The organism is Candidatus Defluviilinea gracilis (assembly GCA_016716235.1).
Classification (GTDB): domain Bacteria; phylum Chloroflexota; class Anaerolineae; order Anaerolineales; family Villigracilaceae; genus Defluviilinea; species Defluviilinea gracilis.
Genome location: JADJWS010000001.1, coordinates 979,345 through 1,094,687, shown reverse-complemented (window position 1 = coordinate 1,094,687; position 115,343 = coordinate 979,345). Strand labels below are relative to the sequence as shown.

The 115,343-nt window shown below is 54.6% G+C and carries 110 protein-coding genes, 1 tRNA gene, 1 other RNA gene and 1 riboswitch (2 of these 113 only partly in view); of the genes, 57 read left to right on the top strand and 55 right to left on the bottom strand.

From position 1 onward, the window contains the following. The 3 genes from IPM31_05130 to IPM31_05120 all read right to left on the bottom strand — a co-directional run. Positions 1-901 carry the 5' portion of a PD40 domain-containing protein gene (locus IPM31_05130; GenBank protein ID MBK9006359.1) on the bottom strand. 326 nt of this gene lie to the left of the window's left edge, so only the first 901 of its 1,227 coding nucleotides appear in the window; the start codon lies at positions 899-901; its stop codon lies off the left edge, out of view. Positions 902-1,052: 151 nt separating this feature from the next. Next, positions 1,053-1,388 (bottom strand): cytochrome C biogenesis protein, encoded by a 336-nt coding sequence (locus IPM31_05125; protein ID MBK9006358.1) that lies wholly within the window; start codon positions 1,386-1,388, stop codon positions 1,053-1,055. Beyond that, positions 1,388-2,458, bottom strand: coding sequence for an amidohydrolase family protein (locus IPM31_05120; protein MBK9006357.1), 1,071 nt, complete (start codon positions 2,456-2,458; stop codon positions 1,388-1,390). Before IPM31_05120 ends, IPM31_05125 begins: the two co-directional genes overlap by 1 nt. Positions 2,459-2,589: 131 nt before the next feature. On the opposite strand from IPM31_05120, the gene IPM31_05115 reads away from it, so the two are divergent. Beyond that, positions 2,590-2,865 (top strand): antitoxin, encoded by a 276-nt coding sequence (locus IPM31_05115; GenBank protein MBK9006356.1) that lies wholly within the window; start codon positions 2,590-2,592, stop codon positions 2,863-2,865. Between the two features lie 241 nt (positions 2,866-3,106). Next, entirely contained in the window at positions 3,107-4,663 is a 1,557-nt protein-coding gene (gene icd / locus IPM31_05110) for an NADP-dependent isocitrate dehydrogenase (GenBank protein MBK9006355.1), read from the top strand. Positions 4,664-5,242: 579 nt separating this feature from the next. On the opposite strand, the gene IPM31_05105 is transcribed toward icd, so the two are convergent. From IPM31_05105 to IPM31_05080, 6 genes are all read right to left on the bottom strand, one after another. Then, positions 5,243-6,691, bottom strand: a complete 1,449-nt coding sequence (locus IPM31_05105; protein ID MBK9006354.1) for a glycosyltransferase family 39 protein — start codon at positions 6,689-6,691, stop codon at positions 5,243-5,245. Positions 6,692-6,821: 130 nt separating this feature from the next. Beyond that, complete coding sequence (locus tag IPM31_05100) at positions 6,822-7,601, bottom strand: YhfC family intramembrane metalloprotease (GenBank protein MBK9006353.1); 780 nt, start codon at positions 7,599-7,601, stop codon at positions 6,822-6,824. Positions 7,602-7,620: 19 nt separating this feature from the next. After that, positions 7,621-7,842 (bottom strand): hypothetical protein, encoded by a 222-nt coding sequence (locus tag IPM31_05095; protein MBK9006352.1) that lies wholly within the window; start codon positions 7,840-7,842, stop codon positions 7,621-7,623. Between the two features lie 52 nt (positions 7,843-7,894). Next, positions 7,895-8,539, bottom strand: a complete 645-nt coding sequence (locus tag IPM31_05090) for an SdpI family protein (protein ID MBK9006351.1) — start codon at positions 8,537-8,539, stop codon at positions 7,895-7,897. A gap of 38 nt (positions 8,540-8,577) precedes the next feature. Beyond that, positions 8,578-9,510 (bottom strand): slipin family protein, encoded by a 933-nt coding sequence (locus IPM31_05085; GenBank protein MBK9006350.1) that lies wholly within the window; start codon positions 9,508-9,510, stop codon positions 8,578-8,580. 87 nt (positions 9,511-9,597) lie between these two features. Then, entirely contained in the window at positions 9,598-10,014 is a 417-nt protein-coding gene (locus IPM31_05080) for a GntR family transcriptional regulator (GenBank protein MBK9006349.1), read from the bottom strand. 251 nt (positions 10,015-10,265) lie between these two features. Between IPM31_05080 and pdxS the strand changes: the two genes are divergently transcribed. From pdxS to IPM31_05015, 13 genes are all read left to right on the top strand, one after another. Then, complete coding sequence (gene pdxS, locus IPM31_05075) at positions 10,266-11,153, top strand: pyridoxal 5'-phosphate synthase lyase subunit PdxS (protein ID MBK9006348.1); 888 nt, start codon at positions 10,266-10,268, stop codon at positions 11,151-11,153. Positions 11,154-11,236: 83 nt separating this feature from the next. Continuing rightward, entirely contained in the window at positions 11,237-11,815 is a 579-nt protein-coding gene (pdxT, locus tag IPM31_05070) for a pyridoxal 5'-phosphate synthase glutaminase subunit PdxT (protein MBK9006347.1), read from the top strand. Positions 11,816-11,981: 166 nt separating this feature from the next. Further along, entirely contained in the window at positions 11,982-12,902 is a 921-nt protein-coding gene (locus IPM31_05065) for a hypothetical protein (protein MBK9006346.1), read from the top strand. Positions 12,903-12,960: 58 nt separating this feature from the next. Beyond that, positions 12,961-13,218, top strand: a complete 258-nt coding sequence (locus tag IPM31_05060; GenBank protein MBK9006345.1) for a DUF4258 domain-containing protein — start codon at positions 12,961-12,963, stop codon at positions 13,216-13,218. 9 nt (positions 13,219-13,227) lie between these two features. Continuing rightward, positions 13,228-13,455, top strand: a complete 228-nt coding sequence (locus tag IPM31_05055) for a type II toxin-antitoxin system MqsA family antitoxin (protein ID MBK9006344.1) — start codon at positions 13,228-13,230, stop codon at positions 13,453-13,455. Between the two features lie 251 nt (positions 13,456-13,706). Next, positions 13,707-15,281 carry an AAA family ATPase gene (locus IPM31_05050; protein MBK9006343.1) on the top strand — a complete coding sequence of 525 codons (1,575 nt, stop codon included), beginning with the start codon at positions 13,707-13,709 and terminating at the stop codon, positions 15,279-15,281. Between the two features lie 72 nt (positions 15,282-15,353). Then, positions 15,354-16,085 (top strand): hypothetical protein, encoded by a 732-nt coding sequence (locus tag IPM31_05045; GenBank protein MBK9006342.1) that lies wholly within the window; start codon positions 15,354-15,356, stop codon positions 16,083-16,085. 87 nt (positions 16,086-16,172) lie between these two features. Continuing rightward, positions 16,173-16,889 carry a dTMP kinase gene (locus IPM31_05040; protein ID MBK9006341.1) on the top strand — a complete coding sequence of 239 codons (717 nt, stop codon included), beginning with the start codon at positions 16,173-16,175 and terminating at the stop codon, positions 16,887-16,889. Between the two features lie 42 nt (positions 16,890-16,931). Beyond that, a complete protein-coding gene (locus IPM31_05035; protein ID MBK9006340.1) occupies positions 16,932-17,192 on the top strand; it encodes a DUF4160 domain-containing protein in 261 nt (86 codons plus the stop codon). 10 nt (positions 17,193-17,202) lie between these two features. After that, on the top strand, positions 17,203-17,481 hold the full coding sequence (locus IPM31_05030; protein MBK9006339.1) for a DUF2442 domain-containing protein: 279 nt from the start codon (positions 17,203-17,205) through the stop codon (positions 17,479-17,481). Between the two features lie 114 nt (positions 17,482-17,595). Further along, positions 17,596-18,282, top strand: coding sequence for a Type 1 glutamine amidotransferase-like domain-containing protein (locus IPM31_05025; protein ID MBK9006338.1), 687 nt, complete (start codon positions 17,596-17,598; stop codon positions 18,280-18,282). A gap of 12 nt (positions 18,283-18,294) precedes the next feature. Continuing rightward, on the top strand, positions 18,295-18,798 hold the full coding sequence (locus tag IPM31_05020) for a ClbS/DfsB family four-helix bundle protein (GenBank protein ID MBK9006337.1): 504 nt from the start codon (positions 18,295-18,297) through the stop codon (positions 18,796-18,798). A gap of 50 nt (positions 18,799-18,848) precedes the next feature. Continuing rightward, complete coding sequence (locus IPM31_05015) at positions 18,849-19,568, top strand: hypothetical protein (GenBank protein MBK9006336.1); 720 nt, start codon at positions 18,849-18,851, stop codon at positions 19,566-19,568. An 88-nt stretch (positions 19,569-19,656) separates the two neighbouring features. Here the strand turns inward: IPM31_05015 and IPM31_05010 are convergent, their stop codons facing one another. Beyond that, positions 19,657-20,034 (bottom strand): zinc ribbon domain-containing protein, encoded by a 378-nt coding sequence (locus IPM31_05010; GenBank protein ID MBK9006335.1) that lies wholly within the window; start codon positions 20,032-20,034, stop codon positions 19,657-19,659. Between the two features lie 159 nt (positions 20,035-20,193). Between IPM31_05010 and IPM31_05005 the strand changes: the two genes are divergently transcribed. After that, on the top strand, positions 20,194-20,808 hold the full coding sequence (locus IPM31_05005) for a guanylate kinase (GenBank protein ID MBK9006334.1): 615 nt from the start codon (positions 20,194-20,196) through the stop codon (positions 20,806-20,808). Continuing rightward, positions 20,805-21,560, top strand: a complete 756-nt coding sequence (locus IPM31_05000; protein ID MBK9006333.1) for a rhomboid family intramembrane serine protease — start codon at positions 20,805-20,807, stop codon at positions 21,558-21,560. The genes IPM31_05005 and IPM31_05000 overlap by 4 nt, the downstream gene beginning before the upstream one ends. Before the next feature lie 281 nt (positions 21,561-21,841). Here the strand turns inward: IPM31_05000 and IPM31_04995 are convergent, their stop codons facing one another. The 12 genes from IPM31_04995 to IPM31_04940 all read right to left on the bottom strand — a co-directional run bounded on the left by IPM31_04995 (position 21,842) and on the right by IPM31_04940 (position 32,120). Then, a complete protein-coding gene (locus tag IPM31_04995; GenBank protein ID MBK9006332.1) occupies positions 21,842-22,612 on the bottom strand; it encodes a thioredoxin domain-containing protein in 771 nt (256 codons plus the stop codon). An 81-nt stretch (positions 22,613-22,693) separates the two neighbouring features. Continuing rightward, positions 22,694-23,299 carry a hypothetical protein gene (locus IPM31_04990; protein ID MBK9006331.1) on the bottom strand — a complete coding sequence of 202 codons (606 nt, stop codon included), beginning with the start codon at positions 23,297-23,299 and terminating at the stop codon, positions 22,694-22,696. After that, complete coding sequence (locus tag IPM31_04985) at positions 23,292-23,912, bottom strand: hypothetical protein (protein ID MBK9006330.1); 621 nt, start codon at positions 23,910-23,912, stop codon at positions 23,292-23,294. Before IPM31_04985 ends, IPM31_04990 begins: the two co-directional genes overlap by 8 nt. Next, complete coding sequence (locus IPM31_04980) at positions 23,888-24,769, bottom strand: GNAT family N-acetyltransferase (GenBank protein MBK9006329.1); 882 nt, start codon at positions 24,767-24,769, stop codon at positions 23,888-23,890. Before IPM31_04980 ends, IPM31_04985 begins: the two co-directional genes overlap by 25 nt. 57 nt (positions 24,770-24,826) lie before the next feature. Then, positions 24,827-25,357, bottom strand: coding sequence for a hypothetical protein (locus IPM31_04975; protein ID MBK9006328.1), 531 nt, complete (start codon positions 25,355-25,357; stop codon positions 24,827-24,829). A 5-nt stretch (positions 25,358-25,362) separates the two neighbouring features. Further along, on the bottom strand, positions 25,363-26,040 hold the full coding sequence (locus tag IPM31_04970) for a transcriptional regulator (GenBank protein ID MBK9006327.1): 678 nt from the start codon (positions 26,038-26,040) through the stop codon (positions 25,363-25,365). A gap of 47 nt (positions 26,041-26,087) precedes the next feature. Continuing rightward, complete coding sequence (locus IPM31_04965) at positions 26,088-27,404, bottom strand: CpaF family protein (protein ID MBK9006326.1); 1,317 nt, start codon at positions 27,402-27,404, stop codon at positions 26,088-26,090. Further along, a complete protein-coding gene (locus IPM31_04960) occupies positions 27,404-27,694 on the bottom strand; it encodes a hypothetical protein (protein ID MBK9006325.1) in 291 nt (96 codons plus the stop codon). The genes IPM31_04965 and IPM31_04960 overlap by 1 nt, the downstream gene beginning before the upstream one ends. Before the next feature lie 247 nt (positions 27,695-27,941). Further along, entirely contained in the window at positions 27,942-28,637 is a 696-nt protein-coding gene (locus tag IPM31_04955; protein MBK9006324.1) for a response regulator transcription factor, read from the bottom strand. A 13-nt stretch (positions 28,638-28,650) separates the two neighbouring features. After that, a complete protein-coding gene (locus tag IPM31_04950; GenBank protein MBK9006323.1) occupies positions 28,651-29,838 on the bottom strand; it encodes a hypothetical protein in 1,188 nt (395 codons plus the stop codon). A gap of 1 nt (position 29,839) precedes the next feature. Next, the gene (locus tag IPM31_04945) at positions 29,840-30,859 is read right to left on the bottom strand and encodes a hypothetical protein (GenBank protein ID MBK9006322.1); all 1,020 of its coding nucleotides are present in this window, start codon (positions 30,857-30,859) and stop codon (positions 29,840-29,842) included. Between the two features lie 70 nt (positions 30,860-30,929). Then, entirely contained in the window at positions 30,930-32,120 is a 1,191-nt protein-coding gene (locus tag IPM31_04940) for an amidohydrolase (protein MBK9006321.1), read from the bottom strand. Positions 32,121-32,191: 71 nt separating this feature from the next. On the opposite strand from IPM31_04940, the gene IPM31_04935 reads away from it, so the two are divergent. Beyond that, entirely contained in the window at positions 32,192-32,467 is a 276-nt protein-coding gene (locus IPM31_04935; GenBank protein ID MBK9006320.1) for a hypothetical protein, read from the top strand. A 157-nt stretch (positions 32,468-32,624) separates the two neighbouring features. On the opposite strand, the gene IPM31_04930 is transcribed toward IPM31_04935, so the two are convergent. From IPM31_04930 to IPM31_04915, 4 genes are all read right to left on the bottom strand, one after another. Beyond that, positions 32,625-33,473, bottom strand: a complete 849-nt coding sequence (locus tag IPM31_04930; protein MBK9006319.1) for a ParB/RepB/Spo0J family partition protein — start codon at positions 33,471-33,473, stop codon at positions 32,625-32,627. A gap of 115 nt (positions 33,474-33,588) precedes the next feature. Further along, complete coding sequence (locus tag IPM31_04925; protein ID MBK9006318.1) at positions 33,589-34,368, bottom strand: ParA family protein; 780 nt, start codon at positions 34,366-34,368, stop codon at positions 33,589-33,591. Positions 34,369-34,432: 64 nt separating this feature from the next. After that, a complete protein-coding gene (gene mvaD, locus IPM31_04920; GenBank protein MBK9006317.1) occupies positions 34,433-35,449 on the bottom strand; it encodes a diphosphomevalonate decarboxylase in 1,017 nt (338 codons plus the stop codon). A 335-nt stretch (positions 35,450-35,784) separates the two neighbouring features. Next, positions 35,785-36,420 carry a GntR family transcriptional regulator gene (locus IPM31_04915; GenBank protein ID MBK9006316.1) on the bottom strand — a complete coding sequence of 212 codons (636 nt, stop codon included), beginning with the start codon at positions 36,418-36,420 and terminating at the stop codon, positions 35,785-35,787. Between the two features lie 825 nt (positions 36,421-37,245). Between IPM31_04915 and IPM31_04910 the strand changes: the two genes are divergently transcribed. The 10 genes from IPM31_04910 to IPM31_04865 all read left to right on the top strand — a co-directional run bounded on the left by IPM31_04910 (position 37,246) and on the right by IPM31_04865 (position 51,385). Beyond that, entirely contained in the window at positions 37,246-37,635 is a 390-nt protein-coding gene (locus IPM31_04910) for a twin-arginine translocation signal domain-containing protein (GenBank protein MBK9006315.1), read from the top strand. Next, positions 37,580-38,638, top strand: coding sequence for an extracellular solute-binding protein (locus IPM31_04905; GenBank protein ID MBK9006314.1), 1,059 nt, complete (start codon positions 37,580-37,582; stop codon positions 38,636-38,638). The genes IPM31_04910 and IPM31_04905 overlap by 56 nt, the downstream gene beginning before the upstream one ends. Positions 38,639-38,806: 168 nt before the next feature. Further along, a complete protein-coding gene (locus IPM31_04900; GenBank protein MBK9006313.1) occupies positions 38,807-39,709 on the top strand; it encodes a sugar ABC transporter permease in 903 nt (300 codons plus the stop codon). A 15-nt stretch (positions 39,710-39,724) separates the two neighbouring features. Beyond that, complete coding sequence (locus IPM31_04895; protein MBK9006312.1) at positions 39,725-40,639, top strand: carbohydrate ABC transporter permease; 915 nt, start codon at positions 39,725-39,727, stop codon at positions 40,637-40,639. A gap of 209 nt (positions 40,640-40,848) precedes the next feature. Further along, the gene (locus tag IPM31_04890; GenBank protein MBK9006311.1) at positions 40,849-42,555 is read left to right on the top strand and encodes a hypothetical protein; all 1,707 of its coding nucleotides are present in this window, start codon (positions 40,849-40,851) and stop codon (positions 42,553-42,555) included. Between the two features lie 157 nt (positions 42,556-42,712). Beyond that, entirely contained in the window at positions 42,713-44,107 is a 1,395-nt protein-coding gene (gene gcvPA, locus IPM31_04885; GenBank protein ID MBK9006310.1) for an aminomethyl-transferring glycine dehydrogenase subunit GcvPA, read from the top strand. Then, complete coding sequence (gcvPB, locus tag IPM31_04880; GenBank protein MBK9006309.1) at positions 44,104-45,693, top strand: aminomethyl-transferring glycine dehydrogenase subunit GcvPB; 1,590 nt, start codon at positions 44,104-44,106, stop codon at positions 45,691-45,693. Before gcvPA ends, gcvPB begins: the two co-directional genes overlap by 4 nt. A gap of 89 nt (positions 45,694-45,782) precedes the next feature. Then, positions 45,783-46,895, top strand: a complete 1,113-nt coding sequence (locus tag IPM31_04875) for an ATP-NAD kinase family protein (GenBank protein MBK9006308.1) — start codon at positions 45,783-45,785, stop codon at positions 46,893-46,895. 209 nt (positions 46,896-47,104) lie between these two features. Then, positions 47,105-47,863 (top strand): SDR family oxidoreductase, encoded by a 759-nt coding sequence (locus IPM31_04870; protein MBK9006307.1) that lies wholly within the window; start codon positions 47,105-47,107, stop codon positions 47,861-47,863. Positions 47,864-47,971: 108 nt separating this feature from the next. Next, positions 47,972-51,385 carry a DUF4981 domain-containing protein gene (locus tag IPM31_04865; protein MBK9006306.1) on the top strand — a complete coding sequence of 1,138 codons (3,414 nt, stop codon included), beginning with the start codon at positions 47,972-47,974 and terminating at the stop codon, positions 51,383-51,385. Positions 51,386-51,814: 429 nt separating this feature from the next. Here the strand turns inward: IPM31_04865 and IPM31_04860 are convergent, their stop codons facing one another. The 3 genes from IPM31_04860 to ssrA all read right to left on the bottom strand — a co-directional run bounded on the left by IPM31_04860 (position 51,815) and on the right by ssrA (position 53,928). Continuing rightward, positions 51,815-52,603 carry a DUF3298 domain-containing protein gene (locus IPM31_04860; protein MBK9006305.1) on the bottom strand — a complete coding sequence of 263 codons (789 nt, stop codon included), beginning with the start codon at positions 52,601-52,603 and terminating at the stop codon, positions 51,815-51,817. Between the two features lie 73 nt (positions 52,604-52,676). Continuing rightward, positions 52,677-53,444, bottom strand: coding sequence for a hypothetical protein (locus tag IPM31_04855; protein ID MBK9006304.1), 768 nt, complete (start codon positions 53,442-53,444; stop codon positions 52,677-52,679). Between the two features lie 99 nt (positions 53,445-53,543). Next, positions 53,544-53,928, bottom strand: a transfer-messenger RNA (tmRNA) gene (gene ssrA, locus IPM31_04850). Between the two features lie 122 nt (positions 53,929-54,050). Here ssrA and IPM31_04845 point away from each other — a divergent pair. The 3 genes from IPM31_04845 to IPM31_04835 are packed head-to-tail and all read left to right on the top strand — an operon-like array spanning position 54,051 to position 57,200. Beyond that, positions 54,051-55,226, top strand: a complete 1,176-nt coding sequence (locus IPM31_04845; protein MBK9006303.1) for a response regulator — start codon at positions 54,051-54,053, stop codon at positions 55,224-55,226. Next, positions 55,223-56,002: an NAD-dependent deacylase gene (locus tag IPM31_04840; GenBank protein MBK9006302.1), complete on the top strand. Its 780-nt coding sequence runs from the start codon at positions 55,223-55,225 to the stop codon at positions 56,000-56,002. The genes IPM31_04845 and IPM31_04840 overlap by 4 nt, the downstream gene beginning before the upstream one ends. Then, positions 55,995-57,200, top strand: coding sequence for a GAF domain-containing protein (locus tag IPM31_04835; protein MBK9006301.1), 1,206 nt, complete (start codon positions 55,995-55,997; stop codon positions 57,198-57,200). The genes IPM31_04840 and IPM31_04835 overlap by 8 nt, the downstream gene beginning before the upstream one ends. A 120-nt stretch (positions 57,201-57,320) precedes the next feature. Here IPM31_04835 and IPM31_04830 read toward each other — a convergent pair whose 3' ends face one another. From IPM31_04830 to mutL, 3 genes are read right to left on the bottom strand one after another with little or no spacing between them, the layout of a single operon-like run. Then, on the bottom strand, positions 57,321-58,268 hold the full coding sequence (locus tag IPM31_04830; GenBank protein ID MBK9006300.1) for an alcohol dehydrogenase catalytic domain-containing protein: 948 nt from the start codon (positions 58,266-58,268) through the stop codon (positions 57,321-57,323). Then, entirely contained in the window at positions 58,269-58,913 is a 645-nt protein-coding gene (locus tag IPM31_04825) for a GGDEF domain-containing protein (protein ID MBK9006299.1), read from the bottom strand. It abuts the gene before it with no gap. Next, positions 58,903-60,714 (bottom strand): DNA mismatch repair endonuclease MutL, encoded by a 1,812-nt coding sequence (gene mutL / locus IPM31_04820; GenBank protein ID MBK9006298.1) that lies wholly within the window; start codon positions 60,712-60,714, stop codon positions 58,903-58,905. Before mutL ends, IPM31_04825 begins: the two co-directional genes overlap by 11 nt. A gap of 73 nt (positions 60,715-60,787) precedes the next feature. Here mutL and IPM31_04815 point away from each other — a divergent pair, with 73 nt between their 5' ends. Then, on the top strand, positions 60,788-61,420 hold the full coding sequence (locus tag IPM31_04815) for a pyrimidine 5'-nucleotidase (protein ID MBK9006297.1): 633 nt from the start codon (positions 60,788-60,790) through the stop codon (positions 61,418-61,420). Positions 61,421-61,783: 363 nt separating this feature from the next. Here the strand turns inward: IPM31_04815 and IPM31_04810 are convergent, their stop codons facing one another. Continuing rightward, a complete protein-coding gene (locus tag IPM31_04810; GenBank protein MBK9006296.1) occupies positions 61,784-62,125 on the bottom strand; it encodes a transposase in 342 nt (113 codons plus the stop codon). A 235-nt stretch (positions 62,126-62,360) separates the two neighbouring features. Then, positions 62,361-62,756, bottom strand: a complete 396-nt coding sequence (locus IPM31_04805) for a transposase (GenBank protein ID MBK9006295.1) — start codon at positions 62,754-62,756, stop codon at positions 62,361-62,363. A gap of 377 nt (positions 62,757-63,133) precedes the next feature. On the opposite strand from IPM31_04805, the gene IPM31_04800 reads away from it, so the two are divergent. The 9 genes from IPM31_04800 (at position 63,134) to IPM31_04760 (ending at position 75,852) form a co-directional block, all read left to right on the top strand. After that, a complete protein-coding gene (locus IPM31_04800) occupies positions 63,134-64,390 on the top strand; it encodes a S41 family peptidase (GenBank protein ID MBK9006294.1) in 1,257 nt (418 codons plus the stop codon). Between the two features lie 54 nt (positions 64,391-64,444). After that, positions 64,445-65,170 (top strand): zinc metallopeptidase, encoded by a 726-nt coding sequence (locus IPM31_04795; protein ID MBK9006293.1) that lies wholly within the window; start codon positions 64,445-64,447, stop codon positions 65,168-65,170. A gap of 84 nt (positions 65,171-65,254) precedes the next feature. Then, positions 65,255-66,271 carry a flippase-like domain-containing protein gene (locus tag IPM31_04790; protein ID MBK9006292.1) on the top strand — a complete coding sequence of 339 codons (1,017 nt, stop codon included), beginning with the start codon at positions 65,255-65,257 and terminating at the stop codon, positions 66,269-66,271. Positions 66,272-66,275: 4 nt separating this feature from the next. Then, complete coding sequence (locus tag IPM31_04785; GenBank protein MBK9006291.1) at positions 66,276-68,879, top strand: DEAD/DEAH box helicase; 2,604 nt, start codon at positions 66,276-66,278, stop codon at positions 68,877-68,879. Positions 68,880-68,999: 120 nt separating this feature from the next. Further along, positions 69,000-70,886: a molecular chaperone DnaK gene (dnaK, locus tag IPM31_04780; GenBank protein MBK9006290.1), complete on the top strand. Its 1,887-nt coding sequence runs from the start codon at positions 69,000-69,002 to the stop codon at positions 70,884-70,886. 63 nt (positions 70,887-70,949) lie between these two features. After that, positions 70,950-72,290 carry a C39 family peptidase gene (locus tag IPM31_04775; protein MBK9006289.1) on the top strand — a complete coding sequence of 447 codons (1,341 nt, stop codon included), beginning with the start codon at positions 70,950-70,952 and terminating at the stop codon, positions 72,288-72,290. 159 nt (positions 72,291-72,449) lie between these two features. After that, entirely contained in the window at positions 72,450-73,664 is a 1,215-nt protein-coding gene (locus IPM31_04770) for an exonuclease SbcCD subunit D (GenBank protein MBK9006288.1), read from the top strand. 110 nt (positions 73,665-73,774) lie between these two features. After that, complete coding sequence (locus IPM31_04765) at positions 73,775-75,004, top strand: MFS transporter (GenBank protein MBK9006287.1); 1,230 nt, start codon at positions 73,775-73,777, stop codon at positions 75,002-75,004. A 128-nt stretch (positions 75,005-75,132) separates the two neighbouring features. After that, positions 75,133-75,852 carry a hypothetical protein gene (locus IPM31_04760; protein ID MBK9006286.1) on the top strand — a complete coding sequence of 240 codons (720 nt, stop codon included), beginning with the start codon at positions 75,133-75,135 and terminating at the stop codon, positions 75,850-75,852. Positions 75,853-75,945: 93 nt separating this feature from the next. On the opposite strand, the gene IPM31_04755 is transcribed toward IPM31_04760, so the two are convergent. The 5 genes from IPM31_04755 to IPM31_04735 all read right to left on the bottom strand — a co-directional run bounded on the left by IPM31_04755 (position 75,946) and on the right by IPM31_04735 (position 82,049). Continuing rightward, positions 75,946-76,755 (bottom strand): GNAT family N-acetyltransferase, encoded by an 810-nt coding sequence (locus IPM31_04755; GenBank protein MBK9006285.1) that lies wholly within the window; start codon positions 76,753-76,755, stop codon positions 75,946-75,948. 248 nt (positions 76,756-77,003) lie between these two features. Then, positions 77,004-77,861 (bottom strand): GNAT family N-acetyltransferase, encoded by an 858-nt coding sequence (locus IPM31_04750; GenBank protein MBK9006284.1) that lies wholly within the window; start codon positions 77,859-77,861, stop codon positions 77,004-77,006. Positions 77,862-78,216: 355 nt separating this feature from the next. Beyond that, a complete protein-coding gene (locus tag IPM31_04745) occupies positions 78,217-79,152 on the bottom strand; it encodes an NmrA family NAD(P)-binding protein (protein MBK9006283.1) in 936 nt (311 codons plus the stop codon). 67 nt (positions 79,153-79,219) lie between these two features. Next, complete coding sequence (locus tag IPM31_04740) at positions 79,220-80,029, bottom strand: hypothetical protein (GenBank protein MBK9006282.1); 810 nt, start codon at positions 80,027-80,029, stop codon at positions 79,220-79,222. A 391-nt stretch (positions 80,030-80,420) separates the two neighbouring features. Beyond that, on the bottom strand, positions 80,421-82,049 hold the full coding sequence (locus IPM31_04735) for a hypothetical protein (GenBank protein ID MBK9006281.1): 1,629 nt from the start codon (positions 82,047-82,049) through the stop codon (positions 80,421-80,423). Between the two features lie 663 nt (positions 82,050-82,712). Between IPM31_04735 and IPM31_04730 the strand changes: the two genes are divergently transcribed. The 6 genes from IPM31_04730 to rsmG all read left to right on the top strand — a co-directional run bounded on the left by IPM31_04730 (position 82,713) and on the right by rsmG (position 87,736). Next, the gene (locus IPM31_04730) at positions 82,713-83,102 is read left to right on the top strand and encodes a GNAT family N-acetyltransferase (GenBank protein MBK9006280.1); all 390 of its coding nucleotides are present in this window, start codon (positions 82,713-82,715) and stop codon (positions 83,100-83,102) included. Positions 83,103-83,166: 64 nt separating this feature from the next. Continuing rightward, complete coding sequence (locus tag IPM31_04725; protein ID MBK9006279.1) at positions 83,167-83,721, top strand: YbhB/YbcL family Raf kinase inhibitor-like protein; 555 nt, start codon at positions 83,167-83,169, stop codon at positions 83,719-83,721. A gap of 126 nt (positions 83,722-83,847) precedes the next feature. After that, the gene (gene coaBC / locus IPM31_04720) at positions 83,848-85,062 is read left to right on the top strand and encodes a bifunctional phosphopantothenoylcysteine decarboxylase/phosphopantothenate--cysteine ligase CoaBC (GenBank protein MBK9006278.1); all 1,215 of its coding nucleotides are present in this window, start codon (positions 83,848-83,850) and stop codon (positions 85,060-85,062) included. A 1-nt stretch (position 85,063) separates the two neighbouring features. Beyond that, positions 85,064-85,795 carry a metallophosphoesterase family protein gene (locus tag IPM31_04715; GenBank protein ID MBK9006277.1) on the top strand — a complete coding sequence of 244 codons (732 nt, stop codon included), beginning with the start codon at positions 85,064-85,066 and terminating at the stop codon, positions 85,793-85,795. Between the two features lie 123 nt (positions 85,796-85,918). Beyond that, the gene (locus IPM31_04710) at positions 85,919-86,905 is read left to right on the top strand and encodes a DUF4349 domain-containing protein (protein MBK9006276.1); all 987 of its coding nucleotides are present in this window, start codon (positions 85,919-85,921) and stop codon (positions 86,903-86,905) included. A gap of 120 nt (positions 86,906-87,025) precedes the next feature. Beyond that, a complete protein-coding gene (gene rsmG / locus IPM31_04705; GenBank protein ID MBK9006275.1) occupies positions 87,026-87,736 on the top strand; it encodes a 16S rRNA (guanine(527)-N(7))-methyltransferase RsmG in 711 nt (236 codons plus the stop codon). A 471-nt stretch (positions 87,737-88,207) separates the two neighbouring features. On the opposite strand, the gene IPM31_04700 is transcribed toward rsmG, so the two are convergent. The 10 genes from IPM31_04700 to xpt form a co-directional block, all read right to left on the bottom strand. Further along, positions 88,208-88,741, bottom strand: a complete 534-nt coding sequence (locus tag IPM31_04700; protein ID MBK9006274.1) for a hypothetical protein — start codon at positions 88,739-88,741, stop codon at positions 88,208-88,210. 19 nt (positions 88,742-88,760) lie between these two features. Next, positions 88,761-89,786, bottom strand: a complete 1,026-nt coding sequence (locus IPM31_04695; protein MBK9006273.1) for a hypothetical protein — start codon at positions 89,784-89,786, stop codon at positions 88,761-88,763. Between the two features lie 64 nt (positions 89,787-89,850). Beyond that, positions 89,851-90,213: a cupin domain-containing protein gene (locus IPM31_04690; GenBank protein ID MBK9006272.1), complete on the bottom strand. Its 363-nt coding sequence runs from the start codon at positions 90,211-90,213 to the stop codon at positions 89,851-89,853. 4 nt (positions 90,214-90,217) lie between these two features. Further along, positions 90,218-91,090, bottom strand: a complete 873-nt coding sequence (locus tag IPM31_04685) for a serine/threonine-protein phosphatase (protein MBK9006271.1) — start codon at positions 91,088-91,090, stop codon at positions 90,218-90,220. Between the two features lie 41 nt (positions 91,091-91,131). After that, on the bottom strand, positions 91,132-93,033 hold the full coding sequence (locus IPM31_04680) for an FHA domain-containing protein (protein ID MBK9006270.1): 1,902 nt from the start codon (positions 93,031-93,033) through the stop codon (positions 91,132-91,134). Further along, a complete protein-coding gene (locus IPM31_04675; GenBank protein MBK9006269.1) occupies positions 93,026-93,994 on the bottom strand; it encodes a hypothetical protein in 969 nt (322 codons plus the stop codon). Before IPM31_04675 ends, IPM31_04680 begins: the two co-directional genes overlap by 8 nt. Positions 93,995-94,010: 16 nt before the next feature. Then, entirely contained in the window at positions 94,011-94,913 is a 903-nt protein-coding gene (locus tag IPM31_04670; GenBank protein ID MBK9006268.1) for a hypothetical protein, read from the bottom strand. Positions 94,914-95,054: 141 nt separating this feature from the next. Next, entirely contained in the window at positions 95,055-96,665 is a 1,611-nt protein-coding gene (gene guaA / locus IPM31_04665; protein ID MBK9006267.1) for a glutamine-hydrolyzing GMP synthase, read from the bottom strand. A gap of 46 nt (positions 96,666-96,711) precedes the next feature. Then, positions 96,712-97,083, bottom strand: a complete 372-nt coding sequence (locus IPM31_04660) for an HIT domain-containing protein (GenBank protein MBK9006266.1) — start codon at positions 97,081-97,083, stop codon at positions 96,712-96,714. Positions 97,084-97,127: 44 nt separating this feature from the next. Beyond that, complete coding sequence (xpt, locus tag IPM31_04655) at positions 97,128-97,700, bottom strand: xanthine phosphoribosyltransferase (GenBank protein MBK9006265.1); 573 nt, start codon at positions 97,698-97,700, stop codon at positions 97,128-97,130. Positions 97,701-97,776: 76 nt separating this feature from the next. Between xpt and maf the strand changes: the two genes are divergently transcribed. The 9 genes from maf (at position 97,777) to IPM31_04610 (ending at position 105,120) form a co-directional block, all read left to right on the top strand. Next, the gene (gene maf / locus IPM31_04650) at positions 97,777-98,430 is read left to right on the top strand and encodes a septum formation protein Maf (protein ID MBK9006264.1); all 654 of its coding nucleotides are present in this window, start codon (positions 97,777-97,779) and stop codon (positions 98,428-98,430) included. A 195-nt stretch (positions 98,431-98,625) separates the two neighbouring features. Next, positions 98,626-100,887 (top strand): hypothetical protein, encoded by a 2,262-nt coding sequence (locus IPM31_04645; GenBank protein ID MBK9006263.1) that lies wholly within the window; start codon positions 98,626-98,628, stop codon positions 100,885-100,887. Between the two features lie 73 nt (positions 100,888-100,960). Continuing rightward, on the top strand, positions 100,961-101,851 hold the full coding sequence (rsgA, locus tag IPM31_04640; protein ID MBK9006262.1) for a ribosome small subunit-dependent GTPase A: 891 nt from the start codon (positions 100,961-100,963) through the stop codon (positions 101,849-101,851). Between the two features lie 103 nt (positions 101,852-101,954). After that, on the top strand, positions 101,955-102,974 hold the full coding sequence (locus IPM31_04635; protein ID MBK9006261.1) for a DNA polymerase III subunit delta': 1,020 nt from the start codon (positions 101,955-101,957) through the stop codon (positions 102,972-102,974). 61 nt (positions 102,975-103,035) lie between these two features. Next, the gene (locus IPM31_04630) at positions 103,036-103,653 is read left to right on the top strand and encodes a transposase (GenBank protein MBK9006260.1); all 618 of its coding nucleotides are present in this window, start codon (positions 103,036-103,038) and stop codon (positions 103,651-103,653) included. Positions 103,654-103,706: 53 nt separating this feature from the next. Next, positions 103,707-104,048, top strand: coding sequence for a hypothetical protein (locus IPM31_04625; protein ID MBK9006259.1), 342 nt, complete (start codon positions 103,707-103,709; stop codon positions 104,046-104,048). A 9-nt stretch (positions 104,049-104,057) separates the two neighbouring features. Then, positions 104,058-104,282 carry a DUF2277 domain-containing protein gene (locus tag IPM31_04620; protein MBK9006258.1) on the top strand — a complete coding sequence of 75 codons (225 nt, stop codon included), beginning with the start codon at positions 104,058-104,060 and terminating at the stop codon, positions 104,280-104,282. A 195-nt stretch (positions 104,283-104,477) separates the two neighbouring features. Beyond that, positions 104,478-104,834, top strand: a complete 357-nt coding sequence (locus IPM31_04615; GenBank protein MBK9006257.1) for a type II toxin-antitoxin system RelE/ParE family toxin — start codon at positions 104,478-104,480, stop codon at positions 104,832-104,834. Positions 104,835-104,838: 4 nt separating this feature from the next. Continuing rightward, positions 104,839-105,120, top strand: coding sequence for an XRE family transcriptional regulator (locus IPM31_04610; GenBank protein MBK9006256.1), 282 nt, complete (start codon positions 104,839-104,841; stop codon positions 105,118-105,120). 268 nt (positions 105,121-105,388) lie between these two features. Here IPM31_04610 and IPM31_04605 read toward each other — a convergent pair whose 3' ends face one another. The 5 genes from IPM31_04605 to IPM31_04585 form a co-directional block, all read right to left on the bottom strand. Then, positions 105,389-106,135 (bottom strand): ABC transporter ATP-binding protein, encoded by a 747-nt coding sequence (locus IPM31_04605; GenBank protein MBK9006255.1) that lies wholly within the window; start codon positions 106,133-106,135, stop codon positions 105,389-105,391. Between the two features lie 80 nt (positions 106,136-106,215). Beyond that, positions 106,216-107,190, bottom strand: a complete 975-nt coding sequence (locus IPM31_04600; protein MBK9006254.1) for an ABC transporter substrate-binding protein — start codon at positions 107,188-107,190, stop codon at positions 106,216-106,218. A gap of 59 nt (positions 107,191-107,249) precedes the next feature. Continuing rightward, on the bottom strand, positions 107,250-107,996 hold the full coding sequence (locus IPM31_04595; GenBank protein ID MBK9006253.1) for an ABC transporter permease: 747 nt from the start codon (positions 107,994-107,996) through the stop codon (positions 107,250-107,252). Positions 107,997-108,218: 222 nt separating this feature from the next. Next, positions 108,219-108,358: riboswitch (FMN riboswitch) on the bottom strand. 26 nt (positions 108,359-108,384) lie between these two features. Next, the gene (locus IPM31_04590) at positions 108,385-111,114 is read right to left on the bottom strand and encodes a valine--tRNA ligase (GenBank protein MBK9006252.1); all 2,730 of its coding nucleotides are present in this window, start codon (positions 111,112-111,114) and stop codon (positions 108,385-108,387) included. Positions 111,115-111,610: 496 nt separating this feature from the next. Beyond that, complete coding sequence (locus tag IPM31_04585; GenBank protein ID MBK9006251.1) at positions 111,611-112,030, bottom strand: hypothetical protein; 420 nt, start codon at positions 112,028-112,030, stop codon at positions 111,611-111,613. A 69-nt stretch (positions 112,031-112,099) separates the two neighbouring features. Here IPM31_04585 and IPM31_04580 point away from each other — a divergent pair. Continuing rightward, a tRNA-Arg gene (locus tag IPM31_04580) sits at positions 112,100-112,171 on the top strand. A gap of 169 nt (positions 112,172-112,340) precedes the next feature. Here the strand turns inward: IPM31_04580 and IPM31_04575 are convergent. Then, on the bottom strand, positions 112,341-115,343 hold the 3' portion of the coding sequence (locus IPM31_04575; GenBank protein ID MBK9006250.1) for a serine hydroxymethyltransferase. The gene runs 105 nt beyond the window's last position; only the last 3,003 of its 3,108 coding nucleotides appear in the window; its start codon lies off the right edge, out of view — the gene reads right to left on this strand; its stop codon occupies positions 112,341-112,343.

Genomic DNA, 115,343 nt, shown 5'->3' with positions numbered 1-115,343 from the left:
ATGTTGTTTCATATCCGTTCGAGAGGTCGCGGATGTGAAGAGTCCATGGCAGGGTGAAGTCGGCTTGGGGTTCGCCCCAGGTCAGGTAGGCGAGCAGGCGTCCATCCGCAGAGACCGTTGCCGAAACGCCGGCATATATCTCAGCGGGATTGAGAGTCCAAAGCGGTGTGATCGTGTCCGTTGAAACATCGGCAAGATACAACGAAGCGACTTGCGTGGGAGTCATGCCGCTGTAAAACGTGTGCAACGCGTAGACGAGTATCTGCCGCGCCTCATCATAGAAGATCGGAACGAGCGCATGACCAGCTGCTTCCTCCGGCAACTCCGTGCGCCAGACTTCGCGGCTCTCGCCCGTTTCCAACGAAGTGACGAAGACCGAGCGCGTCATCGTTCCGTCTTTATCGGCGCGGCTCCAAACGAGGCTCGTGCCGTCGGAGGAAAATATCGGCGCGATGCGCGGACTTCCTTCCACATCACGCCGCGTATCCAAATCAGCGATCAATCGCTCGCGCGGATACACCTGCCTGAGTTCGAGGGAGGCATCGCCTGTGTCGGTCAACGAATAGATGTTTCCATTGCGCACAAGAACAAAATCAATTACCGGCGCGTAGAACCGTTGAAGAAGGAATCCCGATGTTACGCCAGCAGGATCGAGGAAAGCGAGACTCTCCTCCGTGCGGACGATCCACTTCCCCGCGCCGTCAACCGCCGCAAGCGGAGCAAAAGCCGCATCTGGCGTGACGGTGGCACACACTGTACCGCATCCGCCGGGGCAATCGCCGTTGCAGAAATATGTTTCATTAGCGCGGCAAGCAGGCGGCGTACAGACTGCCATCAATGTTTCGGTGGGCGAAATCGGAAACGGGACGAGGGTATCTGTCGCTGGCGGTGCGGGGGACATTGGAACGAATAAGCTACATGCCATTATTGCAAGAAGCATTGGGATGAGGGTTAATTTTTTCATTTTTTTACCTATCTACATCGGTTCGTTCGTCCCTTCGACACGGCTCAGGACGAACAGGGAGACTGACGCGGCTTTCCAAACTTTTATCTCATCTGAAAAGATGATTCGCCAGCGGAATGACATTGATCAACGGCTCTTCGTAGGGATGCACGCTCTTTATCACCTTTATCGCCTCATTCACCAACTCGCCTTTGCAATTGACTTCCATTTTATACTCCGCCACTTCGCTGATCTGACCAACTGTCCCTTCAAATGGATTCGCTCCCTCCATCGGGCGAAAAAATCCGCGCACGGGAGTCAACGCGACGCAGTGGTCGTAATTTCCGATCACGCCTACTCCGATCTCTGAAAGCGCGTCGGCGAGTTTCATCGCGTGATCTTGTGGGATGAAAATTTCTAGTTTCACGTCGGTGAAGTTTTGCATCATTGCCTCACATTCTTTCCATAACCTTGTTCTGCCAAAACCTTCCCATCTTCAAAAGCAGTTTTACCACGCAACACAACTTTCCTCACCTTGCCTTTGACCTTCCACCCCTCAAACGGAGTCCAGCCACAGCGGGTGAATTGCTCCTCGGCTTTGATCTCGTATTCAGCGGACTCGTCCACTTCGATCCATGTTTCGGGTTGTTCGGGGAGGTGGAAGATTCTGCGCGGGTTGACGACACTTTTCTGAATTACATCGTCCATCGTCAATCGTCCATCGTCAACAGCCGTGAGCAACAAAGGAAGCAATGTTTCCAGCCCAGGGAATCCAGGCGGAGGATTCTCGGAATCTTTTTCTGCGAGAGTGTGAGGGGCGTGGTCGGTGGCGAAGCAGTCAATGACATCCATGTTTTGCCAGAGGGCGTCTACATCTTCTTGGGCGGCGAGGCGTGGGCGGACTTCTTTTCTTCCAGGTGGTAGACCTGACAGGTTTTGGAAACCTGTCAGGTCTTTTGTTAGAAATAGATGATGTGGACACACTTCACACGTCACTTTGATACCACGTTCTTTGGCGGCTTTGACGAGGAGGATTTCCTCTTTCAATGAGACGTGCGCGATGTGAACGGGACGGTCATAGATCGCGGCGAAGAGAATCCCTGCCGCCATGGTTCGGGATTCGGAGTGCAAGACGATGGGATATTCTTTTGGAAATTTTTCAAAGTGCGGCTGCCATAATGTCATGTCATCTAGGCGGAGTTCGCCGAAGGTTGAGTCGAGGTACATTTTCAAGCCTGCGGCTTTGGGCGCGAGGGATGCGGCGATGTCGGCGTTGTCGGGTCCTGCGCCGAGGAATTGGGCGTAGTCGCAACGCGCTTTTCCTTTTGCGGCAGATAAAGCCAGATCCAGTGTCGAATTATCGAATATCGGAGGCTTCGTATTCGGCATGGCGAGGATCATCGTCACGCCGCCCGCGAGCGCGGCTTGAGTGACGGTGTCCCAGTCTTCTTTGTGGGTCTGCCCAGGTTCGCGCACGTGGACGTGAGGGTCAATTAGGCCAGGGAGTTTGAGCATGAGTCAGGTTCCAGGTTCCAGGTTTCAGGTTTCAAGTATCAGGTGTCAAGTTCCAAGTTGAGAACAAGTTGTTGCCCAGAAGATTACAAAATGCTACAATCGAAATCAAGATAACGCAAGGATAATGACAAATGACTGAACTAAAACTTGATAAAGACGAACTCGAACTGCTTGTCTCGTATGGGCAGGATGAGTGGAAGTCTGCAAAAAGTGTGAAAGAACAAAAAGAGAAATATCAAGCGTATGCGCGCGCCACATTCAAGAAGGATAAGCGTGTCAACATCCGCATTTCTTCCAAAGACCTGACGAGTTTACAAAAACGCGCCATTCGTGAAGGTGTTCCCTACCAAACATTGATTGCCAGCGTGTTGCATAAATATGCCAGCGGAGGACTGACAGAAAAGTAGGTTGTGAAGCGCGACCTCACCCCAGCCCCTCTCCTAAAAGGAGAGGGGAGTCAAGTGGATAAAAAAAGAGAGCCGATGATGGCTCTCTTTTGAAGGGGGATGAAAAGTTGGAGGAAACTGAATCAGGCCGAAGGTCGGGGATGAAGCGATTGGTCATGTCGGCGTGATTCTATGCGGGCGGGGGAATCTGTCAAGAGGCGGTGTATAATCCCGCCATAATTTTCGCAAGGAGATAAGAACGATGGCGTATCAAAACGTAAAAGTCCCCGCGAGTGGGGCAAAGATTTCAATTCAAAATGGGAAGTTAAACGTTCCCGACAATCCGATCATCCCGTTCGTGGAGGGCGACGGCACGGGGCGCGATATTTGGCGCGCATCGTCGCGTGTGTTCGACGCGGCGGTACAAAAAGCATACGGCGGCAAACGCAAAATCCATTGGATGGAAGTGTACGCGGGCGAGAAGTCGTATAAGATGTTCCAGAGTTGGTTGCCCGACGAAACGGTGGAAGCGTTCACCGAATTTTTGGTTGGGATTAAAGGACCGCTCACGACCCCGATTGGAGGCGGCATCCGCTCGTTGAACGTCGCGCTCCGCAAACTGCTCGATCTGTACGTGTGCCTGCGACCTGTGCGATATTTCAACGGCGTGCCTTCGCCTGTGAAGACGCCCGAAAAAGTGGACATGGTCATCTTCCGCGAAAACACGGAGGATATTTACGCAGGCATCGAATTCGCCAACGGCACGGAAGATAATGCAAAGTTCAAGGCGATTCTGAAAGAGTCGTTTCCAAAAGAATATGCCAAGATCCGCTTCCCCGATTCGAGCGGGATCGGATTCAAGCCTGTGTCGGTTGATGGAACAGAGCGACTCGTGCGCGCCGCAATTGATTATGCTTTGCTGAACAAACGTCGCAGTATCAACTTCGTGCACAAAGGCAACATCATGAAGTTCACCGAAGGCGCGTTCAAAGATTGGGCATATGATCTTGCGAAGCGCGAGTATCGCAACGATGTTGTGACCGAACGCGAAACGTGGATCTTCAACAACAAAGAAAGCAAGCCCGATCTTTCAGTGGAAGATAACGCGAAGATCGTTGACCCTGGTTTTGGGATGATGTCGCCCGCGCAACAAGCGGAGATTAAAGCCGAAGTGGAAGACGCGCTGAAGTTGTGGGGCACACACGGCGACGGCAAATGGAAAACAAAACTACTGTTGAAAGATTCGATTGCCGACGTGACGTTGCAGTTCGTGCTTGTACGCCCCGCGGATTTCGATGTGATCGCAACGATGAACTTGAACGGCGATTATCTGTCCGACGCGCTCGCCGCGCAAGTGGGCGGAATCGGAATCGCCCCAGGCGCGAACATCAATTATGTGACAGGTCACGCCATCTTCGAGGCGACACACGGCACCGCGCCGAAATATGCCGACTTGGATAAAGTCAATCCTGGCTCGGTGATTCTCTCTGGCGAGATGATGCTCCGCTATATGGGCTGGACCGAAGCCGCAGACCTCATCATCAAAGGCATGGAAGGCGCGATTTTGGCGAAGACCGTCACGTTCGATTTTGCCCGTCACATGAGCGACGTAAAGGAAGTGAAATGCTCCGAGTTTGGCGATGCGGTGATCAAGTGGATGGAGAAGACGCCAGCGAAGAGAATGGAAAGTGGAAAGTCGAAGGTCACGGCGAAGAAGAAGGTTGTGACATCGTCCCCGAAGGGGAAGAAGTCTGCGCCGAAGAAAGTGGTAAAGAAAAAGTTGGTGAAGAAGGCTGCGAAAAAGAAAACGAGGAAGTAAACGAAAGTCGGGACTTGCGAGTCCCGACTTTTTTTGTTGACGATGTCGTGCTGAGCCCTTCCCCTGCCTTGAAACAGTTGCACTGCGTCAAGGTAGGCGACACGATTTGCCAAGCAAATCAAACTGTCGCCTGAACTTTCGTGAAGTCCTGAGAACCTATAAATACGGGCGAGCGCCGTCATTTGATACCAAAGAAACTAGGCGCAAGTATAATGCGGTTAACATGAATGGCAAAAGCCCGAACGAAAGCAATGGAGCTTGACCTTGTTGATCAAGGTCGCCCGCTGAGAACCCTGGGATGCGGCGATACGATTTAAATACTGGCGGCGTGCGGATCGTGACCTTTTCTTCGATAAATTCAGGATTGGTTTGCTTGACGATCTATAACGACCCCGATTAGGAAGCTGTACCACTTAAGAGCCGTGCCATTCATGTCCATCAATTAAATTGTGTATGACAGGATGCCGTTATGCAAAAAAGCGAAAGGCGACATCCTTTTTTATGTTAAGCATAGACGGGGAAAAGGACGTAAAAAGAGCATAAGCTCTCAAGTTCTCGTTTCTTAGGATGGCTTTGGCGTTATTTCACGATCCTGTAAATCACAAATCTTCGATTTTCTAATTCCTTGTCCAAAAGAAGATCGCATGCGCCAATTTCCTCCGGCGGAACTTGGTTGTTCTTGCCAACCTTCTTACTGAGGATCAAATAATCGCCTTTCAGCATCCCGTCACATTGATTGATCATGATCGATGGATGATCTGTCATTAATCTCATCACGCGAGCTTTATAGAAGATCAACACACTGTCGGGCGGAGTTTTTCTTGCCACCCAGTCGTACACTTCGACGCTCATTGGGTCGAACGGTCCGTTGATCTTTCGTCCGGTTTGCACATTATTGATGGAGGTGATACTTGATGTAACAAGGAAATAACCAGCAATTGCGATCCAAAAACCGTACATCACGCGCTGAGCGGTTACTTGGCGCTGATCAGAAAGTTTTCCGATTGCAAATTTCATCCCCTGAAATGCAAAGTAAATGAAGATAGGCAAAAGCGGGAAGATGTATCGCGGTCCCTGCCAGTAGGGATAAGTGATGTGAACAAGCATCCACACAGCGAAGAAGATGATAAAGTACAACTCATCGCGGCGCCGAATCCATGCGCCGAGCAGGGCGAAAGCCAAAACAAAGTAGTAAAGGTATTGCCATCCTGCCGACTCACCGAAAAACCAGCCGTACACTTTGAAGTATGCGCCAATAAAACCGATGACGAGATCAACGGTCAGGTTTTTATATTGCGAAAGATAAGACTCGCCTCCGCCGGGAAATAACAGCATATTCGCAATCCATAATACGGCGAACACTGCGCAAACAATAAAGGAGTTCAAAACGATTCGTTTGACGACGTTCCGATCTTTGCGTTGGGCAATCAATTTGAAAAACTCGATCATCAAAAAACAACCGAGCAGGAGAAGTCCCGTAGCGCGCAGGAAGGTTGTGAAGAAGATAGACGCGCCGATCAGCGCGTAGCGTGTCCGCGATTCGTTTTGTTGTGTTACGAGAAATAAAGTCAGTGTCGAAAAGAAAAGAAATGGAATATCCGAAAGAATGTAATCGAGAAATTCCAACAACATTGGGCTGAATGCGAACAACGACACGAAGATCAGGCTTTCGGTCCGCGTGAGGCGCGATCTTGCAAAGAGATACAAGCAAACTAATAATCCCGCAAAAAAAAGTAGCCCGGGAATCTTCAACGTCATCGGGCTGATTCCGTTCAGCGCGTAAAAAGGAACCAAGATCAATGGGTAGCCCCATGGGTAGGCGAGTGGTCCAAGATGCGTTGTGGATTGATAATTTGTGAAATCGCTGATCTCGATAAATTCATCCAACGAACCATCCACAATACTTTTTGCTTGCAACACATACCACGCCCAATCGTCGCCCCATTCATGCCCGCGCCGCAACATGCCCGCGCCGATCAACGTCGAAACAAAAATAATGAGCAACAGCGGATGCAACAATTTTTTCATGCGCTGATTGTACTCTCGATAAAAAGAACGGATTAATTATTTGTATAGACAAATAATTAATCCTGTTTATCTGGATGGATGGCCCGCTTCGCCTCCCGCCTCAACCTGATTCGGCTTTGGAAGTCTTGTTCTACCCTGCGACTATTTCCTGTTCGCCGACTTCGTTAATTTGCTCAAACTTTGGTCTCATCTTGAAAACGATCCACACGCTGATCGCGGCAAAGATGGCGATAAGACCCTCAGTTGGTAAAGCGCCGATGGATTGACCCGCATACACAGCGACCGCGTCCACGAAGGCGTGCCATAGCAGAGCCAGCCAGAACCAAACGGCTTGTTTCTTTGTAAGCCCATACAGCACTATCAACGACAAACATACGTGCAAACACATCGCAAAGACCCGTTCGAAGAATCCCAGTAATGCCATGAAAGGCTGCGCGGACCAGAACGCTTCCACTTGCTGTTTTGCCAACTCAAGTTGTTCAGGCGGGATGCTCGGCACTGTGGACAGATCTATATTTTTATAGGCGATCATGTTTACAAGCGTTAATGCGACAGAAAGGCCGATCAAGATCGCCTCCGTCCCACCGTGACCCAAGCCGACCAGCACGCCTTCCTTCCATGAACGCGATCTCTTCAAAATGAATTTGAACAGGATATAACGCGCCGTTTCCTCAAACACTCCCGCCAGCAGGCCAAGAACGATGGCGGTAACCAGGAGTGATGTGTTTTGTAGGAACTTGTTCAATCCCACCACAAGAGGGATGTGTAAAATCTGCGAGGCGATAAAGGTCAAGCCGCCCGCAAGTACGAACTTCCATGAGAGCGAGTACTTGCGGGTGAAGACGATCCATAAAATGATAGGCAACAGGATCATCCCCATAAAACTTACAACATACGCTGCGGTCAACATAGTATTTTCTCCTTATGATTTATTGCGACGGCATGGAACGCATCCGCCGCGCGCGTTCGGTGAGCGGACGTTTGGCGACCATGGTGATCTTACCGCTTCCGTATGGTGTGTACACATTGATGGCTTCCCAGCCTTCCAAGCCCCATTCATCGAGTTTTTCTTGAATATCTTCATCTTTCGATCCAAACATACTTCCGATGGTCTGGACGCGATATTCCCATAGTTTGATTTCGTCGCTCATGTGAGCCTCCGTTTCACGTGAAACGGGGCGGGGGGAGTCCCGCTCCGTTTGGCTAGGCTTTTGTTTCTCGCTGATACAACACATACGAATAGACGATCGGTGCAAAGGCGGCGCCGAGCATGGCGACCAGCATGATCCATATCCCTGATTCGCCTAGAAACGCGCAAAGGATGGTGACCACACCGCCCAGCATGAACAGTTTGGAGCCGAGTTTATGCGTTTCATCCCAGACCGTATCGCTTGAGAGTGTCCAGGGGGTGCGGATGCCGATAAAGAAGTTGCGTTTTGCTCCGTTCATCAAATAGCCTATGCCAATGAAGAGCAGTCCGACCGCTGGTAAAAGCATGAGCGTCATGTTGAAAGAGGTTCCGAGCGCGGCAAAGAGGGTCAGGGCATAGACGTAGAGCATATACACCACAAAGACCACGATGAACCAGTTAAAGGTGGCGCGGAATTGGGCGATATTTGCCTTGAGCGGGTCAATGTTTGGGATGATCAGGAACAAACCCGCCAGCGCGATGCTGATGATCGGTATGAGAAATACACCCCAGAATTTGGACATATAACCGTCAATCTCGCCTGCCGCATTCCAATGCGCAGGCATGGGATCGGGCAGACGGCTCCAAAGCAGGAGTCCCGCCAGTATCGCGATGGCGATAAGGGCGACAGAAATAAAGATGGTTGTTCGAGTTGACATTTTGATTTTCCTTTCGTAGAGCGATATAGTATCTCGCTCTACTTATTTTCCTTCGGCAAGTTATTCTGCGCCATCGAGACGACGCCGCTGAGTCCGCCGAGATTCATCGTGTCCACAGCCGAACTGGGGACGATCACCAGCGCGCCTTTTTCTTTCAAGCCTTCAAAGAGCATGTTCATCGCGCGGAGGTGCAAGGCGGTTGGGTTATCCGCGTAAGCCTTTGACGCCTCGGCAAACGATTCGGCGATCTGCTTCTCCGATTCGCCGAGGATCACGCGGGCTTGACGCTCACGCTCCGCCTGCGCTTGCCGCGACATGGTATCTTCCAAATCCTGCGGGATGACAATGTCGCGTATCTCAACCGACTGCACGGTCACGCCCCAGGGTGTGGTGCGTTCGTCAATCACTTGTTGCAGTTCTTTATCAATGACGCTTCGTCCCACGAGAATATCCGCCAGCATCATGCGACCGATGATGTCGCGCAAAGCTGTTTGTGCCGCCCAGTCAACAGCGGCGCGATAGTTTTCCACTTCGAGCGCGGCTTTCTCGGCATCCCATACAACCCAAAACAGTACCGCGTCCACATCCACAGGCACCGTATCTTTCGTCAGTGTTTTCTGCGCGGCAAACGGCGTGACCATCACGCGATGATCAATCCACGTTGGAATCGAGTCAACGATTGGGACGATCCAAAAAGCGCCAGGTCCGGCGAGTTTTTTGAATTTTCCGAGCCGCAAAACCACTGCTTTTTCCCATTGTGACGCCACTTTGATGGCGAATAACCCATACATGGCAAGCACAAGCATCGGAAACGTGAACAGCGTAATTTGCAGGTCTGTTGCCCCAATGAGATCAAGATAGATTATTCCCTTGATCAATCCTGTCAGCAGGACGATGAACAGAAACCATGCGATTGGCGGGATATGCGGATCTGCTTGCCGTGATTTTTTCTTTTCAACTATTGATTTCATAAATTTTGTATCCATTTCATTCTCCTTTAGTTCTTCCGTAGTAACGACTTCAGTCGTTCACTGGACGAATAAATTCGTTGCTACGATTTATTCTTCGGACTTACTCGCTTCACTCCACGCTTTGAGCTGGTCGCTAACCATTTGGCGGACCTCGCTCTTCGAGAATCCCAGCCTCAGCGCTTCGCCGATGTATCGTTGCGTCAACGCCTCGAGCGATTCTCTGCGCAGACGTTCCGTCACTTTCGGCGGCGGGATCTCGGTAATGAATGTCCCACGTCCTTGTTGCGTGGATATGATTCTCGCTTCATCCAAAATACGATACGCTCGCGCAACCGTGTTGAAGTTGACGCGCAGTTCTTCCGCCAACGCGCGCACGGTTGGAAGTTGATCGTCTGGTTTGAGAATTCCGCTGGCTACTTGCGCCTGCACCTGATTGACGATCTGCGTGTAGATCGGCAAGCCCGAGCGGAAATCTATTTGGAGGGTGAGTTTTTTGTTTGTCATAATTGTACTAATTGTATCATTGTCACAATTGTATGCTTTCGGGAGATTTTGTCAAGAGGCAAGAATCCCCTCTCCCAGCGGGAGAGGGGATGGGGTGAGGGAGAATCCTCAAGCGTGGAAAAATTTTCAGGAAGCAGAATCAGCCGTCCCTTCGGGTGAGGCGTTTTGTCCTGCGTGGTAGAATCCAAAATGAAAAGATTAAGTCATCGCGTGGATAAAAAATCCATGCGCGAGAAATCCAAGGAGTAAAAATGGAAGTAAAAACTGGTACGTGGACGGAGAAAAAAGGGCTGGCGCAAATGTTGAAGGGCGGCGTCATCATGGATGTGGTGACGGCGGAACATGCGAAGATCGCGGAGGATGCGGGCGCGTGCGCGGTGATGGCGCTTGAACGTGTGCCTGCTGATATTCGCGCGGACGGCGGCGTGGCGCGTATGAGCGACCCTGAATTGATTTTGAAAATTATCGATTCGGTTTCGATCCCTGTGATGGCGAAGTGCCGCATCGGACATTTTGTCGAAGCGCAGATTCTTGAGTCGCTGGGCGTGGATTACATTGACGAGTCGGAAGTGCTGACGCCCGCCGATGAATCGAATCATATTTTGAAACATAACTTCACTGTGCCGTTCGTGTGCGGATGCCGTAATCTCGGCGAGGCGTTGCGACGCGTGGGTGAAGGCGCGGCGATGATCCGCACGAAAGGTGAAGCAGGGACGGGCGATGTGGTCGAGGCGGTGCGTCACGCGCGGACCGTGTTGGGCGATATTCGCAAGTTGACCACGATGGCTGACGAAGAGTTGATGCGCTATTCAAAAGAGATCGGCGCGCCGTATGAATTGGTGAAAGAGACGAAAGAACTCGGGCGCATGCCCGTTGTCAATTTTGCCGCGGGCGGAGTTGCGACTCCCGCCGATGCCGCGTTGATGATGCAACTCGGCGTGGACGGCGTGTTCGTCGGTTCGGGAATCTTCAAGAGCGGCGATCCCGCGAAGCGCGCGAATGCAATCGTCAAAGCGGTGACGCATTATCAAGACGCGTCCATTCTCGCGGAGGTGAGCAAGAATCTCGGCGAGGCGATGGTCGGGCGTAATGTGTCGCAGATGCCCGAGGCGGAGAAGATCGCGGGGAGGGGTTGGTAAAAGATAGTGAGCAGTGATCAGTCATCAGTGAGCAGCCTGATAACTGATGACTGATTACTCTTGACTTTGAATTGACTACAACTATGAAGATTGGAGTACTTGCCTTACAAGGAGACTTCGCTGAACATATCGTGATGCTCAAGCGCTTGAACGTGGAAGCATCCGAAGTGCGTTTGCCTGAACATCTCAAGGGACTCGACGGGCTCATCATCCCTGGCGGCGAGTCTACGACGATTGGCAAACTCGCCGTCGCGTACAACTTGATGGATTCGTTGAAGACATTCGGTCAACGCCATGCGATCTGGGGAACGTGTGCGGGCGCGATCTTTCTTTCAAAAGATGTGAGCCGCGACCAGCCTCTGCTTGGATTGATGGATATCAAAGTGCAACGCAATGCGTTCGGTCGTCAGATCGATTCGTTTGAAACGGATTTGGATATTCCTGAACTCAAACAAGCCACAGGCACAAAGGAAGATTATCACGCGATCTTCATCCGCGCGCCGATCATCGAGTCGGTGAGCGGGGATGCAAAGATTCTCGCCTCGGTTTCCGACGGGAGGATTGTTGCCGCGCAACAGGGACATCTCCTCGCCACGTCGTTTCACCCCGAACTGACGGACGACACGCGCTTCCATAAATATTTTTTGACACTGGTTGATTGAGAAATCGTTTAACCACGAAGTACACGAAGGTCACTAAGGTTGGTTGAGTGATGGTTGTGGTTCTTTGTTTTAAACCTTGGCGAAAGATGGTCAAGTAGAAGTCATCACGTTGCGCCGCGCAATTAAACCTTTGTGCTCTTTGTGTACTTTGTGGTAAAAATTGAATATGTCCATCCGACCGCTTGCTTTGTTGGACCTTCCGCAACTGTATCGCTTCCGCGATGAGGCGATAGGGTTGGATACGGCGCGCACGTTGACTCGGGGGAATCCGCTCGGCGCGGTGCGATTGCTCGCGTACATGAATCCCGCGCGGCACGTCTATGGCGCGATCGCAAACGGCGAACATGACTCGGTGCTAGGCGGGATAATCCATTCGCAGGAAGATACGTTTGCAAAGTTGCTGTATCTTGCGCCGTTGTCGAATCTGACTCACCCCGAATTGCCCGCGTTGATCGAAAACCTATCCGCCCAAGCAGGGACATGGGGCGCGTTCCACGTTCTTGCAGAAGTGGACGAGGTCAGCGATGCGTTCGTGCCTCTGCGGAAATCGGGATTCTCCGTCTACGCATGGCAGAGGATGTGGGAAATGTCTGGGATGGGGGAGCAGGCTGAGGCGAAGAACGAAGCGTGGAGCCGAGTCCGCTCCGTTCATCTTCCTGCGGTGCAGAGTCTGTATCATCAAATTGTCCCGCCACTGTTGCAACCTGTCGAACCACAGCCAAAGACACCGCTTGGATGGCTGAGCAACGATGGCGCGAAATGCCACGTCAGCGTGACGCATGGAGCGCATGGAATTGTGTTGACGCCGCTCATCCATCCCGAAGCGACCGATGTGAGCGCGAAACTTGCCTCGTTGATCAGCCAACTACCCGACAGACGTTCTCGTCCCGTGTATGTGTGTGTCCGTTCGTATCAGGCATGGCTCGAACCCGTGCTTGCAGACTTGGGCGCGAAGTCGGGTCCGCGCCAGGCGGTGATGGTGAAACACCTCGCGCGGCTGGTGAAGGAAGGCTTGCCCGCATCCGCTGTGCCGAAGGGAGTGAGCGTTCAGCCTTCGCGGGTGAGTCGGGTTGAGGGGAAGAAGTAAGCCATTGCCGTGATAAAATTAATCAGGAGATGATGTGTACGAACGAATCCTTCAACAGATGCGGGAGAAAATCCGTAGCAGGCAGTATGTGATGACCCTGCATGCTGAAGAAGAAATGGATGAAGATGAATTATCTATTTTTGATGTTGAGAGTCTCATTTTGACAGGCAAGATCACCGAAAGACAAAAGGATTCGGAAACAGCCGAATGGAAGTACATCATTGAAGGCGGAACAATTGAAGGAAGCATCGCCTGTGTAGTTGGAAAGATAAGCGTTACATCGATGTTGGTGATCATTACCGTCTATCGTGAGTAGGAGCAAACCATGATTTGTGATATTTGTGGAAAGGAAGGCGCTCGCATCCGTTATGTGACGCGCAGTTATGGAAAGGGCGAGAATTTGCTCGTCATTGAAAACGTGCCTGTTGTATCCTGTCCTCATTGTGGAGAAAGTTACCTCACAGCGGAAACATTGCACGAAATCGAGCGAATCAAAACCCATCGCAAGAATTTCGCCAAACGGCGGAGTGTTGCTGTTGCTGAATTTGTCTAAAGCCAAGCCTTGCGATGGAAATCCTCGCAAGGCGTTTTTATCTGAATCGAACCTATCACGCGGGGATTTCCGTATTCCTCGTATAATAGCCAAACGAGACAGGAAACTTCCCCACCCCAAAATCCGTTAACCTCTCTAACCCAATCTCCAGTCTCCAGTCTCTAATCTCTAATCTCCAATCTCCAATCATCCCAATTCTCCTCCGTCACGCCTCACAACTTGAAACCTGAAACGTGACACCTGAAACCACCATGACCCAACTCAAAATCACCGACGACCTCGACGCCCTCCTCGACGTGCTTCCCACCAACATCCGTCACTCGGTCGAAGAGGCGAACAACAGCGACCTGCTCCTCGAAATCATCCTCGACCTCGGACGCGTTCCCTCCGCGCGTTTTGTCGAAAATGAAGTCGTGCTTTCGGGCGCCGAACTGACGCGCGCCGAACTCGACCACGTTGTCGAGCGCATCGGCACTTTCGACGCGGACAACCGCGCAGGCATCGAGCGGACTCTCCATCGCATCTCCGCCATCCGCAACCGACGCGGCGCAGTGGTGGGATTAACTCTGCGCGTGGGTCGCGCCGTCTACGGCACAGTGGACATCATTCAAGACATCATCGAGACGGGCAAGTCTGTGCTCATCCTCGGACGACCTGGCGTTGGCAAAACAACTTTGCTTCGCGAGTCGGCGCGCATCCTCGCTGAAAATAAACGCGTCATCATCGTGGACACATCCAACGAGATCGGCGGCGACGGCGATGTGCCTCATCCCGCAGTGGGCAAGGCGCGGCGGATGCAAGTCAAAGTGCCGACGCACCAGCACGAGGTCATGATCGAAGCGGTCGAGAATCACAATCCCGAAGTCATCGTCATTGACGAGATCGGGCGCGAGCTCGAAGCCCTCGCGGCGCGCACCATCGCCGAACGCGGCGTGCAACTCATCGGCACGGCGCACGGTCAAACGCTCGACAATCTGCTCCTCAACCCAACGCTCAGCGATCTCGTCGGCGGCATCGAAGCGGTCACGCTGTCAGACGAGGAAGCGCGTCGAAGGGGCACCCAGAAAACGGTCCTCGAAAGACGCGCTCCGCCCACGTTCGACGTCCTGATCGAGATCCAGCATCGCGATCGTTTTGCGGTCCACACCGACATCATGTCTTCTGTAGATTCGCTGTTGCGCGACGCGCCCCTGCCTCCCGAAGTGCGGATGCGCGATGCCGAGGGAAAAATCCAGATCGAGAAATCTGCGCCGCCCGCAAAGCCTAAGGCGGATGTGAAAACGCCTCGTCGCGGACTTCGGTCTGCTTCAACAGCGGAGGCTTTACCCACGCCTCAGCCGACTCCCGCTATTGGAGCCGCGTTGCAAACCGTTCGCGTGTACGCGTATGGCGTCGCGAAGAATCGACTGCAACAAGCCGCCAAGCGACTCGGCGTGCCAGCCGTCGTCGTGCGCGACGTGAGCGAAGCCGACGCGCTCGTCACCCTGCGGACGTATTATCGCAACCGCCAGCAGACCGTGATGGAAGCCGAGCAACGCGGGATGCCGATCTATGTCCTGCGCGCCAACACCGTGGCGCAAGTGGAGCAGTTCCTCAGCGACCTCTACAACCTGAGCGCCGCGCCCACCCGCGACAACATGGAAGACATCCGCCACGAAACACAACAAGCCATCTCCGCCGTCCTCAACGGCGAACGCTGGGTAGACTTGCCTCCAGGTCCGTCACTCGTCCGCCGCCTCCAACACGAAATGGCGCGCAGCGCTGAGTTGGTCAGTCACTCTTACGGGAAAGAACCGAGGAGGCATGTGAGGATTTTTAGGGAGTGATGTAAGTAGACAAGGAAACAGGTAGATACGTGGCTTGTGTGCCTGTGTTGTTAGTTGAATATATTCAAAACTATGGGAAAGTCAAAATCAAATCTTCCATTTTTCTTGTTGCGCGTTTTGATAATTGTGGGTTGTGTTTTCTTTTTGTTTGTCAAATACAACAGCGAACACCCAAAAGCAATATGGGACTCATCACCTGATACTCTCATTATTTCTTATGAATTAGGTCCGACAGAAATCCCATACGGATATATCCCAGATTTTCGAATTTGGGGCGATGGGCGAATTGTCTGGGTAATCAATGAAGATGATACAAGAAAAGTCTTTGAAGGCTACCTGCAACCAAATGAGATGAAAACGTTAATTGAGAAGTTTGTTGATGCAGGCTATTTCAATTGGTTTGGTGGTGGCGGCGGAAATTCATATGATTACATGCGTATTCGACTTAGTGGCAAAGAACGTGATGGGTTGCTAGATACGAATGAGGAAATATCGAAATTGGTTGATTACATTAAGTCTGGTGCTGGAGTAAAACCAAAGGAGTTTCTCCCTACAATTGGCTACTTATATGTTTTTCCAATTGAAGAGACTGAGTATAATTACAACAATATTACTGTTGAGTATGTGTGGCCTGAAGACAAGTTTGGATTTGCACTAGAAGATTTTTATGAATTTGTACCTAATGGAGAACTCACTGACGAGAAATTAAGTTTCATCTGGCAAGTAGTAAACCATTCTAATTTTATTGAGTCAAATGGAAAAATCTTTTTGATAGGATTGGAAATTCCTAAAATAACTTATTAGAAATCTAATCAATGAAAACAAGTCTATAGCGTGTGCAACATTGCTCTTCCAATCTCTAATCTCCAGTCTCTAATCTCTACCTCCCCCATGTTCATCACCCTCGAAGGACCCGAAGGCTCAGGCAAGACCTCGCACATCCCGTATCTCGTGGAATACCTCCGCGAGAAAGGACATGTCGTATTCCCCACGCGCGAGCCAGGCGGCACGTCCATTGGCGAGCAGATTCGGGAAGTGATCCATGATCTGAAAAACGTGGAGATGCATCCGCGCGCCGAGACTCTCCTCTACCAAGCCGCGCGCGCCCAAATCGTGGAGCAGGTCATCAAACCGCGTCTCGCCGACGGGGAAATTGTCATCTCCGATCGCTACTACGATTCGACGATTGCCTATCAAGGCTACGGGCATCAACAAGACTTGGAGCAAGTCCGCGGGTTGGTGAAGTACGCGACGGGAGGACTTGTCCCTGATTTGACGGTGTTGCTGGATGTGGATGTGGAAGAAGGACTCAGACGCAAGAAGAAAGACGACGAATGGAATCGCATGGACGCGTACACCGTCGAATTCCACCAACGCGTCCGCGCAGGGTATTTAGAGATGGTGAAAGCGGAGCCAAGTCGCTGGGCGGTGGTGGATGCGGGGCAGAAGTGGGAGTCCGTGCAGGAGGGGTTGAGGAGGGTGATCGTGGGGAGGTTGGAGATAGATGGGATTAATCGTACACTGACACCCCTTAACAAGCAGGAGAAGGATGAACTTCGTAGAATCCAGCGTAAATCATCCAAATCGTTGAAGAATAATGAATGGTAATTATTCTGATTTCGTTGTTCGTTCTTGCTGTATAATATTTTCATGCCGCGTGTTAGTGAGTTCTTTGGGATCGTGATTTATATGTATTACAACGATCATATGCCGCCTCATTTTCATGCGGAATACGGCGAACATGAGGCGATCTATGAAATTGAAACTCTGGATGTTTCGCGCGGCGGTCTTCCGCGTCGCGCTCATGCTTTGGTGATTGAATGGGCTTCCCAACATCGTGCAGAATTGAAAGATGATTGGGAGCGTGCTCGATTGGAGAAACCTTTGGAAAAGATCGAAGGATTAGAGTAGGAGTAAGAAGATGAATACACCTGGTCCGCTGGTTCGCGTTAAATCGGTCGAGCCCCTTGAAAATTTTCGGGTTCGCGTCATATTTCAAAACGAAGTTCAAAAAGAAATTGACCTTGAAAAATTCCTGCGCGGCGAAATCTTCGAGCCGATTCGCAATAACCCCGAGATGTTTCGCGCTGTCAAAGTCGTTGGGGGAACAATCGGTTGGGACAACGGCGCAGATATTGACCCCGATGTTTTGTATTACGATTTAAAACCTGCATGGATGGAAGAAACGGTAAATTCGTAATACATGACCGTTGACTCAACGGAAAACCTCCAACACCTAAAAACTTAAAAGTCATTGAATGTACCTGCGCGGAGTTTTCCGCCATTGCTCAAGGCAACACGCTAAAGTATTCCTATGCCCACTCTTCATCTCCTCTCCACGCCAGGCGACCGCGACATTCGTTGGGTGGTTGATGCGTGCAAGCCTCATTTGCAAGATAAAGATGAGCCGACGATTGCGTTCATGCCGCTGGCTTCGTTGAACGTGAATCGCTGGCTGGATTACACTGTCCGCTCATTTGAAAAACTTGCGCGCGTCGAGTTGATTGATACCGATCGGATGGAACTGCCGAAGATGGAATCCATCCTCCGCAAGGCGCATGTGGTTTACATTTCGGGCGGCAACACGTTTTTGTTGAATCATCGCCTGCACATCAGCGGATTGATGCCGTATCTTCGTAAAAAAGTTCAATCGGGGTTGCCCGTTGTTGGATTCAGCGCGGGGATGATCGTGTGCGGACCGAACATCCTCACATCCAAAGATATGAACTCTGTAGAGACGGATCATTTCGATGGTTTGAACGCCTCACTGTTCAATTTTGTTGCGCATTACGATGCAGATGCCTATGGACAATCTCCTATGCATGATGACTGGCTTTCGGAGTATCATTCATTTCACGACAATCCCGTGATCATGCTCAGCGACGGCGCGTATGTGAAAGTGGATGGGAAGAAGACGACCCTTGTCCGCGGCGGGGCGTGGGTGTTGAGAAAAGATGAAGAGAAGATAAAAGTTGACGAGGGCGAATCAATCGTCCCGTAGAAAGAGGCGAGCATGACCGACGAGCAATTCATCCCCGGTAATAAATCCGAATTGATGTCTGAGATCGAGCGCGAGTGGAAATCCCTCATGGAGGTGGTGGAAAAACTCCAAAAGGCGAATAAATTGACAACGCCGGACGCGGGCGGGTGGAGTCCGAAAGATAATCTGGCGCATCTGACCGAGTGGATGAACATCCTGATGGGTTATCACATGGATAAACGTCCGGCGCACGAAGTTATGCGCGTGGAGCCTGAGGTGGTGCGAGGCTGGGATATGGATGTGATCAACCCTGTGTTGTTTGAAAGAAACCGCAACCGTTCGTTAGATGACGTGTTGGATGAATTGCGGCGCGTGTATGCGGAGTTGGCGAGGAAGTTGGATACCCTGCCGTTCGAAGAGTTGATGAAGCCTCGCCGCGCGGACGACCCTGAGAAACGACCTTTGCTGTTGTGGGTGTTGGGCGATTCGGCGGAACATTTTGCGGAACACCGCGCGACGATCGAGAAGATGTTGTAGTTTGCAGTTGGTGCTATACTGTTGAAAATCTTGCACAGGAGGAGTTAGCCATGAGTCTCGATGGTTTTACGATCGTGTTGGGTGTGCTGGGCGCGTATTTCGCGATCCTGCTTGTTCTCTCAGTGAGCGTGGAAACATTGCTCGAGCCATTCACGTGGTTTCGCGGGTTGCGCAAGCAAGCCAGCCCCGATGATGTGTTGAAATCGGTGCAGGAGTGGTTGCCGGAAGGTTCTGACGATGCCAAGAAGGTGATCGCGATCCAGACTTTCACTTCACAGACCAAGACGAATCTGCAAGAGTTGGATAGGACGGTAGACGCGCTGCGCGAGGATGCCGTGAAAGCGCTCACAGAAATGGGGCTGGAGGCTCAGGTTGACACGGTGCAAAAGGACATCGCCTTGAAACTTGCAACCCTGCGGCAGAAATATGCCAGCACGGAAAAGAGCCGCATCACGTGGCTGCGCGTGCTTTCCGCGGTGATCGGCGTTATTATTGCGTACGTTATGCAGATCAACACATTCCAACTTCTTGGCGTGCTTTTCCCGAATGATGTGATTGCCAGCCTGGATACGCCGATCGGTCATTTCGGCGGGATAATCGCCACGGGTCTCGCCGCCAGCGCGGGCAGTTCGTTCTGGCACGATATGCTGGGGCGTGTGCGAAACCTCAAAAATCTTACAGAGCAAGCCGGAAAGGTTATCGGCGGCGGCGACGGTGGCGGTGGCGGTGGCGGTGGAAGCGGCGGTAGCGGGACTGCTCCGGTTGGATAAAAGATCGTCAATAAACAAAATGACTGTCACTTTCAAAGTGACAGTCATTTTTTATTTGCTGGATGAAAATCCCGCTCCACGATTTTCCTTATTCGTCATCACCGCCCGCGCCGAGATCGGGGACAGCCTTCTCGATCTCTTCGGGACTTTGACCTGATTCAAGCCTGTCAACCACTTCGTCAAATTCGGCGGGCAGGTCTTCGCCCATTTCCTTTCCCATCTTTCGCATCATGCGCCCCATGGCTTTGGGGTCGTCTTCGAGCCCCTCGAATCCGCTGAAATCGTCCGCCATCGAGTCCATGCGGCTGTCGTCCGATTTCGCAATGCGGACCTTCGTCATGCGGCGGCGCACGTCTTTGCTGTTGCAGTGAGCGCAGGTCACCGGCTTTTTGCCGTATTCGGCAAACGACATGAACACGTCGAAGCGTTGGTTGCAGGTGTTGCAGACAAAATCGTAGGTGGGCATGCCGCTATTTTATACGGAATCAGCCAAAGGTGTGGGGAGATGCGATTATTTTTTCCTTGCCACAGAGATCACAGAGACAGCAGAGAAAGAGAAGAAATCTCAACAATCTCTGGGCGCTCTGTGGCTAAGGTGATGATGCCCCTCTGGTAAAATTCCTCCATGTCCGAATTCGATTTTCAATCTCCACAACCACTCCTCATTGTGATCTCGGGCCCCTCGGGCGCGGGCAAAGATACGGTGATGCAGCGTATGCAAGAGCGCGGATTGCCGTTTCATTTTGTGGTCACTGCCACCACGAGACACAAACGCACCGGCGAATTGCACGGGCGCGACTATCTGTTCGTGTCGAACGATGAGTTCGCGCGCATGATCACCGAGGATGAGTTGATTGAACATGCCATCGTTTATGGCGATTACAAGGGCATCCCAAAACAGCAGGTGCGCGAGGCGCTTGCCAGCGGTAAGGATGTCATCATGCGGCTTGATGTGCAGGGCGCGGAAACGGTGCGCAAAATGGCGCCCGAAGCGTTGATGATCTTTATCACCACGCAGAATGAAGATGAGCTTGTCCATCGCCTCGAAACGCGCAAGACTGAAACCGCCGATTCGCTCGCCATTCGCATTGCCACGGCGCGCAAAGAACTCAATCGTCTGGAAGCGTTCGATTACGTGATCGTCAACCGTGATTTTCAACTGGACAAAACGGTGGATACCATCCGCGCCATCATCGACGCGGAACACCATCGCGTCAAACCCCGAAAGGTGACATTGTGAATCAGGAAACGCCTCTTCGTCCCATTGAACCTGCTCCCGCTCCCCAAATGGTTCGCATCGCCCTGCCCCAGTCCGCGCCGTATGTCACGTATGCCCTGATCGGCGTGACGGTGTTCGTGTACTTGCTCCAACTGGCGAGTCAGGCTTTTCTGAACTTCGATTTCCCCGTCGGCATGTTGGCAAAATCCAACGACTTGATCCGCGATGGTCAACTCTGGCGGTTGTTCACGCCTGCGCTCGTGCACGGAGGGTTCGCGCACATCGGCTTTAACATGTATGCCCTGTTCATCTTCGGCGTCGGGCTGGAACGCGCCTTCGGACATGGGCGCTTCTTTCTGCTGTATGTGCTCGGCGCGTTTGCGGGGAATGTGATGTCGTTCCTTTTCACAACCGGGGTGTCGGTCGGCGCGTCTACCGCGATCTTCGGGTTGATCGGCGCAGAGTTGGTGTTTCTTATCCAGAATCGAAAAATATTCTCGCATCAATTCCGAAGCGCGATCGGCAATGTGATCTTTATCATTTTTGTCAATTTATTTATGGGTCTCGCCCCCAGCATCGACAATTGGGGCCACATTGGCGGACTCTTTGGCGGCGTGATGTTCGCCTCGTTCGCCGGTCCGTTATGGGATGTGGAAGGGATTCCGCCCATGCTGCAATTGGTAGACCAACGCGAGTCGCGCAGTGTGTTCACCGGCGCGATCGTGACCACGGTCATCTTCGGCGCGTTGGCGGTATGGGGGCTTCTTCGGTAATTTTCTTAAGTACACGGATACTTCGACACTCCTTTCAGTCGCAGTACAAGTTTGACGGATGACACGGTCAACCACGGATTTTGAAATGGTTTTCTCCGTGAAATCTGTGTTATCCGTGTCCGAAAAAGACTCAAGAAACGCTCTCTAAGCCGGGAGGTCTGAATGGGGTCGGCGGTACAAACAACCGGGTGGGGAAATCTTAGCAACGATCTACAGGTAGGCTGGCTAGATTAAGAATCAAAAAGACACGAGAGTTTCCTCGTGTCTTTTTGTGATCTACTTTACTGCGCGCCGATCTCGTTGAGTATGGCTTCCAGAGTGACCTGAAATTCACTGAACGGTTGAGCGCCGTTCACCACGCTGGATTTTGTCTCACCGTTGACGGTGTACGTGACCACGAAATATGGCGTGCCCTGCAAACCTGCCGCGGTGGCGTCAGTCTGATCTTGCCGGACGCGGTCCTTGTATTGTCCGCTGTCGAAACATTCTTGATATTGATTGACATCCAGCCCAGCCACAGCGGCGATCTCCGAAAGCCGGCGCGGGAAGAACGACCCCTGGTTTTCCACATCGCGGTTATTTTGGAACAACGCGTCGTGCATTTGCCAGAACTTGCCCTGGTCGGCGGCGCAGTAGGCGGCTTCCGCGGCGTCCTCCGATTCGGTATTGCCTCCGCCGCCACCCTGGCTGACAAAGTTCCCCGCCGAACGATAGGTGAAAAACACCTTGCCGGTATCAATGTAATATTGTTCGAGAAGCGGTTCCACTTCCAAATAATGACGTTTGCAGAACGGGCATTGGAAATCGGAATATTCGGTGATTTGGATCTTTGCATTCGGGTCGCCCATGGAATTACCGTCTGCCATGTAACGTTCATGGGATTCAACGGCTACCACATCCGCAATCGGCGCCAGGATGGGCCTAAGAATGGCATAGAGAAAAAATGCCGCGATGAGGGTGATGATGCCGCCAACGACCAGGCGGTTGCGCGCGCTTTGTTTGTTCATTTGCTCGCGTCGCAGTTGGCGTTTGCTTTTCTTATCGGCGTTCATGAAAACTCCTTGAGGAATATGATTTCGGCGCAGATTTTCCCATGTGCGCCGGGATTTGTCTAGGAACAGGTGAGTAGACGCTTATTTACCGGCGGCGATCTTGAATTCGCACGCGCGATGTCCCTGCGCCTTGCAGGCGCTCTCTTCTATATCGTAACTTGCGCCGGTTGCCCAATATAAACTCTCGCGGATCAACCCTTGTGTAATAAAGCAAATAGGCGCCGCCTCGCGTTGCCCATCCGCGGCGGGAGAGGCATGGTCCACGAGGAGCAAGTCGAGGTCGAGGCTGTGAACCGTCATATCGCCCGACGCGCCGGCGATGAATTTGGCGAGCAGTTCCAACGTCTGTTTACGACGCGCCGCCAACGGAAGCCGCTTGATCACCGCCGCCTGGGCTTTTCCGCCGAGCGCGGCATCTTCCAGCAGGTGATTCCACAAGCGCGCGCCGACTCGCAACAACACGCCGCGCGCGCCGCGTCCGAAGTGAGAGCGCATCGCCGCTTGGAGTTGCGCGTACGCCCGCGCCGATTCGACCCCGCTCATCTTGTTGAACGTATCTGGCTTCGTCCACTCGACGGGCAGTTTTGCCAGCGTCACCATCACGCGGAACTGATCCGCGCCTAATTCGAGCGCCACAGTTTCTGTAAAACGCCGCAGAATACGGTTTGAAAATTTCAATTCACTCACGAGCCGCTCCCACTTCGAACCGGCAATACGGGTCGCCTTTTGCGCAACAATGAGTTTCGACGATCTCAAACTCTTTGCCCGTTGCCCACTGCACGGCTTCGCCAATGGAACCGGCGTAAAGGTGACAGATTGGCGCCTCGCTATGACGCCCCTGGCAGATCGCGCAGGTAGATTCCGTATATGCAATTCGCCCGCCGCTGTCGTCCAGCGAGGCGTCTACCTGCGGGTTGCTCTTTCTGAGCGCGCTAGCCATGCTGTTCAAAATAAATTTGATCCGTTGTTTTTCCGGGAGTAATTTCAACGCCACACCGGCGAGACCCAGCAACGCGGCTTGCTCGCGCACCGCATATTGAAACGACGCCTTGCCGATGCGCCGTAACATACCGCGCCCGCCGCGCCCATAGAATTGCTCGATGGCTTCATTGAGTTTTGCGTACTGCGATGCTTGAATGGCTGGCTCTAAATTATCCGGTGGAAAATTGCCGATGAAACGTTCCAACCCGCTCGAGCGCAGCACCGCGTTCAACCCATTCTCGCCCATCACCTCCTGCGCCGAGGCGAGCGCCTGCCTCACCAGCGCGTTGACGATCATCGAATCGATTCGTTCTGCCATGATGCCTCCATCGAGTTCACATCGAACACATACACCGGATATTGCTCGCCCGTGCGGGTGAAGCCCAGTTTTTTATACAACGCCAGCGACGAACCGTTGTCGCTTTGCGTGTTCACGCTGAGTTTGCCGATCCCATGATCGAGGAGCCTCGTCAACAGATCGCCGACCAGAAACCTGCCGATGCCGTGTCCCTGCGCGGCGGGAGTCACTGCCAAACGCGCGAGATGCGCGCGTTGCCTTTCTCCTGTAGTGATCTGATACCCAATGATCCCCCGATCGCCCTCGGCAATCGAGGCGAACAACGCCTTGGAAAAAGCGGCGCGTAAGGTGTCGATCGGGTTATGCCATAACACTCCGAATGCGGAGAGGTCTATTTTTTCAATGCAAGGCAAGTCAGCCTCGGTCATCTTTCGGATTTGAACCCCCGCCGCTTCTTTCCGCGCCCACGGCTGATACGCCCACTCGAGCATCACAATCCCCTGACGCGTTTCGAATCCGCTGTGGGCGAGGAGTTGTTCGAACCAGGGTTGCATGACGATGGCGGCGACAGCGCCTCCGCCGGTGTGCGCCACGGTCTTGCGCGCCTCATGCCACAATAACGACCAGGCGTTATCGGCGCTCCAACTGCCGTTATGCGCAAAAAAACGGATCCAATGCGCGCCGGGCGCTTCCGGCGGGCAAGCCAGCGCGGCGTCGATCCTACCTCTGTCGTCGAGCGCCCAATAAAACGGACCTCCCAGCCAATCGAGGGGCGAACGCCAATCCAGGTGACGGTGCAGGCGAGTCTCGTGAAAGATCAGGTTGGAGAGTTGTCTGTGGTCGTTTGAATCCGCTGGGCGCACGAGAGTGTTGATCACGGACATCCTTTGCGATGCGAAAACATTCCAAATGTCTTGTCGTTGCGCGTGTTTTCGTTACTTGATAAACCCAGTTCTTTGGAGGAAGCGCATGATCCGTTGGGCAAAGGTGGGGTTTTCGACCAGCCGCAGTGAATCGTACACATCCATTTGCGTGCTGTGCACATGCCCGAATTTCAGGTGAATGTTCGCCGATGCTTTTCGCGCGATCGAGTGCATATCGCCTTCGCCCGCCTGTTCGAATAGCGCGGAGGCGCGGTCATATTCCGTCAGCGCTTCCTGCCACTGTTTGAGTCCTTCCAACGCCGCGGCGCGGTTGGCGATGGCGATGCCCTGTCGTTTTAAATCGCCGGCATCGGCGAAAATTTCTTCCGTGCCCTCAGTCGCTTTCAGCGCATCGTTGGCTTTGCCCCCCTGTAGGAGCGCCACGCTTTGATTATTCTTCGCCTCCGCCGCATTGAGCCGATCGTTCGCGCTTTCGTACGCCTGCGCGGCTTGGGCAAACAATTTTGCCGCGGCGAGGTAAGCCCCCTTTTCGTATTCTTTCTTTCCCTGTTCGTTTAATGAGGAAGCAGTAATGTCGTTCACAGTGTTTAGAGGGTGATATCGAGAATATCCTCGGCAACCGAACGCAATTTATCGCGCGACATGTTGCTGAGTTTCATCGCCAGTTCGATGTACGGGCGGTTGACCGGCATGGAGACGAACTGGCGCAGTTCTTCCGGGAGTTCGAGGAAGGTCTGGATCGCCTCCTCGTTCATCATCCATTGCCCGATGGGTCCACTGCGGTCGAAGAACGATTCGACCCGCCCATGCAGGGCTTGGAGTAATACTTCGAGTTCGGGCAACGGGATGGGGCGTTCGCCCAACTCGTAGGCTTTGATGCGCGCGCTGGAGATCCCCGTTTCTTGCGCAAGCGTTCGAATGGATATGGAAGTGTTGTTTCGTTCCTGCCGGAGGAGCGCGCCAATTTTCCGCTGGCGAACAGCCAGAAGTTTGGAAAGATCGATCTTTTCGTGCGGAGCCGCAACTTCCGAACGAATCTCCTTCCCCCAAAAGTGATGGATGGGCAAATCCAAAAAGAAAACGAGCGCTTCCAGTTCCGGTAAAGAAGGCGATTTTCGCCCGTCTTCATACGCGCGGAACGCGCCGGCTTTTACGCCGATGGCTTGCGCGCATTCCGGAATCGAGCGGCGCGCGGCAAGCCGCGCGTCGCGCATCAACACGCCGATTTTTTTCGTACGAATCGTGATCTGGGTTTTGCTATCCATGGCTCCTCAACTGTACTGCCACGATTATAGCAGAGGTATGCGCCGATTTACCGCCGTTGGTTTCGCCCGGGAGTACCGGGCATGAAGATTTCGGCGCCGAGTTTGAAGCCAGCCACCTCGAGGCGCGGGGAAAAGATCGGACGAATGCCGGTGGGTTTGAGCTCGCCGATGATTTTATTATCGGGTCCCATGCCGGTTTGTTCGAACTTGAAAATATCGGTCAGCACGACAGTATCGCCTTCCATGCCAACCACTTCGGTGATCGCGGTCACTTTGCGCGCTCCGTCTTTCAAACGCGTTTGTTGAATGATCAGATCCACTGCCGAGGAGATCTGCTGGCGCACCACTTTCAGCGGCAGGTCCATGCCAGCCATCAACACGAGCGTTTCGATGCGCGAGATCGCGTCGCGCGGCGAATTGGCGTGGACGGTGGTCAGCGAGCCGTCGTGACCTGTGTTCATGGCTTGCAACATATCCAGCGCCTCTCCCGCGCGCACTTCGCCCACCACAATGCGGTCGGGCCTCATGCGGAGCGAATTGCGCACAAGGTCGCGGATGGTAACCGCGCCTTTGCCGTCGGTGTCGGCTGTTTTCGTTTCCATGCGCATGACGTGATCCTGCTGGAGTTGCAGTTCCGCCGCGTCTTCGATGGTGATGATGCGCTCCCCTTCCGGGATGTAACTGGAAAGCACATTGAGGAGCGTGGTCTTACCGGAGCCTGTGCCGCCGGAGATGACCACATTGAGCCGCGCGACAACACAGGCGCGGATGAATTCTGCCATATGCGACGTGAGCGACTCAAAATTGATCAATTGTTGGATGGTGAGTTTGTCTTTTTTGAATTTGCGGATGGTGATGGAGGGTCCGTCGATGGCAACCGGTGGAATGACGGCATTGACGCGCGAACCGTCCGGCAGGCGGGCATCCACAGTAGGGCTGTCTGCGTCTACGCGGCGGCCCAACGGCAGGACAATGCGGTCGATGATCCGCAGAACGTGATTGTCATCGTCGAACGCCACCGGGCTTTTGGCTAATTTGCCGTTCTTTTCCACGAACACTTTTTTCGGTCCGTTGACCATGACCTCGCTGATATCCGGGTCGTCGAGCAGCGGCTGGATCGGTCCCAATCCGCTCAGTTCGTCGATGATATCGTTGAAGATTTGCGCGCGCAGGTCTTTGGGCAGGTTCACTCTGGTTTGAACATATGCCTCGCTTAACCGCGAAGAAATGAATTCTGCGCGATTGCTGTCCATCAGCGATTCGCCTTCCAACGAACGGCTGACCGCATCGACCAGATAGCGTTTGAACTTGAGCAGGTCGGAGGAGGTAAGTTGCGTAAAGTTTGTCGCGATGGGCGTTGCCATTATGCCTCTCCCTCTTCGACAGGTTCGGGAAGCACCCAAATGATATGTTCGCGTTTCACCGCCAGGAAAGGCGTTTTGTACATGACGGTTCCATCTTCGTTGAGCACAGTCGCATCGGTGAGCGCGATGAAGCCCTCGCCGCGGTTGAGTTCATCCTTGATGCGTTCCTCGCGCCGGACATGAACCATGCCTCGGATCTGGTGCTTGACGGTTTGGATGGTCGCGCGAACAGGAATTTTCGTAACGACCTCGGTAAAGATCTTTCCTTTTTCATCGTATTGTGTAAGCATGTTCCCTCGCTGGTTATTTTCTCTTTCGAGAATAAACAGCGACAACCTGCTGGTTGTCGCTGTAGGGTGGGCGCAAAACCTGCGCCTCAAAGTGTAGCCGAAGTATGCGGGAACGCGCCTTGCACCTTCTTTGCCGGGAGTTAACTATCTTGTTAGTAAATCTTTTGCGAAAGCCATGTTCGATTCGGTAACTTTTGAGAGATGCTCTTTGTCTTTATGGCTGATGAACAAGAGGCAAGAAAATGGGTTATTCCTCGATGGGAGGCATCAGATACCCAAGCCCGGAACGCGTCACGATATGTTTGGGGCTGTGCGCGTCATCCTCGAGTTTTTGCCTCAAGCGGGCGATGCTCACCCAGAGGATTTCTTTATCAGAGCGGTATTCGGGTCCCCACACACTGGTCAGCAATTCTTCCGAGGTCATGATCTTGCCCACATGATGGGCAAATTGAAGGAGGAGCCGGTATTCTGTGGCGGAAAGTGAAACGGGCGATTCGCCCCTCCATACTTCGGCGCGGGCAAAATCGATCTTCAAGTTGTCATGCGTAAAGAAGCGGGACTGTCCAGCCTCGCTGGGCGGCTGGGCGCGCCGTAACACCGCGCGCACGCGAGCCAGCAATTCGGTGGCGGAAAATGGTTTGACGAGGTAATCGTCGGCGCCGAGATCAAGCCCGCGCACGCGGTCTTGTTCATCGCCTTTGGCGGTCAGAATGATGATGGGAACGCTGGAGAATTCGCGGATGCGCTGTGTGGCGCCGAAACCGTCTAGCTTGGGCATCATCACATCCATCAACACAAGATCCACCGGCTGGTCTGAAAAAACGCTGACCGCTTGCAGTCCATCCTGGGCTGTGACGACTTCGTAGCCTTCCGTTCTCAGGTTTGCCTCCAGCAGGCGCAAATATCGAGGCTCGTCGTCTACGATCAAAATTCGTTTTGCCATTACAGACCTCCTGTCAATTCGCCGGGTTGATGGGTAGTTGGATGAAGAACGTGGCGCCCTCGCCGGGGGCAGATTCTGCCCAAATCTTACCACGATGTGCTTGAATAATCTGCTTGCAAATGTAAAGTCCAAGTCCGGAACCGGTCACGGTCTTCTCACTGCGCGCGCGGAAAAAACGCTCGAAGATGAGCGGAAGCGATTCGGGCGGGATGCCGGGCCCGCCATCCTTGAAGAGCACCGTAGCGGTATCGTTATTGAACGAGAGTGAAATGGTAATGGGCGCGCCGGCCGCATACTTGATGGCGTTGGTGAACAGGTTCTCGAATACCTGCGCGATACGCACGCCGTCGCCTTGAATGGGAGGCACAAGCGCCACATCCATATTCACTTGCAGGTCTTTGTAGCGCGAGCGGATGCGCATGACCACATCGCGCAGAACGGCGTCGAGCCGCATAGGCTGAAAGCGGAGAGGAAGAGTCTTGCTTTGCAACCGCGCCGATTCGAGCACATTTTCGATCAACAAGGAGAGGCGATCAGCCTCCTCGTCGATGATGGTGAGAAATTCCTTTTGGGTTTCCGCATCCCAGTTCGTATCCTGCCGGAGCAGGCTGGTGCTGTAACCTTTGATGAAGCCCAGCGGCGTGCGCAGTTCGTGCGAGATGGTGCTGACGAAATCATCCTGCAGTTGCATCTGACGTTTCAACTCGCGCAGTTCGCTGTTCGTATCGCGCCATTCGGCGCGCTCGAATAATATAGTCAACAGGTCGGCGGCGGCGGATGCGATTTGAATGTGCTCGTCTACGTAGACGGGGCCGCCAAAGCGCACAAAGACCAGCGCGCCCTTCCGGAACCCATCCGCGCCGATGGGTATGCCGAGCATGTAAGCCTGATCTAAACGGTTGTTGGTGGGGGCGTCCGGTTTCGGATCTTGCTTGAGCGTTTCTTTCTGCGCGAATACCTGGTTGGCGAAGGTTTCACCCCATGCCGCGTCCGCTTCGGCGTTGCGAGCGCGTCCGATGGCGCGCGCATACATAATTTCGAGCGAAGCGGTCCGTTCGTCGAAGAGGTAGACCGCCACGTTGTCGAACACAAATTGCGACCGTAAAGAAGCCAGAAATTTTTCGATGGTGCCGCGCGAATTACCCGCCAATGCGGCGATGCGGATGAGTTCGTTCAGAAAGTCCAGGGTTGGACGATCCATTTTATTTTACAACCGCCAGCAGGGGGAATCGGAACGATGAACCGCGCCCCTCGAGGGACTGGACTTCGATCATCGAGCCATGCGCTTCAATGATCTCGCGCACGAGCGAAAGACCCAGCCCGGTGCCGCCGTGGTGCCGCGTGGAGGAACCATCCAACTGATGAAATGGCTCGAAGATATCCTTTTGCCGTTCTGTCGGAATCCCAATGCCCGTATCGGTGACGGAGACGACAACCAGGTTCTCGCCTTCGCGCTTGACGCTCACGATCACGCGTCCACCCGACGGGGTGAACTTGATCCCGTTATCGATCAAGTGATTCAACACCCAGGCGATCTTTTGCGAATCGGCTTGCACGGCAGGCGCATTGTCGTCGATCATCGAATTCAGGGTAACGCCGCGTTTTTCGGCTTTTTCCGCGGCCGATTTCACCACCAAACTCGCCACACGGTGGATATCCACAACGCCAAGACTGATACTCATTTCGCCGCGCGAGGCAAGCGAGACCATGATGAGGTCTTCGATCAGCGTTTCAAGCCTGCCTGCCGAATTTTGGCTGACCTGCAAAGCGTGACGCTGCTCCTCGCTGATTTTGCCAAGCGATTCGCTGACGAGTAATTCGAGATATCCTTTGATGTGCGTGAGCGGCGTGCGCAGTTCGTGTGAAATGTTCGAAACAAAATTCGATTTCAACTGACTCAGTTCCGAAACCCGCGCCAGCGCGTTTTGCAGTTCGGCGGTGCGTTCTTCCACGCGGCGCTCGAGTGTGCGGTTGGCGGCTTGCAGAGCGGAGCGCAGTTGGATGATCTGTTCCGTCACCGCCTGATCGAGTTGCGAGCGCTCGACCAAATTCAACGCCACGAGCGCCTCGCCCAAGATGGGGCGGTTCCCCTTTGCCACTTCTTCCTGTTGATAATCGAGCGCGCGTTGCAGGTTTTCAGGGGTGATGAGTCCCTTTTGAATCAAATATTCTCCCATGCGAGGCACAAGCATTTCGGGCGTGAGTTGAGGTTGGTCTGCCATGATAGGTTCCATGTTTCAAGTACCAGGTTCCAGGTTTTAAAGCATGAAACGTGAAACTTGAAACCTTCACTTACAACGAAGAGTATACCCATTCTCCGCCGACCATTGTAGCCGAGGATTCCAGCGCGAGCAGTTCAGTTGGATTGCAAGTAAACGGGTCTATGTCGAGGACGATGAGATCGGCGAGGAAGCCGGGCGCAAGTTTGCCGAGGCGGTCTTCCATGTGGGCGGCGTAGGCGGCGCCGAGGGTGTAGCCCGCGAACGCCTGAGGCGTGGACAATTTTTGTTCCGGGTACCAGCCCTCCACAGAGGGAGAACCGTCGGCGCGACGGCGGGTGACAGCGGCGCGCAATCCCCAAAACGGATTCGGCGATTCGACCGGCGCGTCGGACCCCAGCGCGAGCGTCGCGCCGAAGTCGAGTTGGGTTTTCCAAGCGTAGGCAAGTCTCGCCCGCTCGCCCCAGAATTGATCCGCCATCAGCATGTCGGAGGTCGCGTGGATCGGTTGCATGGATGCGATCACGTTGAGTTTGCCGAGGCGCGGCGCGTCGTCGGGATGGATCACCTGCACGTGTTCGATGCGATGACGATGTGCGGGCAGATGATTTTCTTTTTCATAGTTGCGGAGTTGCTCGTACGCGTTCAGCGCTTCGTGATTGGCGCGGTCGCCGATGGCGTGGACCGTGAGACCCAGCCCAACTTGCGCGGCTTTGCGCCCATGCTCGAAGAGTTCTTCGCCGTCCATGTTGAGGATGCCGCGATTGGATTCTTCGCCGCTGTATGGCTGGAACATCGCCGCCGTGTGCGGACCGAGCGCGCCGTCCATGAATACTTTGACGTTGCCAATGCGGAGCATATCATCGCCGAATCCGCCACGCAGACCGATGGCGTGAATTTCGTCGAGCAGTTCGACGGGCAGATTTTTCAACACGCGCAGTTTCAATTTCTTTTCCGCGTGAAGCGTTTGCAATGCCATGAACGATTCGCGGCGGTCAAAATCGTGGACGCCGGTGAGTCCCATCCTCCATAAATTGTGTTGCGCCTTTTCGATGGCATCTGTAATTTCTTGGATCGTCGGTTCGGGAATGACTTTTCCAACAAGTCCCATCGCGGTTTCAAGCAGGATGCCGGTCGCGTTGCCGCTTGCATCGCGTTGGATTTGTCCGTTGTGCGGGTCAGGTGTCGACGCGGTGATATTTGCCAGTTGCATGGCTTTTGTGTTGACCCACGCGGCGTGAAGCGATTTGACTGTGAGATACACCGGGTTATTCGGCGCGATGGCATCCAGTTCGCTTGCGTGGGGTAGCCACCCCACTCGTTTTGATTCCAGCCGTGACCGAGAATCCATTCGCCGGGTTTGGCTTTGTTCGCGCGTTCTGCCACGCGGCGCAGGCATTCCTCTTTGGTGCCCACTTCGCAATCGATCTTTTGCAACGTGAGCGAATATTGATGCAAATGCAGATGCGCGTCGGTCAGCCCGGGGACGATGACGCGCCCGCGCATGTCTTGCCCTTTAGCGCGGGGGAAGTGGTTGAACAGATAATTCGTTTCACCCACCGCGATGATTCGGTCGCGGTCAATTACGAGGGCGGAGGCTTTCGGTTGTGATTTGTCTTGCGTGTGGATGATGGCGTTATGGAGGAGGATCATTTTTTTCCTGAAAAAACCTGACAGGTCTCATCATGTCACTGCCTGTCAAAACTTTTGCGCGGACAATGACCATCTTTCCTCAGCCTAACGCGGAGACCTGTCAGGTTTATACATGTTACGTCAATTTTTCCAACAGTGAATCCAATTCCTCGTCGGAATAATAATAGATCGTCACTGTGCCGCCGCGTTTGCCGTGTTTGAGAGCGACCTTCGTGCCGAGGCTGGACTGCAATTTCTTTTCCACGTCGTTCACGTTCGGGCTTCGACCTGATTTCTTTTTCACGACGGGTCGTTGCCCTGAAAGTTTTCGCGCCAACATTTCAGTTGACCGCACGCTCAGATCGAGATTGAAAATCTGATTTAGCAAGTGTTCCTGCGCTTTGGCGGATAACGACAACATCGCGCGCGCGTGCCCCTCGGAGATTCTCCCGTCTACGAGCGCTTGCTTCACCGCCGCCGACGCGTCAAGCAGACGAATCGTGTTGGTCACCGCGACCCGGCTTTTTCCCACACGTGAGGCGATGATCTCATGCGACATCTTGAATTCTTTGGCAAGGTTCTGATATGCCTCCGCCTCTTCGATCGGATTCAAGTCCGCCCGTTGGACGTTTTCGATGAGCGCGAGTTCGAGCAATTGCTGATCCGTCGCCGAGCGGATGACGACCGGCACCGTTTTCAATCCGGCTTTGCGCGAGGCTTGCAAACGCCGCTCACCGGCGATCAACGTGTACATACCGCCGCGTCCCGGCGAGACGATGAGAGGCTGGATCACTCCATGCTCGCGGATGGACGCGGCGAGATTCTCCAACTCCGCCGTGTCGAATTTTTCGCGCGGCTGACGCGGGTTGCGCTGGATCGAATCAATGGAGACTTGCGTGACTCCGCCCGCCTCGCCGCCCGTGGATACTTTTCCGCCGGGGATGAGCGCGTCGAGTCCTTTGCCGAGACCGGTACGTTTTGCCATGCCTTACTCCTTTTTCTTTTCCACTACAAAGGCTTGCACTGAGCCTGTCGAAGTGACACGAAGGACACAAAGTTTTTAAGACGCCAAACCTTTGTGACCGTTGTGTCCTTCGTGTTTAATTTGCCTTTATTCCGTCGCCTTTCAACAATTCTTTCGCCAATGACTCATACGCCCCCGCGCCAACGGATGACGGCGCGTATGCCGAAATGGGAAGTCCATACGATGGCGCTTCGGCGAGGCGGATACTGCGCGGTACTACGCTCTTGAAGACCTGTCCCGGAAAATGGTTGTTGACTTCCTTCACCACATCGGAAGCGAGATTGGTGCGCGAGTCGAACATTGTCAGGATCACGCCGCGCACGCGCAATTTGGGGAAGAGCGAGGATTGGACTCGCTCGATGGTCTGCGTGATCTGACCGAGTCCCTCCAGCGCGAGGTATTCGCATTGAACGGGAATCAACACGCCGTCCTTCGCCGCGACCAACCCGTTGACGGTGAGCAGTCCCAGCGAGGGAGGGCAGTCGATCAGGATGTAATCGTATTTATCTTTGAATGAGTCGAGCGCGTCCCTCAAACGAAATTCCCTGCCGTCTTCTTCGACCAACTCCACTTCCGCGCCCGCGAGGGATGGCGAAGACGGCAACAGCGAAAGTTGAAGCCGCTCGTTGAAGAGGATCGAAGAGGCAGGCACATCGCTCGAAAGCAACGCGTCGTAGGTGCTGATGGATACGTTGTTCTTATCCACGCCGAGGCTGGAGGTGGCGTTGGCTTGCGGATCAATATCCACGATGAGGACGCGCTGGTCGAGTTTCGCAAGATATGCGCCGAGATTGATGGCGGTGGTGGTCTTGCCCACTCCGCCTTTTTGGTTGACGATGGTGTAGATGCGGGTCATGGCGATTTTTGATTTCCGATTGACGATTTTCCTGCGGCGAACATGGCTGGCGATCTGAAAACGGTCATACGATCTTCGCCGCGCCGCCGGGGCGGGCGACAAGGATATTTTGCACTCCATCGATCTCGCGCAATTTTTTCTCGATGCCTTGCGCTTCCGATTCCAGCGTGAGCACGTGCACGTTCGCGCCGGCGTCCATGGTGTAGCAGGCGGGGAGTCCGTCCGCCCGCCACATGCGAACAGCCTCCATTACGGCGAGCGATGCGGGTTTCCAATACTGGAGCGCCGGCGTGGATGTCATCATCACGGCGTGCATCATATCCGAATCTAATTCGACGATGGCGGCGAACGCGTTGAAATCCTTAGCGAGGATCGCCTGGCGGCACTTCTCAAGCCGACGCGGCGCGTCAAGCACACGGGCGGTCTGAAGCGGGCTTGTGGGGGCAATCGCATGCCCTTCGGTGGAGCCCGTTTTTTTATGCGCCGCGCTGACGATGGCTACAAGGTCTACAAGTTCCCAGTGATTTGGCGGCGCAATCGAGAACGCGAACGACTCTTCATCGCTTACGCCAGCCTGCCACTCGACGAATCCGCCGGGGATGGAGCGTGAAGCCGAGCCGGATCCCCGTCGCGCAAGACGCGAGAGTTCGCGTTCGCCGAGGTTGAGTCCTGCGGCGGCGCTTCCCGCCAATGCCAGCGCGGCAAACGCCGAAGCGGAGGATGCGATGCCAGCGCCGGATGGAAAGTTGTTTTCGGTCACCGCTTCGGCGCGGGCGTTGATCTGCGCTTTTTCTCGAATCAGGTCTAAAATTTCTGAAACCCGTTTCAAGCCTGCGCCCATGACTTCGTGGCCGTTGATGATCAGTTCATCGAATGGGAGCGAGGGCTGAAAACTGACCGTGGTGCGCGTTGTCAAGCCATCGAGGTTCATCGAGATCGACCCGTTCATAGGGATACGCAGGGCGTTATCGCGATTCCCCCAATATTTGATAAAGGCGATATTGGGGTGACTGACGGCGGTGGCATTCATGTTGGCGTTGTCCACATGGAAGACTCGATATTCCCCGTGATTGTACAACATTCTGAAGCGCTTGCCGCTTTTATTTTCCCGTGGGGGCGTCCAATTGGGAAGGTAACAACCATTCTTTGCCACCGAGAAGGAAGAGTTCGTTGAGAAAAAATGGCTCTACCGTTTTTAACGGGACTTCTTTTCTCAAACACAAAGGACACGACGGTCACAAAGGAAGAGCAAGAAGAATCCAATCTCTTTTTTTCCTTTCCGGCGCTCCCGCGTTATCCCAAACCCCCATGAAACGATCCTCGCAACATGCGGATGTGATCCTTGCTTATGATCATGAAACGCCTCGGCTCAACCATGCCGCCCCAGAGCGCGGGGGAATGATAAAGAAACCTCGCTCAAAACCGATTGACGATTCGCGCGCGGGTGTCTTCGATATGCCTGCGCATGGCGGCTTGCGCCCCGGCTCTATCACGGTTCTTCAAATGCAGGATGATCTCATCGTGTTGGCTGGAGTCGGCAATATACGGGTCGATGGATAGCGCGCGCTCGAGATCGTCGATCAGGCTTTGGACGAGGCGGGCGAGGCGATTGTTGCCTGTCGCCTGGGCAATGATCAGGTGAAACTCACGGTTAAGTTGATAAGCCTGCGCGCGCAAGGACGCGTCCACTTTTTGTTTGGCGAGCGCGCTTTCCTGTTTGTTATTGTCTATCAATTTGTCGATATTGGCTTCTGAAATGCGCTCCGAAGCGATGCCGATGGCTTCCACTTCCACCATGGTGCGCAGGGAAAAGATTTCGAGCATATCCTCCAGGGTCAGCCGGGTCACGACGTACCCAACGCGCGGCAACGCCTCTACAAAACCTTCATGCACAAGCATGATCAACGCCTCGCGGGTGGGGGTCTTTCCAATATTGAATTCCAGCGCCAGATCCGCTTCGTTCAAGACCGTGCCTGCCGTTAATTCGCTCGAAATGATCTTGCGTTTCAACTGTTCGTAGATGAAGGATTTCTTGGTGCCTGCTTTGCCCATGCTCGTTTTCCTGTGCGTTTTCATCCATTCGGCTTTATCGGAAATAAGACAAAATCCTTAGAGAGCGCTTCTTAAGTTTTTTTGGACACGGATCACACGGATGTCACGGAGAAAACCATTTTAAAATCCGTGTTTGACCGTGTAATCCGTCAACTTCGTGTACTTACGAAACAGTGTCTTAGTTGGGCGCTGACCGCGAAGCGAGCAGAAAACGCGGATTTTTTCTCTCTTTGCATCAGCGTTCATCTGCGTCCTGAAAATTATTTCCGACAGGGTCTATTATACAGAATGTTTGGTAGAACGTTCCATGAATAGAGTGGGGTGATCGCATTTGTTTTTTTGTTTCAGGACTTACGCAGTTGGCGGGCAGTTCGATTTGCCAAGCAAATCGTGCCGCCGCCGCAGTGCAACTACGGCGCAAGAGGTTCAACTGCGTAAGTTCTATGTTTGCTACTCCTCGCGAATTCATGCTACTCCTTCTCGGAAGAATTTGCGCAGATTGGCGAAACGTAGCGGATACGCAGACAAACGACCGTGTTTCGAACCTCGAGATTTTCAGGACTTACGCAGTTGGCGGGCAGTTGTACTGCCGCCGCCGCAGTGCAACTACGGCGCAACAGGTTCAACTGCGTAAGTCCTATTCTAATGCGACTGCCCTAATGAACAGATTGACATTTGCCTGATAGTCATTATAATATGTTATAAACATGTTATAACGGGACTTTTTACTTGTCAACTCTCTTAGGCGAAAGGAGGCGCATCGGTTTACAGATCATGAAACATTGCGAACCAGCGTGTTACTCTATCAATTAAAGGAGAAAAGATATGACGGAGAAAATGAAGGTTTATATCAGCCGCAGAGAGTTTCTCAAACTGGCGTCTCTCGGCGCATTGGGAACGGCGCTTGCCGCCTGCGGACCGCGCATCACCTTGACGCCTGAAGATACGGGAAGCGAACCCCAGCCTACCGATGAACTCGCTCCGGCCAACCCCGATGCCGTGCAATGGTGGGTAGGCTGGGGCGAACTGGTTCCCATCTTTGCCTCGTTCAAGGAAATGGCGAAGTACAAAGAATTACTCGGGTCGACCGATGTCGAGATGAAACCCAGTGTTGCGAATGAGGCGCTCTTCACCGCCCTTGCGGCTGGCTCTCCTCCCGATGCCGCTTCCCAACGTGCCGTACCCCGACCTGTTCACCCGCGACGTCTGCGTTGACGTGAGCGATTGGGTCAGCCAGAGCTCCATCGTCAAAAAGGAAGACTACATCAGCGGCAACTGGGATGCCGGCTTCTATAACGGCAAACAATACGGCGTTCCCACGCTGGAATGTTTCGTCCGCTTCGGCATGGACTACAACGCCAAAATGGTGGAAGAAGCGGGCTTGGATCCAGATGCTCCCCCTGTTACATGGGATGAGGCGCTCGAATGGCATCGCAAGTTGACCAAGTTCGATTCCGCTGGCAACCTGTTGACCATCGGTCTCGACCCCTATGATGCGGAAGGCGGCGGTTTTGGCGACGGATTCTTTGCCGCCCGCTCCTGGGGTTTCAAGTGGTTCGATCCCGCCACTGGCACATTCGACCTTGCCAACGACGGTATGGCGGAAGCCTTTGACGTGATGGGCGAGTTCTATCGCATCGTCGGTCCCGACCAGATGGCGGGTATGCGCTCTGTCGCCGCGAACGAAACCTGGGGCGGATCGTTCAATGCCGAAGTGCAAGCCATGATCATCGAAGGCTATTGGCACCCTGGCGAGACTCAGGCGCAAATGCCCGAAGTGGCGAAAAATAACCGCGCCACCTGGGTTCCCGTCCCTGAGAGCCGGCGCGGCGCGAAAGTGCAAGGCACAGGCGGTCACTTCAACGTCTTCTTCAAAGACGCGAAGAAATCCGAAGAAGCGTTCAAGTTCGCCGAGTTCCTCAACTCGGATGAAGTCTGCGAAAAGATGTTCAAGGATTTGGGCTGGCTTCCCGCCTACAAACCTTTCCTTGCCAAAGCCGACCCGAACGCCTATCCTGGCTTGAAGTTCTACTTCGACTCCGTCAACGAAGCGACCGAGATCGAGAACGCGATCGCCTGCCCGATCCAATCGTTTGTGGAAACCGCTTATGGCGAACTGCGCGAAGCGGTCTACCGCGACACGATGACGGGCGCCGACGCCGCCGCGGAATTCCAGAAGCGTTGCGACACCGAATACAAGAACGCCGGCTTCAAATAAATCTGTTCATGCAAGGGGTTTCTGTGGAAGCCCCTTGCATGTATTATTAATAGGACTTACACAGTTGAACCTGTTGCGCCATAGTTGCGCTGCGGCGGCGGCACGATTTGCTTGGCAAATCGAACTGCCCGCCAGTTGCGTAAGTCCTGATTAAAGGGATAGACCGCCATGAATCTCCCCTTTCTGAAAACCCGCAGTCAACGCGATACCCTGCTTGGAGTTCTATTTGTTTCACCCTGGTTGATCGGCTTTCTGCTCTGGACGCTGTATCCGCTGATCGCCTCGTTGTATTACAGTTTTACGCGCTACGATCTTCTGCGCCCCGCCGTGTGGATCGGGCCTGGAAATTACATCGAACTTTTCACCGAAGACGCCACCTTTATCAAAGTGATCGGCAACACGCTATATTATGTCTTGCTCAGCGCGCCGCTGGGAGTGATTTCAGCGTTCCTCATGGCTTCCCTGCTGAATACAAAAATCGCGGCGCGACCGTTCTTCCGCGCCATCTTTTTCTTCCCCGCCATTGTGCCGACGATTGTGGTAGCGATGGTTTGGCAGTTTTTGTTGAACACGCAATTCGGCTTGGTCAACGCGCTCATGCAGGGATTGGGACTGCCCGTCATTCCCTTCCTTTCCAGCCCCGATTTGGCGAAACCGTCGCTCATTATGATTTACATGTGGGCGCAGGGCAACGCCATCATCATCTTTTTGGCGACCTTGCAGGATGTGCCGCGTAGCCTGTACGAGGCCGCCGAGCTGGACGGCGCGAATATCTTCCACAAGTTCTGGCATATCACCATCCCGATGTGCACGCCCGTGATCCTGTTCAACCTCATCATGGGCTTCATTGACGGCTTCCAGTCTTTCACGCTCCCCTGGTTAATCACGGGCGGCGGACCGAGCAAGTCCACTGAGTTGTACGGCTTGTACCTCTATCGCAACGCCTTTGAATACCTGCGCATGGGCAAAGCCGCCGCGCTGGCGTGGATGTTGTTCATTGTGATCGTGATCTTTACCTTTATCCTGTTCCGAACATCCGCCCGCTGGGTGTACTACGGTAGCGAGAAATAGGAGGATGCCATGAACATGCAACCCGCAATCCTGCCAACCTCCCAACAGCCCCAACCCAAAGCGAACAAACGCAAGCGTCTGGGCGTTGGTGAATGGATCGCTGAAATCGTCAAGTACGCGGTTTTGATCCTGCTCGCGATCACATTTGTCATGCCGTTTTACTGGATGTTCTCTTCGGCGTTGAAGAACGACGCGCAGGTGTATGTCGCGCCGCCCATCTGGTTCCCCAGCCCCGCCTTTTGGAACAACTTCCCCGACGCCTGGAATAGCCAGCCGTTCACGCAATACATGATGAACACGTTGTTCCTCTACGCCGTCCCTTATACCATTGGCGTGGTGTTGTCTTCCGCGATCGTGGCATACGGCTTTTCGCGCATCCAATGGAAGTGGCGCGATACGCTTTTTTATCTATGCCTTGCCACGATGATGGTTCCGTTTCAAGTGCAGATGGTTCCGTTGTTCATGATCTTCAAACAACTCGGCTGGATCAATTCCTTCCTGCCGCTGATCGTCCCCGCCTTTTGCGGAAGCCCCTACTACATTTTTATGCTCAGGCAGTTCTTCCGCACCATCCCCTCCGAACTTTCGGACGCGGCGCGGATTGACGGCGCGAGCGAGTTCGACATTCTCTTCCGCATCATGCTCCCGCTCTCGCGCCCCGCGCTGACGGTGGTGGCATTGCTCTCCTTCATCGGCGCGTGGAACGATTATCTCGGTCCGTTGATCTACGTCCACGACCAGAGCAAATTCGTGCTGGCGCTTGGCGTGGAAAATCTGCAACGCACCTTTTCCTTCAACAGCACCATTGCCAATGCCTATCCTTATCTGATGGCGGTCAGCACGCTGGTGGTCTTGCCCATCCTCATCATCTTCTTCTTCGGTCAGCGCGTGTTCATCGAAGGCATTTCGATGACGGGGTTGAAGGAATAGACATTATTGGAAATTTCTCTACCATACATTTTTCGGATTAGGACGCTGACCGCGAAGCGCGCAGAAAACGGAGATTTTTTCTTTTATCAGCGAAGATCAGCGTTTTTCAGCGTCCAAAAGGTTTTTGGTAGAGAATTGGAAATAACTGTCCCGAAGGCTTTTTTCCAGCAAGTCAAAAGAGAGTATCAGCCTTCGGGACGTTTGCTTTCATGAATATTGACATCGCAAAAATCCCCTTCACGCATTACGGTTCGTATCTTGCGTTTTCGATTCTCTCCGAAACCTCCGAGCGCAAAGCGGGGCTTTATCTGCGTTCCGTGCGCGGACCCGCCACCGGCGGGCGACCTATGCAGGAACTTTTACGGATGGAACTGCTCGCGGATGGGCAACCAATTCCGTTTGAGGCGTCAGCGGAGTCGCATCGGCTGGGATTAAGCGCGGGGAACGGCAAACAGGCTGAGGCTTGTTTTGAAGCGGCGGATTCCATCCGCTTTCGTTTGCGCGGCATTTCGATCCGCTTTTCGATGCCGGCGGGCGCGTACGATAACATTATCTCGACGGATGAAAATCATTGGCGGCTGACCGTCCATACCATGTTGGAGACCAAACTGGGATTCACCGCGCTGAAAGGGACGTTGGAAGTGGACGCGCCCTGGGACGCGGAACACTCGGAGCGCATCTCTATCACGCTCAAGCCTGATTCTAACCATGAGGGCGAATTCGCCGTTGATGAATCCACCGTCAATTGGCGGATGCGCGAACATTCGCTTGCGTTCGACGAGTGCGTTGCGCGGGTTGCAAACGAACTCGATGGCTTCATTGAAAAACTTCCCGCTGTGCCGGCACAGTACGAGCAGGCGCGGCGGCTGGCGGGATATATTTTGTGGTCGTGCGTGGTCGCGCCTGAAGGGCATCTTACCCGCCCAAGTATTTTCGCCTCCAAGAACGGGATGATCGGCAGTTGGAGTTGGGATCATTGTTTTCACGCTCTGGCGTTGGCGGAGAGTCACCCCCAGTTGGCGTGGGATCAGATGATGGCGCTCTTCGACCAGCAGGATGAAAGCGGCGCATTGCCCGACCTGATCAACGACCGACTGATCTCGTGGAGTTTTTGCAAGCCGCCCGTCCACGGTTGGATTTTGAATCGCATGGCGCAGACCAGTTCCATTTTGACGCATGAGCGCTTGGCTGAGATTTACGAGCCGCTTTCGCGCTGGACGAATTGGTGGTTTACCCAGCGCGACGACGACCACGACGGCATTCCGCAATGCAATCACGGTAACGACGGCGGCTGGGATAACAGCACGGTATTCGCCGCCTCGCCGCCGATCGAGTCGCCGGAGATTTCGGCGTATCTCGTTTTGCAAATGGAGTTTCTTGCCGACGCGGCGCGGAAACTTGGCAAGGCGGATGAGTCGGCGCAATGGCTTGCCCGCGCTGGGGAACTGACCGGGAAATTGTTGGATCATTTCTGGCGGGGCGATCGTTTCATCGCCGCGCAGGTGAGCGGGCATGTTGAAATTGAATCGCAAAGCCTGCTGTTGTTTATGCCGCTCCTGCTCGGGAAGCGCCTGCCGCAAGATGTTCGTGAGAAGATGATCGCGCGGCTCAAAGTTTCTGGCGAGTTTCTCTCCCCGCATGGGTTCGCCACCGAAAACATGAACAGTCCGTTCTATCGTTCACGCGGCTACTGGCGCGGACCCATCTGGGGCGCGCCGACGTTGATTCTGTTCGACGCGCTGATGGCGTGCGATGAGATCGAATTCGCCAACGAGATCTGCCAGCGTTTTGTGGATTTGGTCGCGCGAAACGGTTTTGCCGAAAACTTCGACGCGCAGACCGGGCAGGGCTATCACGATTTCCATTTTTCATGGACGGCGGGGATCTGGTTGATTCTCGCGCATGGGCTTCCGTAACGCAAGATGTATCTTGCAACGCGCGACAACACAAATTTTGCAATGCGAGAATTCAGACCATTAAAATGCAAAGCGCTTTTGAAATCGTTGGTCTCGATGCGCTCCTCAAGAGCCATTCGAGGCGGCTCGACCAACGCTTTGACTATAGGAGAACACCATGACAAAAAAACCGTTTGTTCACCCCTACATTCCCAACTCGGTCCCTGCCGTGAAGGAGGCGATGCTGAAGGCGGTGAATGCCGCAAGCGTGGAGGATTTCTACGCGGATATCCCCGAGTCGATTCGCTTCAAGGGCCGGTTGAATTTGCCTGAGCCGTTCCTTTCGGAGGCGGCGCTGGCGCGGCATGTGGAGGGCTTGCTGGCGAAGAATCAGTCCACGCGGGATGTGTTGAGCTTTCTCGGCGCGGGGTGCGCCCAACATCACGTCCCCGCCGTGTGCGACGAAGTGAACTCGCGCAGTGAATTCCTCACCGCCTACGCGGGCGACCCATATGAAGATCACGGGCGTTTTCAGGCGTTGTTCGAGTATGAAAGCCTGATGGGCGAACTGCTCAACATGGACGTGGTCAATGTGCCGGTCTATGACGGCTTTCAAGCCACAGCCACCGCGCTCCGCATGGCGGGACGGATCACAGGACGGACGATCGCGCTGTTGCCCGCAACGGTGATGCCCGACAACCTCTCGAAGATCCGCGATTACCTCAAGCCCGATATGCGGGTGGAATTGATTCCGTTCGACGAGGCGACGGGCTTGATGGATGTGTCGGCGTTGAAGAAGCAGGTCAACGCGCAGACAGCGGCGGTGTTCATCGAGAATCCATCGTATTTGGGATTCTTTGAAACGCAAGCCGAAGAGATTGGGAAGATCGCTCACGCGGGCGGCGCGATTTTCGTTGTCGGCGCGGATCCGATTTCACTGGGCGTGATCAGCCCGCCCGTCGAGTATGGAGGCGATATCGTCTGCGGCGACATTCAGCCGCTGGGCATCCATATGAATTACGGCGGCGGTCATGCGGGCTTCATCGCTTCACGGGACGAAGAACAATATGTGATGGAGTTTCCATCGCGATTGTTCGGAGTCGCCACGACCAGTGTGGAAGGTGAGTATGGTTTTGGCGATGTGGCTTATGAGCGCACGTCGTTTGCGGCGCGCGAAGAAGGCAAGGAATGGGTCGGCACGGCGGCGGCGTTGTGGGGTATTACGGCGGGCGTGTATCTGGCGTTGATGGGTCCGCAGGGCATGGAGGAGTTGGGGCGCGGAATCATGCAGAGGCTGAGATATGCCATGAGGAAACTGAATCAGGTGTCGGGCGTGAAGACGCGCTTTTCCGTCACGCCGCATTTCAAAGAATTTGTGGCGGACTTTAACGGGACTGGAAAAACCGTCGAGCAAATCAATCAGGCGTTGTATAAAAAGGGAATCTTCGGCGGCAAAGATCTGAGCGCGGAGTTTCCGTCGCTGGGGCAGTGCGCGTTGTATTGCGTGACTGAAGTTCACACGCAAGCCGATATGGACACGCTGGCAGATGCGATTGCGGAGGTAACGAAATGAAACACGAAACAAAGACTCATAGCGCGGCGAGAGCCGTTGCGCCCAAGCCCGCCCTGCGGCGATTTCATCAGGCGCGTTGGGATGAGCCGATTATCTTTGAGTTGAGCGCGGCGGGTCAGCGCGGAGTTCTGCCGCCCGAACCCGAAGCCGCGGTTGTGGAAGCCGCTGGCGATGTGTTCGATAATCTTCCTGCAAGTTTGAAGCGCAAGCGCGCGCCCGAACTGCCAGAGATGTCGCAGTTGCATGTGCTGAGACATTACCTGCGCCTCTCGCAGGAAAATCTCGGCGTGGATTTGAACGTGGATGTGGGTCAGGGAACCTGCACGATGAAATACAGCCCGAAGGTCAACGATCAGTTGGCGCGTTCGCACAAGTTGACTGAACTGCATCCGCTGCAGCCGCTGGAAAGCGCGCAGGGCATTCTTGAAGCGATGTATAAACTCGAAGGCATGTTGAAGGAAATCTCAGGCATGGAGCGCGTCACGCTTCAACCTGGGGCGGGGTCGGCGGCGATCTACGCCAACATCTCGATGATCCGCGCCTATCACGAAGCGCGCGGTGAAGCGGCGCAGCGCATGGAAGTCATCACCACATCGTTCTCGCATCCTTCCAACGCGGCGGCGGCAAAAGTGGCAGGCTACAAAATCATCACCCTGCCGCCCGACGCCGACGGCTATCCCGATTTTGAGGCGCTGAAAGCCGCCGTCTCCGAACATACCGCCGCTTTGCTGATCACCAATCCCGAAGATACGGGCATCTTCAACCCGCGCATCGAAGAGTTTGTGCGATTGGTTCATTCTGTCGGCGGGCTGTGTTCGTACGACCAGGCGAACGCCAACGGCATTTTGGGGATCACGCGCGCCCGCGACGCGGGCTTCGATGTCTGCCATTTCAATTTGCACAAGACGTTTTCCACGCCTCATGCTTGCGGAGGTCCAGCCGCGGGCGCGTGCGGGGTGACGAAAGAAGTCGCGCCGTTCCTGCCCACGCCGACCGTTGAGTTCGACGGCGAGAACTATGTTCTCGATTACAACCGCCCGCAAAGCATCGGCAAGATTCGTCCGTGGTATGGCGTTGCGCCCAACCTGCTCAAAGCCTACGCATGGATCATGAGTCTCGGCGCCGACGGTCTGCGCGAAGCGGCGGAGATCGCCGTGCTCAACAACAATTATCTGCTTCATCAGGTATTGAAAATCCGCGGGGTGAGCGCGCCCTACGCCAAAGGCAAACGCCGCATCGAACAAGTCCGCTATTCGTGGGAGCAACTCGCCGACGATACGGGCATTCACACCGACGACATCGGTTGCCGCGTGGTGGACTTTGGCACGCACTACTGGACGAGTCATCATCCCTTCGTTGTGCCTGAGCCGATGACGCTCGAACCCACCGAGTCCTATTCGCGCGAAGACCTCGACGAATACGCCCGCATCCTCAACCAGATCTCCGAGGAGGCATACACAAACCCCGAAGTCATCCGCGCCGCGCCGCACAACAGCACGATCCACAGGATCGACCAGGAATCGTTCGACGACCCCAAGGCGTGGGCGGTCACCTGGCGGGCGTATAAACGGAAATACAAAAAGTAAATACCCTCATCCCCAACCCTTCCCCCAAAGGGGAAGGGAGTTCCCTCTCCCTTTGGGAGAGGGCTAGGGTGAGAGAGCGATTCACAGACATGCACCGCATCGGACTCATCGTCAACCCTCTCGCTGGAATCGGCGGGCGCGTGGGGCTCAAAGGCAGTGACGGGATCGAGACTCAGCGCCGCGCGTTGGAACTTGGCGCAGTCCCGCGCGCGCCTCATCGCGCCACGTTGAGCCTGCTTGCCCTCCTCAAGCCTGATTCTCCGCTGATGGTTTTCACCGCTCCGCGCGAAATGGGCGAGACCTCCGCCAGCGAGGCGGGTTTCGCCCCGCGCATCGTCGGCGAGATTCATTCGGGCGCGACCACCTCCGCAGACACGCAACGTATCGCGCGCGAGATGACAACTCTCGGTGTGGACTTGCTCCTCTTCGCGGGCGGCGACGGCACAGCGCGGGATGTTTGCGCTTCCGTTCCAGCGGGCTTTCCGTGTCTGGGAATCCCTGCGGGCGTGAAGATTCATTCGGCGGTGTATGCCGTCAATCCGCGCCACGCGGGCGAACTGGCGCAACTCTTTTTCGATGGCAAAGCCCGCCTGCGCGAATCGGAAGTGCTGGATTTGGACGAAGAGTCCTACCGCGCGGGCAAAATGATTCCGCGGCTGTTTGGGACTCTGCATGTGCCGTATCGTCCGCTGTTGTTGCAGAATCAAAAGATCGCTAGTCCCGCGTCCGAGGCGCGTCAACTACAGGCGATTGCGGCAAACGTCATCGAACACATGCAAACAGACGTCGCGTACATCCTTGCGCCTGGCACAACCATCCGCGCCATCGCGCAAGCGTTGAATGTGGAGAAGACTCTGGTCGGCGTGGATGTGGTCTGCAACGGCAAACTCATTTTGCAAGACGCGACTCAGGCGCAACTGCTCGACCTTGTGAATGGAACGCCGGCGCGAATCATTGTCACCCCCATCGGCGGGCAGGGTTTTTTGTTCGGGCGCGGGGACCAGCAGATTAGTCCCGAAGTGATTCGCAAGGTCGGGCGCGAGAATATCATCGTCGTCAGCGCCTCCAGCAAATTGAATGCCCTGCGCTTTCAACCGTTACTGGTGGATACAGGCGATGAAATAGTTGACCAACTGCTCGCGGGATATTTCCCTGTGATCACGGGCTACAACGAGCAGATGATGTGCAAGGTTGGCGCGTAACTCTCTACCGTACATTTGCACCGCTAAACCCGCAAAGAACGCAAAGAAAACCTTCTTAACTTGGCGACCTTGGCGCGCTTTGCGGTAAAAATCTATCATGTACGGTAGAGAAGCGCGTAAAAGAAAAACGTCCCGAAGGTTTTCGTCAACCGCCAAAGTACCTTGAAACCAACCTTCGGGACAGCGCAAGATTTTCAAAAGGAGACCCCATGAAACGACTCGAAAACAAATGCGCCATCGTCACCGGCGGCGCGTCGGGCATTGGCAAAGCCACCGCGTTATTGCTCGCGCAGGAAGGCGCGGCGGTGGTGATTGCCGACATCAATCAACAGCAGGGCAAACAGACGGAGGAGGAAATCAACTCCGCCGGCGGACGAGCGCTCTTCGTTCCCTGCAACGTTTCCAAAGCGGAGGATTGTGAGCGCGTCGTGCAGACCGCCGTCGAAAACTTCGGCAGTCTCAACATCCTCTTCAACAACGCGGGCATCATCCGCCGCGCGAGCGTAACCAATATCTCCGAAGAAGATTGGGATCTGGTCATGGCGATCAACGTCAAATCCATTTTTCTGATGTGCAAATACGCCGTGCCGCATCTCGCCAGACAGGGCGGTTCCATCATCAACACGGGCTCGGGTTGGGGCATCAAAGGCGGACGCAACGCGATTTCATATTGCGCGTCGAAGGGCGCGGTGGTCAACATGACGCGCGCGCTCGCCATTGACCACGGTCCGCAAAACATCCGCGTCAACTGCGTCTGCCCGGGCGACACCGACACGCCCATGCTTCGCAATGAGGCGCAACAACTCGGTCAGGCGGAGGACGCGTTTCTGGCGGAGGCAAAGGAACGTCCGCTCAACCGTTATGCCCAGCCCATCGAGATCGCGCAGTCGGTCTTGTATCTCGCCAGCGACGAGGCGAGTTACGTCACAGGCGCGGTGCTGGCGGTGGATGGCGGCGGCACGGCATAGGGATTAAACGGCTCTACTTCGAACCATCCGAAACCGAAGATGTTCAAAATATTTTCTTTGCGTTCTACGCGCGCTTGGCGGTTCGAATTGGGTCTTGGTAAATGACACATGATAAACGACTGGGAAAACCCTCAACTGCAAGGACGCGGGCGCGAACCCGCTCATGCGAATTCGATTCCGTATGAGACGCAGGAGGAAGCGATTCGCGGACTGTGGACTCGATCCGCGTTTATTCGTTCGCTCAACGGGACGTGGCGCTTCGCCTTCGCCCCGAATCCTGATTCGGCTCCGAAAGATTTTCACCTCCCCGATTCCTCTGTGGACGAATGGGACTCGATCCAAGTCCCTGGCAACTGGCAATTGCAGGGCTACGACATCCCTTACTATACCGATGTGCAATTGCCCTTCCCGCCCGACGACGTGCCGCGCGTGCCAAGGGACGATAACCCGACGGGATGTTATCGCCGCTCGTTCGCAATTCCCGAAGAGTGGCATAACCGCCAAATCTTTTTGCGCTTCGATGGAGTCGACTCCGCGTTTCATGTCTGGGTGAACGGGGTCGCAGCGGGATTCAGCAAAGACAGCCGCTCGCCCGCCGAGTTCAACATCACCGCGTATCTTCGCGCAGGCGAAAACACGTTGGCTGTGCGCGTCTATCGCTGGTCGGATGGGACGTATCTTGAGAATCAGGATATGTGGCGGCTGAGCGGCATCTTCCGCGATGTGTATCTATGGTCGGCGCCGAACATCCATATGCGGGATGTGAGCGTGAATGCCGATTTGGATTCGACGTACACTGACGGCTTGCTCACGGTGGAGGCGTGGATCAAGAATCACGGTCAGAGTCGGGCTGGGGGGGTGGAATGCAGGTTTGAACTGCTCGACGCGCAGGGAAGGTCGGTTGCGCAGAATCAGGCATCGGCGGGGGTCGAAGCGGGCGCGGAGTCTGGGATGACGATTCAGGCGCGGGTGGCGAATCCGCAGATGTGGTCGGATGAAAGCCCCAGTTTGTATACCGCGCTTTTCCAGGTATTCAAAGACGGCGAACTGCTGGAAGTTCAATCGTGCCGCGTTGGGTTTCGTAAAGTGGAAATTCGCGGCGGGCATTTGTTGTTGAATGGCAAACCCGTTTTGATCAAAGGCGTGAACCGCCACGAGCATGATATGACGACGGGACATGTTGTGACCGAGGAATCCATGCGGCGCGATCTGGAATTGATGAAGCGCTTCAATATCAACGCCGCGCGGACATCCCACTACCCGAACGCGCCGCGCTGGTATGAATTGTGCGACGAGTATGGCATTCTGCTGTTTGCCGAAGCGAACATCGAATGTGACGGCGCGCTTTCGTATCTTTCCAAAGCGCCCGAATGGCGCGAGGCGTTTTTGGCGCGGCTCGAACGCATGGCGCGCAATTATCGCAACCATCCGTCGGTGATCGTGTGGTCGTTGGGGAATGAGTCGGGCTTTGGCGAACATCACCGCGCCATGGCGGAATGGATTCGCGCGTTCGATCCGTCGCGCCCTGTGCATTATCACCCCGCCGGCTCCGACGCGGCGGTGGACATTCTCGCGCCGATGTACCCCAGCGTGGACGACATTGTTGCGCTGGCGCAAAAGGACGACGCGCGACCCATCATTATGTGCGAGTACGCGCATTCGATGGGCAACGCGGTTGGAAATTTAAAAGAGTACTGGGATGCGATCGACGCGCATCAGCGTTTGCAGGGCGGATTCATTTGGGACTGGGTCGACCAGGGCTTTCAGCGCGTCACGGACGACGGGCGGAGTTGGTTTACCTATGGCGGCGATTTCGGCGACGAGCCGAACGACGGCGCGTTCTGTTTGAACGGCTTGGTCTTTGCGAACCGCGAGCCGAAACCCGCCTTATGGGAATACAAGAAGATTCTTCAGCCTGCGCGGGTTGAATTGCTGGATGAGGCGCAAGGCTTGATTCGAATCCACAACCGCTATTTCTTTTCATCGTTTGAACATCTGCGCTGCGAGTGGACGTTGACGACAGGCGGCGCTGCGATTCAATCCGGCGGGTTGGATATAGCGTCCATCGAACCGCAATCGAGCATGGATGTGAAAGTCCCGTTTGCGTTGGTGAATGAGGTATCGTCTGCGCGGCTGGAGATTCGTTTGATGCTGGCGCGGGATACGCTCTGGGCGAAGGCGGGGCATGAAGTGGGGTGGGAGCAGGTGGAGGTGGAAGGTGTGAAAGGGAGAGATTGGAGATTAGAGAGTGGAAAGTGGAAAGCGGGGGGCGGTTTATCATCCACGGTCAAAGTATCTGAAATCCAGGATCAAATCATTGTTTCGACACTCGACGCGCAAATTGTTTTCCATCGTGAGAGCGGCAGACTCACTTCGCTTCAACAAGACGGGCGTGAATTCATTTCCATGCCGCCGCGTTTGAATTTCTGGCGCGCGCCGACGGATAACGACATCGGCACATACGGGCGCGAGCGCATGATGTTCACGTGGAAAGATGCGGGCTTGAATCGGCTGGAAGAGAAGATTCAATCTGTGCGCTGGGAACAGACTGAGGCGAGTCAGATGCGCGTTCGCGTTCAATCCAGCATCGCGCCGCGCCGCGCCGAAGGGCGCTCGCTGTGGTGGAACTGGCTTCTCAATCAACTCGCGCTCGTCCTCACACAGACGTGGAACGAGCAGGAGTTGAGTCGGATCGCGGATGAACTCGGCGTGAAGTATTCCGAACTGGCAGGCGTGAAGAAATGGCAACGGGTGAAAGAATTGCTGGAGGTATGCGACAAAAGCGGAAACGGCTATCGATCCCTGCAAGTGATCGGGCGCTGGCTCGACCAGACCGACCCCGATGTCTTCGAGTCGGTCAAGCATCGCCTGACGCGTTTGCGTTCGCTGGATGAAAAACAGTTCGAGCATGAGTTCCGCCTGCGCGACGATTTTCATTTTGACTGCGAAACCGAATACGCAGTAAGCGCCGATTCCGAAATTCAGATCGCGACGCGCATCGCGCCTGTGGGCGAGGTCGCCGCCCTGCCGCGCATTGGCTACCTGCTTGCCCTGCCCGCCGAATACGACGAGTTCTGGTGGTATGGGCGCGGTCCGCTGGAGACCTACCCCGACCGACAACAGGGAATGAGAATGGGCGTCTTTCATGGAAAAGTGGATGAACAGTTCATCCCGTATGGTCGTCCACAGGAGACGGGCAACAAATCGTCCGCGCGTTGGGCGGCGTGTGTGAATCGGGATGGGTATGGCTTGCTGGCGTACAGCCCCGAACCGCTCAACGCGGGCGCGCTCCATTACACCGCGCAGGATTTGGAGTCGGCTCGTCATCCCGTGGACTTGGTTCGCCGCCCTGAGGTTTTTCTCACTCTTGATTTCCGCCATGCGGGTCTGGGCAACGCCAGTTGCGGACCAGGCACACTGCCGCAATACGTTCTCCAACCCGCAGTGGGCGAGTATCGTTTATGCTTGCGCGCGATCTCATCGAAGGATTCGATTCTTTCTCACCGCGGAGTTGTGAACTGATGTTACGCCGTTGATGTCGATTTGGTCCTCGTAATGCGACATTCATGTCGCCCTTGCGCAAGACCAGCCTCAAGCGCGAGCTAGCGCCGATGAAAAATTTAACCGAGCAATCCTTACCCGTTCTTTTGAATCACGGAGACCCTTGAGAAATGCTCATTTTCTCTGTGTTGGCTGTGGCAAAAATGACTTTCGCAAGAGATCTATTGGCTTGTCTCAGTGTTTCCGTGACTCAGGAGTTCGGCTTATTACTCGATTAATTGTGAAAAGAACAATATCCCGCGTTACAAGGATTATTGCGTACCCTCAGCGCCTTTCTCTCCTTATGCAGTCTGCCGCAGAGCCACAGAGACGCCGAGAAAGTTTTTTATTTTTTCCACCTACCCCGAACGTGATGCGCTCTGTTACTTATTCAGGCGCATGGGGCAGCCATCACCTCGCCACCAGCGCCAGTGGGCCCTTCGGGTTAATCAGCGATTGCAACTCGCTGTATGGCACCAGCACCGTTTGCGGTCCCACCGCGTACGGCGCGACCTGATATTCGTCGAAGGTGATCATGATTCCATCGCGCGTGATGTTCCAATTGCGGTAGTTCTTTTCCATCGGTTCCGCGCCTTGCTCAAACCCGCCATAGAACCCAATGTCGCGGCGGCTGAGTTCGGCAATGCAAAAACTCGAAATCGCGCTCAAGTACCCGCTGTCGGCGGCGAATAGATCTTCGAGCGAAAGTTTCTTCCCTTGTTCGAGATCATAGTTAATCGTCATGCTGTAGTGAAAGGGATGAGCCGCCCCATCGGTATAGCCGGAAAAGTTGAATTTCAATGCCCATAGCGCGTTGTTTTGGTAGACGAGAACGTATTGGGCATCGAAGGAACTGCCCGACGTGATCGGCGTGGCAGACATGTGGGCAAGCACATTGTCGCGGAAATATTGGATTTCCTCCTGCGTCATTTTTTCCACTTTGTTGTTAAAGTCTACGACGCGCTCATCCTCACTGCCAACCAGCCGGGGAATCTGACCAGTGATGATATACCTCGGCGACGCTCCCTCCTCCCGCATCGAGACTGTCGTGAGGCTGACCCGGCTACTCAACGGAATCGCCTCTTGTGTGGGTTTCACTTTGGCAGTGGCAGTGGGCGCTGGCGCGATAGGTATGCACGAGCCCAGAATGACAATGGCAAGACCAAAAACCATGCCGGTGATCCTCGAAAAAGTGTCCATCGCATCCTCCTTTTCGCTTTTTAACGATGACGGCTTTCTCTGAGTTCCAACCAAAATTTTTCGCGTTCGTTTGTTAGGGTTCGCCGACTTCCACGAGTTCGAACCCCGTCACCACTGGGGAATTTTCATACGATGCGGCAGTGACCCCAACCTTGCCGGCGCCGAGTTCAAAACGCGAGACATCCACGCGGCGGAGGATGTTCTCGTTTACAAGCAGAGTTAATGTGTCGCCGGAGCACTCCAGCCCAATGGATTGACTGGCGCCGCTGGGTTGCGCGTCTTTGATCAGGCCGTCGGTGATAGGGGTATATTCCGCGACTCCCAGGGCGAGCCATTTTCCGTAGAGGATGTTGTAGAGCCCATCGGCGGAGAGGTTGAATTCGAGCCAGCCATCCGTTTCGCTGTAACGACAGACCAATCCCGCCGAGGCGGGCGCGCCAGCCAGGTTTTGATACTGGGTTTCGATGCGCACATCGGCGTAGTCTTCCGGTCCGTAGAGGGCGTAGAGCCAGGTGAAGGCTGAGTCAATTTGAAGCAGGAGAGACCCGTTCGCCACGTTGACCGATGGGACAGAATCGTTCCCAGCCTGTAAGATCACCCAGCCGGCAATTGAGTCGTTGAACTCCTGAACAAAGAATCGCGGGAGCGCGGTTGGCGAAGGCTCGAAGGTTGGAGTCGGTTGAGGGGTTGGCGTATCAGGCTCGCCCTGAGTTTGATCGAAGGGCAGAAGGGTGGGGAGAGGCGTTGAGGTGGGGAAGAGCGAGCCCGCGGGAGTGGGGGTCGAAGTCGCGCTTTGGCAGGCAGTGATGAGGAGCAGACATCCAAGAAGAAGTTTTTTCATCGGCTTCTTATAACATAAACGATCATCCAGCAGTTGAACTGCTGGATGATCGTTGCGAAAGCGATACGCCAGCAGTTCAACTGCTGGCGTATCGCTTTAGAGTGGAGATGCCGGGAATTGAACCCGGGTCCGAAAGACTCGACCCTCGGAAATCTACGAGCGTAGCCTGCCGAATTTTTTCATCACAGGGATCTCGGCGGGCAGGTAACCCTGTGACCATCTGCTGGTCTTTCGCGCATTGAGCAGAGTCATACGCGGCACTCACACCATTGTTTCGCCCGGTCCGTCACCGGGTGGAGGACGGCTCCGGCGGACGTGGCATCCTAAGACGCCAACTGTTATGGTCTCATCGCATTAAGCGGCGAGGGGCATAGCAGCGTAGGAAGTGCGATTGGCACTTGATTGTTTGCGCTGAGTTTACGAGTTCGGCGCCTCTCGGCTCGCATTCCGGGACCAGCCTCTCCCGTCGAAGCCTGTCATCCCCGCGATTGGGAGTGATCCCGTTTTGCAAAATCATTATAGCATACTTGCAAGCGAGGCTTTCGGCTTGCCCTTGCGCCTTCTTTATGCTAGACTGTTGCAATACTTTTGTCAGGAATGACGCGCATGAGCGAAAAAATTCTTATCATTGACGACGATCTCGATACCCTGCGCCTCGTGGGGCTAATGCTTCAACGCCAGGGATATCAAATCAGCGCGGCAACCAACGGTCAACAGGGTTTGGATAAAGCGTTCGAGGAAGACCCCGACCTGATCTTGCTCGATATTATGATGCCGGATATGGACGGCTATGAAGTGACCCGCCGGTTGCGGGCGAATCCATCCACGACCGAAACTCCCATCTTAATGTTCACCGCTAAAACCCAATTAGACGATAAAGTAATCGGGTTTGAAGTGGGGGCAAACGATTATTTGACCAAGCCCACGCATCCCTCTGAATTGCAAGCGCGCGTTAAAGCGTTACTGGCGCGCGCCAATGAAAAGAAGGGTGAAAGCGCGCCCGCCGTTCCGGTGAGCGCCGGGCAGGAGGGATTCGTCGTCGGCGTGATCGGCGCGCGAGGCGGGTTAGGCGCCACCACCGTGGCTTTGAACGTTGCCGCTGGCTTGCACACCCGCGCCAAGGGATACGTTATCCTCGCAGAGATGTTGCCCGGTCATGGCGCGTTATCGCTGGAACTGGGGCTGAAGGCATCCACCGGGTTGGTGGATATGTTGAGCGCCACAAAGTTATCGGATATCACGTCGGATAGCGTGCGGTCCTCTCTCACGCGCCACGCCTCCGGCTTGAACATCCTGCTGGCTTCCGACCGTCCACGGGATATGCACTTGATCGGTCAGAGCGCCAACTACGGCGCGTTCATCGCAAAACTGGCAACGCTGGGGCGCTATATCATCCTTGATCTCGGCGCGGGGCTACAACCGTTCACACAAGCGGTGCTTCCTCATTGCAATGAGATCTTTGTGGTGCTTGAAGGCAACCCCAACACGATCATTAGCGCCAAGGCGCTCATCGAGGATTTGAATTCCTTTGGCGTCAATTACAAAAACATTCACCCTGTGCTCAACAACCGCGTGAGGTCGGATACGCAGTTGCCCTCCAGTCAGGTGCAATCCAAGTTGGGATATGAGATCCTCACCACCCTCACCCCAGCGCCGGAACTTTTCACGCAAGCCACCCGCACACAGACCCCCGCCGTCGTTTGCCAGCCAGACAGCCTGACCACCCGCCAGATCGTCAAACTCGTTGACTTCATCGCCGAACAAGAAGCGATGCCTCGATGAGCTCCCCCTCCGCCCCTGCAACAGCGTCTGACGCTTTGCGCGCGGCAGAGTTATTCCGTAAAGCCAGGCGCGTTGTTATCTTAACGGGAGCCGGCATTTCCACCCCCTCGGGAATCCCAGACTTTCGCTCGGAGGGAACAGGGTTATGGTCTCACAATGAGCCGCTTGAAGCCGCGTCGCTCACCACGTTTCGAACTTCCCCTGAAAAATTTTTCCAATGGTTCCGCCCGCTTGCCGGGCAAATTTTTAATGCGCAACCCAACGCGGCGCATCTCGCGCTCGCCGACCTTGAAAAGCACGGCGTTGCCGTCACCATCGCAACCCAAAACATAGACGGGCTTCATCAAAAAGCCGGTTCTCGCAAAGTCTTCGAATTGCACGGCACGATCCGCACGCTTTCTTGCACGCAATGTTTTAAAAAGTACGAGTCGCCGCCGTTCTTGCAAACTTATATCGAGGCTGGAACCATTCCCCTATGCCCAAGTTGCGCTGGAATTCTCAAACCAGATGTGATATTGTTCGGAGAACAATTGCCACAGGCGGCATGGAATGAGGCGCAGCGCGAAACGCGTCAAGCCGACTTGATGCTGGTCGCCGGTTCCTCACTCGAAGTCCTGCCTGTGGCGGGGCTTCCGATGCAAGCGGTTGACCGCGGCGCGCACCTCATTATCGTCAACAACACTACCACCTATATCAACGTCCGCGCGGATGTGGTGTTCATGGACAATGTGGAAACCATCCTGCCGGAGATTATACAAAGAGCGATCCATGGCTGAAATTAAAACCCAAACCCTCGGAAGTTACCTGCGCTTGATCGAAATCTCGCGCGACCTTGCCTCCACCCTCGACCTTGATATCCTATTGGACGATATCGTGCGCGCCTCGGCAGACATCACGCACGCCGAAGCCGCCTCGATCTTGTTATACGATGATACCGCGCGGCAATTATATTTTCAGGTTGCCACCAATATAGACGATGCCACCATGCGCGGGCTTGTCGTTCCGCTCGAGAAAAGCATCGCGGGTTGGATCGTGTTGAACCGCAAATCCCTGCGCATCGACGACGCCGAAAAAGACGAGCGCATCTTCAGCGAAGTAGACCAGACCATCGGGTACTCCACCAAATCCCTGTTGGGTATCCCGCTTGTCACAAAGAACAAAGTGGTAGGGGTGCTCGAAGTGGTGAACAAAAAACGCGGCAAGTTCACCGATGCGGACGAATCGATGCTCAGCGTGCTGGGCGCGCAAGCGGCGGTTGCCATCGAGAATGCCCGCCTCTTCCAACAATCGGACCTGATCCAGGAGTTCGTGCACGAACTGCGCACGCCGCTGGCTTCGTTGAGCACCGCCACCTATCTCCTGCTTCGCCCCGAGATGTCGCGCGAACAACGCGACCAGATCGTCAACAACATCCACAACGAAACCTTGCGGCTCAATTCGCTTGCGTCATCTTTCCTCGACCTGGCGCGGCTAGAATCGGGACGCGTGCAATTTCGCAAAACGCGCTTCAGCGCGGCAGACCTGCTCTACGAAGCCCGCGATGTGATGATGACCAAGGCGCAGGAAACGAACATCCAGATCCGCGTGGATGTCCCCAATGATCTCCCGCTGATGGAAGCCGACCGCGACAAGATCAAACAGGTATTGCTCAACCTGACGAGTAACGCCATCAAGTACAACCGACCGAACGGTTCCATTCTGATCGCGGGCAATTACACCGACAACGATCTATCGGTCCTCGTGCAGGATAGCGGTTTGGGAATTCCGGAAGAATCCATCCCCCATTTATTTGAAAAATTTTACCGCGTGCGCGACCACGAAGGCAAAGCGACCGGCACCGGGCTTGGGCTTTCGATCTGCAAGCAGATCATCCAGGGGCATAATGGGCGCATCGAGGTGAAGAGCAAGGTGGGTGTTGGCACTTCGATCACGTTCTACATCCCGCGCGCCCAGCGGACAATACCCAGGGAATAAAAAAACGGCGACCGAGAGGTCGCCGTTTTTTTTACAGATCAGGGCTTACGCAGTTGGCGGGCAGTCGCACTGCCACTGCCGCAGTGCAACTACGGCGCAACAGATTCAACTGCGTAAGCGCTACGGATTTAACACAACTTTCAGCGCGCCGGGTCGCGTCGCATGTTCGAATGCCTTCATCGCGTCCGTCAGCGAATACTCCGCATCGATCAACACCGTCGGGTCCACCTGGCGGGATTCCATCAGCCGCAAAGCCGGCTCGAATGGGCCACAGCGTGAACCGATCAGGTTGATCTCATCCACCACGATGGATGAAAAATCGACGCTCATCTCGCCTTTATATGTGGATTTCAACACCAGCGTTCCTCGCGGACGTATAGCCTGCCTCGCCAACGCAAACCCGCTCGGCGACCCGGTCGCTTCCACGACAACATCCCACCGCCAGCGTTGAATCTCTTCTTCGGTAATGATTCGAATCCCGCGCGCGGTTAACAATTCCTGTTGGCGTTTGTGCCGCGCAACCACGCGCAAATCGCAGCCGGTCAACGCCAGCGTCTGCGCGATGAGTTGACCGAGCCGCCCCGCGCCAACGAGCAGGACCCGGTCGCCCGGCTTGATGTTGATCTGCTCTTGAATCTCAAGCGCGGCGGCAAGAGGCTCGGTGAACACAGCCATCCCGTCCGGAACAGAAGCGGGGACTCGGTGAAGGTTGGCGACGGGCAGGCAAACATACTCGGCAAATACCCCGTCACGGTTGACGATTCCCAGCACGGTTCGAGACTCGCAATGTGTGGGGCGTCCGTTCAGGCATTGTTCGCATTGACCGCACACCGCATTGATCTCGCCCACCACGCGTTGACCGACCCACGAAGCGTCATCCGCTTTGGCTACTTCGCCCACGAACTCATGCCCCAGAATTCCCGCGTATGGATAATATCCCTTGACCAGTTCGAGGTCGGTACTGCAAATACCGGCTTTGCGAATCTTTATCAAAGCCTCATTGGGTTTTTGAGGTTGAGAGACTTCGCGGAAATCGATCTTGTTATTCTCGAGCCAAAGCGCTTTCATCTACTCCTCCGTCGCCATCCAACGATTTCGCCCGCCGTTCTTTGCCGCATACATGGCGGTATCGGCGCGATGCAGGAACTGTTCCCAGTCTTCCTGCCCGTTCTTGAATTGCGCCACGCCGATGCTCACAGTCAGCGAAATGCTCTTTTGTTTTGCCGCTTCCACCTGCAAGGTGCGGATGTGGGCGCATAAACGCGAAGCCTGTTCTTGAGCGGCGTTCAATTCGCTATTGGGGAGCACGATCAGGAACTCCTCGCCGCCGTAGCGACCGAGGGTATCCGGGTGGCGGATCTGCTCGCGCAGTCGCGCCGCGATCGTGCGCAGGGCTTCATCGCCCGCGGCGTGACCGTATGTGTCGTTGACTTGTTTGAAGTGATCGATATCCACCATCGAGATGGACAACGGCGTATTATATCGCGCGGCGCGGATGACCTCTTCCTGCAAATCCACAATGATCTTGCGGCGGTTCGGCAAAAAGGTGAGCGCGTCGGTATTGCTGATCTCGTGCGATTGCGCCAGCACTGCCTTGAGTTCGATCTCTTTGATCTCCAGGGTGCGTCGAATCCGCCGGACTTCATCCTCCAGCGCTCTAAAATCGTTCACCAGTTGGTTGTATTCCTTGTTCAAGGTATCGTTATCTGGCACCGCGCCTCCCAAATTGACGTTCGAGCACGTCTACAGAAAGATGGATCATCGTCGGTCTCCCATGCGGACACGTCCGCGGCGAATCGCAGGTTTCGAGGTCGGCAAGCAGGGCGCGCTGTTCTTCGTTGGAAAGCGACATGCCCGCTCGCACCGCCATACGTTTGCATACACGGGCGGCGAGTTTTTTCTCCACTTCATCTTTCAGCGGCGCCTCATCCTCTTCAAAATCCTCTACCAGCGCCCGCAACGCCGCGGAGGGATCACTGCCTGAGAACAAGACGGGCATCGCGCGGATTTGGAACGTGTTCGGACCAAACTCCTCCACGTCAAAACCAAAATACTTCAAAACCGGCAATTGCGACATGAGCAATTGGGTGGATTGGGGCGGCAAGGTGACCGCAACCGGCGTCAGCAGGGCTTGCGAGGCGATGCTCTTCATCTCGCGTTGCGCCATGAGTTTTTCGAACAACACGCGTTCGTGCGCGGCATGTTGGTCGATGAGATACAGCCCATCGGGTCCCTCTGCCACAAGGTACGCCGCGCCGATCTGACCGATCAACCGCAAGAGAGGGATGCGGGCAAACGATGAGGATTGAACTTGAGAATTGGGAGAATGGAGATTAGAGGTTGGAGATTGAGCGTCAGTCTCTGGTTCGCCGTGCTGAGCCTGTCGAAGCATCAAGTCTCCGTTCACTGATAACTGATCACTGTTCACTTGATTATCATGCCCAATTGTCCAATCCAACCCCACTGAATTTGATTCCACTGACACACTTCGCCCTCCCCACAAACTCGGCGCGACATTCGGAACCGGCGAATACGCCAGCAACGCCTTCCGCGCGGATCGTTGCACGAAACTGAACACTTTATCTTGATTCCTGAATCGCACCTCCGCTTTGGCGGGATGCACGTTCACATCCACATCTTCAGGTTTGATCTCGAGGAATAATGCCGCGAGAGGATAACGCCCCACCATCAACAGCGTATGATACGCCTGCATCAATGCCGTAGACAATGCCACCTCATGTACCCAGCGCCCATTAATGAAAAAAGTAATTTCTTTTCGATTGGAGCGCGTGAGCGATGTTGGGCTGATGAAGCCCGCGAGGGTCATGCCCTCTTCCATGGAGTGGACTTCAAGCATTTGCTTCGCCACATCCACACCGTAGAGCGCGGCAAGGATGGCGCGACGGTCGCCATCGCCCGCCGTTTGCAAGACCACATTCTTTCCGTCGGTCAGTTTGAATCGTTTCGCGGGGTAAGCGAGCGCGTAGCGCGCGACCAAGGTATCGATGGCGCGGCGTTCGGTCGTATCCGTTTTGAGAAATTTCAAGCGGGCGGGAACGTTGTAAAACAGATCCTCCACGCAAATCACCGTTCCAACGGTAGCGCCCACTTTAGTCGGCTTCTTACTCTTCCCGCCTTCGACCATGAACCGCGCCCCTTCTTTTTCACCACCCACCCGCGAGGTGATCGTCATCCGCGACACAGAGCCGATCGAGGCAAGCGCCTCGCCGCGAAACCCCAGCGTCACGATGGAAAAAAGTTCATCGGAGCGAACCAGCTTCGAGGTGGCATGACGCGAGGCGGCAAGTTCCAACTCGTCCGCAGGGATGCCGGCGCCGTCATCCGCAATTTCGATCCGCTTTTTTCCCGCCTCCTCCACATGGATGGCGATCGTGTTTGCGCCGGCGTCGAGCGAGTTTTCGAGCAATTCCTTCACCACCGAAGCGGGGCGCTCGATCACTTCGCCCGCGGCGATCTGCGAGGCAACTTCCGGCGAAAGCATGCGGATGGGCATGACGCGATTATACCCGCCCTTGACAGCCGATTTTTCGCGCGCAAGAAACGGGCGAGTATTTTATAATCGCCCGATGCGATTCTCAACCCTCTTCTTCGACCTCGACGACACGCTCTACCCAAACTCCAACGGTTTATGGCAGGCGATCCGCGGGCGCATCCAGCAATATATGATCGAGCGCATGGGCATCCCTGAAAAAGACGCGCCCGCCTTGCGCGAACAGTATTTCAAAATGTATGGCACCACGTTGCGAGGTTTACAGGCGCGGCACAAGATCGATACGGATGATTTTCTCGCCTTTGTTCATGCTCTGCCTCTCGGCGATTACATCACCCCCAACCCGATTCAACGGGACATAATCGCTTCGCTTCCCCAACGGAAACTGGTCTTCACCAACGCCGACGCTAATCACGCCCGACGCGTCCTCGCCGCGCTCGACCTCGGCGATCTCTTCACCGGCATCGTGGATATCAACGCGGTCGCGCCGTATTGCAAGCCCATGCCCGAATCCTTTGCCATTGCGCAGGAACTTGCCGACGAACCCGACCCGCGCAAGTGCGTGATGATCGACGACCTGTCGCGCACCACCCGCGCCGCATTGGATGTAGGCATGGCAAGCATTTTGTACGGAACCGATGAACCCACCTCCGAAGCGAGCGGCGTATTGACCGATTGGACTCGTTTACCGATATTGTTGGGAAATTAGGCTCTCCCGTTTCTGACGGGATTACGACTCGCAGGAAGATTCTTTGCCACGAATTTACACGGATGTTCACGAATGTTTTAAACAATCCGTGTGAATTTGTGAAATCTGTGGCTAAGGTTTTTGGGCTTTCCCGTTAATAACAGTAGAGCCGGAAATTAACAATCCCGAAGGGATGGCAAGATTGTAGAATTTATCCAAGCCAAAATCAAATCCCGAAGGGATGATATATTTCTGACTTCGGCGTCGGAACAGAAAATCCAATGATCCGCTTACATCATTTAAATAGATTCGTTGCGCATAATTCAGCAAACATTAATCACGGCATAGTATCTTAGGAAAACCATGCTCATGTCATTCTGAATACTATGAAGCCGTCAAGGTTTTTTGAAAAACCAGGGGATTGACAGCAACATAGTTGGGAAGGTAGGGTTGTTGCGAGGGACACGCACAAGCAATCTTGAGGACTTGTTTTGGATGTTGTTGAGGGCCAGTTTTTGTGCTTGCCATCCGCGACTTTGCGGTAAAAGTATTGCTGAAACTGCTTTTTGTGCGTACGCACGGGCAGGCCGCCATAAGGAGTTTGCGTAACTTTGGGCCCAAAGTGTCGTGAAGTTGGAGCCGAGTAGAGGAAGAGCCACTTTCATGCTTGATCGGGCAGATGCCGATGAAAGCCGCCAAACTTCTTGGATCGAGTGTTTCCTGCATGAGGATCAGTAAGTGAGCGGCGAGTTGCGCCCGATGCCAGGCAGGCAGGGTCTGTTTGAAGGTTGGATCCTTTCAATCAAACGACGGATCCTTATCGATCTCTTTGATGGACTTGGTAATCTGCTCGTCTGTTCTGGTGAGAGTGCTTGGCAAGTTCAGACGAGACCTTCTTGCGGTGGATCGCGTGCCAGGCGTTCTTATGTCCCGTAACTGTACCGAAAAGTGCTGGCGGTGGTCAACAGTAGCTTGACTTGCTCCAAAATCTCGGCTCTCGGTTTCCACAAGGAGAGTTTGTCCGCATGCGCAGGCTCTCGGCGATATACTGGCAGTCCAGTTCATCGGTTTTGGAAGCGTTCACAGGAAACTTGCGCTGGATGTTCAACGGCGGTTCGACCGCCACCATAACCACTGGCTTGGAAGTGCCAGCCTTCACTATAGCGCCTGTGTTCATACACACCACGGTGCTTTCGTTCAGGTTGTGTTCCTGCAACCAGCCGAGAAAGGAGACGAAACCATTTTCGTCATTCTCGAATTTCGTTGGTTTGACCGTGACTTTCCGGCTGTGTTCCAACACTGGCCAGAAAGAAGCGGATGCAATATCGACACCTACAAAGGATACAAATGTTGTCATTCTGAACCTCTTTTGGACTTGGGTATTGGGTTTGCCAACTTGTGAACGTGCATTCTCCATTACTAGCCTTTCAGGCTTGAATACTGATCAAGCATAGTTCACAACAAGGGCTGGGTCTGCTTCAGAATTTGAGTTTGACTCGGCGTTTGCCTCGTGAGCGGCTCTAGACTTGTTCAGCCCTTGTTTGGCAACTCCAATACTACTTCAAGTCTAATGGAACGACTGAAGGGAGTGAAGAATCTCTGCTCCCGTTTGAAGTCTTGATGGCGCATCAAAGATTCTTCGTGGCGCGAGGCGTCACTCAGAATGATATGACGAGATTGCAGGTTTCGACGTTTCAGACACTTTCTTACATAGGCAACTAAACGGAGGCATTCGTGAATAAATCCATCAAAATCATACTCGGCTTGTTCGTGGGGTTGATCCTGCTCGCGGGCGTATTCTCGGCGGGGATTCTCGTCGGGTTTTTCATCCCGGGCGGCTCGCAACCGCCGATCGTCAACGACTTGTTTCCGCTGCAACCCACCGCCGCGCCGGAGCAACTCTCTGCCACCCCGGAAGACATGCAGACCCTGTTCGCCCCATTCTGGGAGGCGTGGAATATCGTCCACAGCGAATTCGTCGATCAGCCGCTGGACGATGTGGCGCTGATGCGCGGCGCGATCCGCGGCATGATGGAAGCGGTCGGCGACAAGCAGACCTTTTACATGGACCCGGTCGTGTATGAGACCGAAACCTCGGCGCTTTCCGGTGAATACGAAGGCATCGGCGCGTTCGTGGATACCACCGGAGAGTATCTATCCATCATCAGCCCTATCGAAGGCTCGCCCGCCGAAGCGGCAGGGCTGAAAGCCGGAGACTTGATCATCGCCATCGACGGCGTGGATATGACCGGCACACCGCCGGAAGAGGCGCGTCAGAAAGTCATCGGTCCCGCGGGCACAACCGTCACCTTGAGCGTGGCGCGCGAAGGTCAGGAAGAACCCCTGGAATTCATCATCACCCGCGCCAAGATCACCATCCCCAGCGTGACCGGCAAGATGCTCGAAAACGACATCGCTTACATCGACATCAACCAGTTCGGCGATAAGACCACCAGCGAACTCAACACAACGCTGGAAGAACTCCTCCCTCAAAACCCGAAGGGCATCATCATCGACTTGCGCAATAACGGCGGCGGATACCTACAAACCTCCATTGAAGTGGCTTCCGAATTCATCGACCAAGGCGTGATTCTCTATGAGCAATACGGCGACGGCACGCGCGACACCTACAACGCGCTGGGCAACGGGCGCGCCACCGACCTTCCCATCGTTGTGCTGGTGAATGAAGGTTCCGCCTCCGCTTCTGAAATTCTCGCGGGCGCGCTGAGAGATTACGGACGCGCGAAACTCGTCGGCGTGATCAGCTACGGCAAAGGCTCGGTGCAACAATGGATTCCGCTCTCGGGCGAAAACGGCGCGGCGCGTGTGACCGTCGCCCGATGGCTCACACCGAAAGAACGACTCATTGACGGCATAGGCTTAACCCCTGATTTCATCGTAGAATTGACGGAAGACGATGCCGCCAACAACCGCGATCCGCAACTGGATAAAGCCGTAGAAGTGTTGTTAGATTTGATCGCAGGGAAGTAAAGGCGTCAGACCTCACAGGTCTTTGAGACCTGTGAAGCTTACAAGGAGAATAAAATGTTTTTCGACCCAACCTATTTATTGTGCGTCGCGCTCCCATCCATGCTTTTGATGGGCATCGCCTCCTGGTATGTGAAACACGCCTACAACAAATGGAGCCAAATTCGCGCAAGCAGTGGGCTCACCGGCGCGCAAGCCGCGCAACAACTCATCTCGCGTTCGGCGTACGTGGGCGAAGCGGGCGCAGACGGATTGCGGAACGTGCGCGTGCTTGGCGTGGGCGGCAATCTCACCGACCATTACAACCCGCAAGATAAAACCCTCTACCTTTCGCCGAACGTGGCAAACAGCCCGTCGGTTGCGGCGGTGGCGGTCGCCGCGCATGAACTCGGTCACGCGATGCAAGACGCGGAAGGATACCTCCCCATGAAATTCCGCTCCGCGCTCGTCCCGATGGTCAACATCGGCTCGAACCTCGGCTGGATCCTCATCCTCGCCGGGCTGATCTTCCGCTTCACCGAACTGGCCTGGCTCGGAGTCTTCTTCTTCGCGGGCGGCGCGCTCTTCGCGCTCGCCACCCTCCCCGTGGAACTTAACGCCTCGGCGCGCGCAAAACGACTGGTGGCTGAAGCGGGCATCATCCGCTCGGAGGAAGAACAACGCGGCGTGAATCAAGTGTTGAACGCCGCCGCGCTCACCTATGTCGCCGGTCTGCTCACCGCCGTGATGCAACTGCTGTACTACGTGTTTCTTGTCATCGGCATGGGCAGGCGCGACGATTAACAATCAAGCCATCATTGCCCCACGCCAAAAAACATCGGAGCTGTATTCCGATGTTTTTTGTTTGCTTGTGTATAATCTTTCACCATGCGGAAATTCATCGTCATCCTGCTTGCCTTTTTAGGCGCGGGGTTTGTGTACCTCAGTTTCGGCGAAATCGAAAGCATCCTCCAAACCATCCGGCGCGGAAACCTCTGGTTCATCCTGCTCGCCCTGCTCATCGAAAGCGGGTGGGTACTGGTGGCGGGTTCCACGATCCTAGCCTTATATCGAATCCTCGGCTTGGATGAAACGCTGTACCGACTGTCGCTTCTTTTTACGGCGGGGAATTTTATCTCTACAGTGATGCCCAGCGCGGGGATGGGGGCGGTGGCGGTCTTCATCAGCGAAGCGAACCGCAGGGGGCAACCCACCGGCAAAGTGACGATCGCCAGCATGTTATACATCTTCCTCGATTACATTGCCTTTCTGTGCGTGCTTGCGCTGGGACTGATCGTGCTCTTTCGCCGCAACCACCTCGACGCCGCCGAACTCACCGCTTCGGGCATCATGTTCTCCATCGCAACCTTGCTCGGATTTCTCTTCTACCTTGGATCAAAATCGGAGGTACGGTTGGGCAACGCCCTGGCGCGTATCGCCCGCTTCCTCAACCGTATCGCCCGCCCGTTTCTCCATCGCGATTACCTCAGCGAAGAAAAAATGCGCGAGTACGCCCGCGAACTGGCAACCGACCTTCAAACCCTCCCCCAAAACTATCGGAAATTCCTCAAGCCCATGTTATTGGCGCTGCTCAATAAAACCATGTTAATGAGCGTGCTGGCGGCGATCTTCCTTGCCTTTCAAATCCCTTTTTCTGCCGGCACCATCATCGGCGGGTTTGCAATCTCCTATTTATTTTTAGTCATTTCCCCCACCCCCGCGGGCATTGGCATCGTGGAGGGCATTATGCCGCTCGCGCTCTCCTCCCTTAACGTGCCTTGGAGTCAGGCGATCATCGTCACGCTGGCATATCGCGGCGTCACATTCTGGTTTCCGCTGGGCATTGGCGGATGGGCATTGCGCATTCTACATATGAACCCAACTCCACCGGAAAGCCCCGTCTGAAGATATGACCATCACTTCACTACTGGATTCGTGGAAACGCGACGAAGCCACCGCCCCCAACATCTCTGCCTGGCAGACGTTTCCCCCGCGTCCCGCGCAAACGCATCCTTTTCCGACGGGTCTGCCTGCCCCGCTTTCCCAAGCCCTCATCGCCAGTGGAATTCACTCCCTCTACTCGCATCAACTCGAAGCATGGACAGCGACTCAACAAAACCAGAACATGATCCTCTCCACCGGCACCGCCTCGGGCAAAACGCTCGCCTACAACCTGCCGGTTTTTTCCGAGTTACTCGCCAACCCAAACGCGCGCGCGTTATACCTCTTCCCAACCAAAGCCCTCGCGCAAGATCAACTTTCCGCGCTTACCAACTTGAAACTTGAAACCTGGAACTTGACGCCCGCAATCTACGACGGCGACACCCCCTCCTCCGCCCGCCCCTCCATCCGCAAAACCGCGCGCATCGTGTTGACCAACCCCGATATGCTTCACACCGGCATCCTTCCGCATCACACCAACTGGCTGGAATTTTTCGCAAACCTCAAATTCGTCGTAATCGATGAAGCCCACACCTATCGCGGCGTCTTCGGCTCTCACGTTGCCAATGTAATTCGCAGACTCAAACGGGTCGCCGCGTTTTACAACAGCGCGCCAAAATTCATTTTGGCATCCGCCACCATTGGCAACCCAAAAGAACTCGCCGAAAAACTCATCGAGGAACCGGTAACTCTCATTGACAACGACGGCTCCGCCCGCGGACCGCGCCACTTCCTGCTCTACAACCCGCCGCTCGTGGATGAATCATTGGGCTTAAGGAAATCATCCCTGCTCGAAGGGGTGCGGCTCGCGCGGGAATTGATCAACAGCAATGTTCAGACCGTGGTGTTTGCGCGCTCCAGGCGAAGCGTTGAGATCATTCTGAGTTATTTACAAGGCGAACTCACCCCAGACTCAAGCATCGAGTCCCCGCTGATTGGCTACGAGTCTCTGCCCAATCCCCGGTCGACGGTACGCGGGTATCGCAGTGGATACCTGCCAAGCCAACGCAGAGAGATCGAAAAAGGACTCCGCGACGGCGCGATCAAAACTGTTGTTGCTACCAATGCGCTCGAACTCGGCATCGACATCGGCGGGCTGGGCGCGGCGATCCTCGTCGGCTATCCGGGCACTGTCGCTTCGGCGAGACAGCAAGCCGGTCGCGCGGGACGCGGGTTGGAATCCGCTGTCAGTGTGCTGGTGGCGTCTCCCAGCCCCATCGACCAGTTCCTCGCGCATCATCCCGAATATTTCTTCGAGCGCTCGCCTGAGCAAGCGTTGATCAACCCCGATCATCTGTTGATCTTGCTGGAACATTTGCGGTGCGCCATGTTTGAACTGCCGTTTCCAAAAGGCGAAGGCTTCGGCTCTTTATCCGGAGAAATCATTGAAGAGTATCTCCACTTTCTACTTTCCAATGGCGAGGCGCATCTCTCGAATGAAAAATTTTTCTGGATGGCAGACGTATACCCCGCCGCAAACATTTCCCTGCGATCCGCATCTCCGCAAAGTTTTGTTTTGCAAACCACGATCGACGACAGACCATTGACCATTGGGATCGTTGACGGCGAAAGCGCGGTGTGGATGGTTCATCCCGGCGCGGTCTACTTGCACGAAGCGCAAGCCTATCTGGTCGAAGAATTGAATCTGGCGGAGCGTATCGCGCGCCTCAAACCGTTCGTCAGCGATTACTACACCGAGCCGTTGCAACAAACCGAAGTGGAGTTGTTATCTGTCGCGGAGGAATCTCCTCCTCCACCCGTGAAAGATTCCGGGCGCCGCGCTGAGCCTGTCGAAGCGGGCGTGGGCGCGTCAAAATCATGGGGCGAACTCAAAATCACCACGCAAGTGACCGGCTTTCGCAAACGACGCTGGCACACCCATGAAAATCTTGGCGAGGAACCGCTGGATTTACCTCCCTCCGAATTGCAGACGACCGGCTACTGGCTGACTCTCTCCGAAGAAACGATCGCGCATCTGCGCGACCTTGGGGCTTGGTCCAACGACCCCAACGACTACGGACCCGGCTGGGACAAGATTCGAGAACGCGTCCGCGGGCGAGACAAGTTCACCTGTCAGGTATGCGGCGCGGTGGAGTCGAGCCGCCAACATGATGTGCATCACAAAGTCCCTTTCCGCGCGTTCGCATCGCGCGAAGAAGCAAATCGTGTGGAGAATCTCACAACGCTGTGCCCATCCTGCCATCATAAAGTAGAGCAGAACGTGCGCATGAGAAGCGGGCTGGCGGGGCTTGCCTATGTGCTGGCGAATCTCGCGCCGTTATTTTTGATGTGCGACTCGGCAGATCTGGGAACGCACATCGAGCCTGTTGAAAATAAAATCTTCGGCATGCCCGCCATCGTGTTATATGACTCCATCCCGGCGGGGATCGGTTTCAGCCAGAAATTGTTCGAACTTCACGATCAACTCCTCGCCCGCGCATTGGAATTGGTCGGCGCGTGCGCCTGCGCGGATGGCTGTCCTTCATGCGTCGGGCCTGGCGGCGAGAATGGATACGGCGGCAAGCAGGAAGCGCTCGAGATTCTCAAAGTCCTTACGCGATCGTCAGACTAAATTTCTACATTGCGTTAATAGTTTTCTTGCGCAAGACGATTAAGATGGGGACATTGAAATTAAGTGGCGACAGTTCATTCAAAGAGGACTGTCACTCGCAGACCTTGTAAGGAGACACACATGAGCAAAATCATTGGCATTGACTTAGGCACAACCAACTCTGTCGTTTCGGTCATGGAAGGCGGCTCGCCAACCGTGATCTCAACCGCCGAGGGCGGGCGGCTCGCGCCGTCAGTTGTGGCATTTAATAAAAACGCCGAGCGACTCGTCGGTCAGACGGCGAAGCGGCAGGCGGTCATCAACCCTGAAAACACGATCTACTCCATCAAGCGTTTCATCGGACGTCACTTCGATGAAGTTGAATCGGAACGCAAGATGGTCCCATATGAAGTGGTAAAAGGCCCGACGGGCGACGTGCGCGTGAAAATCCCGATCACGAACCGCGAATATTCCCCGCAGGAAATTTCGGCGATGATCCTGGGCAAGTTGAAGTCGGATGCCGAAGCGTATTTGGGATCGCCCGTCACGCAGGCGGTCATCACTGTCCCCGCGTATTTCAACGACAGCCAACGACAAGCCACGAAAGACGCGGGCAAGATTGCCGGTCTCGAAGTGATGCGTATCATCAACGAACCGACTGCATCCGCGCTTGCGTATGGACTCGATAAAAAGAAAGATGAAACGATTCTCGTCTTCGACCTCGGCGGCGGCACATTCGACGTGTCGGTGCTGGAAGTCGGCGAAGGCGTGATCGAAGTGAAAGCCACGAACGGCGACACTCACCTCGGCGGCGACGACTGGGATCAAAAGATCGTCAACTGGGCGGCGGATGAATTCAAGCGCGAACAAGGCATTGACTTGCGCAACGACCGCCCCGCGTTGCAACGTCTGCGTGAAGCCGCGGAGAAAGCGAAGATCGAACTTTCCACGGTGATGGAGACAGAACTTAATCTGCCGTACATCACAGCAGACGCTTCCGGTCCGAAACACTTGCAGTTGAAACTTTCGCGCGCAAAATTCGAGCAGATGACCGAAGACTTGCTCAACCGTTGCCGCAAACCGTTCGAAGCCGCGTTGAAAGACGCCGGCATTGACGCGGGCAAATTAAATGAAGTTGTTCTCGTCGGCGGCTCATCGCGTATGCCGATGGTGCATGACCTGGTCCGCAAACTGACGAACGGCAAAGAGCCGAACAAAGGCGTGAACCCCGATGAAGTGGTCGCAGTCGGCGCGGCGATTCAAGGCGGCGTGCTCGGCGGTGAAGTGAAGGATATCCTCCTGCTCGACGTGACCCCGCTCTCCTTGGGCGTCGAAACGATGGGCAGTGTGATGACCAAGATGATCGAACGCAACACAACCATCCCTGTCCGCAAAACGGAAACGTATTCGACGGCGGCAGATAATCAAACCGCAGTGGACATCCACGTGTTGCAAGGCGAACGCCCGATGGCTGGCGATAATATGTCGCTTGGGCGATTCCGACTCGACGGCATCCCGCCCGCGCCGCGCGGCATTCCGCAAGTGGAAGTGACGTTCGACATCGACGCGAACGGCATCTTGAATGTGACCGCCAAAGACAAAGCTACCGGCAAAGAGCAGAAAGTCACGATCACCGCTTCGACGAATTTGAACAAGAGCGACATTGACCGCATGGTGAACGAAGCGCGCTCGCACGAAGCGGACGACCGCAAACGCCGCGAGTTGATCGATGCCAAGAACACGGCAGACAACCTCGTGTATCAAACTGAAAAAGCTTTGCGCGACCTCGGCGATAAAGTCTCAGGCGCAGACGCGCAGGATATAAACGGCAAGATCGATGAACTCAAATCTGCCGCGCAGAGCGACGACATCAACCGCATCAAGCAAGCCTCTGAAAAAGTGGAGCAAACCTTCCACGCGCTGAGCCAGCAACTCTATGCCCAAGGTCAGCCGCAACCTGAAGCGGCGGGCGGACCGTCTGTCCCGCCGACCGATGGCGATGTGATCGACGGTGAAGTGAAAGAGTAATAAAGAAATTAGACCCGTGAGGTTTACAAAACCTCACGGGTCTTTTTGTTATATAATCTTCCCATGCAAAAACGTTTTAACCGCAAGTGGATCGCGCCGATTCTGATCGCCCTCGGCATCATCATCTTTTTTCTCCCGCCCGTCTATTCACGCGCCATGCCGCGCATTGACGGTTGGGTCTCCAGCATCAAATACCTCATCAACCCGCCCGACGAAGCCACCTTCCAACCGCAGCAACAATCGCCGGTTGATAGCGCCGCCACAGAGTTGATGCAAACCCGCGTCGCGACTCAAACGCTCGATGCGACTTCGACTCCCAAGCCGGGTCCAACGCTGACGCCGACGGTCACTTCCACGCCTCTGCCTGCTTCCGTTTCGTTGACCGGGTTCAAATATGTGGACCAACGCAACCGCTGGAATTATTGCGGTCCCGCCAATCTCACGATGGCGTTGGACTTCGTCGGCTGGGGCGGCAACCGCGACGACATCGCCCGCGTCATCAAGCCGGGGATTCAGGATCCCAAACTCGACTTTATCCAACAGGGACGCAGTGACGTCAACGTGATGCCGTACGAGTTGGTGGGCTTCGTCAACGATGAGACCGAATATCGCGCGTTGTCTCGTCTCGGCGGCGATATTGATGTGGCGAAGCGATTGCTCGCGGCGGGTTTTCCGTTCATCGCGGAAAAAGGCTATTACGAAAAAGATTACACGGGCAAGATTGCCTGGCTTGGGCATTATCAATTCGTCACAGGCTATGACGACGCCAAAGGCGAGTTGACCGTTCAAGACACGTGGAATGACGGTCCCAACTTTCGAATCTCTTATGAAGAGTTCACGTCAAGCGAAGCATGGCTGTCGTTCGATAATATTTTTATCGTGGTGTATGCGCCTGAACGCGAAGCCGAATTGTTACAAGTGTTGGGTCCGTATGCCGATGATACCTGGGCATCGAACCGCGCCCGGGAAATTGCCGAAGAGCGCATTGCCGATTCCGAAGGCATTGACCAATACTTCGCGTGGTTCGCCAAAGGGACGAGCCATGTGGAATTGTTCGAGTATGCCGACGCGGCGGCGGCTTTCGATCAGGCGTTTGCAATTTACAACGAATTAGGCAAAGACGACAAACAGCGTCCGTACCGCATGATGTGGTATCAAACGGGTCCCTACAAGGCGTATTTCTATACCGGGCGATACCAAGATGTGATCGATCTTGCCAACGTCACATTGATCGACACCATTTCCAAGCCGACATTGGAAGAAAGCATCTATTGGCGCGGGCGAGCCAAGTATATGATCGGCGACACGCCCGGTGCCATCGCCGATTATCGCGAAGCGCTGAGACTGCATCCCAAGTGGGGTCCGGCGATTCAGGCGTTGCAGGACTTAGGGGTTCAGCCATAAGAAGTTACCTCGGTGGTTGAGTTGTCCCGCGATGCTCGTCGCGGGACGTATCGAAACCACCAGCCAGCATGAAACATACTGTTTGAAGGTTATCGGTGGTTTCGATACGGGCTTCGCAACGAACGCTCAACCCTACTCAACCACCAGAGTAAACATGAAATGAAACTCCTCCACTTCGCCGACGCGCATATTGACATGGCTAACTACGGACGCCATGACCCCGAAACGGGATTGCCCTTCCGTGTGCTGGATTTCCTCAAGTCGCTGGATACCATCGTGGACGCGGCGATCTCTCAACGGGTGGACTTGGTCATCTTCGCGGGAGACGCCTACAAAGACCGTTCTCCCGCGCCGACATTTCAACGCGAGTGGGGCAAGCGCATCGTGCGACTCTCGCAAGCGAAAATCCCGACCTTGCTTCTGGTTGGCAATCACGATCTTTCTCCAGCCATTGGACGCGCGCACGCGATTCAAGAGTTCGACACGTTGCACGTGCCGTTCATCAAAGTGTTGGACAAGCCGCAGTTTTTGTCGCCCAGCGATCTGTGGGATGTGCCTGCGCAAGTCATTGCCATGCCGTGGGTCACACGCTCAGGCTTGATGGCGAATCTCGAAATGAGCGCGGCGGACACGAGTGAGATTTTTTCCAGCCTCGAATCTAGAATTTCTGATCTCATCGAAGAATACATAAAAGAAGCAGACAAGACACTGCCTCTCATTCTCACCGCCCATGCCTCCGTCGAAGGCGCGACGTTTGGCATGGAACGTATGGTAATGTTGGGAAGCGATTTGGTTCTGCCAACTTCGTTGGTGAAAGACCCGCGCCTCGATTATGTCGCGATGGGACACATCCACAAACCGCAGGATGTGAACGAAGGGAATCATCCGCCCGTCGTTTATCCAGGCTCTATCGAGCGGATTGATTTCGGCGAGGCGAAGGACGATAAGTTTTACATCATCGCCGAGGTGGAGCGGGGAAAGACGAACGTGGAGTGGAAAAAGATCGAAGGGACGCGCCGCTTTATCGAAAGGCGAACCAGCCTCACGTCCGATGAGAACGTGACCGAGGTATTGAAATCCCAGTTGCCGAGAGATATGTCCGAGGCAATTGTCAAGTTGATCGTCGAATATCCGCGCGAATGGGATGCGTTGATCGACGAAGCGGCGTTGCGAAAATTTGCGGCGGATGCGTTCGAGTTCCATCTCGTGAAGAAACCGAAGATCGAGGCGCGTGTTCGTATCCCTGAGGGGCAGGTGGTCAGCAGTATGAGCCCGCTCGAACTGCTTGGGCAATATTTAGATTCGGCGAAGGTGAACGACGCGGACGAATTAAAAAAACTCGCGCAGGAAATTATCTCGGAAGATCAAATCTAAAATCGCCAATCGTAAATCGTAAATCTGAAATCGTAAATTGAGAGAGGTGAACCTTGTCGCCAAAGAACCCCAACTACCGCTGGTTCGTCGTCGGGATCTTTTTCTTTTTTATGCTATTGCATCAGACTGACAAGTTGATGATCGGCTCTCTGCAAGTGCAGATCAGCGAAACGTTCGGCATCAATGATTTCCAATGGGGCTTGGTGAATTCGGGCGCGTTGGCGGTGGCGACGGTGTTGTATCCGCTGTGGGGCTATTTATACGACCGTTACGCGCGTTCCAAACTGCTCGCGTTGGCGTCGTTCATTTGGGGCGCGACGACCTGGCTGAACGCGGTCGTCCGCACGTACACGGGATTTTTAATTACGCGCGCTTCCACAGGCATTGACGATTCATCGTACCCCGGCATTTACACGCTCATCGCCGATTATTTCGGTCCGAACTTGCGCAGTAAAGTGTATGGGATTTTGCAAGTGGCGCAACCCCTTGGGTTTTTGATGGGCTTGATCCTCGGACAAATGGTCGCGCCGCTCATCGGCGGCTGGCGCTCGGTCTTTTACATCACGGGTGGTTTGGGAATTGTGATCGCCCTCTTCATTTACTTTGGCGTGAAGGAAATGCCGCGCGGCAAAGCCGAACCCGAATTCGAGAATGTTCCCGAAATGGCAACCTTCCGTTTTTCATGGGCAGAGGCGAAGCAGATCTTCCAAAAGCGCACGATGTGGTTCATCTTTTTACAAGGCTTCGCGGGCGTGTTTCCGATTCAGGTGATCATCTTCTTTTTCTTCGGATATCTTGAAACCGAGCGCGGCTACGATTCCAACAGGATCATTGCCACGATGGCGCCCGTCATTTTGATTCTCGCGGCGGGGTATATCGTCGGCGGGTTTCTCGGTGATTTCTTTTTCCAACGAACAAAAAAGGGACGTATCCTTGTCTCCAGCGCGGGAGTTTTGCTCGGCGCGATCTTCCTCTACTTTGCCATGACCACGCCGCTGGATCAACCGAACCGCTTCTTTCTCCTCATGTGCCTGACTGCCATTTTTATGCCTCTTTCGTCCCCGAACGTGGTCGCCACCGTCTACGACGTGACGGTCCCCGAAGTCCGCTCGACGGCGCAAGCCATCGAATACTTCATCGAGAACAGCGGAGCGGTCACCGCGCCAGCGCTCACCGGCGTGTTGATCCTCGCCACCGGAGACAAAACGTTTTCCATCATGATCATCTGCGTCACCGCATGGGTGATCTGTTTCCTGTTCTATCTTGGCGCCTTGTTCACCATTGAGAAAGACACGAGTCACCTGCGAACGCAAATGGCGGAACGCGCGAAGACGATGTGATTCCTGGTGGGGCGGTGATGATGAATATTTTCAAATAATCAAACCTTGACAAAATAGAACAAGTGTTCTAAACTGTGGGCGTTGATCGTTCCCCCTTTGTGTTGTGGTTAAACCCACAGGAGACTCCCATGAACCGTTCTTTGTCTTTCAAACTACTTCCCCTCATTCAGAATGCCGCCCACAAGCGCGGGTTGATCTTTGGGGGGATCATCCTCAGCGCCCTGCTGGGGTTTGAAATCTTCAACTTCTCCAGCACGGCGTTCGCCCTGCGCGATATCCTGGGCGATCTGGCGTTTGGTCCGTTCAAATGGGCGACCATCCTGGCGCTCGCTTTCTGCGGCATCGACTTTGCCGGCATTGCCCGCATCTTCACCCCCGAAAAGGGTCGAGACGAACCCGCCGAAGTCTGGTATTTGCTTGGCGCCTGGTTACTCGCCGCGGCGTTCAATGCAACGCTCACCTGGTGGGGAGTGTCGCTTGCCATTCTCCAGCACAATGCCCAAGGCGGCGCTCTGCTTGGGCAGGCAACAATGACAAAAGTAGTGCCGGCGCTCGTGGCAGGGATGGTGCTCATGATCCGCGTGCTGTTGATCAACACCTTCTCGATTGCCGGCGAACGACTCTTCTCGCTAGATGACAACCCCTCTGCCCGCCAGAGTTTCAATAACCGACCCGCGTACCGTCCCTCCAGTGAGCCTGCTCGGGCTTCCAATTCAACCTTCCCGCGTTCCGCGCCCAAACCCGCCCCTGCGAACTACTCGCAACCGCTCTATAACGAGCCTACCTATCACCCCATTGGTATGACGGCGCAAGCGGGAGGCAATGAAAATCCTTCCTACCGGAGGTAAACTCTCCCAAAGTTTTTCCTTCTTCAACTCTTCTCCTACAATTGAAGAACATCCAACAATCAAAGACGCCGCGCGAATGCGCGGCGTCTTTGATTACGGTGGAGGGTGGGATACGCCCGGCTGATCGTACAGCCATGTTTTTCTGAACGGCTTCGGGCGGAACACGGAGAAAAACAACAACGGCCGATACCCCATGCGGCGGAAGAGGTGCAACGACATATCCGACGGGATGGCGACCATTTTCTTCACGCCCAACCTGATCGCCTCCGAATGGGCGGCATGGACAAGCGCGGTGGCAAGCCTGCGCTGGCGATATTCCTCCAATACGTACAGTTGGTTGATGTAGCCCACGCCGCGATATTTCGTTACGAGTTGCACCCATCCCACTGCCAACCCGCCTTCCTTGATAAAGAAGTTGTGGATGCGCGTATCGCGCAGGGTTTGCACGTGAATGCGTTCTCCCTCAGTCGTCAGGCTATTATTGGCGGCTTCGGTCTGTTGTATGGATATTGCTTTGTGGATGTTGAGCGGGATGGTGCTTACCTGCAAGGGCAGGTCGTAGCCCACAATGGGGGCGGCGCGCGCGAACTCGTACCCCAGCGTTGAAAAATGTTCTTTCAGGCTGAGATCGCTGGGGCTTGTATGAAAAATATTTACGATGTGCTTTTTCCCCTCGGGGATCGGATACGCCCGAACGGCATCGGTCACCTTGTGAATATCCGCGCTCAGGGCAAGGAATTCATAATGGAAGGAGGCGATCGGCGCGTCGTTGTACAGGGATACGCCGATGGGACCCGCCTCTTCGTAGCGCGTGCCATACACCACCTGATAGACATGGTTATACGAGGCGATCATCGCCTCTACCGCCCACCAATTGAGGATATCGTTTCGCGCATTGGTCATGCAGTTATGACGTATTTCCCCTCGCAATGGTTACTGTTTTAGGGCGACGGTTCGATTGGTCTGGCAAATCGCGCCGCTTGTCTTGACGCGGCGCAATTGCGTCAGGAACGATTTGTTTTTATTTGATCTCTTGCATAAGTATCGCTAGCTTAGACTGAGACCTTTGAGAGGCGCTCTTTTTCCCTGTGGTCTCTCCTGGCGCCGTCCGCCAGGGCAGGTGTGTGGCGAAAATGACTTTCGCAAGAGGTCTATTGCAATGTGGTTTCTCCGTTCGAGAGGACGTAAAAGCTTCTGCCGTGATCGAACACAAAGTCGGTGACGATGTAGCCGGCGCTGAATGCGGTCTCGAAGACTTCGCGCGTGAAAAATCGCCAATCGCGGGCGAGGGCGAAATCTTTTTCTTTGAGCGCGTTGAAATCGGATGGGATTTCGGCGAGAACGAGCTTTCCTTCAAGGGGCGAGAAATGTTCGGGTGGGCGAGGCAGGTCCCCCGTCGAGGCGAGAGGCGCATAGAGGGGTTGCAGTTCCGCCTGCGCAAAATGGTCGAGGGTCAACGGTTGGCGGACGCGCTTGCCCAACCTCCGTTCGACGCGGCGGGTGTTGATCCACCAATCCACCTGAAAACGGTCGGAGGGAAGCCCGGCGTTCAACCCGTCGCGCATGTCGCCGTATTCCGCGCGGCGATAGGTATTGCAGACCGCGCCGAGTTTGGCGATGTTGAGGCGGGCGTTGCGGCTGAGAAGCGGGTCGTACGTCCAGGTGATGTGGTCGAGCCCCTGGTGGCGGACGATCTGCCATTGGGCGCGTTTAAGCGCGAAGCCAATGCCGCCATCGCGGTGATCGGGATGGATGCCCAACATGTGCGAGCAATGTTTGGGGCGCGGGCCATCCGGCGTTTTTTCGATACCGGGAAATCCAAAGACAAAGCCAATGAGTTGCTCATCGATGTACGCGCCTGTCACGATGCCGCCGTTGTGAACTGCGGCGATGAAGACATGCGCGGGCACCACGTCGGTTTCACTGCCATGCCATACCTGGCGTTGCAGTTCTTCGACGGCGGTCATTTCTTCGGGAGTTTCAAGGATTTTGATGGTGGGCGCAGGCATATGCGAAATCTTCATCACATCGTCTGATTACCTTACACAATGGTTTTGGGGGCGCAGACAAAGCCGATTTCGCTGATCTAAAAGAAAGACAAATCTGCGTTTTCAGCGCGAATCAGCGTCCCGATTTTGAACGTGTTAGGTAATCCATTACAAAGTCTTAACCATGACTCTCTACCGTACATGTGCGCCGCTAAGCGCCGCCATGACGCCATGCGGCGCCCGCAAAGAACGCAAAGAAAACCTTCTTAACTTGGCGACCTTAGCGCGCTTTGCGGTAAAAATCTTTCATGTATGGTAGAGAAAACCATGATAAGAAAATTTCGTGTCAATCTGTGTCCTCCGCGGTGAAAGAGGATCAACGCGAAAAACGAAGCGCTTCTTGAAGCCGTTGCAGGAACGGCTTGCGCGTAAGGTAATCGAGCCGGTAGCCAAAACGGGCTGGCATCAAGCCGAAGTTGCGCGAGAGGTTTTCCACCGGGCAGGTGCGGTTGACGGCGATGTAATCGAGCCAGTACGTGGAAATATTCGCGCTGGGGATCATCGGGTCGAGGGTGACGAACAGTCCTCGCATGAACGGGATGGATAACGGAAGGAAGGCGCGCCGTGTGTTCGAGGTGTTCATGATCGTTTCAACGATCTGCCGCAAGGTAAAATATTCGCCGCCGCCGATCTCGTAGGTTTCATTCACCATCTCGGGATTCTGAAGCGCCCATAACAAGGCAGTTACGAGGTCTTCCACCCAAAGCGGCTGGAGCAGAACTTTGCCATCGCCGGGGGTTGGGAAGATAAACGGAACAGCGCGAAGAATTGCGGCGATATTATTGGTAAAGTTATCTTCGGGACCAAACACGATCGTCGAGCGGATGATGGTGTGCGGCACGCCGCTTTTGCGGATGTGCTCTTCGGCGATTCCCTTCGCCTTGTGAACCGGGAACGCCGACATGCGGTCGGCGCCCACGTGGCTGAGAAAGATCAGGCGTTGGATGCCCGCGTCTTGCGCGGCTTGGGCAAGGATGCGCGTCCCTTCCATATCGGTGTTGAACAAATTCCCATGGCGGCCATAACCCGACGCGCTGGCAAGATGGAACACCTGATGGACGCCGCGCAACGCCGCGCGCACGCCTCTCTCGTCATTGAGGCTGACTACCGAGACCTCGACCGGCACGCCCTTGGGCAGTCGCGGCGATTTCGGCGAAGGTCGCAACAACACGCGGACTTCCTGTCCCGTTTCTGAGAGGTGCCGCACAAGCGCGCGACCGATGAAGCCCGTCGCGCCGGTGACCAATATCATGGCGAAAATTATAGCAGACAGGGAATGATTGAATTGCGCGGAGTTAGGCGTCCGCCTTACCCAGCCATCACCGACCTATGAACATGATCGGTTCGTCCCTGTCGGGAACTTGAATTTCACGCCACGTTTTCCCCACATCAATGGATTCCAACAGGGTATTCCCCGCCGCCACGCGGATAGACGCTTCTTTCCCCGCCGAAATCCGAATCGCATTAATCGGCATTTCTGTCGCTATGGCTTTTATCGTCTCCCATGATTCCCCGTCGTCAGCCGAAACGAACAAACCGCTCGACTCTGTGCCGACAAATAGACCCGCCTCTAACAGCCCCAAACTCAAAACAGTATCATCCACTGGCAGGGAGATTTCCTTCCAGGAGCGTCCGCTGTTATCACTGCGGAACAAGCCTATGCTTGCGCCCGCAAAAACAGTGTCATGATTCATGGCAAGGCATAAGACCTGTTTATCGAGCAATCCAAAGTTCCAACCTTCCCACGTTCTGCCGCCGTTCACAGAACGAAAGACCCCGTCTTCCAGGGTTGCGGCGAATAGGGTTTTGTCTTTGTCAAAGTTCGGCGAAACACACAGCGCAGTGACATACGGACTCGGCGCGGCGAGTTGAGTCCAATTCCACGAAGCGCCCGCATCGTTTGAATAGGCGACTCCGCCAGGGAGCGCGGCGAACATTAAACCATCGCGGGTAAACGCCAGCGACGTCACCGAAAGCGATTCGCCTTTGATGATGTTGACCGCCTCCCATGTTTTACCCGCATCGCGCGAGCGATACAAACCCGAACGCCTTCCCGCGAAGGCGAGTTTGTCCTTTTTGAAGTTTGGCGATTCTGCCAACGCGAGCAATGTATCTTGTTCCAAATTCATCGTCCTGCCTTTTCTTATGTCGCAAAATTCATTTTGCAATTTTGCTCAGGGCATCCCCGCCGCCGAGGATTGCGTTTGAACATCAGTACTTCATGCAAGTTCGGGCGACAGTTCGATTGACTTGGCGCATCGTGTCGCCTGACTTGACGCAGCGCAACTGCGTCAAGAACCTGTTTCCGCGATCTACTGAGTATGAATGGCTCTACCGTTATTAACAGGAAAGCCCAAAAACCTTAGCCGCGGATTTCACAAATTCACACGGATTGTTTAAAACATTCGTGAACATCCGTGTAAATTCGTGGCAAAGAATCTTCCTGCGAGTCGTAATCCCGTCAGAAACGGGAGAGCCGTATGAATGAACGCCGCAAAATTAATTTTGCGCTACTCGCGCCTACGGATTCACCGAAGCCTGCGGGTTGCGCTTGTGGACGACCACATCCACCGTCAATGCCAGCGCCGCGCCGCGGACCGCGCTGATCAACGCGCCGCGCGCGGATGCGGCAGGATCCACAATGCCAGCAGAGCGCATCTCTACCAGTTGACCTGCGCGCGCGTCGACGCCGCGACCCTGCCCCAGATGAGTCAAAAAGCCGGATGGGTCGAACCCGCTGTTCGTGAGAATGAGGCGGGCGGGGGCGTCCAGCGCCTTTGTCAAGGCGCGGAATCCCGCCCGTTGGTCTTCATCCAAAATCGTGTGTGAAACAGATTCCAACGCGGGGCGGCAATCGAGCAGAGAAATTCCGCCGCCGTTGACGACGCCTTCACGTAATGCGCTTCGCAAAATCAACGCGGCGCGTTCGGCGGAATCGCGGCGCGTTTTCATCTCGGTTTCGGTTGCGCCGCCAATCGAAAGGATTGCCGCGCCGCCCTGCAAACGCCCGATGCGTTCGCGCAGTTTGTTGCGTTGTTCGGGCGTGTCGGCGTGTTGAATGGCGTGGCGAATGGATTGAATGTGACCGCGAAGCGCGCGCGGCTCGCCTTTGCCGTTGACGATGACAACACGTTCCATATCCGCCCAGGCGCGGCGCGCGCGACCAAATGACTCGGCGCTGACGGTCTCCAGCATTTGCCCCTCCACCTGAAGGATGACGCGCCCGCCCGCCAACGCGGATAAATCTTCAAGCGCGGCAGATTGATCCGTTGTGCCTGTGCCTGGCGTTTTGACGGCAGTGACGCGCATTTGATCCGAGTCGCGGTTGATTTTTACCAGCAGGGCGGCGGCTTCCTCTGAAAGTTTACGCGCCACGATGACGAGATTTTTTTCGCCGTTTTCCAGCGCAACGCGCAAAGCAGGTGTGAGTTGACTGGCGGATTCAATTTCCAAATCGGTGATGAGGAGGGCGGCGTTTTCCAGGCGCGAACGCTGCCGCTGAGGCTCGAGCATGAGATTGCGCGCGAGCAGACCCCCGCCCCACAAGTGACCTTCGACGTATTCGCGTTCGCTGGCAAAGCCGCGCCCAAGTTGCGTGATTAAATGTCCATCCGCGCCGATGAGGTTGAAGATTTCGCCAAGCAGATCGGCGACGGATTCATCGGGGCAGAGCGAACGCGCAAATTGTTTGAGGTCGTTTTTTTCGTCGAGCCGCTGAACCTGCTTATCGAGCGCGGTCAACGCCACATCGAGCGCCTGCTCCAATCCCACGCGGACGCGCATCGCGCCGCCGCCTGCCACGATGTATTTGAGCGCTTCATTGTACACGGCTTTGAACAACACTGCCGCCGTTGCCGCGCCGTCGCCCACCTCTTCGCGCAGACGCCACAACATCTGCCGCGTAAACATCGCGCCGACATCTTCATCGCGGTCGGCGATTTGGATGATGCGCCGCGCGATCTGCCCCGCGTCATCGAGCAGTTCGGGCGGGTCGGCGCGGTGCGTGGGTTGGATCGCCACATAACGCGGGCGCGGTCCCAGCGTGGGCGCAACCGCGTCCACAATTTTATGAATGCCGCGCTGAAAACTGCGCCACACCTCTGGCTGAAATCTCACTTCGGGTTTTTGGGTTGGGTTGAAGACGGACATCGGTTTGAGTTATATCATGAGGCTGCGAAAGAATTTAACCGCTAAGCTGGACTTTATCCATTTGGAGATTAACAAAAAAGCAGGGTAACCTAACGCAAACACTCGACCAAGAGGTAGTTCATACCAACCCTGCCAGCAGACTATATCACGATCCTGGGAGCCTTTGCGAGGTTGTTCTCGAAGCGCATTTGGGAACACACTCGAATACTTTTCATTCGCTCAATGCTCTCTCCGGTAGAACGAACCGTCACAGCCGCATTGCGCGTGATGGGTTTGCGCGGCGAAAAACATTTTCGGCTCTCCCATTTCTGACGGGATGACGATTCGCAGGAACATTCTTTGCCGCGAATTTACACGGATTTTCACGATTTTTTAAACAATCCGTGTGACTTTGTGAAATCCGTGGCTAAGGTTTTTGGGCTTTCCCGTTAATTACGGTAGAGCCAAAAAATGAAATACTCCGCGCCCCAGCGGTGAAAACTTGGGTATACGATCACCGGCTTGAAGACGAATCTGCGGTTGTGGTCAGGCTTTTGCGGGGCAAATCATTGCCAGACGTTGGATATTGACTATAATCTGACTCGCATCGATTAACCCTATGGTGAGCCTGTGACTTACGAGATTCGCCGCGCGACCGCGGCCGATAAACCCGAATGGCTGAGAATGCGGCAACTGCTGTGGCCCGAAGCCCCCATCGAATATTTAGATTGGGACTTGGACGAAATTCTGGAGGACAAGCAACGCGCGGTCTTTGTCGCCTCGCGCGCCGACGGAGGGCTGGTTGCCTTCGTGGAAGCCCGCCTGCGCGACGTGGCAGAGGGATGCGAGACCAGCCCGGTGGGATATATCGAAGCGTGGTTCGTAGATGAGAACATCCGCGGACAAAAACTGGGGCGCGAGATGATCCGCACTGCCGAGGATTGGGCGCGCGAAAATGGGTGCGCCGAAATGGGGTCTGATACCTGGCTGGAGAACGAAGTCAGTATTCAAGCGCACTACAAGACCGGCTACTACGAAGTGGGACGCCTGGTTCACTTCATCAAAAAGTTGTAAAGCAAAGTCGGCGAAATAGGGGTGGATTTTAAAAACGGACGACACAGAGGATATACTTGTCATCATGCGAAATTACCCGCTATTTTTTACGATGATTATTTTGACTGCCGCCTGCTCATCTCCGGCGGCGGCAACGGAGGCTGTTGTGCCGAACCAACTCACACTCACCAGCGACGCGTTCGCCAATGGCGGCTCCATCCCGGTGAAATATTCGTGCAACGGCAGAGATATTTCACCCGCCCTCGCGTGGAGCGAACCGCCCGCTGGCGCGCAATCCTTCGCGCTCCTCATGGACGACCCCGACGCGCCCGGCGGCTGGGTACATTGGGTGTTATACAATATTCCCGCCGATGCGCGCGGTTTGCCCGAAGACCTGGCGATCACTGGCAAGAATGTTCCCGAAGGACAGGGGAATCCATTTACCGGTAAAAATTCGTGGGGCGATATCGGCTACGGAGGACCATGCCCGCCAGGCGGAACGCATCGTTACTTCTTCAAGCTCTATGCGCTCGACGAAATGCTGGGCTTGCTCCCCGGCGCAAACAAAGGCGAACTGCTCAAAGCGATGGAAGGTCATATCCTGGCGCAAGGCGAACTGGTCGGCACATTCAGCAAATAGCGAATCGGAAAACCAATCGCGATAGCCGTACCCATGAGCCATTGCGGGCTTGCCCCATCTGCGAATAATTCATGATAAAAGCGATGCACCTCCCCGCGTCGCTTTTTTCGTGGATGTATAATCTTGATGATGTCTGTCTTTTCCAACAAACGTATCCTTCTCGGCGTCACCGGCTCCATCGCCGCCTATAAAGCCGCCGACCTCGCATCCAAACTCGCCCAAGCCGGCGCGCAGGTGGATGTGATCCTCACCGAAGCCGCGCAAAAATTTATTGCGCCGCTCACGTTTCAATCGGTCACCGGTCGTCGCGCCTACGCCGATGCTGATCTATGGGGCGACGAAGCGCATGTGCTCCACGTCGGCTTGGGTCACACCGCCGACCTGCTCGTCATCGCGCCATGCACCGCGAACACGCTCGCCAAACTCGCGCGCGGTCAGGCGGATTCGCTCCTCACCGTCACAGCCTTGGCATCGAACAGTCCGCTCCTCCTTGCCCCCGCGATGGATGGCGGCATGTACGATCACCCCGCCACACAAGAGAATTTGGATACCCTTCGCAAACGCGGCGCGCGCATCATCGAACCGGCGGAGGGACACCTCGCCTCGGGACTCACCGGCAAAGGGCGACTCCCGGAGACAAACGAACTCATCGGACACATCCGCCTCCTTCTCGGACGGGACGGCCGGCTCGCCCAGCGGAACGTGATCGTCACCGCCGGCGGGACTCAAGAGCCGCTCGACCCGGTCCGCGTGCTGACGAATCACTCCTCCGGCAAACAAGGCTATGCCATAGCCCAAGCCGCAGTCGACGCCGGCGCGCAAGTCACCTTGATCACCGCGCCCAGCGCGTTGAAACCTCCCGTGGGCGCGCGCGTCATACAGACGCAGACGGCGCGGCAAATGCTCGATGCCGTTCTGCAAGAATCAGCCGGGAGCCACGCGCTCATCATGGCGGCGGCAGTGGCAGACTTCCGCCCGAAAACCTCGGCAAAAGACAAGATCAAAAAGGAAGGCGGCGCGCCGCAGATCGAACTCGAGGCGACGGACGACATCCTGAAAGCCGTATCCAGCCACAATGGCGGAAAGACGCGCCCGCAGGTGGTGGTCGGCTTCGCGGCCGAGTCGCGCGACCTGTTGGAAAACGCGTCAAATAAGTTAAAATCCAAAGGCTTGGATATGATCGCGGCAAACGATATTTCGGCGGGCGACGCCGGGTTTGCCGTGGAAACCAATCGTATTACTTTATTGTTTGCAGACGGACGCGAGGAATCATTAGCTTTGATGAGTAAAACAGACGCGGCTGAGATTTTGATCGAGCGGGTTGCGGGATTGCTGGGGTGATATGCGCGTCCTGGTGATCTCGGATATTCACGCAAACTTTACCGCCCTCGAGACGGTGTTGGCTGACGCCGGCGTGGTGGATGAAACGTGGTGTCTCGGCGACCTGGTGGGCTATGGTCCCGACCCGAACGAGGTGGTGGAAAAGGTGCGCGGTTTGCCCAACCTCACGTGCCTGCTCGGCAACCATGATGTGGCGGCGATCGGTAAGATCCCCTTTGAATCGTTCAACGGCGACGCGCGACGCGCGCTTGAGTATCACGAAAAAGTATTGACGAAGGAAAACATGGATTTCCTGCTTTCCCTGCCGTCGAACCTGACCGTGAAAGGGGATGCCAGCCTCGTGCATGGAAGCCCGCGCGATTCGGTCTGGGAATATATTTTGAACGCGCTTTCGGCGCGCTTGAACTTTGGGCATTTCACCACGCCCTGGTGCATGGTGGGTCATTCGCATTTGCAGTGCATGTTCCGCCTGCATCCGGAAAACGACCGCGTGACGCTCGAATCGCTGAAAGTGAACGAGGCGATGACGCTCACTCCGCGGCTGATCATGAATCCCGGCTCGGTCGGTCAGCCGCGCGACCGCGATCCGCGCGCCGCGTATGCCATCTATGACACGGAAGAAAAAAAGTGGGAGCCGCGCCGGGTAAAATATGATATTTCCGCGGTGCAAAAACGTATCCGCGCCGTGAAGTTACCGGAGAAACATGCGGTGAGGTTGGTGGAGGGGTGGTAATTCGTCATTAGAGAATTGCAGGCAGAGACTAGAAAGTGGAAAATGGTTGGTGGGAGTGGAACATTACAAGAGGTGAGTCGTCTGTAGAGTGAAATCACTTTGCTCGATCAAGGAGAAGAAAACATGAAACGCCCAATTTTGATCATTCTATCGGTAGCGCTTGCTTTTGTCCTCGTCGGTTCGTTGCTGATGAATATATTCGGCCTGCAAGTAGGAAGGACGTATAGCACCATAAACTACGCGCTTCCCGGGTACGGCGGGGGCGGAGCGCCCGATGTGTTTGCGCCACCCGCGCCGGAAGAACTTGCCAGCGCGCCGATTCAACCGCTCAGCGACCAGGCGCAAACCTCGCTCATCACCCAGTCTCAAGAGCGCATGGTCATCCAGAACGCGGACCTTGCCATTGTGGTCGCCGACCCGAAAACGCGCATGAGCGAGATCGAAGCCCTGGCAAAAGAAATGGGCGGATTCGTGGTTTCGTCGAACCTGTACACCACCTATTACGGACCCAACAGCGTGGAAGCGCCGGAAGCCTCGATCACCATCCGCGTGCCGCAGGAGAAACTCGATGACGCGCTCAAAGCCATCAAAGAAGGCGCGGTGGAGGTGAACTACGAGAACCGCACCGGCGAAGATGTGACCAACATCTACGTGGATTTGCAGTCGCAACTCAAAGCCAAACAAGCCGCCGAGAAGAAACTGCTGGAGATCCTCGACGCCGCCGATGAGACCGAGGATGTGTTGGCGGTCTATACCCAATTGCAGATCATCCAAAGCGAGATCGAGGTGCTGAAAGGGCAGATCAAATACTACGATGAGTCGGTTGCGCTCTCCGCGGTCAGCATCCGCTTGATCGCCGAAGAGACCGTCCAACCGGTGGAGATCGGCGGCTGGAAACTGGAAGGCACAGCCAACGACGCCATTCAGGACTTGATCTACTTCACGCAGGGTTTCATCCAGTTCCTGATCCGCTTCGTGTTATACACGCTTCCCGCGCTGGTTCTGGTTGCCATCCCGCTGTACCTTCTGTTCCTCGGCGGACGAAAGTTGTATCGCAGGTTCGCCAAAGCGAAAGCGGCTGTGGAAGTGAAAGAGGAAGTGAAGAAGTAAGGCTCTTCTGCAAGCAAGCAAACACGAAAGACCGTCATATTTGGCGGTCTTTCTTCTTTCCTCTTTCATCGCAAAGGAAAGAAGAAAGAGGAAAGGTTTTCAACAGGTATAATCCCACCCATGGAAAAACTCGTCCGCGCGGCGCAGGAGTTGTTCAACGTTCACATCACAGGCAGGCAGGTGATGTCGTTGATCACGTATGAAAAAGAATTGCTGGAGTGGAACCAGAAATTCAACCTGACCGCCATCCGCGATTCGGAATCCATCCGCACGAAACATTTTTTGGATTCGTTCTCGTGCGTGTTGGCGTGGAATGCGAATCCGCCCGCCTCGCTCATCGACGTGGGGACTGGCGCGGGGTTCCCCGGGCTTGCGCTGAAAATCCTCTACCCCAATTTGAAATTGACCGTCGTCGATTCGGTGGGCAAGAAGGCGATGTTTTGCCAGCACATCGTCGGCACGCTGGGATTGAGTGAAGTGAGTGTCATCCAAGCCCGCGCGGAAGATCTGGGACACAACAAAAATCACCGCGAGGCATACGACTGGGCAGTGGCGCGCGCGGTGGCGAACCTCAACGTGTTGAGCGAATATCTTTTGCCGCTGGTCAAAGTGAACGGGACGATGCTCGCGCAAAAAGGCGAAACCGCGCGCGCCGAAGCGAAGTCCGCGAAAAAGGCGATGAAGTTGTTGGGTGGTGAATTAAGAGAGTTGATCCCCGTGAATTTACCAGATGTTGAAGATGATCGTTATCTCGTGCTGGTGGACAAGGTCGCGGCGACGCCGGAGAAATATCCGCGCAAAGCGGGGATGCCCGCGAAACAGGCGTTGTAATTAAGCGCGATCTTTCCTCTACTCAAAGAAAGGTGAAAGAGGAAAGATACGAAAGGGGGGTCTTCCGGGCAGATAAAGCCTCCCGCGTCGACACAGATTCCCCGTTGGGCGCTGCACCTTCCCGAAGAGCAGTCGGAGTCGTTTGAGCACGGCTCGCCTATGCCTCCCCCACCGCTACATGCCGTTGTCGACCATCCACAGCCTGTGCAAGTTACTCCCGATTGTCCGCAACTGATCGCGCTTGTTGGATCGGGTCTAGTATTAACGCAGGTTGAGTAATCCAACCCCCCACAGCCATAAGCAGTACTGGTATTCGTGCAATACCAATTTGTTTTATCATTACCACCTGATGGGCAATAAACCTCTCCAGTTGTTACAGTGCCTGTACAACACCCCACCTGTGCATATACATCTTTTGCAAATATAAAACCATTCAATATCAAAAAAAGTGAAATCAATTTTTTCATGCCTTTAGAATTTTATGTGCCAAAGATCAATCTTTCCCTTATATTTATCAAACATTTGCCTGTCTTTTTCAATGAGCATTTCATCGGTCGTGTTCGGGTTTAGCATTTTATGTAGAGCGCGAATTACCTGACTATCTATCCACCAATTCCTATCCCGTGCTTCAGTTAGTCTCTTGGGATCAACATGAACGGTAAAAACCAGCTTATCATTCACAATTTCAGTGTCAACTGAGGCAAATACATTACCTTTCCCATCCCCTTGCTGTAAAAATGGTTGTTTGAAATTGGAATAAACTACCTCAATTCCAGTTACTTCGCTTGACTGAATGGTAATTCCCGAGAGCATGGTAAGCGTGTTTGCTTTATACCAGCCAAGGTCACTCAAAAGCAGTCTCAGATTATCTTTATTTTCTATTTCCACTTGGGCATTTTTGATTTTTGGAGTAGCGCTACTTGCTCCTTGAAAGTACATATAGCCAAAAAGCCCTGCAAAAAACACAAGAAGAATTACAAGAGTTATGGCTATATATTTTCCCACAATTCATAGTAGCACAAAATTAACGAGAGTGTGAATAGATAATGAGTGGTTTTTTTGGAAGTAATCCTACGCCGTTAAAGATAAATGATACAGTAACTGTATCTTCTACACCAATTGTGTTGGGTCTCTCAGCTCTCCCAAAAATTAAATGAAATGACAATGCCAATCTTCTCGCAAGAATCAAATTAGAGTCATTTGAGGAGGCTAAACTTGCGTCGGAACCAGCATCAAAGTAATTAATAAATAGAGCCCCCTCTGGAGACTGTTCAAAACTACGAGAAAACATCCATCTGTTGCCATCAGATCTTCCAGAAACAACAACCATGTTTTCATCCAATTCCTGAACAGTTCGAAAGACGATTGGCGTTTCACCAGAAATAAAAATTTTTTGAGCGGGGACGCTAAATCTTGCGGGGCTTCCATCTACATTTGTGTAATTTCGGGAAGTTGGCAGTAGCGTAACTCTTCTGCCCTCTTCCAGATACCGTTGCGCCAAGGGATTTGCCAGAGCGCTCTCAAGCGTGTAGCCCAGTTCCACATGGTTCGCCCCAGCAATTACTCGGGCGCGGGCGTATCGAAAGTAATCGGCTAAAGTTTTTTGCGCCTCCGCCCTGTTGAGTTCTGGGTTCCAGATAATATGGCTCCCTGAAGTTTCATTGATGAGGAGGTTATTTTCGATCTTGAGGGCGGGATTTGGTTTTCCCTGCTCGAAATTCCACACAAAGGCGACTTCGCCGTCTGTATCGTAATAAGCGAGGTAACTGGTCAGCCCTTGCTCGGCGAGGAACTGGCGGGTAAAGCCCTCCCCCGTCATGTCTTTGGTTTGGTCAAAAAGAGCCTGCTGTTCAGGAGTGAGGGATTGGTAGTAAGCGTCCTCAGGGTTCGCCGTCGGTTCGGGGGTGGGGGTGAAGGTTGGGGTTTCTGTCGGCGAAGCGGTTGGCAGTTGAGTCGCCGTGATCGTTGGAGAAAGAATGGGAATTTCAGTCGGCGCGGCGCAGGCGGCGAGAAACACGATCGTAACAAGCCATGGAAGTTTTTTGACCATCTTCCAACGTCCTTCTCTTCTTAGACGAATTTCTCCGCCCAAGTATCCCATATCGATTCAATCATCAACACCCCTCATCCACAATCACGATCTTATCTTCCTTGTTGGGGACAATGCACAAAAACTCGAACGGTTCTGCCCCGGTGTTTTGATACGAATGGATGACGCCTTCGGGAATAAAAACCACATCGCCCGTTTTCACGTGATGCGACTCGTCGCCGACGGTGATATCCGCTTCGCCGCGCAGGACGTATTGCTCATGTTCGACCAGGTTGGTGTGGCGCGGCATGCCTCCGCCCTGTTGCATGGAAAATTTTCTCAGCGCGAAGTTCGGTCCCTCCTGCGAGGAGATGAGAACCTGGATGGTTGTATCCTTCCCGGCGGCGACGTTTTTCGCCTCAACGTCGGTGGAATGTTTGACGGTCATTGTTTTATTCTCCCATCAGCCATGAAAGCCAATCCTGTTTTTTGACCTGCTTCGAGGCGTAATCGGCGGGGATCGAGACCAGCACTACGGTGATGTTGTCGTGTCCGCCGCGCGAATTGGCGAGCGCGATCAACGCCCCCGCGCCTTCTTTGAGGTTGGGTTTCGAATTCACGGTTTCCAAAATTTCATCGTTCCAGACCAGGTCCGTCAGCCCGTCGCTGCACAACAAAACCACATCGTTGGGCTGAAGTCTCACCCCTTGATGCGCCTCCGCTTGCTCGTCATTATCCTCTTTGGAGAGTTTCAAGCGGAAATCCGCTTCGGGCGGCACGGCGGAGCCGAGATAGCGGCGAATCACATGCACGTTCGGGTGTTCGCGCGCCGTTTCGGGCGTGATAATATTTTTCTCGAGCGCCTCTTGGATCCAGGTATGGTCTACTGATAGTTGTTGAATCTTCCCGCCGCGCAGGAGGTAAATGCGCGAATCGCCCACCGAAGCCGTGTACAGGCGGTCGCCCACGATCCATACTGTGGCGCATGTGGAGCCCATACCCTTGAGGTTGTCGTTCGACGCGGAATGCGCGGCGATGGCGTTGCTGGCATCTGCCACCGCGTCTTCGAGCGTCCGGCGGACCTGATGCCCGTCGCTTTTTGCCACCACATCCACGATATGATTGACCGCCAGTTCCGCCGCCACTTCGCCCGCCCGGTGACCGCCGATCCCATCTGCCAGCACGGCGAACAGCGACGGAGTCCGCTCACTGCCGGCAAGAACGAACGATGCCACCGCGTAGCGATCCTCGTTGTTCTTGCCGGTCATGCCGGCGTGGGTCTGGGCTTCAACGTTCAAATGCGCGCGCGCGGTGCGTTTCATCATAAGATTTTTAGATTATACAGCAGGGACGAGGTCAGCCTATCCTACTTTTTGGATATAACCCTCGGTTCAGGCGCCGGGGGGGCTTGCTTCAAGTCGAAGCGGTAGACCAGCCCCCCAAAGTGGATCCGATCGCCGTGGACGAGGCGGCGTCCTTCACGCGGGACCGGGTCAAAGTTCACCCACGTGCCCGCGATCGAGTTGTTGTCGTATATTGTGAAAACACCGTGATCGGTCTGTTTGATGCGGGCATGCAACGGCGAAATGGACGGATCGTCCAGCACGCGAACCGATTGCACCGGGTCAGTGCCGAAGGTCATATCTTTTTCGGTGACCGGTATCGGCGCCACGCTGGCAGGCTCGCCTCCGTTGACGAGACGGATGAGGTAGGCGGGCGCGTCTGCCACGCGCACAGGTCTGGAGGGGAGCCAACTTGTGCGACGCGGAACGGTTTTTGCCTTCTTGGTAGCCGAGGCGGGAGGCGCCGTCAGGGACGCCACCGGTTGGGTGAGCGGGTCTTCGAAGCGCGGTTTCGATTTCCGTTCTTTTGTGGCGGGGGTGTGGGGCTTTCGGCTTCGGAGCAGGATTCCCACCAGGGCGATGCCTGCCAGCGCGATGGCTCCGAGGATGATGGTGGAACTATAGCGGGCGAATAACGCCTGAACTCCGCGAGGTGCCGGCGTCACTGTAAAGGTGACCGGGATGCCGATGCTCGATTTTTTCAACCCGAGCGAATCTTCCGCTTCGACGACGATCGTGTGTTGGGCGCTGTCTTCATAGGCCGAGAGATCCCAAACGAAGCGCTCAAATGGAGCCTGGGTGTTTTCGGCGACGATAACGTCGTCCACGTATAACGTGGTGCGCGTCAGGTCGCGTTTGTGTCCATCGGGGAATTCCACGACGATGTTGATGACCTGCGTCTGCGGCGTGAGGATTTCGGTGTTGTAGGGGTCGTCTGCCGGCGGCTGGCGGGTGATCTGCGAGGGCGGCGAGAGGAAGATCGGGTTGGGCGGCTGGATATCCGCGCTGAATGAAACAGCCGGCGCGGATATCTGTCCCTGCGGGGTGTCGACGTTCAGTCCGAGGGTGTGCGCCCCGGCTGTGTTGAGGGCGGAGGCGTATGTGAGCGTGTACATCTGCCGCAACGGCGCGAAGTAAATCGCCGGGTCGGGCAACGCTTCGGCGCCGGAGAACGCGGCGAACGAGCCGTTGGTCTGCAAGGCGAGCGATTTGAAGGCATTCGCGCTCGGCGAGACGAACTCCTCCGGCGCGTCCACAAACCAGACGAAGACGCGCGCCTTTAACTCCACGGCGCGTTGGATGAGCGGCGCGATGGAGTTATCGATATTGGGATCGTTGAGATGCGGCGTGATGAACAGGATGGCGCGTTTCATGCCGGGCTGTGAAACCGGCAGGGAGGCGGTATCGAGCGCGATCGAGAGGGTTTGCAGGTTCGGTTCTGACTTGCGGAAGTCGGGCTTGAACGAGCTTAGGCTGACGAACCATTCCTGCACGGTCCCATGCGTGATGAGCGACCCGGAGAGCGACACGAGATTCAGATCGTCGCGCGAATCGGCGGGTTGGGAGTTTGCCCACGCGCCCAACGCGTTTAACACACCCGCAAAGCGCGGTTGACCGGTCGAGTCGCGCACATCCAGCGCGGGCGCGGGGTTGACCGCCACCACGATCTGCGCCGGGACTTCGAGCTGGGTCAACGCGTCGACCGGACGCGGCTGACCATCCTCGTAGACCGTGAGATCGGACGGCTGAAGATTCGATTCGAATCCGCCGTTGGCGTTAAACACGTCCAACAGCGCGGAAATTTGTGGGAAGTTCTGCGTGTCCACGCTGACGATCTCGGCATACGCGCCGGTTTGGGCGGACGCGAATGTCGAAGAAGCGGCGAGCAGGCATCCACTGAGAAAGAGCGCGAGAAGTCTACGCATTTGCCTCAGTGGGAAGCGGCGCGTTATCCTGCGGTTTGGTCAAGCGCATGTAGGTCAACGTCCATGCGGATTCGGCGTAGGCGATGATGATTCCCTGTAGCAACCAGGCGACGGGGATGAAGAGGCATAAACAAGCGCCCATCATGTATAGGGGCGTTAGGTTCTGTCCTTGCCCCGCCATGAAGGCGATCATCGCCGGGAAGACGATAGCGAAGATCGGGAGGACGATGACGAAACCAGCCGCGAACCCGATCACGGCGAGGATGATCGCCATGAGGATGATCGGACCGAGGTTGGCTTTGAATACTTCCCACCCGCGCGTGATGGCGGGTAGGACATCCATCTCCTCCAGCACGACCGCGTTCTCTGCCTGGCGGAAGATCATGCCCAGCACGAACATGACCGGCATGAGCAGGCATAAACAACCGATCATGATGGGCGTCATTCCCACGATCCCAACGATCGCGGTTTCGTTGCCTCCGCTTGCGGCGATGCCGCCAACCAGGACCACAGCAATTGCCATGACGATAATGAAAACGGGCAAACCTAAGATCAACGAAAGACCGAACATGCGCCAGAAATACGGAACGCTTCCGCTGAATAGTTCGCCGAAGACGAGCGATGCCGCGCCGCCTTCCGCTTGCGCTGTGCCGCGGATCAAGCCGATCTTGCCGATGGCGCTGAGGAAGGTGGTGACGATCCAAATGATGCAGACCACGGCGACCATAACGATGATGATCGTGGTGAGATTCTGTTCGATGGTTTGCAACCAGCGCATCATTTGCGGAGGAATCTCGGGCGGCTGACCGTCTCCCCCGTTACTGCCTCGACTACTGAAATTTGAATTGAAACTGCCTCCGCTTCGCCCGCAACCGGCGAAGATGCCAAAAACCCACAGAATTTTGTGCTTCCAAATGATCTGCCAGGCTCGGGTGAGCACTTCTCCAAAGTTGAAATTCATAGCGAACTCCTTTCTGTTATGCCGCCGCTTCCGCTAGGGTAGGCGCGGCAGGCGTTTGTGTCAAGCGCAGGTATGCAAGGATATACGCGGATTTCATGAAGGTGACCGCAACCCCCTGCACCAGCGCCATGAGCGGGAAGAAAAAGAGCATGATCCCCATCAGCGCCAGCCCAAAGGTTGTCGGGTCAAAGTTGTTGGATTCGAGAAAAAATGGAAGGAAAAAGAAGGGAATCATGAACGGCGCAACAATAATACCGCTTAACACCGACATGGCAAAATACACCACCAGCGAGAGAAGCGCCAACCGCCAGAAATTCGCCTTCAGCAATTCCCAGCCTTTGGCGAGCGATTCCATAACCCCCATCTCGTCTGCCACTACCGCGGCTTGCGCCTGTTCCATGTATGCTTGCAGGATGAACATGACCGGGTACATTAGGATGAAAAGAGGCTGGATGCAAATAAAACCGATGCCTGCGGTGACGATGCCGAACAGGGTCATACAGCCGAAGATGGCGGAAAATATCGCGCCGATCACAAAGGTGGTCAGGAACATGATGCCCAACATGCGGGGGAAATATGTTTTCGCGTCCAGTAACAATTGTTTGAAGGATGTTTTCTCTTCGCCCCGCTCCAAGCGGACGATGCCTAACGCCAGAGCCGAATTGCCATAGGTGGCTAGCGCGATCGTGAGCAGGATGAAGACAACATGGAAGATAAAGAAGAACACAATGAACAGCGGGTTCTCGAAAAAGACCGGCACACCCGAACCGTTTTCATCCAATAAGAAGAGCGGAAGAAAATACAGCGGAATGCCAATGAAATTTACCAGCATCGGAAGGATGACCAACCCCCAAAACGATTTATTCTTCCACGTGATCTGCACCGCGCGGGATAGAACTTCGCCAATGTCAAAATTCATCGCATCTCCTCAAAGCCCGCTTCGTCTGCGGGTCTCAACAAGCATTCGACCCTCCGCTCAGCGCGAAATCGTCAATCGTCAATCGCCAATCGCCAATCGTAAATCGTAAATCGTAAATCGTAAATCGTAAATCGTAAATTGTTACTCCCATTCGATCGTCGCGGGCGGCTTGCTGGTAATATCATACACCACGCGGTTGATTCCCTCCACCTCGTTGACGATGCGGCTCGACACGCGCGCCAGCAGGTCATGCGGCAGGCGCGCCCAATCGGCGGTCATGAAATCCTCCGTCGTCACCGCGCGGATCGCCGCCGCCTCTTGATACGTCCGCTGGTCGCCCATCACGCCGACGGAGCGCACGGGAAGCAAGACGACAAATGCTTGCGAGGTGGATTGTCCAGCAGTTGAACTGCTGGACGAACTAGACGAAGTTGAACTGCTAGACGAACTAGACGAAGTTGAACTGCTGGACGAACGAAGCAATCCTTCTTTAGACAATTCCTCGATCAGGATCGCATCCGCCGCCCGCAGACGGGACACACGCTCGCGCGTCACCTCCCCTAGACAGCGCACGGTCAAGCCGGGACCTGGGAACGGTTGCCGCCACACCAGCGACTCCGGCAACCCCAGCGCTTCGCCGACAGCCCGCACTTCATCCTTGAATAAATAGCGCAACGGCTCGACGAGTTCGAATTGCATATCTTCGGGCAATCCGCCGACGTTGTGATGCGTTTTGATCTTCTCGGCTTTGTTTCTGTCCGGGGCAGACGACTCAACCACATCGGGATAGATCGTCCCCTGCACCAAAAACTTCGGCTGACCGACCTGCTTCGCCTGTGCTTCAAAAATGCGAATAAACTTCTCGCCGACGATCCTTCGCTTTTGCTCCGGTTCGGTCACGCCTTGGAGCGCGGAGAAATACTCGTCGCTGGCATCCACGACAATTAATTCAGAATGCAAATGATCCCGAAACGCCGAAGCGACCTGCGCTCCTTCATTTTTCCTCAGCAAGCCCGTATCCACAAACACAGACACGAGTTGATCGCCGATGGCTTTATGCACCAACGCCGCCGCAACGGATGAATCAACTCCACCCGAAACCGCCGCGAGCACGCGTTCGCTTCCAACCTGTTTCTGAATCCGCGCGACGGATTCCTCGATGATCGATTCGGGAGTCCAATTTGGCTCGACGCCGCACACGTCAACGACAAAATGTTTCAGCAGTTTTTCGCCGTTGGGCGTGTGACGCACCTCGGGGTGAAACTGCGCGCCGAAATATTTCCGCTTCACATCGCCCATCGCCGCGAAGGGGCTGTTTTGACTCTTCGCCAATGCGACAAATCCATCGGGGAGTTTGGTGATGCGGTCGCCGTGAGACATCCAGACTTGGGAGAGATTAGAGACTAGAGGGTTAGAGAATTGGGGTTCTATGAGGGCTTGCCCGTATTCGCGTTGCGCGGAAGGGTCAACTTGTCCGCCGAGGGCGTGCGTGAGGGCTTGCATCCCGTAGCAGATGCCGAGGATCGGCAAATTCGTTTTGAAAATGAATTCTTGAATGAATGGGGCGTTCTCTTCGTACACAGATTTCGGTCCGCCTGAGAGAATGAATCCCTTGGGGTTGACGGAGAGAATCTTTTCCTGCGGCGCGTCCCACGGAAATAATTCGCAATACACATGCGCCTCCCGCACGCGTCGCGCGATGAGTTGGGCATATTGAGAGCCGAAGTCCAAGATGGCGATGGATTGTGTCATGAAATAATCCTGGTTAAAAGTCGAAGGTCAAAGGTCTCTTGTCTTTTCAGACTTTCGACTTTTGACCTTCGACCCCTGAGATGAGATGAAAATGCAACTGCGGAAAGTCCTGACGCTCCCCGCCGTTGACGATAAGCCGATACGCTGTGAGATGAAATTCCTTCACGAGGCTTTGCACGGTTGAATACAAGTCGGTGAGAAAAACAGAATCGGTTGAGTCAAATTCCATCAGCGTTTTGACCGCCCTCTTGGGAACAAGCAGAACATGAAACGGATACGCAGGCTTCGGGTGATAAAACGCCATCAGTGTCTCAGTCTCTCGTAGTTTCTTTACAGGAATGGCAAAACTCATGTGAGCGAACATCCAACCGATGAGGGGAGCAAAGAACCAAAGCAACCCGCGCCAATGACCATCCACCAATTCTCCAATTCTCCAATTCTCTGGTCTCTACTTTCTACTTTCTACTCTCTAAACTTGATCTCCCCATCCCCCATCGAAACAATACACGCCAACGACTCCACCGGCACGCCAAGCGATTCCAGCGCATCCCGTCCGCCTTCGAACGATTTCTCGATCAACGCGCCGATGCCGACAACTTGCGAACCCGACGCTTCTGCCAAACGCGCCAACCCGAGGATCGTCTGTCCGCTGGCGAGGAAGTCGTCAATGATCAACACGCGCTCATTGTGAGCCAAATATTCCGGCGAGACGATCAACTCAACCATGCGTCCTTTCGTGTGCGAGGGAGCGAGGGTCAAAAATACCTGATCGGGCATGGTCACCGGCTTGGTCTTGCGCGCGTACACCACCGGAAGCCCAAGATGGATCGCCGTCGTCAGGGCGGGGGCAATGCCGGAGATTTCGGCGGTCAGCACCTTCGTCGCGTGAACCGGGGCGAAGAGCCGCGCAAACTCGCGCCCGCAGGCATCCATCAACAGCGGGTCCACTTGATGATTGACAAAACTATCCACCTTCAAAATTCCCCCGCCGAGATTTTTCCCATCGCGCAAAATTCGCTCTTCAAGTTCCTTCATGTGTTCTCCTGTATCCCAAGTTTAACGCTCGCGCGCTTGCAACGACATTATAAACGCCTGTGTTAGAATCTTCCACGTGACCGACATCGTGCTGGCATCGAACTCCCCGCGCAGGCGCGAACTGCTCGCGCTCACGCAATGGAACTTCACCGTTTCAGTTGCGGACATTGACGAAACCACAAGAGAGAACGAATCGCCCGCCGAGTACGTTCTTAGACTCGCGGAAACCAAAGCCCGCGCCATTGTAAGCAGGATGGAAACCGGTCGAATCGTCCTTGCGGCTGATACGACCGTGGTGAACGGACGCGACATCCTCGGCAAACCCGGCAGTGACGCGGAAGCCCTCGCCATGTTGACTCAACTGCGCGGGCGGATTCACCAAGTCTACACCGGCATCGCCCTACTTCGAGCCAGCGACGGATTTCTCCTCACCGACCTGTGCGTCACCGAGGTGCCAATGCGAAAGTATTCCGACGAGGAGATGCGCGCGTACATCGCCACCCGCGACCCGTTCGACAAAGCCGGCGCGTACGCCATCCAACATGCGGAGTTTCATCCGGTTGAAAATCTGCGCGGATGTTTCGCCAGCGTGATGGGACTTCCGTTATGCCACGTCACACGATTGTTACGAAAGATGGATGTGCATCCAAACGCCGATGTGCCTGCAAATTGCCAAAAGCATTTGGAGTATGAATGTCCGGTGTATGAAAGAATATTGAGTGACACTTAATAACGCAAAGAATGAACTTTTTTGGCATGACCCCGAAGGGGTCAAATGATTCTAGATTTTTATGTGCAATAGATTCAATCCCGAAGGGGTGTCATAGCGCGCGAAACGTATATCATCCCTTCGGGATTTGGTCGTTGCTTGCCTCAGGCTATAAGCTTTCCATCCCTTCGGGATTGTTGAATTGAAAGGTAAAACATGAAATTATTTCGTCTCATCAGTATCATCCTCATCCCCGCATTTATTCTCGCCGCATGCGGCACCAATGGGATTCCCGGCGTGCCCACCGGAACCGCGTTGCCGCAACCGCTCGTCACCATCGACTCTGCGCCGGATGCGAGCGCGGCGCTCAGCGCGTACCTCGACGCCTACAAAGCGGACGATTACAACGCCATGTACACCATGCTCAGCAAAGTGACCACAGACGCGCTTCCGCTCGACCAATTTGCCAAGCGCAACCGCGACGCGTTGAACGAAATGAGCGCGGGCTCGTTCGATTACGTCATCAATTCGGCGCTGGTCAACCCGTTGTCTGCCGAGGTGGCGTATAACGTCACTTATCACACCGTGCTGGCGGGCGACATTCAACGCGACATGATCGCGCGCTTCACCCTCGAAGACGGGGGATGGAAATTGCAATGGGACGACTCGAACATCCTGCCGGAACTCGCCGGCGGCAATGTGCTCAAAATGGATTACAAGATCCCCTCCCGCGGGGAGATCTATGACCACAACGGCGACCCGTTCGCGGCGCAATCCGAGGTATACGCGTTCTACGTGATCCCCGGCAACGTCACCGATGAAAGCATCGGCACGCTGGTTGCGCGCGTGTGGGCGTTGTGCGGCATCAGCCCGGAAGTTCTCACGCAGGATATCCTCAACACGCCGGACCAGTTCGCCATTCCGTTGTGCGAGGCGTCGGCAGACGAATCCGCGATTATCCGCGCCAGTTCTCCGAGCGGTTTGCAATGGGAGCAGTACACATCCCGTTATTATTTCGAGCAAGGCACCGCCTCGAACGTCGTTGGATACACCACGTTTATTTCTGCTGATGATTTGGATACATATAAACGCCTCGGCTATCAAGGTTCGGAACGAGTCGGGAACGCCGGCATTGAACGATCGATGGAAGATTATCTCGCCGGCAAACATGGCGGCACGTTGTACGTGGTGAATCCGTCTAATGGGCAGATCGTGACGAAGGTCGGAGAGAGCGAACCGCTACCGTCTGAATCGGTGAACCTGACCTTGGACCGCAATCTGCAATACTACGCGGAAAAATCCATCGAGGGATTCCGCGGCGCGGTGGTCGTGATGGAGGTGGATACCGGGCGTGTGCTTGCCATGGCATCCTCGCCCGATTACGACTCGAATATCTTTGAAACGAACAACCCCAACAGTTCAGAACGAATCGCGGAATTATTTCAGCGTGTAGACGATCCGCTACTCAACCGCGCCGCGCAAGGACAATATCCGCTCGGTTCGGTGTTCAAGATCATCACCATGGCGGCGGGCATGGAGAGCGGGTTATACATCCCTGAATCAACCTTTGACTGTCAATACGATTGGACGAAACTTCCGGATACGATCCGCCACGATTGGACGTGGCAACATTGCGAAGATCGCGTCGCTTCGGGCAGGGAATGTAATACGCCCGATAGCCTGCCCTCTGGCTTGTTGACCCTTTCTCAGGGATTGATGCGCTCATGCAACCCGTTTTTCTATGATATCGGCTACACCCTATATCAAAATAACCGTCAGACCGATATTGCCAACATGGCGCGCGCGTTTGGTCTCGGTTCGCCAACGGGAATTGGTCAGATCACCGAAGCCGCCGGGAATATCAGCGATCCGCAAACTGCGATTGATGTTGTCAATCAAGCGATCGGGCAGGGCGATATGCAGGTCACGCCGTTGCAGGTGGCGCGCTTCATTGCCGCGCTCGGTAACGGTGGCACGTTGTATCGCCCGCAATTGGTCGAATCCATTCAGCCCATTGAGGGGGCGCCCACGCTGGTCTTCAAGCCGGAAGCGACCGGCGTCTTGCCCGTCACGCCGGAACGGTTACAACTCATCCGCGAAGCGATGATCTCGGTGGTGGAGGATACGCTCGGCACGGCGCATTTCCGCTTGCGCGGAATCCAAGTGCCTGTCGCCGGGAAAACCGGCACAGCCGAATCGGGAAGCGGCAGACCGCACGCCTGGTTTGCCGGCTATACCCTTTGCGAGGAAGCCGTGGATCAATTCCCCGTCTGCAAAGAGAAACCAGATATTGCCATCGCGATTATTCTTGAAAATCAAGGCGAAGGTTCAGACTGGGCGGCGCCGGTCTTCAAGCGCATCATCGAGACGTATTACTTCGGTTCACCCCGGACCATCTACTGGTTCGAATCCAACTTCGGCGTGACCGAAACCCCGACGCCCTTCGGCGGCATCCCCACCGAGACGCCGGAACAGTAATTGACAGAGGAGACCTCACAGGTCTTTAAGACCTGTGAGGTCTTTTGAGAATTGGAGAATTTGAGAATTGGAGATTCGCGGTCTGATCGTCAAAGCCCAGTCTGGATTCTTCACGGTAAAAACTGAAGATGGTTTTATTATTTGTCAACTTCGTGGAAAACTAAAGCAGGGAAAAGCCACAGGCGACATTGCCGCGCTGGGCGACAAAGTTGGCATAACAATTTTAGATGACGGAAGCGGGGTCATCGAAGAGGTTGAAGAACGCAAGCAAGCCATCACGCGGCTCGACCCGCGTCCGCAGGGCGAATATCAACAAGTCCTGCTGGCGAATCCAGACCAAGCCGTGTTCGTGTTCGCGTGCGCGCATCCGAATCCCAAATTGAAAATGTTGGATCGGTTTCTGGTCATTGCGGAGAAACAAAAAATCCACGCTGTCGTTGTTGCAAATAAAATTGATCTCGTTGACGATGCAAGGAAAATTTTTTCTTTGTATGAAGCAATCGGTTATCGCGTCATGTACACGTCCGCAAAAAATGGCGATGGGTTGGATGAACTTAAAAAGATTCTCGCGCAAAAAATCAGCGCGTTCGCGGGACCCAGCGGCGCGGGGAAATCGTCACTGCTCAATGCAATTCAACCCGGGTTGGGACTCGCCGTCAACGATGTAAGCACAGCGATGAATAAAGGGAAGCATACAACCGTCACGCGCGAGTTGTTCGCGCTCGACGACGGCGGCTACGTTGCCGATACGCCCGGCTGGAAGTCGCTGGCGCTGTGGGATACGACCCCTGAAGAAATGGACGCCTACTTCCCCGAATTGCGCGACCTTGTACAACATTGTCAATTCAGCGACTGCACACACATCCACGAGCCGGGATGCGCGGTGGTGGAGGCGGTGGAAGAGGGGCGAGTTTTCGAGCAACGGTATGAGTCGTATTTGAGGTTGAGGGAGGGGAGTAATTAGTAATTGGTAATTGAGGAGAGTGAGAATTGGAGGATTAGAGAATTAGAGACTGGAGACTGGTGATTGACGATTGACGATTGACGATTTACGATTGGGGACACTGATGACTACTTCACTGATAACTGATAACTCGATCACTGATAACTGGCACATAACCGGTCACCACTGGGCTGTGGATATGTTGCGGAAGCACATTGTCCGCGGGGGGGTGCGCCATGCGTATCTTTTTGCGGGACCTCCAGGCTTGGGTCGCCGCACGCTGGCGTTGCGATTCGCTCAGGCGTTGAACTGCCCCACGCCGCTTGAAGCAGGCGTCCCTTGTGGAACGTGCCGAGATTGCAAGCAGATCGAGTCCATGAAGCACGCGGACTTGACCGTGATCGAATCCGAATCCGAGGGCGGCATCCTAAAAGTGGATCAGATCCGCGATGCGCGGAAATTGCTCACACTCAAACCGTTTCAATCGAAGTATCGTGTGGCATTGTTCTTGAGGTTTCAAGAAGCAAACGACAACGCCGCGAACGCGCTGTTGAAAACGCTCGAAGAAGCGCCGTCTTATGCGGTGTTGATCCTCACTGCCGATAACGCCGAGCAGTTATTGCCGACGATCGTTTCGAGATGTGAAGTGTTGCGGTTAAGACCGTTGCGTGTTGAAGAAGTGCAAAGAGAATTAGAGACTAGAGGACTAGAGACTGGACGCGCGAAGTTGATCGCGCACATTTCGGGCGGACGCATGGGATATGCACTTCGGCTGATCGAAAACGATTCGCTTCTCGAACAACGCGAAGAAAAATTGAATGACCTGCTCACTTTGTTACCTGCCTCGCGCGTGGAAAAATTTTCCTACGCCGATAAACTCTCGAAAGACAAGGATGCAATGCGTCAGACAATTTTGTTCTGGCTTTCGTATTGGCGCGACGTGATGCTGAGAGTTTCGCAAGCCTCGACCCCGCTCGTCAATGTGGACCGCAACCTGGAGATCGAAGATATCGCCTCGCGCATGGACTTGTCCGTCTCGCGGCGCGTGGTCAGCGGGCTTGAGGAAACACTTGAGAAGATGGACAGGAATGTGAACTCGCGAATGTTGGCGGAAGTGATGTTGATGGATTTACCGAACGATTAACGTAGTGACGACTTCAGTCGTCAGAACCTGTAACGACTGAAGTCGTTACTACGAATAAGCCATGCCTTACGAATATCGCAAACTCTCGCCCAAGGAACGCGAAATCATTGTCAACTATCGCCGCACGCGCGGTTACCCGTTACACGCGCCGCCGCATCCGTTCCGTGAGGCTGGGGCTTATATGATCTCGGCGGCGATTTTTGAGCATAAACCCATCATGAAATCGCCCGAACGTCTGACTGAGTTTGAATCCCGTTTATTGACTGCCCTTCGCGAAATTGCGAAGGGCCTGGTCGCTTGGGTTGTACTCCCAAATCATTATCATGTCCTTGCCTATATTCAGGCATTGGAGCATGTATCAGCCGCGCTAAAACAGTTGCATGGAACAACCTCCCGCGAATGGAACATCGAGGACGGGCTAACGGGCAAACGCCGCGTCTGGTATAAATTTGCTGACACATACATCAGAAATGATGGTCAGCTTCATACGGCATTCAACTATATCCATTACAATCCCGTAAAACACGGTTATGTGAAAGATGCTTACGACTGGCAGTGGTCGAGCCTATCACTCTATTACGAAGATAACGGGAGAGAATGGCTTCGTGAACATTGGAAATCATATACTCCGCCTGTTGATTTTGGTAATGGGTGGGATGATGATGTGAAGAACGATTAACGACTAACCCACAGGGCGCTTCGCGGAGTCGTTACTACGGAGGAACACAAAAAATGAAACAACCGTCCCTGCGTGAAATGGCGATGATGTCGATAGACGAGGGCGAGGAAATCGCTGGCGCGTGGATCACGCCTTACATTCCCGAAGTGGGTATGTACAAGTTGCTCGCCAAGAAGAAAAAAGACGGCACGTTTGCATGGATCCATTTCATCCAGAGGCTGAACGGAAGGAAAGATATTGTCTTTCGCGGCGAGGCAAAGGATCAGGCGCAACTGGATGAACTGCTCGAAGTCGCCAACGGGAAATTGCAGGCGATCTTCAACGTTAAACTTCAACCCGCCGACGCGGATATGTACACGCTGGATGGAAAGGATGCGCCGCCGTTGGCGCAATAGGAGTAAACCATGTGCCGAACTATCAAAACATTACGCAGTGACATCCCCGCCACCGAGGAAGAGATTCGCGCGGCGGCATTGCAGTTCGTGCGGAAGGTGAGCGGCTACCGCAAACCATCCAAAGTCAATGAAGCGGCGTTTGAGAGGGCGTTGGAGGAAATTTCAAAAGCAACGCAAACCTTGCTACAGAATCTTGCTGTAAAAAACGGAACCGTAGTATCGGCACAAAGTTGAATTTCTTCCAGGCGTGGATCGCGCCGTAAATGAATCGTCCGCAGGTTTTAGGGCAAGCATTGTTGCCTTGCTGAACCCTGCGGGACGGTTTGATTCACTCTATCGCCGCGCGTAACTCCTTTGCCAATTTTCCAAATCGAACCGTGTCTAAATTTATCGCCTTGACGAGTGTATCATTTATGGTACACTACTGTCGTGGACAAAGAGCAGAGACAGCCGATTCTGAACGTGTTCTTTTATCGGACCGATGCAGGCAATGAACCTGTCCGCGAGTGGCTGAAAAGCCTTAACCGCGATGAGAAGAGGGTCATTGGCGAAGATATCAAAACTGCACAATTTGGTTGGCCCCTCGGGATGCCCTTGATCCGCAAATTAGAACGAGGACTGTGGGAGGTGCGCTCGAATACCCGTCATGGAATAGCTCGTGTGATATTTACAGTAAGTGGCAACACGATGATACTGTTGCACGGGTTTGTAAAAAAATCACAGAAGACGCCTCTGGATGATTTGAATACCGCCCGCCGCCGATTGGCAGATATAGAAAAGGAATAAGGCAATGAAAAGAAAAAATATGGGAAGCAACTTCGACGATTTCTTGCGTGAGGAAAAACTGCTTGAACAGGCGCAAGCGGTAGCCATTAAACGCGTCATTGCATACCAAATCGCGGAGGAGATGAAAGCCCGCAAACTCAGCAAAACAGAAATGGCAGACAAGATGCGGACCAGCCGCGCCGCTTTAGAACGCCTACTTGATCCCGCAAATTCGTCCGTCACACTTTCGACCTTGGAACGCGCCGCGTCTGCGTTGGGGAAGAAACTCAAAGTGGAACTGGCGTAAGTTGTTCAATTGCCTTAGAGAGTGTTTCAGAAAGGCTGAAAAAGAGCCTCAGCCACACACCTGCCCTGGCGGGCGGTGCCAGGGGAGAACACCGAGCCCACAGAGATTTTTTATAGGTTTTTCTCAGAGTTCTCTGCGCGCTCTGCGGCAAAGAAAGAGTTAAGAAACAGTCTTTTACGCAGAACGTCCCGCAGGTTTTAGGGCAAGCAGTGTTGCCTTGCTAAAACCCTTCGACAGGCTCAGGACAGCGCCTGCGGGATGGTTTGATTCATTCAATCGCCCCTCTCAACTTCTTTGCCAATTTCCCAAACTGGGACGTGTAACGAATCTCATCTTTGCGCGGGCGCGGCAGGTCAACTTCCATGTCCATTTTGATTTTGCCGGGACGTTGAGTCAGCACGAGGACGCGATCCGCTAAAAATAGCGACTCGTTGATCGAATGCGTCACCATGATGACGGTCTTCTGGCGCGCCTGCCAGAGGTTGGATAACTCTGTCCACATGCGTTCGCGGGTCATGGCATCGAGGGAGGCGAAAGGCTCATCGAGCAGAAGCAGGTCGGGGTCATGGATGAGCGCGCGCGCGATCGCCACGCGCTGAGCCATCCCGCCGGAGAGATCGCGCGGGAGCGAGTCTTCAAATCCCGTTAGCCCCACCAGTTCGATCATCTCGCTTGTTTTTTTGAGCGCGGTGGTTTCATCTACTTTGTTCACTTCGAGCGGAAGTCGGATATTCTCCGTCACCGTGCGCCAGGGCATGAGGGTCGCTTGTTGAAAGACCATGCCAATGCTCGGCTCTTCGCCGCGACCGAACGTGAACGCGCCCGACGTGGGCGGAATCAACCCCGCGAGAATTCGCAAGAGAGTTGTTTTGCCCGAACCCGATGGACCCAGCACGCACACAAATTCTCGCGCGCGAACGTTGAAGGAAACGTCATCGAGCGCGTGAAGTCCGCCGTTATCATTTTGGAATACGGCAGATAAGTTGCTAATGGTGAGGATTGGCGTATGAGACATTTTTTAAACCGCGAAGCACGCTAAGGCGCGAAGTTTTTAAAGATTTCTTTGCGATCTTCGCGGTCTTAGCGGTAAAGTTTTCACGGCACAAACTCATTCGTGAACGCCTTGCTCAGATCAAGCGGTTCCGCGATCAAGCCCATCTCGAGCAAAACATTTTGCATGTTCTCCCACGCCTGCGGATCGGAGTAACCCAGTCGTTCCGCCTTCCATTGTTCGATGGAAACTTCGAGCACTTGTTTTTGCACATCGGCATCCAGTTCGGAAAAATTCGGGATATACGCCTTGCTGATCTCGAACGCCTCATCAGGACGATCAATCGTGTATTGCAATCCCTTCAAGAACGCGTCGACGAATGCCCGCGCGAGTTCGGGATTCTCCGCGATCACTTTTTCACTTGCGAGCAAACCGTTCGCCGCGAGTTGAGCATAATCTGCCACGCGCAACTCGGTCACTGCGATTCCCTGCGCGCGCAATTGCAACGGTTCGTTCGCCGCATAACCGACAACGATATCTTGTTGCCCCGCCGCCATCAGTTCCACTTGATTGAACCCGATCGCATCGAGAGTCACATCCGCTTCGGTGAGTTTGCCCGCGGCGAGCAACGCGCGCAAACCGATATAACTCGCGCCGAACAAACCGGGCAAGCCGATCTTCTTCCCTTTCAAATCCTGCGGCACAAGCACATTCGCCTCGCTTTTCGCGACCACCGACACGGGATATTGCTGATACCACGCGGCAACATACGTGACGGGCAATCCCTGCGCGCGCGCCAACAAAACCTGTTCGCCCGAAACGACCGCGAACGGCAACTCGCCCGCCGCCACCAACGCGACGCCGTCGGTCTCAAATTTGTAATCGAACTCGATCTCGATGCCCGCGTCTTTGAAATATCCTTTTTCAACTGTGACATAGAACGGCGCGTATTGGATGTTGGGGATGTACCCCATTGGCAAACGGATGTGGGTCAACGCTTCATTCTCGACGTTCGGCTTGCCGCACGCCGTCAACATCAGCGACAGCCCCAGCATGAGTAAAACTAATTTGCGAAACATGTAAATCTCCTTTTGTTGAGTAGACCTCACAGGTCTCAGAGACCTGTGAGGTCTGTTTGCTAATTTTGCCACTTCAAAAATTTATTCTCCAACATTCTCACGATCCCATACAACATCAACGCCAGCGCGATCAAGGTGAAGACGGCGACAAAGACCATCGGCGTGTCGTATTGGAAGTCGCCGAGTTGCAGTAAAAAGCCGAGACCACTTTCCGCGTCGACAAGTTCTCCCACAATCGCGCCGATGACCGAAAGAGTCGCGCCGATACGCAAGCCGCCGAGAAACACAGGCAGAGACGCGGGTACTTCTACCTTCCAAAGGATCTGCGCGCGCGAGGCGTGGAGGGAGTTCATCAAATCGTATAACGCAGTTGGCACAGCGCGGACTCCCACAATCGTGTTCACCAGCACGGGGAAGAACACGATCAACGCGCAGATGACCACCTTCGAGAGAATCCCATCTCCGAGCCAGATGACCAGCAACGGCGCAATCGCAATGACGGGAATCGCCTGACTCGCAACAAGATACGGCGACAACACTTTTTCCAGTGAACGCGATTTGGCGAGGGCATAACCTACAATCGTGGCAAATGTTACGCCGACGATGAGTCCCAGCACGATTTCGCTCAATGTGATGGCGGTGTGATGCGGCAAACTTCCATCGCTCATGGCTTTGAGGAAACGAGTCCACACGCTGAGCGGGGAGGGCAGAATGAAGTTGGGGATTCCGCCGAAGCGCGTGAGCAGGTCCCAGCCGAGGAGGAAGGCGAGAACGGAGAGGAGGATGGGAGCGAGTTTCTTTGGCATACCTAACGCTTATTGCTAGTCTTTCGTCTTTCTTCTTTCGTCGCGGCGCTTCGACTACATTCCCCTTCGACAGGCTCAGGCTCGTTCCGCTCGGCGGGGAAAACAAAAAGCGCCGCGAAAGGTCGGGGCGCAGAATCAGACATCCCTGAGTCCGAAACGAATAAAAATCCCGAAAACATCGTGCGTTTTCGGGGATACGTCGAATCAGACTCGCGGTGAGTCGATATCCTTCTTTCATCCAGACTATGACTGTCGGCTCTGGAATTACACCAGTATCGTGCCGTATGACCGACTTAAGTCGGTTCTACCTGCTCGCGGGCTGTACCGCCGATCGGGAATTTCACCCTGCCCCGAAGGTTGTATTCAATTGACGCGATTATACGCCAACTTACTTCAACTGCGACTTGATCTTTTCAGCCGTGTCTTTATAACCCGCGAGTTTGTCGCGTTCTTTTTGCACGAGCGCGGCGGGGGCTTTGTTGGCGAAGTCGCCTGCGAGTAATTTTTCCAATCGCTCGATGTGCGACTCGGCTTCCTTCAATTCTTTTTCAAGGCGCGACTTGTCTTCGGCAAGGTCAACCATGCCCGCCAGCGGCAAATAAATTTCGACAGAGCCGACGACGAGGGAAACTGAATCGCTGGGTTTCTCCGCGAGAGATTGGAGATTGGAGATTTGAGATTGGTTGAGCCCGGCAAGCGCGGCAATGACAGAGGATTGCTCATTTAGCAAATCCATCTTGTCACCGCCGATGATCGTCGCGGATAATTTTTTCGATGGCGCGACATTCTCCTCCGCGCGCAAATTGCGGATGGAGCGCACGATCTCTTGAATTAGCTCGAAGTCGGCGAGCTTCGCTTCTTCCCACCCTTCGGGCTGACTCGGCTGTGGGAACTTCGCCACAACGAGAGCGGCGGGCCAATCTTTGCAGAGACCGGAGATCGGGGACTCGCGTAACGCGCTTCGCAAGTGTCCCCAAATTTCTTCGGTGACGAACGGCGTGAACGGATGCAACAATCGCAAGCAAGTATCGAACACGCGCGCCAAAGTTTCAATTGTCTGTGTGTGAGTCGCTTCGTTCTTCATTTGCTCTTTCGCAACTTCCACATACCAATCGGCGAAATCAGACCAGATGAAATCGTAAATTTGTTGCCCAGCCTGCCCGTATTGGAAATTCTGGAATTGTCGCTCCACATCGCGGACGAGTTGGTTGAGGCGGGCGGAGATCCATTGATCGGCGAGAGTCCAGTGATCAGTGGACAGTGATCGGTCATCAGTATCCGAAACTTGAAACGTGGAACCTGACACCGTGTTAATCACAAACCTGCCCACATTCCAAAGTTTGTTGGCGAAGTTGCGGTTGGCTTCGACGCGCTTGACCGAAAGGTTCATGTCGTGCCCGGGCGTGGAACCAACCAGAAGGGTGAAGCGAAGCGCGTCCGTGCCGAATTCGTCCATCACGGTGAGCGGGTCGATCACGTTGCCATACGTCTTGGACATCTTGCGTCCATGCTCGTCGCGCACCAAGCCATGCAGATACACGGTGTGGAACGGCGCTTCGCCGGTGAATTCGAGTCCCATCATGATCATGCGCGCCACCCAGAAGAAGATGATGTCGTAGCCCGTTTCCATGTAGGTGGTCGGGTAAAAATATTTCAGATCGGGCGTTTCTTGGGGCCAGCCCAATGTGGAGAAGGGCCACAAGCCCGATGAAAACCACGTATCCAACACATCGTCATCCTGGCGAAGTTCTTTCGAGCCGCACGTCGCGCATTCCGTTGGGTCTTCGCGCGTCACGGTCATATGCCCGTCCGCGCAATACCACACGGGGATGCGATGTCCCCACCACAACTGCCGGCTGATGCACCAGTCTTTGATATTTTCGAGCCAGTTGAAATACGTCTTCTCGAATCGTTCGGGAACAATTTTTATTCGTCCATCGCGCACGGCATCGAGTCCCGCTTTCGCAAGCGAGTCCATTTTCACGAACCACTGTTCGGAGATCATTGGCTCGACGATCTCTCCGCCTCGTTGCGAGCGCGGGATGGTTGTGGTGTATTTCTCTTCCCTGATGACGAGTCCCGCGGCTTTCATGTCAGCCCACAGATTTTTCCGCGCTTCGTATCGGTCCTGACCTTTGTACTTGCCTCCGTTTTCGTTGACCTTCGCCTCCACATCAAGCACGGAGATAATGGGCAGGTTGTGTTTCTGCGCGATGTTGTAATCGTTCGGGTCGTGACCGGGCGTGATCTTGAGCGCGCCCGTGCCGAACTCCATGCTCACGTATTCATCCGCGATCACGGGAATCTCGCGTCCAAGAATCGGCACGATGACTGTCTTGCCGATGAATTTTTTGAATCGTTCATCGCCGGGATGCACCGCCACAGCCGTATCGCCGAGGATTGTTTCCGGGCGGATGGTGGCGACGGGGATATACCCGACTTCCGATTGTCCAGCAGTTGAACTGCTGGACAACATATATTTGAAGTAATACAGCGTCGCTTCTTCTTCGCTATATTCCACTTCGATATCGGAGACCGCAGTTTTGAGTCCCGGCGACCAGTTGATGAGACGCGCTCCACGGTAGATCAGTCCCTTTTCGTAGAGGCGGACGAACGCCTCCCTTACGGCGCGACTCAGCCCATCGTCGAGGGTGAAGCGTTCGCGACTCCAGTCACACGAAGCGCCGAGGCGTCGGATCTGAGTGGTGATGATGTTCCCGTATTTGCGCTTCCATTCCCATGTGCGTTTGAGGAATTCCTCGCGTCCGAGTTCTTCGCGCGTCACTTCCTCTTTTTGCAGGAGGTCGCGTTCCACCATGAGTTGCGTGGCAATGCCAGCGTGATCGGTGCCCGGCACCCACAGCGTGGAGTAGCCCTTCATGCGGTGATAGCGGATCATCAGGTCTTCGACGCTGACGAACATGGCGTGACCGAGATGCAGTTCGCCCGTCACGTTTGGCGGCGGGATCGAAATGACGAACGGCTCGACGTTCGGATCAAAGCCCGGCTTGTTGGGGTCATTGTGCGGTTGAAAGAATCCGCCCGCCTCCCACATCGCATAGATGCGCGACTCGGTGGCTTTGAAGTCGTAGGCTTTGGGTAGTTCGTGTTTGGTCATTTGGTTGCTCCTTCGGTGTAGACGAGGAAACAAGTACGCACGTATACACGTTCCTTGTTTCCTTGTCTACTTGTTTACCTGTGTACGTTTTCCTTAAACAAAAACACTCCGTCCAATCAGAGGACGAAGCGTTTCCCTTCGGCATTGCTCAGGGCGGCGGCTCCGTGGTACCACCTCAATTCGTTGTTAGTTAAGTAGTTCTTCGTGGGATAGTTTGATAGTTGTTTGGTTCCAACGAAGAAACCATCAAACTATGTAACTATAAAACTAACAAACGCTCTTGAATTTGCTGTAACGGGCAATCCCGCGACGGTCTAATTACCAGTGATCAGTAAACAGTTATCAGTGGTTTTCTTCGCCAGTAACTTCAGATGACTTCGGCGTTGTTTTCCTGTGAGCGCTTCCACTGTGCGCGCTCTTCTCTATCAGGCAATCTTTCGCCTACTACTTCTGAATGGCTGGGATTATAAAGAGGGTTGAAATCTGAGTCAAGCGATTATTCGCCTGTAATTGTTGAGCCCTTCCAATCGAATAGACTGAGCAAAGCATTGACCATGACCAACAGCCCAAAAATAATGCCGGGTTGAAACAACAAGAGAAGAAGGTAGCTCCATTTGTTCCCAACCAAGACTTCATGCAGGATAAGGAGAAAGGGAATGCCGCCATACATCACTCCGCCTATCGCCATGGTAAACAGATAAATTGGATGATGCGTGCGAAACCTCCCTGTCACCAGCCAGCGGATGAACAATCCTTGCATACGCCCCAATTCGGCTTGAGTCTCTGCGTACCCCAATCCTGATCTATTCCGTGCTGTCCGATAACCGGGCCAGCCAATGAGAAGCCTTGCGCGCTCATCGTAATCGGCTAGATCATATCGATATGACGGATGAAATACCTTCTTCGCTTTTGGCATGTCTCGTCTCCCTGTCTTTGTTGGCGGAATTATAAAACCTCACCGCGTTTTTGATATAATCCCCTCATCGCCCTGGTAGTTCAATGGATAGAACAAGGCACTCCTAAGGCTTAGATGTGGGTTCGATTCCCGCCCGGGGCATAGATATAGACAGATCGTTCCGCCGTTTATCATGAAACGCTAATAAATTTCCTCTTGCAAAACCGGTAGGGATATAGTAATATTCAAAGCGATGAACGCTAGGGTGCCCCCCTCACCCTGGCGTTCATCATTTAAGCGCATGGCGGGGAATTGCCTAAACTATTTTCTTCTACAACTTCGCAAACCTGCTGACCACCTTCGCCATCCCGGCGGGACGATCCATCACGCCGCCTTGATGGATTCCAATCGGTGTGCCTTCTTTGGCATACGCCAACTGCACGAATGCCTGACCCGTGATGAATCGCTGTCCGTCAATCGCGCAGGAGGTGACGAAGCCAATGCGCTCGCCGTTCGCGTTGACGACAGGATCCCCGTTGTGCGCCATGCGCGTGCGTTGCTCGTCGAAAGTAAATCGAATCACCACGCCTTTGCGTTCCTTCTCACGCGCAACGAACGCCTCGCGTCCGATGAACCACGGCTTGTACGTTTTCACATATGAACCAAATCCGCCTTCGGCGACGCCAAGATCACGTCCATCAAGTTTGCCAGAGCCAAGTCCCATTTCATGCCCATACAACGGAAGTCCCGCCTCGGTTCTCAACGAATCTCTCGCGCCCAAACCAATCGCTTTCACGCCAAACGACTCGCCCACTTTCAGAACCGTATTCCAAAACTCGACCGAGCGCTCAGGATGGACGAACAACTCGAACGCCATCTTCTCGCCCGTGTAGCCCGTGCGCGAAACGATCAGATCGAAATTACCAATTACTGCATTACATAACTCAGTCCTTTTGAGCGCAATTACTTTCTTACGTGTCTCATCATCCACGCCCATCGCAAACAACACATCACGCGACTTCGGACCTTGAAGGGCGATATCCACTCGCATGGCAGAACCAGACTTCACGTCGCGCAAGTTGCGGATCTCCGCGTTGTATCCAAACGTCCGTGCCCACGGACGCGCGTTATCAATTTTCACTTTTCCATCGCGCACACTTTCGAGCCACGTGCGATCCTTATCGTCATTCGATGCGTTCACGACCACGAGAAAATCATCCCAGCCGCGCCGATACACGAGCGTATCATCCAGCACATCCGCATCGGGCGTGAGGAAATGCGTGTACAACGACGCGCCCGGTTGCAGTCCGCCGCAATCGTTGCCGCATACCGTATCCAAAAACGACGCCGCATCCGCGCCGCGCACATCATACACGCCCATGTGCGAAACATCGAACAGCCCCGCCGCCTGCCGCGTCGCCAAATGCTCCTCATAAATAGACGTGTACACCACAGGCATCTCCCACCCCGCGAACGGAACCATCCGCCCGCCGAGATCGCGATGGACTTGATTCAACGCCGTCTTCTTGAGTTCACCCTCGGATTCATTCCATGTGAACGACGGCAACGCCTCTTTCGCGGACGTGGAGACTGCTCCCACGTAGTAAGGTTTCTCTGCGCTGACGCCGTTTCCGCTCACCTTCGCGGGCTTCAACTTTTTCCAATCCATCACGATGGTTGGACCCGGCATCCTCCTCGCGCTGAAATCTTTTTCGCCGTTCAACACAAACGATGTGTATCCATCCGACAGATCTCGCAACCATGTTGCTATGACTCCCGCCTTCGCCGCAGGGACTTGTAGGTAGTACGCGCCCATGTCCACGCAGGTGAGCGTTCCCTTGACAACTCCTTTTGGCGTAGCGATCGTTGTCGCTTGCGATTCTCCCGGCTTCAACGCGCTCAGATCGGACGACACTGCGAAATCCAGCATCTGTCGCACGCGGAAGCCCGTCAACTCAAACACACCAGTTTTAGATTTGTCATCAATGAAATAGTAATGCGGATACCCGCTCTTCTTATATTTGAAATCAATCCCCGCCTTCTCTGTCAACTTACGCACGCGCAACTTCGCGTTATTCAACACATTGAAATCCACCTTCGCGCGGCGTTGACGTCCCTTGCGAACGGTATCCACCGAGTGAGGCGCGCACGCGAGCAGAACATCCGCCATGATGTCGGCGAGTTCGCGCGTCATCTTTTCGTTGAAGCCGCGTTGCGTGATCCAGGGCGTGCCGAGCCGAATGCCCGAAGGATCCATCGAGTTCTTGTCGCCGGGAATCGTGTTGCGATTGACGACCACGCCGACGATATCTAAAATGCGCGAGGCTTGGTCGCCGCTGAGTCTCGTGCCATCCTCGCCAACAATGCTTGTGCAATCCACGTTCACCAGATGCGTATTCGTTCCGCCAAACGGGACGCGGAGTCCGCGCTTGGTGAATTGATCCGCCATCGCTTTGGCGTTTTTGAGAGTCTGAGATTGGAGTTGTTTGAACTGTTTCGTTTGAGTCAGTTTGAAGGTCAGCGCGAGAGCCGCGAACACGTTGACGTGCGGTCCGCCCTGTTCGCCGGGGAAGACGGCTTTGTCAATCTTCTTCGCGATCGCCGCATCCGTCGTCATCAACACCGCCCCACGCGGCCCGTCAATGGACTTGTGCGTGGTAGACATCACAACATGCGCGAACCCGATCGGCGAAGGGACAACGCCCGCCGCGACCAGCCCGCCGATGTGCGAAATATCCGCCAGAAAATACGCGCCGACTTCATCCGCAATTTCGCGGAACTTTTTCCAATCGGGCATCCATGAATAGGACGAGTAGCCCGCGATCATCAGTTTCGGTTTGTGTTCATTCGCCAACGCGCGGACGGCTTCATAGTCAATTTTTTCGTTCTGGTCAATCGTGTAATGGACAGCCTTGAACCATTTGCCACTGCGGTTGACCGACGAACCGTGCGAGAGATGTCCGCCATGAAGCAGGTTGAGTCCCATCACGGTACTGCCCAACTCGATCAGCGCGTGATAAACCGCGTTGTTCGCGGGTCCGCCGGAGAGCGCTTGCACGTTGACGTAAATCTGGTCGGCAGAAATTCCGTTCGCGGCGAAGGTCTGCGCGGCGCGGCGACGGGCGAGCGCTTCGACCGTGTCCGCATATTCGACTCCTTTGTAGTAACGCGGATCGCTGTCCCGGCGATATTCCGCCAAACGCATCGGGTAATCGAGGATCTCGTCATCGTCCATCCAGCGCGTCTCTTCATCGGGATAACCTTCGGCGTAGATATTTTGGAACGCGGACGATAACGCCTCGCGCACCGCCATCGGCGCAGTGGATTCGCTCGC

What these genes read in the sequence shown, in the direction of transcription:
- IPM31_04625 (MBK9006259.1), top strand. Translation starts at nt 103,707, where the DNA reads ATGAAACAACCGTCCCTGCGTGAAATGGCGATGATGTCGATAGACGAG.
- IPM31_05025 (MBK9006338.1), top strand. Translation starts at nt 17,596, where the DNA reads ATGCCCACTCTTCATCTCCTCTCCACGCCAGGCGACCGCGACATTCGT.
- IPM31_04830 (MBK9006300.1), bottom strand. Translation starts at nt 58,268, where the DNA reads ATGAAAGCGCTTTGGCTCGAGAATAACAAGATCGATTTCCGCGAAGTC.
- mvaD (MBK9006317.1), bottom strand. Translation starts at nt 35,449, where the DNA reads ATGTTGTACAATCACGGGGAATATCGAGTCTTCCATGTGGACAACGCC.
- IPM31_04765 (MBK9006287.1), top strand. Translation starts at nt 73,775, where the DNA reads ATGCTATTGCATCAGACTGACAAGTTGATGATCGGCTCTCTGCAAGTG.
- IPM31_04790 (MBK9006292.1), top strand. Translation starts at nt 65,255, where the DNA reads ATGCGGAAATTCATCGTCATCCTGCTTGCCTTTTTAGGCGCGGGGTTT.
- IPM31_05125 (MBK9006358.1), bottom strand. Translation starts at nt 1,388, where the DNA reads ATGCAAAACTTCACCGACGTGAAACTAGAAATTTTCATCCCACAAGAT.
- IPM31_05100 (MBK9006353.1), bottom strand. Translation starts at nt 7,601, where the DNA reads ATGTTGACCGCAGCGTATGTTGTAAGTTTTATGGGGATGATCCTGTTG.
- IPM31_04715 (MBK9006277.1), top strand. Translation starts at nt 85,064, where the DNA reads ATGCGCGTCCTGGTGATCTCGGATATTCACGCAAACTTTACCGCCCTC.
- IPM31_05090 (MBK9006351.1), bottom strand. Translation starts at nt 8,539, where the DNA reads ATGTCAACTCGAACAACCATCTTTATTTCTGTCGCCCTTATCGCCATC.
- IPM31_05085 (MBK9006350.1), bottom strand. Translation starts at nt 9,510, where the DNA reads ATGAAATCAATAGTTGAAAAGAAAAAATCACGGCAAGCAGATCCGCAT.
- IPM31_04740 (MBK9006282.1), bottom strand. Translation starts at nt 80,029, where the DNA reads ATGAATTTGGAACAAGATACATTGCTCGCGTTGGCAGAATCGCCAAAC.
- IPM31_04925 (MBK9006318.1), bottom strand. Translation starts at nt 34,368, where the DNA reads ATGACCCGCATCTACACCATCGTCAACCAAAAAGGCGGAGTGGGCAAG.
- IPM31_04755 (MBK9006285.1), bottom strand. Translation starts at nt 76,755, where the DNA reads ATGACCAATGCGCGAAACGATATCCTCAATTGGTGGGCGGTAGAGGCG.
- IPM31_04680 (MBK9006270.1), bottom strand. Translation starts at nt 93,033, where the DNA reads ATGCGTAGACTTCTCGCGCTCTTTCTCAGTGGATGCCTGCTCGCCGCT.
- IPM31_04965 (MBK9006326.1), bottom strand. Translation starts at nt 27,404, where the DNA reads ATGGCAACGCCCATCGCGACAAACTTTACGCAACTTACCTCCTCCGAC.
- IPM31_04635 (MBK9006261.1), top strand. Translation starts at nt 101,955, where the DNA reads ATGACTACTTCACTGATAACTGATAACTCGATCACTGATAACTGGCAC.
- IPM31_05030 (MBK9006339.1), top strand. Translation starts at nt 17,203, where the DNA reads ATGAATACACCTGGTCCGCTGGTTCGCGTTAAATCGGTCGAGCCCCTT.
- xpt (MBK9006265.1), bottom strand. Translation starts at nt 97,700, where the DNA reads ATGAAGGAACTTGAAGAGCGAATTTTGCGCGATGGGAAAAATCTCGGC.
- rsmG (MBK9006275.1), top strand. Translation starts at nt 87,026, where the DNA reads ATGGAAAAACTCGTCCGCGCGGCGCAGGAGTTGTTCAACGTTCACATC.
- IPM31_04675 (MBK9006269.1), bottom strand. Translation starts at nt 93,994, where the DNA reads ATGAATTTCAACTTTGGAGAAGTGCTCACCCGAGCCTGGCAGATCATT.
- IPM31_05005 (MBK9006334.1), top strand. Translation starts at nt 20,194, where the DNA reads ATGTCCGAATTCGATTTTCAATCTCCACAACCACTCCTCATTGTGATC.
- IPM31_04955 (MBK9006324.1), bottom strand. Translation starts at nt 28,637, where the DNA reads ATGGCAAAACGAATTTTGATCGTAGACGACGAGCCTCGATATTTGCGC.
- coaBC (MBK9006278.1), top strand. Translation starts at nt 83,848, where the DNA reads ATGATGTCTGTCTTTTCCAACAAACGTATCCTTCTCGGCGTCACCGGC.
- IPM31_04875 (MBK9006308.1), top strand. Translation starts at nt 45,783, where the DNA reads ATGCACCGCATCGGACTCATCGTCAACCCTCTCGCTGGAATCGGCGGG.
- IPM31_04865 (MBK9006306.1), top strand. Translation starts at nt 47,972, where the DNA reads ATGATAAACGACTGGGAAAACCCTCAACTGCAAGGACGCGGGCGCGAA.
- IPM31_04860 (MBK9006305.1), bottom strand. Translation starts at nt 52,603, where the DNA reads ATGGACACTTTTTCGAGGATCACCGGCATGGTTTTTGGTCTTGCCATT.
- IPM31_04845 (MBK9006303.1), top strand. Translation starts at nt 54,051, where the DNA reads ATGAGCGAAAAAATTCTTATCATTGACGACGATCTCGATACCCTGCGC.
- icd (MBK9006355.1), top strand. Translation starts at nt 3,107, where the DNA reads ATGGCGTATCAAAACGTAAAAGTCCCCGCGAGTGGGGCAAAGATTTCA.
- IPM31_04905 (MBK9006314.1), top strand. Translation starts at nt 37,580, where the DNA reads ATGCCGCTTCCCAACGTGCCGTACCCCGACCTGTTCACCCGCGACGTC.
- IPM31_04620 (MBK9006258.1), top strand. Translation starts at nt 104,058, where the DNA reads ATGTGCCGAACTATCAAAACATTACGCAGTGACATCCCCGCCACCGAG.
- pdxT (MBK9006347.1), top strand. Translation starts at nt 11,237, where the DNA reads ATGAAGATTGGAGTACTTGCCTTACAAGGAGACTTCGCTGAACATATC.
- IPM31_05015 (MBK9006336.1), top strand. Translation starts at nt 18,849, where the DNA reads ATGAGTCTCGATGGTTTTACGATCGTGTTGGGTGTGCTGGGCGCGTAT.
- IPM31_04995 (MBK9006332.1), bottom strand. Translation starts at nt 22,612, where the DNA reads ATGAACGCCGATAAGAAAAGCAAACGCCAACTGCGACGCGAGCAAATG.
- IPM31_04735 (MBK9006281.1), bottom strand. Translation starts at nt 82,049, where the DNA reads ATGTCCGTCTTCAACCCAACCCAAAAACCCGAAGTGAGATTTCAGCCA.
- IPM31_04910 (MBK9006315.1), top strand. Translation starts at nt 37,246, where the DNA reads ATGACGGAGAAAATGAAGGTTTATATCAGCCGCAGAGAGTTTCTCAAA.
- IPM31_04605 (MBK9006255.1), bottom strand. Translation starts at nt 106,135, where the DNA reads ATGTCTCATACGCCAATCCTCACCATTAGCAACTTATCTGCCGTATTC.
- gcvPA (MBK9006310.1), top strand. Translation starts at nt 42,713, where the DNA reads ATGACAAAAAAACCGTTTGTTCACCCCTACATTCCCAACTCGGTCCCT.
- IPM31_04725 (MBK9006279.1), top strand. Translation starts at nt 83,167, where the DNA reads ATGCGAAATTACCCGCTATTTTTTACGATGATTATTTTGACTGCCGCC.
- IPM31_04710 (MBK9006276.1), top strand. Translation starts at nt 85,919, where the DNA reads ATGAAACGCCCAATTTTGATCATTCTATCGGTAGCGCTTGCTTTTGTC.
- IPM31_04645 (MBK9006263.1), top strand. Translation starts at nt 98,626, where the DNA reads ATGAAATTATTTCGTCTCATCAGTATCATCCTCATCCCCGCATTTATT.
- IPM31_04760 (MBK9006286.1), top strand. Translation starts at nt 75,133, where the DNA reads ATGAACCGTTCTTTGTCTTTCAAACTACTTCCCCTCATTCAGAATGCC.
- IPM31_04805 (MBK9006295.1), bottom strand. Translation starts at nt 62,756, where the DNA reads ATGACAACATTTGTATCCTTTGTAGGTGTCGATATTGCATCCGCTTCT.
- IPM31_04855 (MBK9006304.1), bottom strand. Translation starts at nt 53,444, where the DNA reads ATGAAAAAACTTCTTCTTGGATGTCTGCTCCTCATCACTGCCTGCCAA.
- IPM31_04915 (MBK9006316.1), bottom strand. Translation starts at nt 36,420, where the DNA reads ATGGGCAAAGCAGGCACCAAGAAATCCTTCATCTACGAACAGTTGAAA.
- IPM31_05020 (MBK9006337.1), top strand. Translation starts at nt 18,295, where the DNA reads ATGACCGACGAGCAATTCATCCCCGGTAATAAATCCGAATTGATGTCT.
- IPM31_04970 (MBK9006327.1), bottom strand. Translation starts at nt 26,040, where the DNA reads ATGGATAGCAAAACCCAGATCACGATTCGTACGAAAAAAATCGGCGTG.
- IPM31_04900 (MBK9006313.1), top strand. Translation starts at nt 38,807, where the DNA reads ATGAATCTCCCCTTTCTGAAAACCCGCAGTCAACGCGATACCCTGCTT.
- IPM31_04840 (MBK9006302.1), top strand. Translation starts at nt 55,223, where the DNA reads ATGAGCTCCCCCTCCGCCCCTGCAACAGCGTCTGACGCTTTGCGCGCG.
- IPM31_04870 (MBK9006307.1), top strand. Translation starts at nt 47,105, where the DNA reads ATGAAACGACTCGAAAACAAATGCGCCATCGTCACCGGCGGCGCGTCG.
- IPM31_04770 (MBK9006288.1), top strand. Translation starts at nt 72,450, where the DNA reads ATGAAACTCCTCCACTTCGCCGACGCGCATATTGACATGGCTAACTAC.
- IPM31_05055 (MBK9006344.1), top strand. Translation starts at nt 13,228, where the DNA reads ATGATTTGTGATATTTGTGGAAAGGAAGGCGCTCGCATCCGTTATGTG.
- dnaK (MBK9006290.1), top strand. Translation starts at nt 69,000, where the DNA reads ATGAGCAAAATCATTGGCATTGACTTAGGCACAACCAACTCTGTCGTT.
- IPM31_04730 (MBK9006280.1), top strand. Translation starts at nt 82,713, where the DNA reads ATGCGGCAACTGCTGTGGCCCGAAGCCCCCATCGAATATTTAGATTGG.
- IPM31_04810 (MBK9006296.1), bottom strand. Translation starts at nt 62,125, where the DNA reads ATGCAGGAAACACTCGATCCAAGAAGTTTGGCGGCTTTCATCGGCATC.
- IPM31_04960 (MBK9006325.1), bottom strand. Translation starts at nt 27,694, where the DNA reads ATGCTTACACAATACGATGAAAAAGGAAAGATCTTTACCGAGGTCGTT.
- IPM31_05105 (MBK9006354.1), bottom strand. Translation starts at nt 6,691, where the DNA reads ATGAAAAAATTGTTGCATCCGCTGTTGCTCATTATTTTTGTTTCGACG.
- IPM31_04775 (MBK9006289.1), top strand. Translation starts at nt 70,950, where the DNA reads ATGCAAAAACGTTTTAACCGCAAGTGGATCGCGCCGATTCTGATCGCC.
- mutL (MBK9006298.1), bottom strand. Translation starts at nt 60,714, where the DNA reads ATGCCCATCCGCATGCTTTCGCCGGAAGTTGCCTCGCAGATCGCCGCG.
- IPM31_04950 (MBK9006323.1), bottom strand. Translation starts at nt 29,838, where the DNA reads ATGGATCGTCCAACCCTGGACTTTCTGAACGAACTCATCCGCATCGCC.
- gcvPB (MBK9006309.1), top strand. Translation starts at nt 44,104, where the DNA reads ATGAAACACGAAACAAAGACTCATAGCGCGGCGAGAGCCGTTGCGCCC.
- IPM31_04685 (MBK9006271.1), bottom strand. Translation starts at nt 91,090, where the DNA reads ATGATGAAACGCACCGCGCGCGCGCATTTGAACGTTGAAGCCCAGACC.
- IPM31_05115 (MBK9006356.1), top strand. Translation starts at nt 2,590, where the DNA reads ATGACTGAACTAAAACTTGATAAAGACGAACTCGAACTGCTTGTCTCG.
- IPM31_04930 (MBK9006319.1), bottom strand. Translation starts at nt 33,473, where the DNA reads ATGGCAAAACGTACCGGTCTCGGCAAAGGACTCGACGCGCTCATCCCC.
- IPM31_04835 (MBK9006301.1), top strand. Translation starts at nt 55,995, where the DNA reads ATGGCTGAAATTAAAACCCAAACCCTCGGAAGTTACCTGCGCTTGATC.
- IPM31_04785 (MBK9006291.1), top strand. Translation starts at nt 66,276, where the DNA reads ATGACCATCACTTCACTACTGGATTCGTGGAAACGCGACGAAGCCACC.
- pdxS (MBK9006348.1), top strand. Translation starts at nt 10,266, where the DNA reads ATGGAAGTAAAAACTGGTACGTGGACGGAGAAAAAAGGGCTGGCGCAA.
- IPM31_05080 (MBK9006349.1), bottom strand. Translation starts at nt 10,014, where the DNA reads ATGACAAACAAAAAACTCACCCTCCAAATAGATTTCCGCTCGGGCTTG.
- guaA (MBK9006267.1), bottom strand. Translation starts at nt 96,665, where the DNA reads ATGACACAATCCATCGCCATCTTGGACTTCGGCTCTCAATATGCCCAA.
- IPM31_04815 (MBK9006297.1), top strand. Translation starts at nt 60,788, where the DNA reads ATGCGATTCTCAACCCTCTTCTTCGACCTCGACGACACGCTCTACCCA.
- IPM31_04795 (MBK9006293.1), top strand. Translation starts at nt 64,445, where the DNA reads ATGTTTTTCGACCCAACCTATTTATTGTGCGTCGCGCTCCCATCCATG.
- IPM31_05010 (MBK9006335.1), bottom strand. Translation starts at nt 20,034, where the DNA reads ATGCCCACCTACGATTTTGTCTGCAACACCTGCAACCAACGCTTCGAC.
- IPM31_05060 (MBK9006345.1), top strand. Translation starts at nt 12,961, where the DNA reads ATGCGGGAGAAAATCCGTAGCAGGCAGTATGTGATGACCCTGCATGCT.
- IPM31_04610 (MBK9006256.1), top strand. Translation starts at nt 104,839, where the DNA reads ATGAAAAGAAAAAATATGGGAAGCAACTTCGACGATTTCTTGCGTGAG.
- IPM31_04670 (MBK9006268.1), bottom strand. Translation starts at nt 94,913, where the DNA reads ATGAATTTTGACATTGGCGAAGTTCTATCCCGCGCGGTGCAGATCACG.
- IPM31_05095 (MBK9006352.1), bottom strand. Translation starts at nt 7,842, where the DNA reads ATGAGCGACGAAATCAAACTATGGGAATATCGCGTCCAGACCATCGGA.
- IPM31_04745 (MBK9006283.1), bottom strand. Translation starts at nt 79,152, where the DNA reads ATGATATTGGTCACCGGCGCGACGGGCTTCATCGGTCGCGCGCTTGTG.
- IPM31_04595 (MBK9006253.1), bottom strand. Translation starts at nt 107,996, where the DNA reads ATGCCAAAGAAACTCGCTCCCATCCTCCTCTCCGTTCTCGCCTTCCTC.
- IPM31_04690 (MBK9006272.1), bottom strand. Translation starts at nt 90,213, where the DNA reads ATGACCGTCAAACATTCCACCGACGTTGAGGCGAAAAACGTCGCCGCC.
- IPM31_04895 (MBK9006312.1), top strand. Translation starts at nt 39,725, where the DNA reads ATGCAACCCGCAATCCTGCCAACCTCCCAACAGCCCCAACCCAAAGCG.
- IPM31_04890 (MBK9006311.1), top strand. Translation starts at nt 40,849, where the DNA reads ATGAATATTGACATCGCAAAAATCCCCTTCACGCATTACGGTTCGTAT.
- IPM31_04600 (MBK9006254.1), bottom strand. Translation starts at nt 107,190, where the DNA reads ATGTTTCGCAAATTAGTTTTACTCATGCTGGGGCTGTCGCTGATGTTG.
- IPM31_05045 (MBK9006342.1), top strand. Translation starts at nt 15,354, where the DNA reads ATGGGAAAGTCAAAATCAAATCTTCCATTTTTCTTGTTGCGCGTTTTG.
- IPM31_04590 (MBK9006252.1), bottom strand. Translation starts at nt 111,114, where the DNA reads ATGACCAAACACGAACTACCCAAAGCCTACGACTTCAAAGCCACCGAG.
- IPM31_04630 (MBK9006260.1), top strand. Translation starts at nt 103,036, where the DNA reads ATGCCTTACGAATATCGCAAACTCTCGCCCAAGGAACGCGAAATCATT.
- IPM31_05035 (MBK9006340.1), top strand. Translation starts at nt 16,932, where the DNA reads ATGCCGCGTGTTAGTGAGTTCTTTGGGATCGTGATTTATATGTATTAC.
- IPM31_04585 (MBK9006251.1), bottom strand. Translation starts at nt 112,030, where the DNA reads ATGCCAAAAGCGAAGAAGGTATTTCATCCGTCATATCGATATGATCTA.
- IPM31_05050 (MBK9006343.1), top strand. Translation starts at nt 13,707, where the DNA reads ATGACCCAACTCAAAATCACCGACGACCTCGACGCCCTCCTCGACGTG.
- IPM31_04695 (MBK9006273.1), bottom strand. Translation starts at nt 89,786, where the DNA reads ATGGTCAAAAAACTTCCATGGCTTGTTACGATCGTGTTTCTCGCCGCC.
- IPM31_05120 (MBK9006357.1), bottom strand. Translation starts at nt 2,458, where the DNA reads ATGCTCAAACTCCCTGGCCTAATTGACCCTCACGTCCACGTGCGCGAA.
- IPM31_05065 (MBK9006346.1), top strand. Translation starts at nt 11,982, where the DNA reads ATGTCCATCCGACCGCTTGCTTTGTTGGACCTTCCGCAACTGTATCGC.
- IPM31_04985 (MBK9006330.1), bottom strand. Translation starts at nt 23,912, where the DNA reads ATGGCAGAACGAATCGATTCGATGATCGTCAACGCGCTGGTGAGGCAG.
- IPM31_04750 (MBK9006284.1), bottom strand. Translation starts at nt 77,861, where the DNA reads ATGCCTGCGCCCACCATCAAAATCCTTGAAACTCCCGAAGAAATGACC.
- IPM31_05040 (MBK9006341.1), top strand. Translation starts at nt 16,173, where the DNA reads ATGTTCATCACCCTCGAAGGACCCGAAGGCTCAGGCAAGACCTCGCAC.
- IPM31_04945 (MBK9006322.1), bottom strand. Translation starts at nt 30,859, where the DNA reads ATGGCAGACCAACCTCAACTCACGCCCGAAATGCTTGTGCCTCGCATG.